The sequence below is a fragment of the Variovorax atrisoli 110B genome, assembly GCF_000382045.1.
Taxonomy (GTDB): domain Bacteria; phylum Pseudomonadota; class Gammaproteobacteria; order Burkholderiales; family Burkholderiaceae_C; genus Variovorax; species Variovorax atrisoli.
Window position 1 is genome coordinate 286316 of record NZ_KB907454.1, and the last position, 114793, is coordinate 401108.

96 protein-coding genes and 10 pseudogenes (2 of these 106 cut by a window edge) are annotated in these 114793 nt (G+C 67.0%); 47 read left to right on the plus strand and 59 right to left on the minus strand.

The genetic code is table 11. The annotated features are described in order from the left end of the window. Positions 1-1466, plus strand: partial view of a sensor histidine kinase gene (locus tag G369_RS35930; protein WP_019655283.1) — the 3' portion only. 895 nt of this gene lie to the left of the window's left edge; the window shows 1466 of its 2361 coding nt (coding positions 896-2361); its start codon lies off the left edge, out of view; it ends in the stop codon at positions 1464-1466. 121 nt (positions 1467-1587) lie between these two features. Here G369_RS35930 and yjjJ read toward each other — a convergent pair whose 3' ends face one another. Then, positions 1588-2973 (minus strand): type II toxin-antitoxin system HipA family toxin YjjJ, encoded by a 1386-nt coding sequence (gene yjjJ, locus G369_RS0117325; protein ID WP_019655284.1) that lies wholly within the window; start codon positions 2971-2973, stop codon positions 1588-1590. 21 nt (positions 2974-2994) lie between these two features. Here yjjJ and G369_RS39460 point away from each other — a divergent pair, with 21 nt between their 5' ends. After that, positions 2995-3807 (plus strand): hypothetical protein, encoded by an 813-nt coding sequence (locus tag G369_RS39460; RefSeq protein WP_244164335.1) that lies wholly within the window; start codon positions 2995-2997, stop codon positions 3805-3807. Positions 3808-3829: 22 nt separating this feature from the next. Here the strand turns inward: G369_RS39460 and G369_RS0117335 are convergent, their stop codons facing one another. Continuing rightward, positions 3830-4975, minus strand: a complete 1146-nt coding sequence (locus G369_RS0117335) for a sigma-54 interaction domain-containing protein (protein ID WP_019655286.1) — start codon at positions 4973-4975, stop codon at positions 3830-3832. After that, the gene (locus G369_RS0117340; RefSeq protein ID WP_019655287.1) at positions 4972-6099 is read right to left on the minus strand and encodes an acyl-CoA dehydrogenase family protein; all 1128 of its coding nucleotides are present in this window, start codon (positions 6097-6099) and stop codon (positions 4972-4974) included. The genes G369_RS0117335 and G369_RS0117340 overlap by 4 nt, the downstream gene beginning before the upstream one ends. Before the next feature lie 309 nt (positions 6100-6408). Between G369_RS0117340 and ssuD the strand changes: the two genes are divergently transcribed. From ssuD to G369_RS0117390, 10 genes and pseudogenes are all read left to right on the plus strand, one after another. Beyond that, the gene (gene ssuD / locus G369_RS0117345; RefSeq protein WP_019655288.1) at positions 6409-7590 is read left to right on the plus strand and encodes an FMNH2-dependent alkanesulfonate monooxygenase; all 1182 of its coding nucleotides are present in this window, start codon (positions 6409-6411) and stop codon (positions 7588-7590) included. Continuing rightward, a complete protein-coding gene (locus G369_RS0117350; protein WP_019655289.1) occupies positions 7587-8777 on the plus strand; it encodes an acyl-CoA dehydrogenase family protein in 1191 nt (396 codons plus the stop codon). Before ssuD ends, G369_RS0117350 begins: the two co-directional genes overlap by 4 nt. A gap of 347 nt (positions 8778-9124) precedes the next feature. Beyond that, a complete protein-coding gene (gene msuE / locus G369_RS35935; protein ID WP_019655290.1) occupies positions 9125-9748 on the plus strand; it encodes an FMN reductase in 624 nt (207 codons plus the stop codon). Between the two features lie 45 nt (positions 9749-9793). Then, positions 9794-10935: pseudogene (sfnG, locus tag G369_RS35940) on the plus strand (dimethylsulfone monooxygenase SfnG). Between the two features lie 11 nt (positions 10936-10946). Then, positions 10947-11831: an ABC transporter ATP-binding protein gene (locus G369_RS0117365; protein ID WP_099047483.1), complete on the plus strand. Its 885-nt coding sequence runs from the start codon at positions 10947-10949 to the stop codon at positions 11829-11831. 145 nt (positions 11832-11976) lie between these two features. Beyond that, on the plus strand, positions 11977-12873 hold the full coding sequence (locus tag G369_RS0117370) for a branched-chain amino acid ABC transporter permease (RefSeq protein ID WP_019655292.1): 897 nt from the start codon (positions 11977-11979) through the stop codon (positions 12871-12873). Positions 12874-12876: 3 nt separating this feature from the next. After that, a complete protein-coding gene (locus tag G369_RS0117375; protein WP_019655293.1) occupies positions 12877-13890 on the plus strand; it encodes a branched-chain amino acid ABC transporter permease in 1014 nt (337 codons plus the stop codon). 50 nt (positions 13891-13940) lie between these two features. Next, the gene (locus G369_RS0117380; RefSeq protein ID WP_020723128.1) at positions 13941-15263 is read left to right on the plus strand and encodes an ABC transporter substrate-binding protein; all 1323 of its coding nucleotides are present in this window, start codon (positions 13941-13943) and stop codon (positions 15261-15263) included. 125 nt (positions 15264-15388) lie between these two features. Further along, positions 15389-16648 (plus strand): SfnB family sulfur acquisition oxidoreductase, encoded by a 1260-nt coding sequence (locus tag G369_RS0117385; protein ID WP_020723129.1) that lies wholly within the window; start codon positions 15389-15391, stop codon positions 16646-16648. A 4-nt stretch (positions 16649-16652) separates the two neighbouring features. After that, complete coding sequence (locus G369_RS0117390) at positions 16653-17417, plus strand: ABC transporter ATP-binding protein (protein ID WP_019655296.1); 765 nt, start codon at positions 16653-16655, stop codon at positions 17415-17417. Between the two features lie 504 nt (positions 17418-17921). Here the strand turns inward: G369_RS0117390 and G369_RS0117395 are convergent. Further along, entirely contained in the window at positions 17922-18968 is a 1047-nt protein-coding gene (locus G369_RS0117395) for a sensor domain-containing diguanylate cyclase (protein ID WP_126185100.1), read from the minus strand. Positions 18969-19485: 517 nt separating this feature from the next. Between G369_RS0117395 and G369_RS0117400 the strand changes: the two genes are divergently transcribed. Together G369_RS0117400 and G369_RS0117405 are read left to right on the plus strand one after the other, a co-directional pair. Beyond that, on the plus strand, positions 19486-22098 hold the full coding sequence (locus G369_RS0117400) for an excinuclease ABC subunit UvrA (protein ID WP_019655298.1): 2613 nt from the start codon (positions 19486-19488) through the stop codon (positions 22096-22098). 327 nt (positions 22099-22425) lie between these two features. Next, positions 22426-22692: a hypothetical protein gene (locus G369_RS0117405; RefSeq protein WP_026346451.1), complete on the plus strand. Its 267-nt coding sequence runs from the start codon at positions 22426-22428 to the stop codon at positions 22690-22692. A 212-nt stretch (positions 22693-22904) separates the two neighbouring features. On the opposite strand, the gene G369_RS38610 is transcribed toward G369_RS0117405, so the two are convergent. The 3 genes from G369_RS38610 to G369_RS38200 all read right to left on the minus strand — a co-directional run bounded on the left by G369_RS38610 (position 22905) and on the right by G369_RS38200 (position 23871). Continuing rightward, complete coding sequence (locus tag G369_RS38610; protein WP_019655300.1) at positions 22905-23045, minus strand: hypothetical protein; 141 nt, start codon at positions 23043-23045, stop codon at positions 22905-22907. A gap of 235 nt (positions 23046-23280) precedes the next feature. Next, positions 23281-23481, minus strand: coding sequence for a hypothetical protein (locus G369_RS0117415; protein WP_019655301.1), 201 nt, complete (start codon positions 23479-23481; stop codon positions 23281-23283). 156 nt (positions 23482-23637) lie between these two features. Then, entirely contained in the window at positions 23638-23871 is a 234-nt protein-coding gene (locus tag G369_RS38200) for a hypothetical protein (RefSeq protein ID WP_208604394.1), read from the minus strand. A gap of 93 nt (positions 23872-23964) precedes the next feature. Between G369_RS38200 and G369_RS38205 the strand changes: the two are divergent. Then, positions 23965-24315: pseudogene (locus tag G369_RS38205) on the plus strand (IS21 family transposase); the annotation flags it as partial. A gap of 62 nt (positions 24316-24377) precedes the next feature. Here the strand turns inward: G369_RS38205 and G369_RS35945 are convergent. The 4 genes and pseudogenes from G369_RS35945 to G369_RS0117435 all read right to left on the minus strand — a co-directional run bounded on the left by G369_RS35945 (position 24378) and on the right by G369_RS0117435 (position 28910). Beyond that, on the minus strand, positions 24378-25892 hold the full coding sequence (locus G369_RS35945) for an efflux transporter outer membrane subunit (protein ID WP_080647867.1): 1515 nt from the start codon (positions 25890-25892) through the stop codon (positions 24378-24380). Position 25893: 1 nt separating this feature from the next. After that, positions 25894-26241, minus strand: a complete 348-nt coding sequence (locus G369_RS39900; protein WP_416492816.1) for an FtsX-like permease family protein — start codon at positions 26239-26241, stop codon at positions 25894-25896. A gap of 138 nt (positions 26242-26379) precedes the next feature. Further along, positions 26380-27846: pseudogene (locus G369_RS0117430) on the minus strand (ABC transporter permease); the annotation flags it as partial. Continuing rightward, positions 27840-28910: an efflux RND transporter periplasmic adaptor subunit gene (locus tag G369_RS0117435; RefSeq protein WP_244164336.1), complete on the minus strand. Its 1071-nt coding sequence runs from the start codon at positions 28908-28910 to the stop codon at positions 27840-27842. The gene G369_RS0117435 and the pseudogene G369_RS0117430, both read right to left, overlap by 7 nt. A gap of 604 nt (positions 28911-29514) precedes the next feature. Between G369_RS0117435 and G369_RS35950 the strand changes: the two genes are divergently transcribed. Genes G369_RS35950 through G369_RS0117450 form a run of 3 tightly spaced genes read left to right on the plus strand, consistent with a single transcriptional unit; the run spans position 29515 to position 33093 of the window. Next, positions 29515-30954 (plus strand): glycosyltransferase family 39 protein, encoded by a 1440-nt coding sequence (locus G369_RS35950; RefSeq protein ID WP_019655306.1) that lies wholly within the window; start codon positions 29515-29517, stop codon positions 30952-30954. Beyond that, positions 30941-32119 (plus strand): glycosyltransferase family 2 protein, encoded by a 1179-nt coding sequence (locus G369_RS35955; RefSeq protein ID WP_244164337.1) that lies wholly within the window; start codon positions 30941-30943, stop codon positions 32117-32119. The genes G369_RS35950 and G369_RS35955 overlap by 14 nt, the downstream gene beginning before the upstream one ends. A gap of 5 nt (positions 32120-32124) precedes the next feature. Next, positions 32125-33093, plus strand: coding sequence for a ChbG/HpnK family deacetylase (locus G369_RS0117450; RefSeq protein ID WP_157773718.1), 969 nt, complete (start codon positions 32125-32127; stop codon positions 33091-33093). A 116-nt stretch (positions 33094-33209) separates the two neighbouring features. On the opposite strand, the gene G369_RS0117455 is transcribed toward G369_RS0117450, so the two are convergent. Beyond that, positions 33210-33482, minus strand: a complete 273-nt coding sequence (locus G369_RS0117455; protein ID WP_019655309.1) for a hypothetical protein — start codon at positions 33480-33482, stop codon at positions 33210-33212. A gap of 515 nt (positions 33483-33997) precedes the next feature. Here G369_RS0117455 and G369_RS0117460 point away from each other — a divergent pair. The 4 genes from G369_RS0117460 (at position 33998) to G369_RS0117475 (ending at position 38261) form a co-directional block, all read left to right on the plus strand. Continuing rightward, complete coding sequence (locus G369_RS0117460) at positions 33998-34693, plus strand: response regulator (protein ID WP_019655310.1); 696 nt, start codon at positions 33998-34000, stop codon at positions 34691-34693. After that, positions 34690-35880: an ATP-binding protein gene (locus tag G369_RS35960; protein WP_019655311.1), complete on the plus strand. Its 1191-nt coding sequence runs from the start codon at positions 34690-34692 to the stop codon at positions 35878-35880. Before G369_RS0117460 ends, G369_RS35960 begins: the two co-directional genes overlap by 4 nt. A 145-nt stretch (positions 35881-36025) precedes the next feature. Continuing rightward, positions 36026-36457, plus strand: a complete 432-nt coding sequence (locus G369_RS38615) for a hypothetical protein (protein WP_157773720.1) — start codon at positions 36026-36028, stop codon at positions 36455-36457. A gap of 142 nt (positions 36458-36599) precedes the next feature. Beyond that, positions 36600-38261 carry a cyclic peptide export ABC transporter gene (locus G369_RS0117475; protein ID WP_020723134.1) on the plus strand — a complete coding sequence of 554 codons (1662 nt, stop codon included), beginning with the start codon at positions 36600-36602 and terminating at the stop codon, positions 38259-38261. Positions 38262-38311: 50 nt separating this feature from the next. Here the strand turns inward: G369_RS0117475 and G369_RS0117480 are convergent, their stop codons facing one another. Genes G369_RS0117480 through G369_RS0117490 form a run of 3 tightly spaced genes read right to left on the minus strand, consistent with a single transcriptional unit; the run spans position 38312 to position 41641 of the window. Then, a complete protein-coding gene (locus G369_RS0117480; RefSeq protein WP_020723135.1) occupies positions 38312-39763 on the minus strand; it encodes an APC family permease in 1452 nt (483 codons plus the stop codon). A 41-nt stretch (positions 39764-39804) separates the two neighbouring features. Then, positions 39805-40182, minus strand: a complete 378-nt coding sequence (locus G369_RS0117485) for a DUF4440 domain-containing protein (RefSeq protein ID WP_019655315.1) — start codon at positions 40180-40182, stop codon at positions 39805-39807. A 58-nt stretch (positions 40183-40240) separates the two neighbouring features. After that, on the minus strand, positions 40241-41641 hold the full coding sequence (locus tag G369_RS0117490; protein WP_157773722.1) for a flavin monoamine oxidase family protein: 1401 nt from the start codon (positions 41639-41641) through the stop codon (positions 40241-40243). A gap of 229 nt (positions 41642-41870) precedes the next feature. Here G369_RS0117490 and G369_RS0117495 point away from each other — a divergent pair, with 229 nt between their 5' ends. After that, on the plus strand, positions 41871-43247 hold the full coding sequence (locus G369_RS0117495; protein ID WP_019655317.1) for an aspartate aminotransferase family protein: 1377 nt from the start codon (positions 41871-41873) through the stop codon (positions 43245-43247). Between the two features lie 34 nt (positions 43248-43281). Here G369_RS0117495 and G369_RS0117500 read toward each other — a convergent pair whose 3' ends face one another. Then, positions 43282-44022 (minus strand): IclR family transcriptional regulator, encoded by a 741-nt coding sequence (locus tag G369_RS0117500; protein ID WP_019655318.1) that lies wholly within the window; start codon positions 44020-44022, stop codon positions 43282-43284. Positions 44023-44181: 159 nt separating this feature from the next. Here G369_RS0117500 and G369_RS0117505 point away from each other — a divergent pair, with 159 nt between their 5' ends. Continuing rightward, positions 44182-44730, plus strand: a complete 549-nt coding sequence (locus G369_RS0117505; protein WP_019655319.1) for a GNAT family N-acetyltransferase — start codon at positions 44182-44184, stop codon at positions 44728-44730. Positions 44731-44748: 18 nt separating this feature from the next. Here G369_RS0117505 and G369_RS0117510 read toward each other — a convergent pair whose 3' ends face one another. Continuing rightward, positions 44749-46221, minus strand: coding sequence for an APC family permease (locus G369_RS0117510; protein ID WP_019655320.1), 1473 nt, complete (start codon positions 46219-46221; stop codon positions 44749-44751). A 154-nt stretch (positions 46222-46375) separates the two neighbouring features. Then, a complete protein-coding gene (locus tag G369_RS0117515) occupies positions 46376-47338 on the minus strand; it encodes a helix-turn-helix domain-containing protein (RefSeq protein ID WP_019655321.1) in 963 nt (320 codons plus the stop codon). Between the two features lie 318 nt (positions 47339-47656). On the opposite strand from G369_RS0117515, the gene G369_RS0117520 reads away from it, so the two are divergent. The 6 genes from G369_RS0117520 (at position 47657) to G369_RS0117545 (ending at position 56675) form a co-directional block, all read left to right on the plus strand. Further along, a complete protein-coding gene (locus G369_RS0117520; RefSeq protein WP_019655322.1) occupies positions 47657-49111 on the plus strand; it encodes an aldehyde dehydrogenase family protein in 1455 nt (484 codons plus the stop codon). A 38-nt stretch (positions 49112-49149) separates the two neighbouring features. Next, on the plus strand, positions 49150-49779 hold the full coding sequence (locus G369_RS0117525; protein ID WP_019655323.1) for a cytochrome b: 630 nt from the start codon (positions 49150-49152) through the stop codon (positions 49777-49779). A gap of 279 nt (positions 49780-50058) precedes the next feature. Further along, positions 50059-51459, plus strand: coding sequence for a DUF1329 domain-containing protein (locus tag G369_RS0117530; RefSeq protein WP_020723137.1), 1401 nt, complete (start codon positions 50059-50061; stop codon positions 51457-51459). 46 nt (positions 51460-51505) lie between these two features. Then, complete coding sequence (locus tag G369_RS0117535; RefSeq protein ID WP_019655325.1) at positions 51506-53170, plus strand: DUF1302 domain-containing protein; 1665 nt, start codon at positions 51506-51508, stop codon at positions 53168-53170. Between the two features lie 59 nt (positions 53171-53229). Continuing rightward, on the plus strand, positions 53230-55626 hold the full coding sequence (locus tag G369_RS0117540) for an efflux RND transporter permease subunit (RefSeq protein ID WP_020723138.1): 2397 nt from the start codon (positions 53230-53232) through the stop codon (positions 55624-55626). 20 nt (positions 55627-55646) lie between these two features. Beyond that, positions 55647-56675 (plus strand): WD40/YVTN/BNR-like repeat-containing protein, encoded by a 1029-nt coding sequence (locus tag G369_RS0117545; protein ID WP_038114989.1) that lies wholly within the window; start codon positions 55647-55649, stop codon positions 56673-56675. A gap of 27 nt (positions 56676-56702) precedes the next feature. Here the strand turns inward: G369_RS0117545 and G369_RS0117550 are convergent, their stop codons facing one another. The 12 genes from G369_RS0117550 to G369_RS0117605 form a co-directional block, all read right to left on the minus strand. Further along, positions 56703-57293, minus strand: coding sequence for a nitroreductase family protein (locus G369_RS0117550; protein WP_019655328.1), 591 nt, complete (start codon positions 57291-57293; stop codon positions 56703-56705). A gap of 115 nt (positions 57294-57408) precedes the next feature. Continuing rightward, positions 57409-58860, minus strand: coding sequence for an NAD-dependent succinate-semialdehyde dehydrogenase (locus tag G369_RS0117555; protein ID WP_019655329.1), 1452 nt, complete (start codon positions 58858-58860; stop codon positions 57409-57411). A gap of 11 nt (positions 58861-58871) precedes the next feature. Continuing rightward, positions 58872-60299, minus strand: coding sequence for an NAD-dependent succinate-semialdehyde dehydrogenase (locus tag G369_RS0117560; RefSeq protein WP_019655330.1), 1428 nt, complete (start codon positions 60297-60299; stop codon positions 58872-58874). Positions 60300-60348: 49 nt separating this feature from the next. After that, positions 60349-62031, minus strand: a complete 1683-nt coding sequence (locus G369_RS0117565; RefSeq protein WP_019655331.1) for a bifunctional 3-(3-hydroxy-phenyl)propionate/3-hydroxycinnamic acid hydroxylase — start codon at positions 62029-62031, stop codon at positions 60349-60351. Between the two features lie 47 nt (positions 62032-62078). Further along, the gene (locus G369_RS0117570) at positions 62079-62375 is read right to left on the minus strand and encodes an NIPSNAP family protein (RefSeq protein ID WP_019655332.1); all 297 of its coding nucleotides are present in this window, start codon (positions 62373-62375) and stop codon (positions 62079-62081) included. Beyond that, positions 62372-63244 carry an alpha/beta fold hydrolase gene (locus G369_RS0117575; RefSeq protein WP_019655333.1) on the minus strand — a complete coding sequence of 291 codons (873 nt, stop codon included), beginning with the start codon at positions 63242-63244 and terminating at the stop codon, positions 62372-62374. Before G369_RS0117575 ends, G369_RS0117570 begins: the two co-directional genes overlap by 4 nt. A gap of 20 nt (positions 63245-63264) precedes the next feature. After that, positions 63265-63867 carry an amino acid synthesis family protein gene (locus G369_RS0117580; RefSeq protein WP_019655334.1) on the minus strand — a complete coding sequence of 201 codons (603 nt, stop codon included), beginning with the start codon at positions 63865-63867 and terminating at the stop codon, positions 63265-63267. A 55-nt stretch (positions 63868-63922) separates the two neighbouring features. Further along, the gene (locus G369_RS0117585) at positions 63923-64432 is read right to left on the minus strand and encodes a VOC family protein (RefSeq protein WP_019655335.1); all 510 of its coding nucleotides are present in this window, start codon (positions 64430-64432) and stop codon (positions 63923-63925) included. 16 nt (positions 64433-64448) lie between these two features. Further along, a complete protein-coding gene (locus G369_RS0117590) occupies positions 64449-65486 on the minus strand; it encodes a WD40/YVTN/BNR-like repeat-containing protein (RefSeq protein WP_019655336.1) in 1038 nt (345 codons plus the stop codon). Positions 65487-65511: 25 nt separating this feature from the next. Beyond that, entirely contained in the window at positions 65512-66306 is a 795-nt protein-coding gene (locus tag G369_RS0117595) for an SDR family NAD(P)-dependent oxidoreductase (protein ID WP_019655337.1), read from the minus strand. A 43-nt stretch (positions 66307-66349) separates the two neighbouring features. After that, entirely contained in the window at positions 66350-67909 is a 1560-nt protein-coding gene (locus tag G369_RS0117600; protein ID WP_019655338.1) for an acetolactate synthase large subunit, read from the minus strand. 50 nt (positions 67910-67959) lie between these two features. Beyond that, entirely contained in the window at positions 67960-68946 is a 987-nt protein-coding gene (locus G369_RS0117605) for a Bug family tripartite tricarboxylate transporter substrate binding protein (RefSeq protein ID WP_026346455.1), read from the minus strand. A gap of 581 nt (positions 68947-69527) precedes the next feature. Between G369_RS0117605 and gstA (G369_RS0117610) the strand changes: the two genes are divergently transcribed. The 5 genes from gstA (G369_RS0117610) to G369_RS0117630 are packed head-to-tail and all read left to right on the plus strand — an operon-like array spanning position 69528 to position 73910. Then, complete coding sequence (gene gstA, locus G369_RS0117610) at positions 69528-70154, plus strand: glutathione transferase GstA (protein ID WP_019655340.1); 627 nt, start codon at positions 69528-69530, stop codon at positions 70152-70154. A gap of 32 nt (positions 70155-70186) precedes the next feature. Then, positions 70187-70828, plus strand: a complete 642-nt coding sequence (gene gstA, locus G369_RS0117615) for a glutathione transferase GstA (RefSeq protein WP_019655341.1) — start codon at positions 70187-70189, stop codon at positions 70826-70828. 32 nt (positions 70829-70860) lie between these two features. Continuing rightward, positions 70861-71838, plus strand: a complete 978-nt coding sequence (locus G369_RS0117620) for a Bug family tripartite tricarboxylate transporter substrate binding protein (RefSeq protein WP_019655342.1) — start codon at positions 70861-70863, stop codon at positions 71836-71838. 34 nt (positions 71839-71872) lie between these two features. Next, complete coding sequence (locus tag G369_RS0117625; RefSeq protein ID WP_019655343.1) at positions 71873-72856, plus strand: Bug family tripartite tricarboxylate transporter substrate binding protein; 984 nt, start codon at positions 71873-71875, stop codon at positions 72854-72856. 49 nt (positions 72857-72905) lie between these two features. Beyond that, positions 72906-73910, plus strand: a complete 1005-nt coding sequence (locus G369_RS0117630; protein ID WP_019655344.1) for a Bug family tripartite tricarboxylate transporter substrate binding protein — start codon at positions 72906-72908, stop codon at positions 73908-73910. An 18-nt stretch (positions 73911-73928) separates the two neighbouring features. Here the strand turns inward: G369_RS0117630 and G369_RS0117635 are convergent, their stop codons facing one another. From G369_RS0117635 to G369_RS39475, 5 genes are all read right to left on the minus strand, one after another. Next, the gene (locus G369_RS0117635; RefSeq protein WP_051127596.1) at positions 73929-74720 is read right to left on the minus strand and encodes an IclR family transcriptional regulator; all 792 of its coding nucleotides are present in this window, start codon (positions 74718-74720) and stop codon (positions 73929-73931) included. Between the two features lie 77 nt (positions 74721-74797). Further along, positions 74798-74917, minus strand: coding sequence for a hypothetical protein (locus G369_RS39465; protein WP_244164338.1), 120 nt, complete (start codon positions 74915-74917; stop codon positions 74798-74800). Next, positions 74914-75093: a ribbon-helix-helix protein, CopG family gene (locus G369_RS39470; protein WP_244164339.1), complete on the minus strand. Its 180-nt coding sequence runs from the start codon at positions 75091-75093 to the stop codon at positions 74914-74916. Before G369_RS39470 ends, G369_RS39465 begins: the two co-directional genes overlap by 4 nt. Before the next feature lie 181 nt (positions 75094-75274). After that, on the minus strand, positions 75275-76339 hold the full coding sequence (locus G369_RS0117640; protein ID WP_019655346.1) for a relaxase/mobilization nuclease domain-containing protein: 1065 nt from the start codon (positions 76337-76339) through the stop codon (positions 75275-75277). A gap of 52 nt (positions 76340-76391) precedes the next feature. Then, positions 76392-76973: a hypothetical protein gene (locus tag G369_RS39475; RefSeq protein WP_244164341.1), complete on the minus strand. Its 582-nt coding sequence runs from the start codon at positions 76971-76973 to the stop codon at positions 76392-76394. Positions 76974-77556: 583 nt separating this feature from the next. Here G369_RS39475 and G369_RS0117650 point away from each other — a divergent pair. Next, positions 77557-77997, plus strand: coding sequence for a helix-turn-helix domain-containing protein (locus G369_RS0117650; RefSeq protein ID WP_019655348.1), 441 nt, complete (start codon positions 77557-77559; stop codon positions 77995-77997). Positions 77998-78016: 19 nt separating this feature from the next. On the opposite strand, the pseudogene G369_RS35975 reads toward G369_RS0117650, so the two are convergent. From G369_RS35975 to G369_RS38215, 12 genes and pseudogenes are all read right to left on the minus strand, one after another. Then, positions 78017-78366, minus strand: a pseudogene (locus tag G369_RS35975) (DUF2958 domain-containing protein); the annotation flags it as partial. Between the two features lie 719 nt (positions 78367-79085). Next, a complete protein-coding gene (locus tag G369_RS0117660) occupies positions 79086-80150 on the minus strand; it encodes an ArdC family protein (protein WP_244164342.1) in 1065 nt (354 codons plus the stop codon). Positions 80151-80598: 448 nt separating this feature from the next. Further along, positions 80599-80994 carry a hypothetical protein gene (locus G369_RS0117665; protein ID WP_019655350.1) on the minus strand — a complete coding sequence of 132 codons (396 nt, stop codon included), beginning with the start codon at positions 80992-80994 and terminating at the stop codon, positions 80599-80601. A 392-nt stretch (positions 80995-81386) separates the two neighbouring features. Then, positions 81387-82073: a RadC family protein gene (gene radC / locus G369_RS39790; RefSeq protein ID WP_020723142.1), complete on the minus strand. Its 687-nt coding sequence runs from the start codon at positions 82071-82073 to the stop codon at positions 81387-81389. 450 nt (positions 82074-82523) lie between these two features. Next, a pseudogene (locus G369_RS39905) lies at positions 82524-82691 on the minus strand (IS3 family transposase); the annotation flags it as partial. A gap of 65 nt (positions 82692-82756) precedes the next feature. Continuing rightward, the gene (locus G369_RS38620; protein WP_157773724.1) at positions 82757-82930 is read right to left on the minus strand and encodes a hypothetical protein; all 174 of its coding nucleotides are present in this window, start codon (positions 82928-82930) and stop codon (positions 82757-82759) included. Between the two features lie 505 nt (positions 82931-83435). Continuing rightward, on the minus strand, positions 83436-84995 hold the full coding sequence (locus G369_RS0117680; protein WP_019655353.1) for a methyl-accepting chemotaxis protein: 1560 nt from the start codon (positions 84993-84995) through the stop codon (positions 83436-83438). Positions 84996-85271: 276 nt separating this feature from the next. Then, positions 85272-85637: a hypothetical protein gene (locus tag G369_RS0117685; RefSeq protein ID WP_020723144.1), complete on the minus strand. Its 366-nt coding sequence runs from the start codon at positions 85635-85637 to the stop codon at positions 85272-85274. A gap of 460 nt (positions 85638-86097) precedes the next feature. Further along, positions 86098-87507, minus strand: a complete 1410-nt coding sequence (locus tag G369_RS0117690) for an efflux transporter outer membrane subunit (RefSeq protein WP_019655355.1) — start codon at positions 87505-87507, stop codon at positions 86098-86100. Between the two features lie 4 nt (positions 87508-87511). Then, on the minus strand, positions 87512-90655 hold the full coding sequence (locus tag G369_RS0117695) for a multidrug efflux RND transporter permease subunit (RefSeq protein ID WP_026346457.1): 3144 nt from the start codon (positions 90653-90655) through the stop codon (positions 87512-87514). A 10-nt stretch (positions 90656-90665) separates the two neighbouring features. Next, a complete protein-coding gene (locus G369_RS0117700) occupies positions 90666-91850 on the minus strand; it encodes an efflux RND transporter periplasmic adaptor subunit (RefSeq protein WP_019655357.1) in 1185 nt (394 codons plus the stop codon). Positions 91851-92213: 363 nt separating this feature from the next. Next, positions 92214-92766: pseudogene (locus G369_RS38215) on the minus strand (helix-turn-helix domain-containing protein). 84 nt (positions 92767-92850) lie between these two features. Here G369_RS38215 and G369_RS39485 point away from each other — a divergent pair. Continuing rightward, positions 92851-93043 (plus strand): annotated as a pseudogene (locus G369_RS39485) (IS3 family transposase); the annotation flags it as partial. Here the strand turns inward: G369_RS39485 and G369_RS0117715 are convergent. Further along, on the minus strand, positions 93040-93432 hold the full coding sequence (locus G369_RS0117715; protein ID WP_019655360.1) for a VOC family protein: 393 nt from the start codon (positions 93430-93432) through the stop codon (positions 93040-93042). The pseudogene G369_RS39485 and the gene G369_RS0117715 overlap by 4 nt on opposite strands. Positions 93433-93468: 36 nt before the next feature. Then, on the minus strand, positions 93469-94191 hold the full coding sequence (locus G369_RS0117720) for a helix-turn-helix transcriptional regulator (protein WP_038115117.1): 723 nt from the start codon (positions 94189-94191) through the stop codon (positions 93469-93471). A 710-nt stretch (positions 94192-94901) separates the two neighbouring features. Between G369_RS0117720 and G369_RS36000 the strand changes: the two genes are divergently transcribed. Then, positions 94902-95900, plus strand: coding sequence for a GlxA family transcriptional regulator (locus G369_RS36000; RefSeq protein WP_019655362.1), 999 nt, complete (start codon positions 94902-94904; stop codon positions 95898-95900). Positions 95901-95913: 13 nt separating this feature from the next. Here G369_RS36000 and G369_RS0117740 read toward each other — a convergent pair whose 3' ends face one another. Genes G369_RS0117740 through G369_RS0117750 form a run of 3 tightly spaced genes read right to left on the minus strand, consistent with a single transcriptional unit; the run spans position 95914 to position 98841 of the window. Then, positions 95914-97122 (minus strand): amino acid aminotransferase, encoded by a 1209-nt coding sequence (locus G369_RS0117740; protein ID WP_026346460.1) that lies wholly within the window; start codon positions 97120-97122, stop codon positions 95914-95916. Between the two features lie 21 nt (positions 97123-97143). Then, positions 97144-98124, minus strand: a complete 981-nt coding sequence (locus G369_RS0117745) for a tripartite tricarboxylate transporter substrate-binding protein (RefSeq protein ID WP_038115006.1) — start codon at positions 98122-98124, stop codon at positions 97144-97146. A 36-nt stretch (positions 98125-98160) separates the two neighbouring features. Beyond that, complete coding sequence (locus G369_RS0117750) at positions 98161-98841, minus strand: DJ-1/PfpI family protein (RefSeq protein WP_019655365.1); 681 nt, start codon at positions 98839-98841, stop codon at positions 98161-98163. A gap of 1326 nt (positions 98842-100167) precedes the next feature. Between G369_RS0117750 and G369_RS39250 the strand changes: the two genes are divergently transcribed. The 3 genes from G369_RS39250 (at position 100168) to G369_RS0117765 (ending at position 101940) form a co-directional block, all read left to right on the plus strand. Continuing rightward, positions 100168-100311, plus strand: a complete 144-nt coding sequence (locus G369_RS39250) for a hypothetical protein (protein WP_019655366.1) — start codon at positions 100168-100170, stop codon at positions 100309-100311. Positions 100312-100379: 68 nt separating this feature from the next. Further along, positions 100380-100865, plus strand: coding sequence for a hypothetical protein (locus tag G369_RS0117760; RefSeq protein WP_019655367.1), 486 nt, complete (start codon positions 100380-100382; stop codon positions 100863-100865). A 115-nt stretch (positions 100866-100980) separates the two neighbouring features. Beyond that, positions 100981-101940: a WD40/YVTN/BNR-like repeat-containing protein gene (locus G369_RS0117765; RefSeq protein WP_020723146.1), complete on the plus strand. Its 960-nt coding sequence runs from the start codon at positions 100981-100983 to the stop codon at positions 101938-101940. Between the two features lie 136 nt (positions 101941-102076). Here G369_RS0117765 and G369_RS36005 read toward each other — a convergent pair whose 3' ends face one another. Continuing rightward, positions 102077-102622 carry a hypothetical protein gene (locus tag G369_RS36005; protein WP_019655369.1) on the minus strand — a complete coding sequence of 182 codons (546 nt, stop codon included), beginning with the start codon at positions 102620-102622 and terminating at the stop codon, positions 102077-102079. Positions 102623-102794: 172 nt separating this feature from the next. On the opposite strand from G369_RS36005, the gene G369_RS0117775 reads away from it, so the two are divergent. Beyond that, positions 102795-104771 (plus strand): SMI1/KNR4 family protein, encoded by a 1977-nt coding sequence (locus G369_RS0117775; RefSeq protein ID WP_019655370.1) that lies wholly within the window; start codon positions 102795-102797, stop codon positions 104769-104771. Between the two features lie 309 nt (positions 104772-105080). Here G369_RS0117775 and G369_RS39910 read toward each other — a convergent pair whose 3' ends face one another. Beyond that, complete coding sequence (locus G369_RS39910; protein WP_080647860.1) at positions 105081-105383, minus strand: transposase; 303 nt, start codon at positions 105381-105383, stop codon at positions 105081-105083. Between the two features lie 260 nt (positions 105384-105643). On the opposite strand from G369_RS39910, the gene G369_RS0117780 reads away from it, so the two are divergent. Continuing rightward, positions 105644-106150, plus strand: coding sequence for a hypothetical protein (locus tag G369_RS0117780; RefSeq protein ID WP_019655371.1), 507 nt, complete (start codon positions 105644-105646; stop codon positions 106148-106150). A gap of 26 nt (positions 106151-106176) precedes the next feature. Here G369_RS0117780 and G369_RS0117785 read toward each other — a convergent pair whose 3' ends face one another. The 5 genes and pseudogenes from G369_RS0117785 to G369_RS0117805 all read right to left on the minus strand — a co-directional run bounded on the left by G369_RS0117785 (position 106177) and on the right by G369_RS0117805 (position 110525). After that, on the minus strand, positions 106177-108045 hold the full coding sequence (locus G369_RS0117785) for a DUF1963 domain-containing protein (protein WP_157773726.1): 1869 nt from the start codon (positions 108043-108045) through the stop codon (positions 106177-106179). A 115-nt stretch (positions 108046-108160) separates the two neighbouring features. Continuing rightward, positions 108161-108577 (minus strand): annotated as a pseudogene (locus tag G369_RS36010) (IS3 family transposase); the annotation flags it as partial. 72 nt (positions 108578-108649) lie between these two features. Next, positions 108650-108847, minus strand: a pseudogene (locus tag G369_RS36015) (integrase core domain-containing protein); the annotation flags it as partial. A gap of 217 nt (positions 108848-109064) precedes the next feature. Beyond that, a pseudogene (locus tag G369_RS39495) lies at positions 109065-109271 on the minus strand (ATP-binding protein); the annotation flags it as partial. 345 nt (positions 109272-109616) lie between these two features. Then, positions 109617-110525 (minus strand): LysR family transcriptional regulator, encoded by a 909-nt coding sequence (locus G369_RS0117805; protein WP_019655376.1) that lies wholly within the window; start codon positions 110523-110525, stop codon positions 109617-109619. A gap of 100 nt (positions 110526-110625) precedes the next feature. Between G369_RS0117805 and G369_RS0117810 the strand changes: the two genes are divergently transcribed. The 4 genes from G369_RS0117810 to G369_RS0117825 all read left to right on the plus strand — a co-directional run. After that, entirely contained in the window at positions 110626-111714 is a 1089-nt protein-coding gene (locus tag G369_RS0117810; RefSeq protein WP_019655377.1) for a succinylglutamate desuccinylase/aspartoacylase family protein, read from the plus strand. A 73-nt stretch (positions 111715-111787) separates the two neighbouring features. Further along, a complete protein-coding gene (locus G369_RS0117815; RefSeq protein ID WP_026346463.1) occupies positions 111788-113074 on the plus strand; it encodes an MFS transporter in 1287 nt (428 codons plus the stop codon). Between the two features lie 104 nt (positions 113075-113178). After that, positions 113179-114306: a branched-chain amino acid ABC transporter substrate-binding protein gene (locus tag G369_RS0117820; protein ID WP_019655379.1), complete on the plus strand. Its 1128-nt coding sequence runs from the start codon at positions 113179-113181 to the stop codon at positions 114304-114306. Positions 114307-114311: 5 nt separating this feature from the next. Next, positions 114312-114793, plus strand: the 5' end (the start) of a protein-coding gene (locus G369_RS0117825) for an HAL/PAL/TAL family ammonia-lyase (protein ID WP_026346465.1). The gene runs 1189 nt beyond the window's last position; the window shows 482 of its 1671 coding nt (coding positions 1-482); the start codon lies at positions 114312-114314; the stop codon falls past the right edge of the window.

The following is a 114793-nucleotide window of genomic DNA, read 5'->3' on the forward strand; positions in this document are numbered from 1 at the left end:
GCGTGCCCGCGCTGCCGTGGCTCCTGGGGCTCGCGGCGGGGCAATGCGTGGTGGTGCTGGGCACGCTCTTCGGCTCCTACCCGCTCTTCGCGACGGCGGGCACGATCAGCGCGCCGCTGGTGGTGGTCTCGCTGACCGTGAGCGCCTTCCTCTACATGCGCCGCTCGGGGCCGGGCGGGCGGCTGGCCTTTCCGGTGATGAGCATCGTCGCCGTCGGCGTGTGCCTGCGGCTGGTCGAACTGGTGGCGCCTGCCCACGTGGTGCGCGGATTCGATGCCTATGCGCTGGGCTTTCCGGGCCTGCTGCTCGGCCTGGTGGCATTGGCGGTCTGGGCGCACCACCTGTCGTGGCAACGCCATTCCGCCCAGCGCGCGCTGGCGCACTGGCAGGCGCAGGAGCAGCAGCGGCTGCGCGAAGAGGTGGAGCGCAAGACGCGCGCGCTGAACGCGGCGCTGGAACAGGCCGAGCAGCAGTCGCGCGAGCAGACCCAGCTGCTCGCCTACATCAGCCACGACCTGCGCGCGCCGCTGTCGACCATCATCGGCAACGTGCGCCGGCTCGGCGAGGAGGGCAGTGCGCCGCCTGAACGTCTGCAGGCCATCGAGCGCAGCGCCGCCTACCAGTTCGCGCTCATCGACGACCTGCTGGACTACGCCAGGAGCGAGCTGCTGCCTTTCTCGTTCGAGGCGAAGCCGGTGCACCTGCGCGCGCTGATCGACGACATCGCGCAGTACGCCGACACGCTCGCGCAGCGCCAGCACAACCGATTCGAGCTCGACGTGCTGGGCGCGCTGCCCACGGCCGTGTACCTCGACAGCAAGCGCTTCCAGCAGCTGCTGCTGAACCTGCTGTCGAACTCGGCGAAGTTCACGCGCGACGGCACGATGGGCCTGCGCGTGCAGGCGCGCCCGCGCGAGGATTCATGGCGGCTCGAATTCGACGTGTGGGACAACGGCATCGGCATCGAGAAGGAAGACCAGGCTCGCATCATGCGGGCCTTCGAGCAGGGTGCGCCCGGCTCCAGCGGCCACGGGCTCGGCCTAGCGATCGCGCGGCGCATCGTGCAGCACATGGGCGGCCGGCTGCAGCTGGAAAGCCGGCGCAACCTGGGCACGCGCGTGCGCTTCTCGGTGATCGTGAAGGAGGCGCCGAAGGAACTGGTGCCCCCCATCGCGAAGCCGCTGCAGAGCCCCGCGCTGCCGCTCCTGCCCGCGGCCGCACACACCCAGCCGCGTCGAATGCCGGTGCCCGCCATCGCGCCGCTGCCTGCGACGGTGCGCGACGAGCTCGAGGCGCTCGCGCGCGACGGCCGCTGGAGCGACCTTCACGACTGGGCCGACAGGCTCGCAGCCGATGCCCGCCATGCCGCGCTGGTCGAAGCGGTGCGGCACGCGCTGAACCAGCTCGACTTCGAACACATCCGCCTGTTGGCGCGCGCCACGCCCGCGGCGGGCACGGTTGCATGACGGGTTCATCGGCGTGAGTCGTTGAACCGCAGGGGCTCGTGCCGCTGCGCAGTCCCGGCGACCGGGAGCTCCGTTGGTGCCGGCTTGATCCGCCAGCGCCCGTGGCCGTCTGCCGTGTGTATCAGACGCGGCTGCTCCTTTCGAGGATTCGCGAGTTCTGAGCGCATTTCTCCCGGAACTCGGCGCTGATTCGTTCGTCGGCTTCCGCGCTCTCCCAGAATGCGAGGGCGGCGCGTGCCGCCAGTTGCCAAAGGCTCTTCTCGGAAGGCAGAGGCAGTTGCGGGGCGTAGGTTCTCGCGGGCAGTTCCACGCCGCGAACGGGGGCGTAGGTCATGGGCAGCATGTCGTAGATCGGGGCGAGCTGCAGCGTGGCCTGGTCGTCGACACGAACAGGTTGGAAGGACAGATTGCCGTCGTGCATGTCGGTGTTGCCGATGAGCTGACCGAAATGCCCGACAAGATCGATGCGGCGCAGATCTTCCCGCGTGATCCAGCCCCGTTCGACCAGGGGCCGGACGCCCTCTGCCCACCGGCGTCCGCCGGCGCCGACGAAGGTGGAGTTGAGCGTGCTCCACGAGACGACGGGCGAGCGGCCGAGGGCGCCATGCCTGTCGAACCGGTCGACCTCCAGGAACGTGCGGCCTCCGAAAAGATGGACTCTGGATTCGGCCACGTCGATTTCGGCGTGAGAGGCCAACGCGCGGGCGGCGAGGTGCTCGCACACGAGCAGGTCCGACCAGCGCCGGGTGCCCGGCGAATCGTCGGAGCCAGAGAATTTCACGATCACATGCCTGACCTCTCCGGCGACGTGCCGCATGGCGGTGAACTTTGGAAACTCTCCTCCTGCGGACGAGCCGGCCACGCCGAGCTCCAGCATGTCCGCGGCGATCCGTGGATACGATTTCTGCAGCTGGGCGTTGCTCAGTCCATGAGGTCCGACCTCGTCTCCGAGCGCCTGGGCCTGTGCAAGCCACTTCCTGGCCGCGGGCTCGCCAACCAGCAGATCGCCGGGGACATCGGTGCCGAGCAGGGAGAGCACATGCAGCACGTCGTCGTCCGACCATCTCGTCGGGTCGTCGCTCACCTTCAGCAAGCCCGCATGGTGTCGCGCGAAGTTGCGCCCGAGGAAGCCTTGGGGGCGCATGTCCTGCAACATGTAGGGCAGGCCTTCGAACCAACCCTGTTTCATTTCGTCGTCCAACGGCCAGTCGAAGTCCTCGGAGAACTCCATCGCCGTGCCCTGGGGATATACGAGGTCGAGCAGGGCGATCTGGTGCTGAACGCCATCGCGATCGATGCGGAAAAGCGGCAGCGGGGCTTCGTCCCCTCTCAATGCGCGCCGCGCCGCGTAGCTGGTGCGCCTGGCCTTGCCGCGCACGATGACCGTCGTGCCAGCCGCACGAATGGCCCGGCTCAGGGTGGGACGGCTCACACCCGCAGCGGCGGCAAGGGCGCCCGCCTGAAGAGGGCCCTTGGCGCGCAGGATCGAGAGAGGGTCGGCCGTCATATGAAACGATACTTTTGACGATTGGCAGAAAAAAACACCAGGAGAAGATCGATTCTCTACTCCTCGGTTGAAACAATCAATGAAACGATTTCTTGTCGTTCATCTGAATGCTGTTCGCCAATTGATCTTTGGGATCGCGCCGCGCCGGCGCATCGCGGGACGAACAAGTGGCTGCTGGTCACGCGACTGCTTGATGCGCGCCGGCCCTGGAATGCGCCGAAACAGGATGACCCCGCCTGCGGCTTAGTCGCGGCGGGCACGGAGCTCGATGGTGCCGTCGGATCGGATTCCGCCGGCAGGCACACAGCTTGGCTATGCCGAATGGCGAACAGCCTGGCGATGGGATGCCGCGTGCCCGTCCCCCGAAAGCGGGCCACCGGGAAAGCTCGGAATCGCCGCGGCGAGCGCGGCGGTGTAGGGGTGGCGCGGCCGGTCGAACAGTTCGTGCGAGGGGCCTTCGTCGACGATGCGTCCTTCGCGCATCACCAGCACGCGATCGCATCGGAGGCGGTGCGGCGCGAATCGAGGCTGTCGTGCGGGTCCTGGAACACCATCTGCACCCGACTTCGCCAGGGCGCGCACGCCGCACCGCATCGCATCGCATCGCACCACACCACACCACACCACACCACACCACACCACACCACACCACACCACACCGTGATGCGATGCCGCCCAAAGAACAAAAACGGATCAGCGTATGCGGATTCCGCGCTTCGCTTTTCGGGGCCGCGCCTGAACAATGCGGTGTCTTGCCTTCGAGGTGAGTGTCTCCTCGTCGTATCCGAAGCGACGTTCAACGGGCCCTGCGGGGCCCGCTTTTTTTTGCGGTGATGAGCGCCGGGGGTGTTCCCGGCTACTTCAGCGCGGAGATGTCCCGGCTCCTGATGAGCCGCGAGCGCAGCACGTTGCGGCTGATGCCCAGCAGCTTGGCTGCCTGCACCTGGTTGCGGTGGCAGAACTCGAAGGCGGTGCGCATCACGGTCTCCTCGATCTGCTCGAACAGCTGCTCGTTCGGCTCGTTGAAGAGGTCTCGCAGCACCGCCTCCAGCGCCTGCTGCGGCGTGGCGCTGGCCGCGGGCTCGTCTTCGGTCGAGCGCCGCTGGATGTTCAGCGAAGACAGATGCAGATGCTCCGCGCCCAGCACGCCGTTCTGGCAGATCAGCAGCGCGTGGTGGATCACGTTCTCGAGCTCGCGGATGTTGCCGGGCCAGCCGTGCTCGCCCAGCTTCTGCTCGGCGCTCGCGTCGAGGCGCACCGGGCCGTAGCCCAGGCGCTGGCGGTATTCCTCGATGAAGTGCCGCGCCAGCGGCAGGATGTCGCCGGGCCGCTCGCGCAGCGTCGGCAGCGCGAGATGCACCACGTGCAGCCGGTAGAACAGGTCTTCGCGGAAGTTGCCTGCGGCCACCGCGTCCTGCAGCCGCACGTTGGTGGCGGCCACCACGCGGACGTCGATGGGCACGCTCCTGCGCGAGCCCAGCCGCACAACCTCGCGCTCCTGCAGCACGCGCAGCAGCTTGACCTGGATCGACAGCGGAAGGTCGCCGATCTCGTCGAGGAAGAGCGTGCCGCCGTTGGCGGCCTCGAACCATCCCGCCTTGGCCGAGAAGGCGCCGGTGAACGCGCCCTTCTCGTGGCCGAAGAGCTCGCTCTCGACCAGGCTTTCGGAGAAGGCGCCGCAGTTCACGGCCACGAAGGGCTTGCCGCTGCGCCGGCTGAGGTCGTGCACGTGCCGCGCGATCAGTTCCTTGCCGGTACCGGTCTCTCCGATGATGAGCACGTTGGCGTCGCTGGGCGCCACCATGCGGATGCGCTCGAGGAGCGCAGCCGAACGCGGGTCCTGGAACACCTGCGCGGTGGCGCGGATCGAGGTGGTGAGCTTGCGCGGGTTGGGCAGCGTGAGCAGCGTGGACGGAGCGGACGGCGCGGTGGCATCCCAGTCCTCGCCCGGGGATGCGTCGGCCGGCGGCAGAACTGCGAGAGGGCGGGTGTAGGCGGTCATGAGTAGAAGGTCGGTACGGGGTATTGCTGCTTGAGGGCCCATTCGCCGAGCTCTCGCAGCTTGTAGGCCACGAGGTCGTGCAGGGACTGGGTGCGCAGGTTGCGCCAGTGGCGGTCCAGCCGCAGGCCGCCGTGCGTGGCGCGCGCGCCGGCCACGTCGAACATGCGCGTACAGATGTCCAGGCCCGTGTTCGTCGCCGCGACCTTGGCGGTGGCCACGGCCACCGCGACTTCGCCGCGCTCGGGTTCGGTCAGCGCGGGGCCGCGACGCCAGGCCGCATCGAGCCGGTCGGCCGCGCGGTCGGCCAGCGCGCGCACGCTCTCCAGGCCGACCCAGAAGTCGCCGTAGTGGCCGAGCACGTACGGGTCCTCGTGCATCTGCGCGACCTTGGCCGCGTGCCAGGGGCGCGATTCGTGCAGCGTGTAGTGCCTCGCATCGTCGAAGGCCCCTTCCGCGATGCCGAGGTAGATGTTGGCCAGCACGAGCTGCGACACCAGCGGCCGCAGGCAGGCGAAGGGCGTCGAGAGCGGGCCCGGATCGGCCAGCACCTCGTGCTGCTCGACGCGCACCTTCTCGAAGGTCACGCTGCCGCTGTCGGTCTGCCGCTGTCCGATGTTGTTCCAGTCGGGTGCCACGAAGATGCCCGAGCGGCCGGTGGGCACCGCCGCGACGATGAAGGCGCCGCTGCCTTCCTCGCGCGCCGAGGCGATCAACATCTCCGAGTCGAGTGCGCCCGAGCAGAAGCTCTTCTGCCCGGTGAATTCGCGCCAGCCCTCGCGCGCGCTCGACACCGTACGGTCGTCCAGCGGATTGAGCGCATTGCCCCAGAACCACCGCCGGCGCGCGGTCTGCTCGAACCACGGCTGCCATTGCACGGGCCGCGCGAAGAGCCGCACCGTGGCGAGCATCAGGTGATGGAAGCCGAACACGTGCGCGAGGGAGCTGTCGGCCTGCGCGAGCAGGCGCACGACGTCGAGCGTCTCCCGCCAGTCCGCGCCGCCGCCGCCGAATTCGCGCGGAATGCTCAGAGCCAGCAGGCCGCTCTCGCGCAGCGCATCTCGCTCGGCCTTCGGCGTGCCGCCGCGCTCGTCGCGTTCGACCGCGGTCGCCGCGAAGCGCTGCATCAGGTCGCGGGCAATGTCGCGAGGCCATTCGGAAGCCGTAATGGAAAGAACTGAACTCACGCAGACCCTCGGTGATGTGCAGGCAGCAGGGTTGCTGCGCCAGCAGCATGTTCGCGGCGACGACGCGCGCCGCCAACGATGCGATCCGTATATCGATCCTTGTTTTGCTTCCATGGCAGCAGCATGGGTGTGCCGATGCGCCGGGTGCAGCAGGTCTGGTGCTCGGCTGCTGCTGGAGCAGCAGAAATCAAGTACTTCGGCGTGTTTTCGCAGGCAGGGCGACTGGCACGCTAACTGCTGAATCGCCTCATGCAACTTTTCTGGTTTCTCCCCACGCACGGCGACAGCCGCTACCTCGGCACCTCGCGCGGCGCGCGCACAGTGAGCCACCGATACCTGCGGCAGGTGGCGCAGGCCGCCGACGAACTTGGCTACGAAGGCGTGCTGATCCCGACGGGGCGCTCCTGCGAGGACTCGTGGGTGGTCGCATCGTCGCTCGCGGCGCAGACCGAGCGGCTCAAGTTCCTGGTCGCGATCCGTCCCGGCATCATCTCGCCCACGGTTTCCGCGCGGCAAGCCGCGACGCTCGACCGTTTCTCCGACGGCAGGCTGCTCATCAACGTGGTGACCGGCGGCGACCCCGACGAGCAGCATGGCGACGGCAGCTTCCTCACGCACGCCGAGCGCTATGAAGTGACCGATGAATTCCTGCGCATCTGGCGCGGCGTTGCCGCCGGCGAGACCGTCAACTTCTCGGGCAGGCACCTGCGCGTGGAGAACGCGAAGACGCTCTACCCACCGGTGCAGAAGCCCTATCCGCCGCTGTGGTTCGGCGGTTCGTCGGATGCCGCGATCGCACTCGCGGGCGAGCAGGTCGACGTGTACCTCACCTGGGGTGAGCCGCCGGCCGACGTGGCCGACAAGATCGCGAAGGCCCGCGCAGCTGCGGCGAAGCATGGCCGCACGCTGCGCTTCGGCATCCGGCTGCATGTGATCGTGCGAGAGACCAGCGAGGCGGCGTGGCGCGCCGCCGACGAACTCATTTCCTACGTGACCGACGACATCATCGCGGCCGCGCAGAAAGCCTTCTCGCGCTTCGACTCGGTGGGCCAGCAGCGCATGGCCGCGCTCCATGGCGGGCGGCGCGACAGGCTGGAGGTGTCGCCCAACCTGTGGGCGGGCGTGGGCCTCGTGCGCGGGGGTGCGGGCACGGCACTCGTGGGCAGTCCCGAGGAGGTGGCGGCGCGCATCAAGGAGTACGCGGCACTCGGCGTGGAGACCTTCATCTTCTCGGGCTACCCGCATCTGGAGGAGGCGTACCGCGTGGCAGAGCTGCTGTTCCCGCTGCTGCCGCTCGACCACGTACGCCCTGCAGGGCACGCCAACATCACTGGGCCGTTCGGCGAAGTCATCGCCAACGACATCGTGCCGCCTTCCTCGCAGGCCGTGCAGGTTGCGCCGGGGGCAGCGCGCGAGAAGGCGGCCGCATGAAGCATTTCTCCGCGGAGGCCGGCGACGAGGTCGTGCCGTGGCATGCGAGCGCGCAGCGCGTCGCGCAGGCACTGGCCCAGACCGCGGTGGAGCGCGACCAGCGCGGCGGCACGCCCAAGGCCGAGCGCGACCTGCTGCGCGACAGCGGCCTGTTGATGCTCAGCGTGCCCGCCGAGCTCGGCGGCCTGGGCGCGAGCTGGCGGCAGACACTCGACGTGGTGCGCGGTTTCGCGCGCGTCGACAGCTCGGTGGCGCACCTCTTCGCCTTCCACCATCTGCTGCTCGCGACCACGCAGCTCTTCGCGCAGCGCGCGCAGTGGCAGCCCTGGATCGAGCAGACCGGCGCGCAGCGCTGGTTCTGGGGCAATGCGCTGAACCCGCTCGACAAGTCCACGCGCGCCGAGGCGGTCGATGGCGGGTATGTGTTCTCGGGGCGCAAGAGCTTCTGCTCGGGTGCCAGCGACTCCGACATGCTGGTCGCATCGGCCCTAGACGCGAACGACCGCCTGCTGATCGGCGTCGTGCCCACGCGGCGCGCGGGCATCACGGTGCTCGGCGACTGGGACAACATGGGGCAGCGCCAGACCGACAGCGGCAGCGTGCTGTTCGACGGCGTGCGCGTCGGGGCGAACGAGCTGCTGCTCGATCCCGGCCCGCTGTCGACGCCGTTCGCCTGCCTGCGCCCGCTGCTGGCGCAGCTGATCCTTGCGAACATCTACCTGGGCCTGGGCGAGGGCGCGCTCGAGGAGACGAAGGCCTTCACGCTGCAGCAGGGCCGACCCTGGCTCTTCTCGACGGCTTCGGCCGCGAACGAAGACCCGTACGTGCTCACGCACTACGGCGATTTCTGGCTCGCGCTGCAAGGCGCGCGACTGCTGCTCGACCAGGCGGCCGCGGCCTTCGACCAGGCATGGTTGCGCGGCACTTCGCTCGACGAGCAGGAGCGCGGCGAGGTGGCCATCGCCGTCGCCGCGGCCAAGGTGGCGAGCACGCGCGCGAGCCTCGAGGTGGCGCACCGCATGTTCGAAGTGACGGGGGCGCGAGCTACCACCGCCGCGCTGCGCCTCGACCGCTACTGGCGCAACCTGCGCGTGCACACGCTGCACGATCCGGTGGACTACAAGGTTCGCGAACTCGGCCACTGGGCGCTCAATGCGCGGCTGCCCCAACCCAGCTTCTATTCCTGAAGCTGCCATCGCCATGCAACGGGCCTGCGGCTTCACGTCGCAGGCCCGTTGTGCTTTTCAGCGCTGCTCCCGCCGCTCGCGCTGCTGCCTGGGAAGCAGTTTCCTCCTGCATTTGCTGCCTGGCGTTCATTCGGTGCCCGCATACCGATCTGCTGCAAACGACTATGGCTGCGCAGCTGCTGGCTGATCAGCAACCCACCCGCAGCCTGCTTCGGATTCAGCATGCACGCGCATAGCCATTTCGCTCTAACTCCTTGATTCATAAGGAAAAAGGAAGTGGCACGCCATTCGCATATATCAAGCGTGCCGCGAATCGATCGTGGCTTCCAAACAGAGGTCATATCAACATGAGTCGAAAACTGAAAGTCGTCGCCGTCTCCGGCAGCCTGCAACGTCCGTCGCGCACGCTGGTGCTGGTCGATCAACTCCTGGCCGCGCTCGGCGAGCAGATCGCCATCGAGTCGCGCGTGATCTCGCTGGGCGACATCGGCCCGCAGTTCGCCGGCGTGCTCTACCGCAACCAGCTGCCCGCCGCCGTCGAAGAGAGCATCGCGGCCATCGAGTCGGCCGACCTGCTGCTGGTGGCGAGCCCGGTCTATCGCGGCTCCTACACCGGCCTCTTCAAGCATCTCTTCGACTTCGTGCATCACGAGGCGCTGACCGACAAGCCCGTGCTGCTCGCGGCCACCGGCGGCAGCGACCGCCATGCGCTGGTCATCGACCACCAGCTGCGTCCGCTCTTCAGTTTCTTCCAGGCGCTCACGCTGCCGATCGGCGTCTATGCCGTGGAGAAGGACTTCGAAGGCTACGAGATCGCCAGCCCCGCACTTCGCGATCGCATCGCGCTGGCCGTGGCGCGTGCCGTGCCCCAGTTGCGCGATGCCTTGCCGGCCGCCGCGTCGACCCCGCAGCCCACGCCGGCCAACGCGCCCGCCGTCCGCAAGCCCGCGCCCGTCGCGCTGGCAGCCTGAGAAGCCTTCTTCCCGATCGATCGTCCACCCAGAGAGAACCCTGCCATGAGCCAACCGTCGTCCTCCACAGCCGCCCCCGTCAAGTTCGCCTACTGGGTGCCCAACGTCAGCGGCGGCCTGGTGGTCAGCACCATCGAGCAGCGCACCGACTGGAGCCTGGAATACAACCAGCGCCTCGCGGTCGCGGCCGAGAAGGCCGGCTTCGAGTACGCGCTGAGCCAGATCCGCTTCACGGCCGGCTACGGCGCCGAGTACCAGCACGAGTCGGTGTCCTTCAGCCAGGCGCTGCTGCACGCCACCACCAAGCTCAAGGTGCTCGCAGCCATCCTGCCCGGGCCATGGAATCCCGCGGTGGTCGCCAAGCAGATCGCCACCATCGACCACATCTCCAACGGTCGCATCGCCATCAACGTGGTCAGCGGCTGGTTCAAGGGCGAGTTCCAGGCCATCGGCGAGCCCTGGCTCGAGCACGACGAGCGCTATCGCCGCTCCAACGAGTTCATCCGCGCGCTCAAGGGCATCTGGACGCAGGACAACTTCACCTTCAAGGGCGACTTCTACCGCTTCAGCGACTACACGCTGAGCCCGAAGCCGGTGCAGAAACCGCACCCGGAGATCTTCCAGGGCGGCAGCTCGCGCGCCGCGCGCGACAACGCGGCCAGTGTGTCGGACTGGTACTTCACCAACGGCAACACGCCCGAGGGCCTGAAGGCGCAGATCGACGACATCCAGGCCAAGGCGGCGCAGAACGGCCACACGGTGCGCATCGGCGTGAACGCCTTCGTCATCGCGCGCGCGACACGGAGGAAGAAGCCAGGGCCGTGCTGGAGGACATCATCAGGCACGCGCACGTCGAGGCGGTGCATGCCTTCGGCGACGCGGTCAAGCAGGCCGGCAAGGCATCGCCCGAAGGCGAGGGCAACTGGGCCAAGTCGACCTTCGAGGACTTGGTGCAATACAACGACGGCTTCCGCACCAACCTCATCGGCACGCCGCAGCAGATCGCCGAGCGCATCGTGGCGCTCAAGGCCATCGGCGTGGACCTGATCCTCACGGGCTTCCTGCACTTCATCGAGGAGGTCGAGTACTTCGGGCAGAAGGTGCTGCCGCTGGTGCGCGAGCTCGAGGCGCAACAGGCCGCGCGCGCAGGTCAGCCCGCCCGGGCGGCGCTGGAAGCCGTGGCGTGAGCCTCGCCGTGATGCCCGATCTCTTCTTCGAGGCCGCACCGGTGCCGCTGGGCGTCGACCCACTGGCCTTCGTTCCCGCGGGCCGCACGGTGCCGGCCAGGGAGGACGCCGCGACTTCGGCGGTGTTGCGGCTGGAGGGTATCGACCTGTCCTTCGGCGGCGTCACCGCGCTGTCGCGCGTGGACCTGTCGATCGCCAAGGGAGAGATCCGAGCCGTCATCGGCCCCAATGGGGCGGGCAAGAGCTCGCTGGTCAACGTCATCAGCGGGCTGTACCGGCCCGACTGCGGGCGCGTGTGGATCGGCGGGCGCAGCTTCGCTCATGTGCCGACAGCGCGGCTGGCACGGCTGGGCGTCGCGCGCACCTTCCAGAACCTGGCGCTCTTCAAGGGCCTGAGCGTGCGCGACAACATCGTGCTCGGCCGCGTCGATGCGGCACGCTCCACATTCGTCGAGCAGCTCGTCGGGCTGGGCCGCGCGCGCCGCGAACGCGAGGATGCACGGGCGCGGGCCGACGCGATCGTCGGTTTTCTCGGACTGGGCGCCGTGAGCGAGCGGCTCGCGGGCACGCTGGCCTACGGCCTGCAGAAGCGTGTCGAGCTGGCGCGTGCGCTGGTGGCATCGCCGCAACTGCTGCTGCTCGACGAGCCGATGGCCGGCATGACGGTCACCGAGAAGAGCGAGCTCGCGCATTTCGTGCGCGCCGCCCGCGACGAGTTCGGCACCACCATCCTGCTGATCGAGCACGACATCGGCGTGGTGCTGGGCCTGTCGGACCGCGTGGCGGTGTTCGACCACGGCCGCAAGATCGCCGACGGCACGCCCGCCGAGGTGCGCAGCGACCCGGCGGTGATCGACGCGTACCTGGGCGTCGATCACGAGGGAGAGGGCGCATGAGCGCGGCCGGTGATATTTCTCCTTCCCCCTCTGGGGGAAGGTCGGGATGGGGGCAGGCGGAGCGCCTGATGCAGGCGCCGCCTGCCCCCACCCCAGCCCTCCCGCAGAGGGGAAAGGGGCAACAGCCGATGGCGGAGGCCGCCCGATGACCGCCGCCGACTTCAGCTTCTTCGCCGAGGTTCTCCTCGGCGGCCTGCTCTCGGGCGTGATGTATTCGCTGGTGGCCATCGGCTTCGTGCTGATCTACAAGACATCGGGCGTGCTCAACTTCGCGCAGGGCGCGCAGCTCCTGTTCGCTGCGCTCACCTTCGTGAGCCTGGTCGAGCGCGGCGTGCCCTTCGCGCTGGCCCTGGTGCTGACCTTCGCGCTCATGGTGGCGCTGGGGCTGGTCATCGAGCGCACGGTGCTGCGTCCGCTGGTGAACCAGCCGCCAATCACGCTGTTCATGGCGACGCTGGGCCTGTCGTACGTCATCGAAGGCGTTGCGCAGCTGGTGTGGGGCACGCAGGTGCACGCGCTGGAGCTGGGCATTGCCGACGAGCCGCTGCAGTTTCTGGGCATCATGGTCTCGACCTTCGACCTGTTCGCCGCCGCGACGGCCGCCGTGATGGTCGCGCTGCTATCTGCCTTCTTCCGCTACACCCGCGTGGGCCTGGCATTCCGCGCGGTGGCGGACGACACCTACGCGGCCATCGCGGTCGGCCTGCGGCTGCCGCGCATCTGGGCCACGGTGTGGGCGGCGGCCGGCGTCATCGCGCTGGTGGCCGGCCTGCTCTGGGGCGCGCGGCTTGGCGTGCAGTTCTCGCTCTCGCTCGTGGTGCTCAAGGCGCTGCCGGTGCTGGTGCTCGGCGGCTTCGACTCGATCCTCGGTGCGATCGTCGGCGGGCTGGTGATCGGCGCGCTCGAGAAGCTGGCCGAGGTGTACATCGGGCCCTTCGTGGGCGGCGGCATCGAGAGCTGGTTCGCGTATGTCGCGGCGCTGGCCTTCCTGCTGATCCGGCCCAGCGGGCTGTTCGGCCAGAAACTCGTGGAGCGTGCCTGAGCAATGCGCAATGTTTCCGCACCTTCGTGGGCCTGGCCGGCGGCCGTGCTCGCCGTCGCCTTCGGCATCGTGCCTTTCGTCGCGTCCGGCTATGTGTTCGACGCACTGCTGATCCCCTTCCTCGCGCTGTCGCTGGCCGCGGTGGGGCTGAATCTGCTGACCGGCTATGCGGGCCAGCTTTCGTTGGGCACGGCCGCCTTCATGGCAGTCGGTGCCTTCGCCGCCTACAACTTCAACCTGCGGGTCGAAGGGCTGCCGCTGCTCGCGAGCATCGGGCTCGCGGGCCTTGCCGCCACCGTCGTCGGGCTGGTGTTCGGCCTGCCGAGCCTGCGGCTGCGCGGCTTCTACCTGGCGGTGTCGACGCTGGCCGCGCAGTTCTTCGTGCAATGGGCGCTCACCAAGTTCGGCTGGTTCAGCAACGACAACCCTTCGGGCGTGATCGATGCGCCGGTGCTCGAGGTGGCGGGGATCGTGTTCGACACGCCTGTGCGACGCTACATCTTCTCGCTGGCCGTGGTGACGGTGCTGACCCTGCTGGCATGGCGACTGGTGCGCACCCAGACGGGCCACCACTTCATCGCCGTGCGCGACAACGAGCTGGCCGCGCGCGTGATCGGCGTGCCGGTGCTGCGCACCAAGCTGCTGGCGTTCGCGGTGTCGTCATTCATCGTCGGCGTGGCGGGCGTGCTGTGGGGCTTCGTCTACCTGCGCACGGTGGAGCCCGCGGGCTTCAACCTCGACCGTTCGTTCCAGATTCTCTTCATCGTGATCATCGGCGGGCTCGCGACGATCCGCGGCGCCTTCCTCGGCGCGGCGCTGATCGTGGTGTTTCCGCTGCTGCTGTCGCGCGTGGGCAGCTTCCTGTTCGGCGGCTGGTTCGATTCGGGCGTGCTCGACATGAGCCAGCGCATCGTGCTGGGCGCCTTGATCATCTTCTTCCTCGTCGTGGAGCCGCAGGGACTGGCCGCCCTGTGGGACCGCACGCGCCGGCGGCTGGCGGGCCCTTCCGCAGCCTGAGCGCACCGCGCCTTCTTCCTTTTCCTTCGCATCCCAAGAGCCTTCATCACATGTCCTTCATCAAGCACCTGAAAACCGCGGCCGTGGCCGTCACCCTGGCCGCGAGCGGCCTGCAGCTCGCGCATGCCGACGCGAACGAGCAGTTCTTCCCTCTGCAGAGCTATCGCGTCGGCCCCTATGCGGCGGGGGGCACGGGCTTCTTCGGCGGCTTCATCGACTACCTGAACCTGGTGAACACGCGCGACGGCGGCGTGGGCGGCGTGAAGCTGACCTGGGAGGAGGGCGAGACGCAATACGAGGTGGAGCGCGGCGTGGAGGTGTACGAGCGCCTCAAGCAGCGCCCCGGCATCGCGACCTGGAACCCGCTGTCGGTCGGCATCGCCTACGCGCTGATCGACCGCGTCACCGCCGACAAGGTGCCGCTGCTCACCATCAACCACGGCCGCACCGACACCACCGACGGTCGCGTGTTCAAGTACATCTTCCCGCTGCTGCTGAACCCGTACAGCGAGACCTCCGGCATCGTGAACTACATCGCGGGCAAGGAAGGCGGCGCCGACAAGCTCAAGGGCAAGAAGATCGTGGTGCTGTATCACGGCTCGCCCTACGGCAAGGAGACCATTCCGATCTACGAACTACTGGCGAAGAAGTACGGCTTCGCGCTGCAGCAGATCGAGGTGCCGCACCCCGGCAACGAGCAGCAGTCGCAGTGGCTCGCCATCCGCCGCGCCAAGCCCGACTACGTGGTGCTGCGCGGCTGGGGCGTGATGAATCCAGTGGCGCTGAAGACCGCGCAGAAGACGGGCTTTCCGGTCGACCACATCGTGGGCAACGTCTGGTCCAACTCCGAAGAGGACGTGATCCCCGCGGGCGACGCCGCCAAGGGCTACGTGGCGATCACCACCGTGGCCGCGGGCGCCCAGTACCCGGTGCTGCAGGAGATCACCAAGACCGTCTACGGCGCCGGCAAGGGCAACCTGCAGGACCCCAAGCGCATCGGCAGCGTCTATCACAACCTCGGCGTGCTCAACGGCATCCTGAACGTGGAGGCCATCCGCATCGCGCAGGCCAAATTCGGCAAGCGCACGCTCACCGGCGACGAGGTCCGCTGGGGCCTGGAGAACCTGAAGATCGACGAGGCGCGCGCGGCGGCGCTCGGCGCCAAGGGCCTGTTCCATTCGATCAACGTGACCTGGGACAACCACGAAGGCGACGGCCGCGTGGCCTTCCAGCAGTGGGACGGCAGCAAGTGGAACGTGGTGTCCGACTGGATCGCGCCCGACTGGAAGCTGCTGCGGCCGATCATCGAGAAGTCTTCGCTGGCCTATGCCAAGGAGAAGAACGTGAAGGTGCGCAAGAGCATCGACGACTAGAACCCGGCACGCACTCCATGTCTTCGCCAACCCCCTGCCGGGGGCAACACCAGCGGCCCGGCAAATCCGGTTCCGCGGTGTTCCTGGCTTGATACCCCACTGACCAAGATTTGAAAGCAACGTCCATGTCCGCAGTTCCTCAACCGCCCGTATCCATCCAGCCGGCCGCCAACGACCCCGTGCCCGGCCTGCCGCTGTCCGACACGCCTGCGCACGTGATCCGCGACGATGCCGAGGCCATTGCCGTGGCGCATGCGCTGGCCGCGCAACTGATCGTCGGCGCCTCCGAGCGCGACCGCCTGCGCCGCTGGCCGGTCGAGGAGATCGACGCCTACTCGCAGAGCGGCCTCTGGGCCATCAACGTGCCGAAGGCCTTCGGCGGCGCGGAAGTGTCCTATGCCACGCTGGCCGAGGTGATCGCGATCATCTCGGCGGCCGACCCCTCGCTCGGCCAGATCACGCAGAACCACCTGGGCTTCGTCGCCGCAGTGCGCACGGTGTCCGATGCGGCGCAGCAGAAGCTCTTCTTCGCCGACTTCCTGCGCGGCGTGCGCTGGGGCAATGCGTTCTCGGAGTCGGGCTCCAAGCGTGCGGCCGACTTCGAGACGCGCTTCACCGACGCGGGCGACCACGTGGTGGTGACCGGCAAGAAGTTCTATTCGACCGGCGCGCTGCTGGCGCACTACGTGCCCATCGTGGCCAACGACGAGCAGGGCAGGACCTGGTACGTGGTGGCCGAGCGCAATGCACCGGGCCTCACGGTGATCGACGACTGGTCGGCCTTCGGCCAGCGCACGACGCTCAGCGGCACGGTGATCATCGACCGCGTGAAGGTGCCCAAGACCCACCTGATTCCGGCCTACAGGGGCTACGACGCGCCCTCTGCCGACGGCGCGATCTTCCAGATCATCCAGGCGGCGGTCGACGTGGGCATCGCGCGCGGCACCATCGCGGAGACGGTCGACTTCATCCGCACCAAGACGCGCCCCTGGATCGACAGCCAGCGCGACCATGCGTGGGAAGACCCATACTCGATCCAGGCAGTGGGTGACCTGCAGATCCGCCTGCATGCGAGCGAGGCGCTGCTGGAGCGTGCCGGCCGCGCCATCGACCGCGCGGTGGCCGCGCCCGATGCCGACAGCGTGGCCGCGGCGCAGATCGCGACGGCGGAAGCCAAGGTGCTCTCCACCGAGATCGCGATCCTCGCGACCAACAAGCTCTTCGAGCTGGCGGGCACGCGCTCGACGCTGGGCCAGTACAACCTCGACCGGCACTGGCGCAATGCACGCACGCACACGCTGCACGACCCGGTGCGCTGGAAGTACGCCATCGTGGGCAACTACTTCCTCAACGGCGTCAAGCCGCCGTTCCACGCCTGGAGCTGAAGCGATGACGGCACCCTTGCTGCGCGTCGAGGCGGTCGAGGTGGCGTACCAGGGCTCCATCGTCGCGCTGCACGGCGTGAGCCTGGAAGTGCGAACGGGCGAGATCCATGCGCTGCTCGGCGCCAACGGCGCAGGCAAGTCGACGACGCTCAAGGCGGTGTCGAACCTGCTGCCGGCCGAGCGCGGACAGGTGACGGCCGGGCGCATCGTCTTCGACGGGCACGACACGGGCCGCACCAGCCCGGCCGATCTCGTCCGCCTGGGCCTGGTGCAGGTGCTGGAGGGTCGTCACTGCTTTCGCGCGCTCACCGTGGAGGAGAACCTGCTGACCGGCGCACTCGGCCGCGGTGCACGGCGCGCCGAGATCGCCGGGGACCTCGAGCGGGTCTATGCGATCTTCCCGAAGCTCGAGGCCAGGCGGCGCACGCTCGCCGGCCTTTGCTCCGGCGGCGAGCAGCAGATGGCGGCCATCGGCCGCGCGCTGATGTCGCGCCCGCGCCTGCTGGTGCTCGACGAACCCTCGATGGGGCTGGCGCCGCTGGTGGTGCGCGACATCTTCGAGCAGCTGCGCCGGCTCAACCGCGAGCAGGGCCTGGCGATCCTGGTGGCCGAGCAGAACTCGACCGTGGCGCTGCAGTACGCCGACCGCGCCACCGTGCTCGACGTAGGGACCACCGTGCTCGGCGACGATGCCAGCGCGCTGCGCCGGCGTGCCGATATCCAGTCGCTCTATTTCGGCGAAGGTGCTCGCATCGGCATGACGGCATGACGGCATGACGGCCTGGCGGCCTGGCGGCCTGGCGAGGGCGGCCACGCAGCAGATTCCGCATGTGGTCAGGGGGACTTCTTCGTTCTGCATGCGAACCTTCGCTCCTCGACTCGATGGCTCCCTTGTCGAGCGGTTCCCTCGCTCCTCGAAGCCGTGTGGAATCGCTTGTCATTCCTTCTTTCCGCGTCACCCGCTTGTCCCGCCAATCCCCTCGATGAAGACTTCGGCGGCCTCACACCGGGCGTCTTGGCCCTTGCCGACTCGCTCGCCGCCACCGCCCCCGCGCGCGACACGCGGCTCACCGCCACGCACACGGAGTAGGGCCTCGAGATCGACGGCATCAAGGGCTTCTGCTCGACGCATCGGTCTAGAGCTACGACTCCGCGACCTAGGTCACCAAGGGGTGTACAAGGAGCGCAGCCCTGACACGGGCTGCGGAGAGTGCTCGGGGGCTCCGGGGGGGGGGCGACCCGGGCAATCCGGGATGACGATGCCGCGTTGCCTTCAGGCCCAGCTGTCGAAAACCGTCACGCGGTTCCGGCCCTGGTGCTTGGAAACGTAAAGCGCCCGGTCCGCCTGCGCCATCAGCACGTTCGCCATCCCCGATGCGTTGGGCACGCAGCTGGCCACGCCGAAGCTGGCCGTGATTGCGCGGCGCGGCCATGCCGCGGTCTCCAGGGCGCGGCGGATGACCTCGGCGTTCTCGCTTGCGCGCGTCGCGTCGCAGCCGGGCAGCACCACGCAGAACTCCTCGCCGCCCGAGCGTGAAGCCACGCCTGCGACGTCGACATGGTCGCGGATCACCCGCGCGGCCTGGGCCAGAACCTCGTCGCCGGCCGCATGGCCGAAGCTGTCGTTGATGACCTTGAAATGATCGAGATCGATCATCATCACGGCCAGGGCTTTCTGGCGCGCGATGCAGTCGTCCCACGCCGATTTCAGCTGGCTGTCGAGCCCGCGCCGGTTGGGCAGCGAGGTCAATGCGTCCGTCATGCTCTGGCGCTCGAGGCCGGCCACGGTGCGCCGCAATTCGAGTTGCGCCACGACCTGGCGCGCCAGCGACTGCAGCGCCTTGCGCTCGACGTCCATGAGCGTGCGCGGCTCGCGGTCGATCACGCAGATGGTTCCCAGGGGCATGCCTTCGAGGGACACCAGCGGCGCGCCTGCATAGAAGCGGATGTGAGGGTCGCCGGTCACGAGCGCGTTCTCCGAGAAGCGGGTGTCGAGCAGCGTGTCCGGTACCTCCAGCACGTGATCCGGCTGCAGGATCGCATGCGAACAGAAGGCAAGCTCGCGCGGCGTTTCCGCCACCGGCAGGCCCACACGCGACTTGAACCATTGTCGGCCGCTGTCGACCAGGGAAATCAGCGCGATCGGTGTCCGGCATATCGCGGCAGCCAGCGAGGTCAGGTCGTCATAGGCCTGTTCGTTGGCCGTGTCCAGCACCTGATAGCTCTCTAGCGCCTCGAGGCGGCGGGCTTCATTGAAAGTTGCGGGAGCCGCGCGGTTCATGGTTCCTGCAGCGGAAGTAGAGGAAGGATGCGTGTTCATGGCAGATCGCGCGGCTGTGAACGAAGACCGGTGCCCCGGGGGCGCGCATACCGGGCATCACGGGGCAATCGTAACGTTGGAGGCTGGGGTGAGGCGAGAAGTGCGTTGCCGAGATCGCTTGATTTCGGCCGCGGGGCTCGAAAGCAATCAGATCGCCTCTTGATGTATTTTACATAACACACATTGCCTAATAGAACCGGCGATCATTTTCGCTTGGTCGAGCATGCTTGACGTGTTCGGGACCGTCCCGTGGGAACAATACGTTGATGACTGTTGGCTCGTGCCAAGTGCGTGGTCGACAGCCGCGAGCTTGTCGTCCAGGCCAAATCCACTCCTCATGGATCGCGCCAGGCGTGGTCGCTACCCGCGGATCATGCGGAGCGTTGGTGCGCGGTGTCCGACAGTCTCGGTGGACCGACTCTCACGCCTGGGGTGGCGCGCCGGCATAGGCTCGACTCGGCTTGCATTTTCAGGTCTGATGCATCTTCGCCCACGGCGTACAACAGAAAGAAAAAACATGACGCGCGCTACCGTCCGTGGCACCGACCACTTCGTGCGTGTTCGCGGTGCGCGCGAACACAACCTTCGCAATGTCGATGTCGACATTCCACGCGATGCGCTGGTGGTGTTCAGCGGAATCTCCGGTTCCGGCAAATCGTCGCTGGCTTTCGGCACGCTCTACGCCGAGGCCCAGCGGCGATATTTCGAATCGGTCTCGCCCTTTGCGCGCCGGCTGATCGACCAGGTGGGCGTGCCCGCAGTCGATTCCATCGACGGTCTGCCGCCTGCGGTGGCGCTGCAGCAGCAGCGTGGAACGCCAAGCACGCGCTCGTCGGTGGGCAGCGTCACCACGCTGTCGAGCCTGTTGCGCATGCTCTACTCGCGGGCCGGCGACTATCCGGCGCGCCAGCCGATGCTCTATGCGGAAGACTTTTCGCCCAACACCCCGCAGGGCGCCTGCCCGGTCTGCCACGGACTGGGACGCATCTTCGAGGTGACCGAACGTTCGATGGTGCCGGACGACACGCTCAGCATCCGCGAGCGCGCCATTGCCTCCTGGCCACCCGCCTGGCACGGTCAGAACCTGCGCGACATCCTCGTCACCATGGGCATCGACGTCGACAAGCCCTGGCGCGATCTGCCGAAGAAAACGCGCGACTGGATTCTTTTCACCGAGGAGCAGCCGACGGTTCCGGTGTACGCCGGCTTCACGCCGGCCGAGACGCGCGCGGCGCTGCGCAGCAAGCTGGAGCCCAGCTACCAAGGCACTTTCATCGGCGCGCGCAAATACGTGCTGCACACCTTCGCGACCACGCAGAGCGCGCTGATGAAGAACCGCGTGGCGCGCTTCATGGTGGGCGGGGACTGTCCGGCCTGCAAGGGCAAGCGGCTCAAGCCGGAGGCCCTTTCGGTGCTCTTTGCGGGGTACGACATCGGCGAGATCTCGCGCATGCCGCTGGCGCAGTTCGCGCAGGTGCTGCATGCCGCGGCGGGAGGCGATGCGCCGGACGCGACCGGTAGCGACGCCCGCCCAAATGCGCTGCGCAAGAAGGGAGGTGCACACGCGGCGGCCCCCGACGTGCGCCGAACGCCCAACCAGTCGGCGGAGAAGCGCATCGCAGCGCAGCGCATTGCGCACGACCTGCTGGCGCGGATCACCGTGCTGACCGATCTCGGCCTTGGCTACCTCTCGCTCGACCGCAGCACGCCGACGCTGTCCCCGGGCGAGCTCCAGCGCCTGCGGCTGGCCACGCAGATCCGCTCGAACCTGTTCGGCGTGGTCTATGTGCTCGACGAACCGTCGGCGGGGTTGCATCCCGCCGACAGCGAGGCGCTGGTGGTGGCTCTCGATACGCTCAAGCGCTCGGGCAATTCGCTGTTCGTGGTCGAACACGACCTGGACCTGATGCGGCGTGCCGACTGGCTGGTCGACGTCGGCCCCGGTGCCGGGGAGGAAGGCGGCATCGTTCTCTACAGCGGCCCGCCCGATGGGCTGCGCCATGTGGAGGGTTCGCACACCGCGCGCTATCTTTTTGCGCCGCGCACCTCGTCGCAGCCGTCGTTGCGCGAACCTGCCGGACGGCTGGTGCTGGAAGACATCACGCGCAACAACCTGCAGGGCCTGTCGGTGGCGTTTCCGCTCGGCGTGCTGACTGCGGTGACCGGGGTCTCCGGATCGGGCAAGTCCAGCCTCGTGAGCCAGGCGCTGGTAGAACTGGTGGCCGCGCACCTGGGCCACGAAGCGCCGCCGGTGGACGAGGAGCCGGACGCCGAACCCGGTGCCGCAAGCAGCCCTGGCGGCCGCACCGGCGGGCGCATCGCCGGCGGCATGGAGCACATTCGCCGGCTGGTGCGCGTGGACCAGAAGCCCATCGGGCGCACGCCGCGCTCCAACCTGGCCACGTATACAGGCCTCTTTGACCATGTGCGCAAGCTGTTCGCCGACTCCAAGGCTGCCCGCGCCCGCCACTTCGATGCCGGCCGCTTCTCGTTCAACGTCGCCAAGGGCCGATGTGCCACCTGCGAGGGCGAAGGGTTCGTCAGCGTCGAACTGCTCTTCATGCCCAGCGTGTATGCGCCCTGCCCCACCTGCCACGGCTCGCGCTTCAACGAACTGACGCTCAAGGTGAAGCTGCGCGACCGCACCATTGCCGACGTGCTGGCCATGACGGTGGACGAGGCGCACGCCTTCTTCGAGAACGACGGCGCCATCGAGCGGCCGCTGCGGCTGCTCAAGGCCATCGGCCTGGGCTACCTGCGGTTGGGGCAGCCGGCCACCGAGCTGTCGGGCGGGGAAGCGCAGCGCATCAAGCTGGCGACGGAACTGCAGCGCGCGCAGCGCGGCGACGCGCTGTACGTGCTGGACGAGCCGACCACCGGCCTCCACCCGTCCGACGTGGACAAGCTCATGGATCAACTGGGCGGTCTGGTCGACGCCGGCAACACCGTCATCGTCGTCGAGCACGAACTGCGGCTGGTTTCGGCCTGTGACTGGGTGATCGACATGGGGCCGGGTGCAGGCGCGCAAGGCGGGCGCATCGTCGCGAGCGGCCGGCCGCAGGAGGTGGCCACGGCAACGGGCAGCCGGACGGCGCCTTACCTGGCGCGCTGGATCTTGCCGGACAAGTGAGCGGGTGAGCCCGGGCGCCGGGTCAGGCTTTCTCGCGCTTTGGGTTCGGTACTCGGTTGCTCGCGGCCGGTGCGTCCGCGCACATTGCGTGTTGTCCTCTCCACCCGGCGTTACGAAGCATCGGCGTCAGCTGTACGTTGAGCCGCAGGTGGTCGATTGAGAGCGGTCTTCGAGGCCGATGGACCAAAAGCCTGACGGGTGTCTAAAAACCCTCAAGCCGAAATTCCTTACAGACACGGTCGGGAGATGCACATATGGTGGACATGCTTGCTGCTTGCGCCAATCATCAATCCCGGTGCCACGCCTGTGCCGAGTACGGAGATGCGCATGGATGGCGTGATGCACATCCACACCGGCAAGGCCGGCGTGTGGACTATTTCTATCCTTCAAGCGAAGGCCGCCGACGGCGGCTATTCGGCATCGGCAGAAATCGGCCTCAAGGGGCGATGTCGATGCAAATTGGTCCTGACAGCTCCCGAGTTGTCGGCGCAAGCCGGCCACGAGAAGCTGAAGCAGAAGTGCATCGACTGGATCAACGAAGAAGAGGCAAAGGGCAACGACCTGAGTCGCTCCGCTGAAGCTGAGGAAGCCTAGAGCACAGTAGCCTGGCGCCAGCGGCAAGAGCGGGCGATGAAGAGCCGCGCCAAGCCGAAGAGGCGAGTTCGAGCAAGCTCGCCCCAGTGTCGAGAAGCTCTCGAACTGGCTCGCGATCGGGTCACAAAATGCAGACGCGGGCCTGCAGTCTTGCGGCTCGACATGTCAGCCGCCCTGGGGTCACTCCGGACCGATTGCTGTCGGCCCTGAAATCAGGCGCCGTCCGACTTTCTGGCCGATGGATGGCTCGCCAGCGGCACAAAGGTTTCGTAGTCGCTCTTAGCGAGTGCGGCAATCTCCGCGGCACTCAGTACGCCCGCATAGATGCGGAAGTCCTGCAGGCGGCCGTTCAACGCCCGATGCGGCGTTCAGTTGCGCCCCAGGAAGGCCACCCGGGCGCCCACCTGGCACTGCGGCAGGGTCGTGCAGTTCGCATTCGCCTCTTCGGTGTCATCGAGATAGAGCCGCCCCTTAGCTCCCGAACTGCAGCGCGCCACCGCCGCCCTGGAGCGTGATGTGGAGACTGGACAAGTTATCGGTACCGGCGAACAGGATGCAGGTGTCACAGCGATACCCGTTGGCGTAGGCTCAGACGGACACCGTGAAGTCGTCCAGGTTGCTGAACAGCCCCGGCGGCAATTGGATGCCCGATGACTTGCCATCGAACATGGGCGCCTGGTCCTTGTTGCGCCCTTCGCCCCAGGTCACGCCGTCTACCAGCTTGCTCTCCACGACCGCCGTGGTGCGATCCGGGCGCAGCAGCGTGCCGGTGGAGACCGGGCCGCTCACCCCGTCCCGCGGAATCCGAAAGCGCAGTTCGCCGGGGACTGCGACCAGGATGATGTTTGAACTGGTCCCCGGTGCCCCGGGGCCCTGTGCAATGACCTGGTAGAACCCTGGCTCACCTGTGTCCAGAAGCTGGAGTGCGGCTGGGTTGGGTTGTGCTCAGGCACGTACGGCATGGCGTAGAGCTTGCCGTTCTCGTCCTGCAGGTTGGTGCGCGCCACGTACTCGGCGCGCCGAGAGGAAGCGGTTGTTGCAAAGCCCGTAGAGGTCGTCGCCCTGGTTTCCGGCCATTTCCATCACGTCGCCGCCGAGCGAAATGCCCGGCGTCGACTGCCCCTGGTCGCGCCCGCTCTCCTCCCATTGCCCGAAGTGGCCGGGGTGCATGTAGTACACGCGCGTGCTGGGCCGCGCCGTTACGTTGGCGGCCCTCTTTTTGTACCTACGCTGTGAGCTCGCTAAGGAGAACAGCGCCATGCGCAGCAAGGCAGGGTACGCCGCGGCAAGGAGCGAGGCATCAACGCGCGCTTTAGCGCCATGACTAGCCACTACTCGTTCGAGGCCGAGTCTGCAACCCGGCCTACGACTGGGAGGATGCCAGGTGCAGAAAACGTGCGCGATGCGCGGCACCGGCTGTGCCAGCCCGTGCCGACGTCGCGCAACGACTGGCTGGAGGATCGCTGTAAGGTGCTGTGGGGCGAGATGGCCCACGGCAAGCTGCCAGACAGCATCGCCGAAGTCTAAGCACAGGAGAGTGCGCTGCTGATGCCAATGCCCAGGCCGTTCGATGGCTTCATCGAGCACACCACGCGTGTCTCGCTCACCTGTCTGTTGCACTTCTAGCGCAACCGCTACAGCGTGCCGGACTCTTTGGTCACGATCCATTCTTGCGCAGTCCACTACTAACCTGGATCGACCGCGTGCCCACGACTCTGGCGCCCGTTCATGCCGAAGTCCTCGGCGTCGCGCCGCCCCAGATGCCCTGGGTAGACGAGGCCGTAGCGGCTTGTCATCCAGCCGCCGCCCAACACCTGAGAAAGCTGGATCTGGTTCTGCACCTGGGCCAGTCGTATCAAGGCGAGGGCGACCTCTGCTGTGCGCAGACGCTCCTGCGCATCGAGCCAGCTTCTCAGCGGCAGCAGCCCGACCAGGAAGCGCGCCTCGTAGACCCGTGCCGCTTCCGCCGCCTGGATTCGGGCCTGGCGCAATGCGGCCTCCTGTTCCGTGAGCCGGATGCGGGCGGAGAGAGCCTGGTCCACTTCGCCGAGCGCCGTGTACAGCGCCTTGCGGAAACGCACGGCGGCCTCTTCGTACCGGCTGCGGGCGATGTCCGTCTCGATGCGCAGGGTACGTGCCTGAAGGAAGGGCAGCGTCATACCGAAGCCCAAAGTGGCAACCGGATTGGCGAGCACCTCGAGCAGGGCCTTGCTGGAAGTGCCAAGGGCGCCGGTGAGAGCGATGCGAGGGTAGTAGGCGGCGACCGCGGCGTCGGTGCGGGCGCCCGCGGCCTGGAGCCGCCACTGCGCGGCGCGCAGGTCAGGCCGGCGGCCCAGCAACTCGGCAGGCAAGCCCGGCTGCACCGGCGGCAACGCGATCTCGAGCAGCGTCTGCGGCTCGGGCTCCGGCACGGATGCGCCATCCAGCAACACGCGCACGCGCTCGCGCAGCACCGTGGCGGCCATGCGCTGGGATGCGAGTTCGGCAGCGCGTTCTTGGCGCACTTGGAGCGCCTCATGGAACGCCAGCCGGCCTTCCGCCCCCGCCTGGAAGCGGGCCTCGACCAGGGCGACGACACGCTCGGCGTCGCGTTCCCCGGCTTCGGCCATCGCCACGCGATCGTTGGAGTGGGCGAGCTGGAAGTACAGCTCGGTGACGCTGGCGACCAGCGCCAGCCGCACGGCCTGCCTGTCCTGTTCGCTCGCCTGCGCCTCGAAGCTGGCGGCATCCTGCAGCGCCCCGAGGCGCCCGAAGAGATCTAGTTCCCAGCTCACCGCGGCCTGGCCGGTGCTGCCTGACCCAGCGTGCGCCTGTCCGCTGCCCAAAGCTCGGGCGGCGCGGGAGTTCCATTCGCCTGACACCGTCGGTGCCGACGGCGCGCCCGCGAGGCGGGCCTCGAGCATCGCCCGGCGCAACCGGACGCCTGCGATGGCAAGGTCTGCATTGCGTGCAAGGGCGGTGCTCACCCAGGCGTCAAGCACGGGCAGCTCGCCCGCGCGCCACCAGGCCAAGCCCTTGTCGTTTGCCGGGGCCGCCGGCGCGGTCGCGGCGTGCGCATACGCAGCCGGCACCACGAGCATCGGACTGGGGTGCTCGGGCGCGGCGCATCCGGCGATGGCGCAGGCCAGCAGTGCGGGGAGCGACGCGCGGACGAACGATGCGCGCAGATCAGGAAGAACGGAATGTATGAAGCGCCTCATGTCAATCTCGCGCAAGGGCCTGCACGGGCTCGAGCCGTGCGGCGTTTCTTGCAGGCAGGTAACCGAAAGCCAAGCCCACCAGGCAGGAGCTGAGCACCGCCAGCACCACCGAGAGCGCAGAAAAGGACATCGGCAGCTGCGGCATCAGCAAGGCGATGAGCGCTCCGAGGCCGAAGGCCAGCAACACGCCGGTGGCGCCGCCGATCAGACAGATCAGCACGGCTTCCATGAGGAACTGCCCGACGATGTCGGCGCGCCGCGCGCCCACGGCTATCCGCACACCAATTTCTCGCGTGCGCTCGGTCACCGACACCAGCATGATGTTCATCACGCCGATCCCTCCCACCATCAACGATAGGGTCGCCACGCCGGAGATCAGCAGTGCCAGGGTGCGGCTCGTACGCGTGGCGGCCTGCCGGACCTGGTCCGAATTCATGATGAAGAAGTCCTGGCTGCCGTGGCGGTCGCGCAGCACCGAGGTCACGGCGCCCTGCGCGGCACGGCTGGAGACTTCGTCCTTGATGCGCAAGGTGATGCTCTCCAGGTATTGCCGTCCCGCGAGGCGGGTCGCCACCGTCGTGTAGGGAACGAAGAAGCCCGGTGTGCTCGACGCGAAACTGCTCTGCATCGGGCGCAGCACGCCGACGACCTGTACCGGCATTTCGCCAAGAAGCACGGTTTGCCCCAGCGGCGATGCGTTACCGAAGAGCGCCGTGGCCGCGCGTTGGTCGATCACGGCCACCTGCGAGCGCGCCTCCTGCTCGCGGGCGTCGAAGAAACGGCCAGCAGCCAGCGACAGGCCGCGTACGCGGAACAGTCCCGCGCCCACGCCGTTGACCTGGGCCGATGCCGACGCTGCATCGCGCAGCGCCGTCACCGACACCGAGATGTTGGGCGAGGCGCTGTCCACGTAGAACTGCTGCGCCAGCGCCTCGGCATCGGCCACCGAGAGGTTCTCGATCGCGCTTGCCCTCAGGTCGCCGAAGTCACGGCCGGGAAATATCTCCAGCGTGTTGGTGCCCAGTTCGCGGATCTGGGCCATGACCTGATCCTGCGCGCCGCGCCCCAGCGCGACCACGCACACGAGCGCCGCGGTGCCGATCACGATGCCCAGCATCGTCAGCAGCGCGCGCAGCCGGTGGGCATGCAGCGCGCAAAGCGCCATGCGCAGCGTCTGCGCCATGCGTGCAGACACCGCCGCGCCTTCGCGCCCGCCCTCGCCCCGCGGCAGTACCGTCGTGTGCGGCGCCGTCGCGGCTTCGCTGCGCCGATCGGAGACGATGCGGCCGTCGCTGATTTCGATCACACGCGACGCGCGGCGGGCCACCTGGGCATCGTGCGTGACGATGATCACCGTGTGCCCCTGCGCATTCAGCTCGGCTAGCAGGCGAAGCACCTCCTCGCCTCTGGATGTGTCCAGGGCGCCCGTCGGCTCGTCGGCCAGTATCACGCCGCCGCCGTTCATGAGCGCCCGCGCGATCGAGACGCGCTGCTGCTGTCCGCCCGAGAGCTGGTTGGGCCGGTGGTCCGCGCGCGCTCCCAGCCCCAGGCGCTCCAGCAGCTGCCGTGCGCGGGCCTCGCGCTGCTGCGCGTTCCAGCCGGCGTAGATTGCGGGCAGGGCCACGTTGTCGAGCGCGGTCAGTTCGCCCAGCAGTTGGTAGCGCTGGAACACGAAGCCGAAGTGCTCGCGCCGCAGCTTCGCCAGGCCGTCCGCGTCCAGATCCGCGACCTCCTGGCCGGCAACGCGGTAGCTGCCGGAAGTGGGGCGATCCAGTGCGCCGAGGATGTTCATGAGCGTCGACTTGCCGGAGCCCGAAGCGCCCACGATGGCCACCATCTCCCCCGCTTCGATCCGCAGGTCGATGCCGTCAAGCATGGTGAGCGTGCCCTCCCCTGCCACGAACTCGCGGCGCAGGCCGCGCGTCTCCAGCAATGCCATGGGCGTGCCTACCATAGCGCCGGACCCTGCGGCACGGCGGCATCAGCCCCGACCGGTTCACCGGCCACCACGCGCTCGCCGACCGACAGGCCGCCGAGTATCTGCACCTGCAGGGGTGTACGCAGGCCGGTCTGCACCTGGCGCTCGACCACGTCCCCGTCCGCTTGAAGCACGCGCACCGTTGCGTACCCGGCCTGCGCGGCCGGACGCACCGCCACGGCGGGAACGAGCAAGGCATTGTCGACCTTCCTCACATGCACGGAGACCTGGACCGTCATCGATGGACGCAGGATTCCGTGGTCGTTGGGCACGTCGAACAGGGCGTTGTAGTAGACAGCCTTGCTCGTGGTTGTTGCGGACGTTGCGCTTCCGGCCGCCACGGCCTCGTTGGCGATGGAATCGGGAGCCGGCTCGATCAGGGCGATGCGCGACTGATGGCGATCAGAGCGGCCGCCCGGCACCAAGAAGCTTGCCGCCATGCCCGCCGCCACGAGGTTCACGTCGGCCTCGGAGATCTCGGCGCGCACGGTCATCACATCCAGCTTCGCCAGCATGACGATGGTGGGCGTGCTCTGAAAGGCGTTCAGTGTCTGGCCCTGCCTGGTGATCACTGCCACCACGGTGCCGTCCATCGGCGCGACGATGCGTGTGTAGTCGAGCTGCGTGCGAGCCGTGTCGACCTGCGTTCGCGCCTGCACGACCTGGGCCTGCAGCGAGTCGATCTCGGCTCGCAGCGTATCCACCGCCGCCTGGGCCGCCTCCAGGTCGGCCTGCGCGGTCGCCTCGGCCACGGCCAGCGTCTGCTGCCGGCGCAGCGACGCCTGGGCCTGCGCCATCGCAACGCGCCGTGCGTTGAGCTGCGCGCGCAGCGCGTCGGCGGCAGCCTCGGCGCTGCGCAACGCGATCTGCTGCGGCTGTGCATCCACCTCGGCGATCAGCTGGCCCTTGGCCACGCGCTGACCCAGGCCCACGTGCAGGCGCTCCACGCGGCCGGACACCTGTGCGCCGACGGCGACCAGTTCCTTGGGGCGGACGCGGCCCACCGCCTGTACGTCCTGGGCCAGGGTGCCGCGTTCCACCACCGCTGTGGCCAGATCGGATCGCGGACCCGCATTCGTTTCCACAAGCACGACCGCGGCCAAGGCGGCAAGCACGACGGCGCCGAGCGCGAGTGCCCATTTCCGAACTGTCTTCAATGCATCGCTTTCAAGTTGGGTTTCATGACCCCGTGCCGGGTGGCCTGTAGCGACCATCCGTCCGGCAACGAGGGAGCCGTCCCATCGAAGGGAGCGGAAGGAATTCTTCTGAAAGCGCATCGAGAAAGGACCGACGCACGATCCAGATCCGATCGAGCGCCGCTGCAACCGGGCGCGCCCTGCAAGCGGCTTCATGCGAATTGATCGAACGTTGATCAAACCCCCAGTGCTTCTGCATCGTGCGAAGAGAGCATTTCGTCACAGTCAATCCTGGAGCCCGTCTGGGCTAGCACGCCGCCAAATGCACTCACCGCTTGCAGATTCCAATCCCGTCCCATCCTTGCCGGCTGTGGCTCGCTCCTCAGAGGTCGTGCTCAGCGGCCCCGCACCCCGGCCCGATCGTGCCGGGCCGGCACTGCGGTCAGCGGGGTCGCGCCGTACATCGCTGCTCCAGCCCAGCGGAGCCTGGGTCGTCGCGCTGCTCGCTGTGTTCGCCGCCGTCTGGCTGCCGCATCTTGCGCATTCCAGCCTCGTGCCGCCCACGGACAACATCGAGCAGCTCACCTGGGTGCGCAGTCTCGAGTGGGGCTACTACAAGCATCCTCCGCTGCCCACGTGGGTGCTGTGGCTTCCCGTGCAGCTGATGGGTCTGTCGGGGGCGGTCACCTATGTGCTCGGCGCGAGCTTCGTGCTGGCCGCGATGGGGCTCTTCTGGCGATTCCTCTCGGCGCTCCGCGGCGCCGTGTATGCAACGGTGGCGCTGCTCGCGGCCCTGTGCATCACCTACTACAACGGCCGTCTCTACTACTACAACCACGAAGTGGTGCTGATCCCGTTCGCGGTGGCGAGCGCCGTCCTCACCTGGAAGGCATTCGCGTCGAGGCAGCTGCGCTGGTGGCTGTGGCTGGGGGTGTGCCTCGGCGTCGGGGGACTCGCCAAATATCACATCGCCGTGATGGCCTTGGCCGTGGCGGTGTTCTGGACTTGGCAGCGAGGCTGGCAGGATTCGCATCATCGGCAGGGCCTTGCACTGGCCGCGGCCGTTTCTTTGGCGGTGATGGCTCCGCATCTGTACTGGCTCTGGACGCACGACCTCGGGCCGATCCACTATGCGATGGAGTCCTCGCTGGGCCTCGATCTCCATGGGATGCGAAGGCTCGGCGTCTGCATGCGCTGGCTGGTCGATCAGCTGCTGAACCGGGCGCTGCCTGCGTGGCTCCTTCTTCTGTCGGTGCTCTGGCTCGTGGGGCGCGGACGCGCGGATGGCCCTGCGTCGTCGCGTGCGACGCAGCGCGTTGATGTGGAAATGAGCCGCAGGCTCCTGCTGTGCTTCGGGCTCACGCCGCTGGTTTTCACCTTCGTGCTGGGCCTGATGGTGGGCGCGGACCTGCAGTTGCATTGGGGCGCCCCGTTCCTGCTGCTGGCCGTCCCGGCCATGATGGAGCTGGGGCCCCTGAAAGCAGCGTGGGCTCGTGTCTCATTGAAGTCGGCGCTCAAGTGCTTCTGCCTTATTCAAGTGGTGCTGCTTGCCTGGGGGCAGATGACTTCTGCCAACGGAGAGTTTCGGCTGCAACGCCATCACTGGCGGAATTTCGATGCGAAAGCCCTGGCCGACGCGGTGGCCCCGGCTGCACGCGCTCGACTTGGAGGCCCGGTCCGTGTGATTGCGGGGCCTCCCGCCGAAGCGGGCGCACTGGCGCTTCAGCTCGGTGAGCGGCCCCTCGTCCTGATCGACGGCCGCTTCGACATCAGCCCCTGGGTGAGCAAGGAGCTGGTGGATGAGTGCGGCATGCTGGAACTGAGCAAGGCCGCATCGTCTCCAGGATACCGCCCGGTAGGCGAAAGCTTCCCCGGCTTGTATTGGCGAACGGTCGCCGCTCGCCCGATGCCCATCCACTGCACAGGGAGGACGCATGCAGCCAATTGATTCGCTGACCCGCAAGGCTCTTCTGGACGCCCACATGCACCTGCACCTCGACGACTTCACACCGGCCGAGCGGGCTTCGCACCATGCACCTTCGGCGCCGGCGCAAGCGAGACAACCTGCGCAACGAGATCACCGCGCCTCCATCAGCTGCGTCATTCCCTGTCGAAACGAAGCCAGAAACCTCGATCTGCTGTTGCCTCGCCTGATCACGGTACTGTGCACATTGGGGCGGGATTGGGAAGTCATCGTCGTCGACGACGGAAGCACCGACGCCACCTGCGAATCGGCGCTGCGCTGGCAGGACCAGGGCGTGCGGCTCGTGGAGCTCTCTCGCAACTTCGGGAAGGAGGCCGCGCTCAGTGCGGGCCTGGATGCGGCGCGCGGCGATTTCGTGCTCCTGATGGACGGCGACGGGCAGCATCCGCCCGAACTGATCCCCGGAATGATCACCCGCTGGACGCAGGGTGCCGACATGGTCTGCGCAACGCGCTCGAATCGCGATTCGGAAGGCTGGATCAAGCGCGTTGGAACGCGGGTCTTCTACAGGCTTCTCGACTGCGACCGGCGCTACCGGGTGCCCGCCGACGCGGGCGACTTCCGGCTGCTGGACCGTTCGGTGGTCGATGCGCTGCGCGCGCTGCCGGAACGCAGCCGATTCATGAAGGGGCTGTTCGCCTGGGTCGGCTTCCGCGTGGAGCAGATGGCCTACGTGCCACCCGCGAGGCCTCACGGCCGCAGCCACTACAGCCTGCAGGCACTGTGCAGCCTGTCGCTCACCGGGATCACCATGTTCACGAGCTGGCCCCTTCGCGCGGCCAGCGTGCTCGGGGGGCTGCTCGCGATTGCCGCGTTCGGCTATGGCGGCACGCTGTGCCTGTCGTACATGCTCTGGGGCAATGAAGTGTCGGGCTGGACCACGATCGTCGTCGCCATGTTCCTGCTGGCGGGGGTGCAGCTGGTGTCGCTCGGGGTGATCGGAGAGTACCTGGCGCGGGTCTTCGATGAAGTGAAGGGGCGCCCGTTGTACCTGGTACGGAGATCCCTGGGCACCGTGCTGAGGGGCCGCGGTCTTGATGATGGCGCCGATTCGGCGCGAGATGCCACATGGGACGCTCCGCGTTCAGATCGACGTGGGGCAGCCAGACACCCGGACGTCGAGGAATGAAGCCGATGAACAGGCAATCCACATGCTTCACTGCGGAAGTTTGCAGCATCCAGCCAGGCGCCGCGAACCCGGCAGCCGGATCAGGACCCTGTGCCAGGCAGATCGGTGAGCGCAGCGATAAGCTGCCCTCGTGCCCCGAGCGCACCATCGCCGTGTGCGTGGATGATTTCGGCCTGAATACCGGTGTCAATGCAGCCGCGCTGCACCTGGCGGAGATGCGCCGCGTGAGTGCGCTCAGCGCGATGACCCAGGCACCGGAGTGGGAAGACGGCGCGACGCGTGCACGGCGCCTTGACAGCCGGCGGATCGACGTCGGCCTGCATTTCAACCTCACGCAGTCGTTCGGTGGAGCGCCTGCGTTGGGGTCGGTGCAGGCCTTGATCGCGGCCACGCGTCTTCGGCTGCTGCCGAAGCGTCTTGTGCGCGAAGCCCTGCTGCGCCAGCTCGACGCGTTCGAGGAAGAGATGTTCAGGGCACCGACCCACGTGGACAGCCACGAACATGTGCATCACCTGCCGGTGATAAGCGAGGTCGTGCTGGATGTGCTGCTCAAGCGATACGGCAGCGCGCTGCCATGGGTGCGCGTGAGCGCCGCGCCGGCCACGTCGCTGGCCGGATCTTTGCGAAGTGCCGATGAGCGCAAGGGCTGGCTCATCGACCGCGTGGTGGGCGCCGAGCCTTTCCGCCGTCGTGCGCGCTCGCTGGGATTCGGCGCCAACCGGCGCCTGCTGGGCGTGTACGGATTCGATGCGACCGAGAGCGGGTATGGCTCCCTGCTGCGGCGATGGCTGAGGCAGGCCCGCAGCGGCGATCTGCTGATGTGCCACCCAGGCAGCGCGGCGGCAGGCGACGTCATCCACCGTGGGCGATGCGTCGAGTTCGCCGTGTGGTCCGACCCTCACCTTCCCGACCTTCTGCGTGAACTGGGCGTTCGCATTGCGCCCATGTCGGTGCTGCGGACCGCTACAGCGTGAAGATCGTGGAGCGTGACCCGGTCTTCGGCGGGAGCTTCATCGGCCCGCTGGAGGTGGACCCCGGCGGCTTCGAGTTGGGTGTACTGCCAGCCGCCGCCTCACGCGAGCGCAGCAGCTCACGGACCGAACCAGAAGAACAACCACGCTGCCACCGCGCCGAGCACGACCACCAGGAGCAACTCGTCGGCCCGGGCAGAAACCCACGCTGAAATGGTTAAGCCATCCCGTGTGCGCGCCTCCGGGACGTCCGAGGTGGAGAACGCGTTGTGCCATCTCGGATGCCGGAGCCGGCGCATCGGCCAGGTTGCGAATTCGGTTGTCCGTACTTCTTCGATGACTGGTTGCTGCTGCAAGGTGCGAGAAGGTGACGGCTCGAACTGAAAATCCATGGCTTGCTCTTGATGACGACGCGAGCCGATGCTCTCGTGGCGCGATGGATTTGCGATCGAGCGTTCATGTGGTTTCGTTCAAGAGGCTGTCCTCGCCGGGGATTCGGATGCAATTCGCTCCGGCAAAGTCTTCGCAGCCATGGCGAACGCGCGTGACGCCTGCGGCCGAATCCACCGGCCCGGCGAGGGCGGGTCTTGATCAGATCTTGACAAATGGTGGTTCGAGGGTTGATAGACGCAACTGATAATCGACTTCAACCCTGGTCGCTGTGAACCGTGACCGCGTTGCCGTTCCACTCATGCGCAATTGGATCTCATCGATGCCTGGATTCATGGGCAAACCCGTTGCGCGTTGACGGCTGGCAGACCCACCTTCTGGGACACCTCGGACGCAGGTGTCGCGCACCCGCGCGGCTACGCGCTCAGGAGCGCGTCTGATAATGCCGGGGTTGCCCGCGTGTGAATCCCATCGCGAGCCAGAGTGATGCCCGCTTCAGAACAGAAACACGATTCCCATGGCAAACGAGCGCATCCTGATTGTCGAAGACGATTCCCAGATCGCCGAGGTGCTGGCTGCCTATCTGCAGCGAGACGGCTACCTCACATCCATATGCCGCGATGGCGGCGAAGCCATGCAGATGTTCCGCCAATGGCAGCCTGACCTCGTGCTTCTCGACTACATGCTGCCGCAGGTCGGTGGCAACGAGATCCTTGCAGCCATCCGCCGGGCCGGCGATGTACCCGTCATCATGGTGACGGCCGTCGATGGAGAGGTCGAGAAGTTGGGTGCGCTTCGCTACGGTGCGGACGACTATGTCGTGAAGCCCTTCAACCCCAAGGAAGTGGTCGCGCGCGTGCAGGTCATCTTGAAGCGGGTGCGCAACATCTCTCAACAGAGCGCCCAGTCGCAACTTGCGTGGGGTCCGCTGGAGCTCGATCTCGATGCGGTGATGGCGCGTGTCGCGGGCAAGGCCGAGCCTCTGGATCTGACGATCACCGAGTTCAAGCTCCTGGCGACGTTGATGCGCCATCCGCGGAAGGCGTTCAGCCGCCTCGAATTGCTGGAGGCGTGCCTGCCCGAGAGCGATGCGCTCGAGCGCGTGGTCGACACGCATGTCCACAACCTGCGTCGCAAGCTCGAAGACCAGGGCGTCAGCGGCATCCTTACGGCCGTGCGGGGCGTCGGCTATCGGCTTGGCGACTCGCGATGAAGCCATCGCGCCGGTCGCTGTGGTCCTGGCTCACCTGGCGGATGATCGCGCTTGCGATTGCCGCGACGGCGGCCGTGCAGGCGGGCATGTGGGTCCGCTACAGCTACTGGGAATCGAAGATCGATGCCCAACTGCCGCCGGGCGTCGCCGATGAACTCCGTCGGCTTGAGAACGGGCCCAAGAGCGCGGAAGTCTCGAAGCGCCTGAGCGAGCTCTACACCCAGTACGGCGACCGCTTCGTCACCCCGTCGGATTCGGAAGACCTGCTCGTCCAGATGCTGCTGAGCCTTTCGATCACCCCGTTCGTGGCGCTGTTCGGGCTGCTGCTGGCGCGCCGCATCGTCGAGCCCGTCTCGGATGTCGCGACGGCAGCGGAATCGGTCTCAATGGGACGTTTCTCCGCCCGTGCGCCGGTGCTCCACTCCGCCCCAGCCGAACTCCAGCGCTTGGCCAATCACTTCAACTCGATGGCCGAGCGCCTGGAGGCCTACGACCGGGAATTGCAGGACTCCAGCGCTGCGATCGCCCATGAACTTCGCACGCCGCTCACTGCCGCAATGGGGCGGCTGCAGGGCATCGTCGACGAGGTGTTCCCGCTCGACGAGAAGCAGATCCGGACCGTGCTCGATCAACTGGGGCAGATCAACCGCATCATCGGCGACCTTCAGGTCTTGTCATTGGCCCAGGGCGGCCGCTTGCAGCTGGAGATGACGGAGTTCGACCTGCACGGGTTCGTCGATGAGCGCCTCTCATGGGCGCTTCCCTCCCTTCAGGAGCGCGGCATGACGGCGGCCAACCATGTGAGCAGGAGGGAGACGGTGCGCGCCGACCGGGGCAGGCTGGGCCAGGTTGTTTCGGCACTGATCGACAACGCAGTGCGCTATGCGAGCGACGGCGGCGTCGTGGAGATCGACTGCCGCGCCGATGCTTCCACCCTCGAACTGATCGTGCGGGACCGCGGCAAGAGCGCTTCGGTGGACGACGTATCGCGCTTCTTCGAACGCTTCTGGCGCAGCGAGCGGTCTCGCTCCCGCTATGCGGGCGGAACCGGCCTGGGGCTCTCGGTCGTGCAGGCCATCTGCCAGGCACATGGCGGCGAGGCCAAGGCTGCCGCGCGGCCTGGAGGCGGCTTGGAGATCCGGATCTGCCTGCCGCGCGACCAGGGGCTGCGCAGAGCGATCGGCTGAGAAGCGTTCGCTCCCGGAATGGGGAGCGTGCGGTTCTCCGGCTTGTGGCGCAACGCCGCACTGCAGGTTTTCGAAAGAAAGCCGCTTGACCAATCCTTGATGCGCTACCGACCGATCTTCGATGAAGCAGCGGCACCATGAGGGCATGAATCATTTCCAGGGCTCCAAGAAACGCATGCCGGCGCTGCCGCCGCAGGCGCAGGCGCAGGCCCCATCCTCCCGGAACACCTCAAGGACATCAATGCAAGGATTTTTCATGAAGAACCCGCAGCATCAGAAACCATGGTCATCCGTACTGGCTGCGCTCATGCTGCTGGCAGCGGGGTCCGCAAGCGCGGGCGTGAGCTGGTCCATCGGCATCGGTTCGTCGAATGTGGTCGTGGTGCCTCGGCCACCGGCCGTGGTGTATGAAGCCGCACCGACCTACCTGATGCCGGCGCCGGTGTATCCGGTTCCGCCGCGTGTCCTGGTTGCTCCGCCGGTCATCTATCAGCCGCCCCCGGTCGCGCTGCGGATCGACCAAGACTACGACCCGTATCGCCACCACATGCACGATGACGACTGCGACGACTACTGACGTTCGCAGATGAGCGGCGCGGCGTGCACCCTCGCGCGGCGCACGCATGCGCTGGCGCGACGGTTCGGCGAAAGGGCCGTCGCTCGCGCCTCGCGGCCCATCATGTCTTCTGCCTCTGCGGCAGCTGAATCCCATTGTTCCGATGAATGCCTCGCCTCCGGGCCCTTCCCTTGTTTTTGCCACCGACATGTGGCGTCTTCTGAAACCCTTCGCCGGTGTCGCCGCGGTCGCGACGCTCATCGGCAGCGCGGGTGGCCTGGCCACGGCTGCGCTGTTGGAGCAGATCAACACGGCCTTGCATGGCGCTCCTGCCCTCTCGGTTGCGGCGTTGTCCGGGCTCGCGGTCCTGGCCGTGCTCGCCGTCGGTGCGCATGCGGCGGCTGGCGTCCTCAACAGTGTGACGGGACAGCGGGTGGTTGCGGCCCTTCGCAAGGATGTGTCCCTGCGAATCGTGCGCGCGCCGATCTCCGCAGTGGAGCGCATGAAGAGCCACCGGCTGCAGGCGATACTCAATGAGGACATCGACACCATCGGCGATTTCACGGCGGAGTTCGCCGGCCACGCTTCGGCTTTTGCCGTCACCGCGGGCTGCGCGATCTACCTGTTCAGGCTCTCGCCCGTTCTCTTCCTGGTCAGCGCGCTCGCGCTGGTCGTCGGCGTCCGGATCAATTTCGCTGCGGCGAAGGCCTGGAGCCGCAACTTTGAGCAGGCCCGAGCCGGCGAAGACGAATTGCAGAAGCAATACCGCAGCGTCGTGGAAGGCGCCAAGGAACTCCGGCTCAACCGGAATCGCCGTGCCCAGGTCCATGGCGTGCGCCTGTCAGGCGCAGCCGATCTGGTCGCGCGCCTCAAGGCCCGCGCGCTGGGCCTGTTCTGGGCCGCCGAAGGTACGAACTCGGCGATCTTCTTTCTGGTCGTGGTCTGGATCCTGGCTTCGCGCCCGTCGCTGGGAATCGATGCGCAGGTGGTCAGCGGCTTCATCATCGTGCTGCTGTTCGTCAAGGGACCGATCGAGGAGTTGGCCGCCCTGCTGCCGTTCCTGAGCCAGGCGCAGGTGGCGTTTCGGCGTATCGCGCGCCTGTCGGCGGAGTTCAGGGAGGAGCCGCAGGGCGCCGGCTGCGCCGAGCCTGCGCTTCTCGCGAGCCACATCGAACTGCGTCAGGCCCGCTACCGTTTCGAGGCCCGGCAGGAAGGCGCCAAGCCCTTCGAGGTGGGTCCTATCGACCTGCAGCTTCGACGCGGTGAGACGCTGTTCATCGTCGGCGGCAACGGCAGCGGGAAGACAACGCTCGTCAAGCTGCTGCTTGGCCTCTACCGGCCGAGCGAAGGACAGCTTCTGCTCGACGAAGTGCCAGTGGACGACAGCAGCCGCGAAGCCTATCGAGGGCTCTTCTCCGCCATCTTTTCCGACTACCACCTGTTCGACGAACTGGTCGCGCAGGATGCGGAGCACGTTCGGGCCGCCGGCGAACTGATGCGACGGCTGGATGTCGCGGACAAGGTCCGGCTCGTCGACGGCATGTTTTCAACCACGGACCTTTCGACGGGCCAGCGCAAGCGCCTCGCGCTCGTGCACGCTTGGCTGGAAGACCGTCCGGTGGTCATGTTCGACGAATGGGCCGCGGACCAGGACCCGGAGTTCCGCAACGTCTTCTATCGCGATCTGCTGCCCGAACTCAAGCGCGAGGGCAGGACCCTGATCGTGGTCTCGCACGACGATCGCTACTTCGATGTCGCGGACCGCGTGATCCGGATGAGCGCGGGGCGGGTGGTCGAGGAGTTCGTCCCGCCTGAAAAGCCGTAGTCATGCAGGTCGTTCGTGGCGGATACTAAATAGTCTTGGCTACGGCCGCATCACTGCAGCCGGACCAGCGATGACAGCTGCGCGAACCGTTGCGGGGATCGGAAGCGCAGATGGAGCGCATAGACCGCCGCCACCAACCCGGCTGCCAGCACGCTGAAGGCCAACGCGTAGCTCGGTCCGGCCGGCAGTCCTGAAAGGAGCTGGACGTGGGTAATCATCTGCCACAGGAAGAACATCAGCACGGCCGCGCTGATCACCGGTGCAAGCAGCGATCGCCAGCGCGAGACCTTCATCGGATGCTTCCGGAAGAACGCGATGACGGCCAGCGCGGCAAGCACCTGACAGGTCAACACGCCGATCGCCGACGGAACGCTCGCCCAGGGCAGGGCCTGGAGCATCGGATCCAGGCCTGCCATTGCACACAGCAGGACCAGCATCACCGATATGCACAGCGTTGCCGCGGACGCCACGTGCGGGGATCTGTGCCTGTGGTGCGTGCGGGACAGCCGGCTCCAGACAAGGCCGCAGACGGCGAGCGCGTGCCAGTATCTCGCCAGCACGTTCGTGAAACTCAGTACGGCGGCAAAGAGGCTGGTGATGACCAGCACCGCGCCGATCCTGGCCGCAGTGGGTCCAGCCAGGGTCGAGAACATCGACAGCCACATGCCGCCGGGGTCGTTTGTTGCCACCGCCACGGCCTGCGAGAGTCCGAAATGATTCAGCATCAGCAGGATGGACCCCGCATACAGAATGCCGATGAATGCGATCGACAGGTACATCGCTCGAGGCACCGAGCGTCGAGGGTCCCTGGCCTCCTGCGAGTAGATCGCCGCCGTTTCGAAGCCCATGAACGATGCGACGACGAAGATCAGCGAAGGCCCGAACCCGGGGGTGAACACGGCCTCCGGCGAGAACGGCGTGAGGGACAGCGCGTGGCCGGCGAGCCGCAGGTTGAAGACTTCGAGAAGGTCCGCCAACAATATGGCGCCGACCTCCGACAGCATCAGAATCAGGAGCAGTCGCCCGCTGAACTCGATGCCGCGTACGCAAAGCAGGTGCGCACCCACGGCGCAGCCCATCGCCCAGGCCCACCATGGCGCGTCAAGATCCAGCGAAGCCATCGCAATGTGGATGAAGTGCCCCAGCATCGCATAGCAGGCCAGCTGGATCGCGATGTACGACAACACCGCAATGCATGCTCCCCCGATGCCCGGAATTGTGCCCAGGCCCTTAGTGATGTAGGCGTAGAAGGCGCCGCCGTTCTCCACATAGGGACTCATGGCGCAGAAGCCGACGGCAAAAAGCAGATACGCAGCACAGACGATGGCGTAGGAGCCGGGCAGGCCGATGCCATTGCCCAGCGTGATGCTCACGGGCACACCGCCTCCCATTGAGGTCAGCGGGCCATTCGTCGTGATCACCATCAGGAAGATGCCGAACCAACCGATCGCATCCCGCTTGAGGCCCGTGTGTTCCGCTGGCGGACTCGCTGGTTCAGACATCGCATGCTCCTTGCACATGAATCAGGGGCCTAGCCGCCGGCCTAGGAGGTACCAAAATCGCCCATGCCATACATGTCGGCCGCGATGACCCAGGAAGCCCCTTGCCTGCGCCAGGCCGTGAGCGATCGTAGCGCGATCACCTCGCCGGCCGGCCCGTCTGCCGGCGGAGAAGTCCACTCCAGCCAAGTGACCGCCGCGCCTTCCGCGAGCTCCATCGTCCGCACGGAGCGAATCGAGAGCTTGGGCGTCATCTTGAGCATGTCCGCGAGCGCTGGCAGCAAGTCGGCACCCACGGTGATGCCGAGAGCGCCCTCGCCGCTGACGCTCGCGTCCGGCGCGAACATCTCCTGCTGCAGCAAGCGAGCGTCGCCTCGGCGGCACAAGGTCTGAAGTCTTTCGATGGCCTGTTCCAGCGTCATAGCTTTGTTCTCCTTTGAAAAATGGTGTGTCGGATCGGGGCTCTTGGGACTTTTCTTGCTACTGCGACCGCAAGAATTCGAGCGCATCCCTGGCACCTCGAATCCCGTCCTCGATCGCGCCGTCGATGAACCCCCTCCAGCCGGTGGCCCAATCGGTGCTGGCGAAGAAAAGTGGCGGCGCCTGGGTCTGGAGCGTTGCCAAAACCCTGGAGGTCTGGTTTGGCGAGAACCAGGTCCAGCCTCCCTTGGCGTACGGGTCGTGCGTCCAATCGTGTGCAACGACCTCCTGCACATTGATTCCCGGGATGAATTTGCGCAGTTCTGCTTCGACCTCGCGGATTTCCCGAAGGTCGACGGCATCGTCCGGCCCGAAGCCGACCAGGACGGACTTGCCATCGACCTCGCGATCGGCGACCACCATGGTTAGCGGATTGGGATAAGGCGCGAAGCCGACCCACGCGCCGACATTGCGATCGACACGGGCAATGAATTTCGTTCCCGCGCAGACATGTCGTTCGCTATGTGCAGCCAAGCGTGCCTCTGGCAGCTTTGGCACGAAGTCGATGTCGCTCAGTACGTTCATCGGAACCGCGACGACCACCGCCTTGCATCCGACGGAAAAGCTCTTCGCCTGGACCCGGACCTTGCCTTCCACCGTTTCAACGCTGGTGACCGGCTCTGCGAGCGCCAGATCGGAATTCGAATCCTTCAGCAGCGCCAGCGCCAGTGCGGATGTGCCTTTCGCGATCTTGTAGCGTCCCAGGCGCTTGAGCAGCGAGTCCGCCGAGTAGTCGCCCAACGCCCACCAGCGCAGCTGGTCATACAGGCCGCCTTTTGCTGGATCGGTCGCGGCGTTCATGGAGATGAACGAGAGCAGCAAATCGCGCTGCCGGCCGGAGACGGGCATGTCCCTGAATCGATCCGCCAGGCTCTGGCCATCGAAGTCCGACAGCAGGTTGGCGGAATCGACATGAGGGTTCGCGAATGCGATCCGGCCGTTCGCTCCATCTACGTTGCAGTACGCGCTCAGCGCCGCGTCGAGGTCATTGCCCATCGCTTCCGCGGAGTCCGTCACCAGGCCCTCGGCAGTCAGCAGGCTGATCGAGTCGGCCGTGCCGCTGACGGACTCGGTGGTGTCCAGCCCGTATCGATGCAGTTCATTCCAGACGTACGGCTGGCCCCAATGAACCCAGGTGCCGCCGACTTCGAATTTCTGCCCGTCCTGCTCCGCAGTGAAGGTCCGGCCGCCGATTCGATCGCGTGCCTCGATGATGGCCACGCGCAGGCCCCTCAAGCCCAGCTCCCTGGCCGCCGTCAGGCCGGCAAACCCGGCGCCGATCACGACCACGTCGTAGTCGTCGTGCGGCAGGCCTCGTGCAGGAAGCGCCGCAGGCGAAGTCAAACCGCGGCTCAACGAGAGTCCTGGCTTGATGTTGAATCCGTCTGAAGTTTTTTTCACGGGATGAATGGATGGTGTTGTGTCGGGAATGGGGCGCAATGATTGCGAATCCCGCCGGGTACAAGTAGCCGAAATCGGCAAGCGTTGTGAAGCGCTTTCCGGCGCATCGCCAAGGCTGCGGACTTGCCGATTCGGGCTAACGGACTCCGGTGATCGATGGAACCATGACTGCAGCCGGCGTGCTGAACACGCCTGCACTCAAGCACCCAGAGACTCAACGAGGCATGTTGTGACCGACTTCGAATCCATTCTCGAAACCCTGCACTTCCCCGACGCACCGAATATGGTTGCAGGCCCCTATCCCGGACCACGCGCGGCCGAAGCCCTGGCGCTGTCTGCGCGCACCGAATCCATGGCGCGCGGCGGCGGCCGCATGCCGGTCGTGATGGACCGCGCCTTCGGCGCCACCTTCAAGGACCCGGACGGCAGCACCTTCATCGACCTGTCGGCCGGCGTCGGAGTGAGTAGCGTGGGCCGCTGCCATCCCAAGGTGCAGAAAGCGATCGTCGAGCAGTCCCAGCACCTGATGCATGCGATGGAGGTCAACAGCACCCGTCGCACCGAACTGGCCGCGCGCCTTTCGGCCCTGATGCCCGATGGCCTGCGCAACGACTGCATCACCTTCTTCGCGCAAAGCGGCAGCGATGCGCTCGAGGCGGCGGTGAAGTTCGCGCGGCGCGTGACGGGCCGCCACCAGATCATCGCCTTCCACGGCGGCTATCACGGTGTGTGGCAGGCGTCGAATGCGCTGACCACGGGCACGGCCTACCGCAAGGGTTACGGGCCCTTCATGGGCGGCGTGATCCATGCGCCCTATCCGTACGCCTATCGCTTTCCGTTCGACACCACCCACAAGTCGGCGGAACAGATCGCCGGCGAATACGTGGACTATCTGTTGAACACGCCCTACACGGCCGCCGACGACGTGGCCGCCGTGATCGTGGAGCCGGTGCAGGGCGAAGGCGGGTATGTGCCGCCTTCACCCGAGTTCCTGCAGCTGCTGCGCAAGGCCTGCGACCGCAGCGGCACGCTGCTGATCGTGGACGAGGTGCAGTGCGGCGCGGGTCGCACGGGCCGCATGTGGGCGGTGGAGCACACGGGCGTGAAGCCCGACATGCTGACCTTCGGCAAGGGCATCGGCGGCGACGTTCCCATGGCCGGCATCGCCATGCGTAGCGACCTGGCCGCGCGCATTCCCGACGGCTCGGTTCCCAACACCTTCGCGGCGAACTCGCTGTCGGCCGCGGTGGCGCTCACCAACCTCGAGATCCTGCACGACCCCGAGCTGGGGCTGATGCCGCGCGCGGAGCTGCTGGGCCAGGAGGTGCAGGAACGGGTGCGCGGCTTCCACAGCCCCTACGTGGGCGAAGTGCGCGGCAAGGGCCTGATGATCGGCATCGAGCTCGTCGAGGACAAAGCCACCAGGGAGCCGCTGGCGCCGGAGAAGGTCGGCAGGATCATGGAGTACGTGCTCGGCCACGGCGTGCTGATGGTGCCCTGCGGGCGCTATGGCAACGTGATGCGCGTCATGCCGTCGCTGACCATTTCGAAGCGGCTGCTGCACCGCGCGCTGGATGTCTTCGGCGAGGCGCTGGCCTCGCTTTAAGCCGACCACGCCGCGCGCGGTGCGCCCCCGTCGTCTACTGCTGGGCGATGCGGGCCGTGAGTTCCGACGCGGCGGTGGTCACCAGCGTGCACAGGTAGCTTTCCTGGAAGGCCCTGAAGCGCTCATTGCGTCCCACCAGCGTCATGCTGCCGAGCACGCGCTGCTTCTCGTCGAAGATCGGCGCTGCCACGCCCGTGCGGCCCGGATGCAGCTCGCTTTCGCTGATGCAATAGCCCTGCTTGCGGATCCCCAGCAAGCCCTTGGAGAAGGACTTCCATTCAAGCCCCTGCTGCTGCCCCTCGGGCGTGCTGGCATGGGCATCGAAGACGCGGCGGATCTGCCTCGGCAGCAGGTAGGCCAGCACCACGCGCGAGGTCGCGCTGTGGAACAGGTCGATAGGGCGGCCGCGGCCTCCGCCCACGGGCCCGGGGTCGGGGCCGCGGCGGATCAGCACGTTGACCACCGAGTCGCCGTACCACTCGCTGATCACGGCGTCCAGACCCGTCTCGGCCACCAGCTTCTCGACGAGGTCGCGGCTGCGCACGAGCACCGGGTCGTAGTCGGTCATCTGGTGCTCCAGCGCGATGATGCGCGGCCCCAGCGCATAGCCGCGTGGCAGGCGCACAAGGAGGCCGGCATCACCGAGTTCGCGCAGGTAGCGGTAGGCGCTGGCGGGCGTGTAGCCGAGCTGGTTGCAGATGATCTCGACGTCGATGACCGGCTGGTCGGGCCGGAAGAGATCGAGGACATCGAGCATGCGGCGAAGGCTGTTCATCGTCTGGAAAGGCTGCGGTCGTGAAACAAGAAATCGTACGGGCACGCGAAGGCGCGGCCCCCTTCATTGTCGGGCACCATCCGAGGACCTGAGCGAGGCCCGTGGCGTTGCCGAATTCCCGAGGCACAGACACCTGAGACAGGATGCAAGAAAAAGACCATGCCGCTTGAGAAACCCATCCACACCCCGAGGCTCGTCCTCCGGCGCTTTCGCGAGCAGGACGCCGCAGACCTTTTCGACTACCTGCATGCGCCCACTGCGAGCTGCTTCCTGTCGCTCGCGCTCGCTGACATCGAAGCCGCTCGGGCCGAGGCCCGAAGACGCAGTACCGACGGCGAGCACGTGGCCGTGTGCCTCCAGGAATCGGGGCAGCTCATCGGCGACTTGTTCGCCATGCAGGAGGAAGACACCTTCTCGGTCGGCTGGAACCTCAACCCGCGTTTCGGCGGCACGGGCTACGCCCACGAGGCTGCCGCGGCGTTGTTCGCCCATCTCTTCACTGCCCGGGCCGCCCGCCGGCTCTATGCCTATGTGGAGGACCACAACGGTGCCTCCCGGCGGCTGTGCGAGAAGCTGGGCATGCGCGTCGAAGGGCTGTTCCTGGAGTTCATCTCGTTCAGGAACGACACGCAGGGGAGGCCCATCTACGAGAACACCATGCAGTACGCGATCCTTCGCAAAGAATGGCTGCGCGCTTCATCGGCCTGACGGGCGCCACGCCGACGCTCAGCCGCGGTCCTGGCCAAGCGCGGCAAAGCGCTGCGGATCGCGCCTCGCCAGCCGCGATGCGGCCAGCCAGCCGGCCGCCGCGGCCAGGGGCACCGCGATCACCAGCGCCGCCGATATGCCCCGGCTCGCGCCGGTGAGCACATGGAAGTTGCCGACGGCCAGCACCAGCACCGCCAGCAAGCCCACGCATGCCAGCAGCGGCAGCACGCGAATACGCATCCGGCCGTAGCCATGGGAGTCGGCCCGGAAGAAGCGCACCACAGCCACGCCCGTCGCGATCATCAGCACCAGCAGGCATAGCGTGGCCAGGTTGCTGAGCCAGGCGAACAGCGTCAGCACCGGGTCGGCGCCAAGCAGCGCGAACAGCCCGACCGCCACGGCGCTCAGCACCGTCTGCAGCACTGAGGCCACATGCGGGCTGCGGTGGCGCGCATGCGTCCAGCCCAGGCGAGCGGGCATCAGGCCCTCGCGGCCCATGGCGTAGAAATAGCGCGCGCTGGAGTTGTGGAAGGCGATGAGCCCCGCATAGATGCTGGCGATGAACATCAGGCGCAGCAGCACCGTGAGGCCGTGCCCTGCATAGGTGTCCGACAGCAGGTACAGCAGATTGGTCGGATCGGCCAGTCCGGTGATGGTGGCCGCTACCCGGTCGCTGCCCACGCCGAGCACTAGGCACCACAGCGAGAAGGAATAGAAGCCGCCGACCAGCAGCAGCGCCGCGTAGGTGGCGATGGGAATGCTGCGCTTCGGGTCCCTGGCTTCCTCGCTGTAGATGGTGGTCGCCTCGAAGCCGATGAAGGCCGCGAAGCAGAACAGCAGTCCGATGAAGGGGTTGCCGCTGGTGAAGGCATCGGGAGAGAAGGAGTGCGCATCGATGCCGTGGGCGCCGCCCTTCGACAGGATCAGCACGTCCAGGGCTAGCACCGCCAGGTACTCGACCACCACGAAGCCCGCGAGCACCCGGGCCGAGAAGTCGATCTGCCGGTAGCCGAACACCGCCACGCTGGCCAGGGCGGCGAAGGCGCAGGCCCACCAGGGCAGCGCCAGGCCGAACTGCGCCTGCAGCGTCTCGGATGCCACCGCGCCCAGCATGCCGTAGAGGCCGAACTGCAGCGTGACGTAGCCGAACACGGCCACCATGGCCGCCGCCCCGCCCGCCCTGCCGCCTAGGCCGCGCGCCACCATCGCATAGAAGCCTCCGGCGCTGGTCACGCAGGTGGCCATGGCGGTGTACCCGGTCGCGAACATCAGCAGCAGGCCGAGCGCCACCAGCACCAGTACCGGCGTGCCGGCGCCGTTGCCCAGCATCATCCCGATCGGGAAGCCGCCTGCCACCACGCTCAGCGGACTCGCGGCCGAGATGACCAGCAGCGTGATGAAGCCCGCGCTCAGCGTGCCGCGGCGCAGGCTGGTGGCATGGGGGTGGCGCGTTTCCTGGGCAGGCGTCATCGTGGGGTTCAGCGTTTCCATGGTGCGTCGCAATGCATGCCGCGCGCCAACGCGTGCAGCGGGGAGAGAGAAAGAAGGCCGTGCACCGGAGTGCCGGCCGCCGACAGGGGCAGTCTAGGAAGGCACGTGCGCGCAGCGGTATCCCGGATCGGCAATCTGGACGCGCACGACCGCTTCAGGCGTCATGCCACTTCGCCGCCCGCGGCGTCTGCGACGGCAGCTCCCCGAAAAGCTCCTGGTACTCCGCCGCGAAATGGCTCAGGTGGAAGAAGCCCCACTGCCCCGCCGCGTCGCCCACGGTCAGGTCGCCGGCGCGGCTGCCCATCAGGGCGCGCCGCACGCCGTTCAGGCGAACCGAGCGCAGGTAGCTCAGCGGCGTGGTATCCGCCACCGCGCGGAAGCTGTTCTGCACCGTGCGCCGGCTGACCTGCAGGCGCTCGCACAGCTCCATCACGCTGGGCGCGCTCATGGTCTCGGCCATGGCCATCCGGTGGCACTTCTCAACGATGAAGTCCTGGGTGGAGCTGCCGCTGCGCTGGTGCCGGTCGCAGGCTGGGTCCATCACCAGTTGCAGCAGTTCGCCCAGCAGCGCGTGTTCCAATTCGTCCTGCCGTGCGGGCGTGCCGCTCATCTCGTCGTTGACCAGGGCCTCGGAGAATATCGCCAGCAGGCGCTGGCGGCATTCGACGAAGCGCTGCGCCGGCACCTTGATGACGGGCTGGCGCAGCAGCCGCGCGATCTCGTCGGCGAACGGCACTTCCCGGAGCGTGGCGTCGAAGAAGGCTCGGTCGAAGGCGATGGACAGAAGATCCATCCCGGTGGGCATGTGGCACATGAACTCCTCGCCGCCGCGCAGGAAGTACAGGCTGCTGCCGTCCGCATCGCGCCCCTGCATCCGGACGGTGCCCGGCATGAAGATCGGGATTGCAAAGCACACGCTATCGCGGGGCGCTTCTCCCTGCTGCACAACGCGCTTGTTGATGCGCTCGCGAAAAGCATGGCAGTGCTCGCTGGACAATTGCTGCAGAGAGCTCTCCAGTGCGCCGGCCGCGAGCTGGCTGTACAGGAGCTGGCTCCAATGAGCGACTGATGCGGCATGCGCATGCACGTCCTGGAAGTGGTGGATGCTTCGGTTCATGTTGCGGGGTCCTGTATCTGGAAGGCTGCGTCGATCAGTAGATATGCATTTTTCTCAGATAAGGAAAATTCTGCATTTTTCATGCCTGCCGCCAGACAGGGGAAACCCGATGGAGAAATAACTGAAATTTCGCGCCACAGCCCACCGCGAATGGTTTTTTCTGGCTTGCTTTATTTGTTCACAGCAACAATCGTGCACAGATGGGACGCGCCAGCCGCACCCTTGCGGTGCGCCTGCGCCGCGCACCGTTGCTGATTTGGGCTAACGCGGTGCGGCGCCGTCCCGGACACTGCGGCCGCTCGAACATCCGCAGACACCATGACCCAGAACCTGAAGCATTTCATCGAAGGCGCCCACGCCGAAGCCTCCGACGGCGCGCGCATGCGCCTCGTCAGCCCCGTGGACGAACAGGAATACGGCAGCGCCGCGCGCGGCACCGCCGAAGACGTCGACCGCGCCGTGGCCGCGGCCCATGCCCAGCTCGAAGGCGGCGCCTGGAGCCGGCTGCACGCCGGCCAGCGCTCCCAACTGCTGCTGCGCCTTGCCGACCTGGTCGAGCGCGACACGGCCCTGCTGGCCGACATGGACGCCGACGCCATCGGCCGCTCGCCGATGGAGCCGCGCATGATGGACGTGCCCAACGCCGTCGCCAACCTGCGCGCGGCCGCCGGCTGGACCAACCAGCTCGAGGGACGCACGGTGCCCACCGGGGGCTACATGGGCACGCCCACGCTGTCGTACACGCTGCGTGAGCCGGTAGGCGTGGTCGGGGCCATCGTGCCGTGGAACTCGCCGCTGATGATCACCGTGTGGAAGCTCGCCGCCCTGCTGGCCGCTGGGTGCACCGTGGTGGTCAAGCCCGCCGAGGAAACGCCCCAGTCCGCCCTGCACTTGGCGCGGCTTGCGCAGGAAGCGGGCTTTCCCGACGGCGTCATCAACGTGGTGACCGGCTTCGGCGACGTGGTGGGCCGCGCGCTGTGCGAACACCCGCTGGTCGCCAAGATCAGCTTCACCGGCAGCCCCGAGGCGGGCCGCGCCATTCAGCGCATCGCCGCGCCACTGTTCAAGCGCGTCACGCTGGAGCTCGGCGGCAAGAGCCCGCAGATCGTGTTCGACGACGCCTCGTTCGACGACGCATTGCGCGGCTGCGCCATGGGCCTGTTCGTCAACCAGGGGCAGGTGTGCGCCGCCGGCTCGCGCATCCTGGTGCAGCGCAGCCTCGCGAAGCCTTTCACACAGGCGCTGGCCGAGGCCGCCCGCGCGGTCACGGTCGGCGACCCGCGCCAGGCCGGCGTGCAGATGGGGCCGGTCGCCAAGAAGGCGCAGTTCGAACGCGTCAACCGCTACATCCAGCTCGGCCAGGACGAAGGTGCGGTGCTGCTGGCCGGCGGCGTCTCCCGGCCCGAGAGGGGCTGGTTCGTGCAGCCCACCATCTTTGCCGAGGCCAGCAACCAGATGACCATCGCCCGCGAGGAAATCTTCGGCCCGGTGGGCACGGTGATTCCCTTCGACACCGAGGAGGAGGCCATCGCGCTGGCCAACGATTCGTCCTACGGGCTGGCGGCCACGGTGTGGACCACGCAGCTCGCGCGGGCGCACCGCGTGGCCGCGCGCGTCAAGGCCGGGGCCGTGGGCGTCAACTGCTGGAGTCCGCTGGACGCCAACCTGCCCTGGGGCGGCCTCAAGACCAGCGGCATCGGCCGCGAGGGCGGGTTGCCCGGCGCGCTGGCGTACACCGAGGAGAAGGTCGTCACCGTGCTGCTGCCGGCCTGAGGCCCAGCCTCACAACGCACCAAAGAAGGAATCCTGACATGGGTTGGCGCAACACGATCGACGCCTGGGGCCGGGCCTCGATGCTCTTCCACTGGGCCACAGCCGCGGCCTTCATCACCGCGTACGTGGTCGTGTACTACGTGATCTGGTTCGTCGATCCGCAGACCAGCATCAAACCGGCGCTTTTCGGCACCACGCCGAATCCCGACCGGGTGGTGCCGCTGCTCAACATCCATTGGGTGCTGGGCCTGTCCATCGGCTTCCTCACGCTGCCCAGGCTCGTGTGGCGCATCGCCGGCGGCGTGCCGCGACATGTCGCGGGCTCGCGTCTGGAGGGTCTGTCGGCCGACGCGGCGCACTGGGCGCTCTACGCCATCCTGATCCTGATGCCGCTGTCGGGCTACATGACGACCTACGACCCGACCGACTTCGGGCTGTTCGTGATCCCGGCCTGCCGCGACACCGCCATCGCAGGCGCGATACGCGACGCCTTCGGGCTGTCCGTGGCGCAGCTGGAAGATGCGGCCTGGGCGGTGCACAGCTTCATCGGCGCCTGGCTGGCCTGGCCGCTGGTGGTGCTGCACGTCGGGGCCGCGCTGCTGCACCACTTCGTGCGCAAGGACGCCGTGCTGCGGCGCATGCTTCCGCTGCGCCGCAGCGCCGGCTGATCCACTTCCCGCTCCGTCACTCGACCCGCACCACGACGCACCGCATCGCGGTGCGTTGCGGCGTGGAGCTGCGTCGTACGGCGCCGTACAGCCACGCCTGAAGCGGCGCGATCGCGCGACCGCAAGCAGATGCCGATCTCGGATAACGGCCGGCATCGCCTCCCTCCGATAGTCCAAAGACCCCACTGCCGGTTGGTAAAGCGGGCATCGGCGCAGCCCGGGCACGGTCCCGTCGATCCGTATCCACACACCTCGAATCTTCCTCTTTCAGGAGTTCCCATGACCCAGCACTGTGCAAGAACCCTTCGCCCTCTCGCCCTGGCGGCGGCCATCGCCGTCGGCCTGCTCTGCCCCGGTTTCTCCGCCATGGCGGCGCCCGATGCGGCTCAGCTCGACAAGCTCACGCCTTCGGGCGCCCAGCGCGAGGGCAACGCCGACGGCAGCATTCCCGCCTGGCAGGGCGCGGAGCCGCCGCTGGCCGGCTGGGAGTGGGGCAAGCTGCGGCGCGACTTCTGGAAGCACAAGGACGAGAAGCCGCTGTTCACCATCGATGCGGCCAACGTCGACAAGTACGCCGACAAGCTCTCGGCCGGCCAAGTCGCCATGCTCAAGCAGCGCAAGGACTACCGCATGGACGTCTATCCGTCGCACCGCACCTGCGGCGTGCCGGACTTCGTGGCCGCCAACACGCGCAAGAACGTGGGCACCGCCCGCCTCAACGACGACGGCTGGAGCCTGAAGGAGGCGACCGTGCCGGGCTATCCGTTCCCCCTTCCCTCCAACGGCGTGGAAGCGATGTGGAACTCCAAGATGCGCTACCGCGGCGTGGGCGTCGACTACAAGGGCACCATCACCGCCGTCTCGCCGCGCCGCGGCAGCACGGAGTGGATCCGCGCCGATTCGGAGCAGACGGTATTCATTCCCTCGGGCGCCAAGGGCTCGCAGCAGCTGTCCTCGCTGCCGCAGGTGGAGTTCTACGTGTACTTCGCCTACACCTCGCCCGCCGCGCTGGCCGGGCAGGCCCTGGCGATCACCCAGTACCTGAACCAGGCCGAGAACGAGACCTTCTACTACTTCCCCGGCCAGCGCCGCGTGCGCCGCATGCCGACCTACTCGCACGACTCCCCGCAGATCGGCATGGAGAACCAGTACACGCTGGACGAGCCGCAGGTATTCAACGGCGCGCTCGACCGCTTCGACTGGAAGCTGGTGGGCAAGAAGGAAATCTACGTCCCCTACAACGCCTTCGGCGCCTACGACTTCAAGGCCAAGTTCGAGGACGTGGCGCGCGACGACTTCATTGCGCAGTCGCATCGCCGCTATGAACTGCACCGCGTGTGGGTGGTGGAGGCCACCGTCAAGGCCGGCATGCGCCATTCGGCACCCAAGCGCACCGTCTACCTCGACGAGGACAGCTGGGCGCCGCTGCTGATGGACGACTTCGACGGGCAGAACAAGCTCGCCAAGATGCGCGAGGGCTTCCTCATCCCGGTGTACGAGACGGGCTCCTGCGACGCGATGGCCATGGTGCAGAACAACCTGGCCGAAGGCCGCTACGTCTTCGACACGCACACCGCGGGCGTCGGCAAGGACATCCGCTGGTTCACCGAACCGACCGGTCCGCGCATGCGCTCGGGTTTCTACACGGCCGACAACCTGCGCGCCATCAGCGAGCGCTGATCTGCGCGCTTCGAACGACGACAACAAGCCCCGAGGAGAAGAACTGATGAACTTCACCGCCCGCCCCTCCAGCACCCTCGCCCGGCTGAGCGCCGTGCCCGCCGCCTGCCTGCTCGCCGCGACGGGAGCTGCCCATGCCTTCACCTTCGAGACCGACAACGTTCGAGGGAGCTTCGATTCCACCATCACCATCGGCACCGGCATCCGCGTCAAGGACCCCTCCTGCACGCTCGTCATCCAGGGCGCCGTGGGCGTCGGCGCACCCGCCGGCTGCCTGGCGCCGACTTCGTCGATGGGCGACCAGGGCAACCTGAACTACCGCAAGGGCGATGCCTTCACCACCTACGTCAAGGGCAGCCACGAGCTGCTTTTGAAGATGCCCGATGACATCACCTTCCTCGGGCGGGTGAACTGGGTCCGCGACCTCACGGCCACCCGCACCTCCGGCTACACCAGCGCCGCCGCGACGCAGTACCTGCCCGACGGCTTGGCCAGCGACGCGCGCAGCGACCTGCGCTTCAAGGCCCGGCTGCTGGACTTCTGGGTGAGCAAGACCTTCCAACTCGGCGGCGAGACGGCACGCGTGCGCGTGGGCAACCAGGTGATCAGCTGGGGGGAAAGCCTCTTCCTGCCGGGCGGCATCAACTCCACCAACGCGCTGGACATCATGCGGCTGTCGCAGCCGGGCACGCAGCTGAAGGAGGCGGTGCTGCCTGCTCCCATCGCGAGTTTCGCCACCGGCCTGGGCCACGGCCTCAACTTCGAGGCCTACGTGCAGTCGCGGTGGAACGGCAACTACATGGCACCCACCGGCTCCTACTGGTCGGTGGCCAACGGCATGGGCAAGGGCCACGACGCCTACGGGCTGATCGAGACAAAGCCGAAGAACAGCGGGCAGTGGGGCACCGCCCTGAAGTGGCAGCCCGAGGGCACGCAGCTGAACCTGGGTGCCTACGTAATGAACTACAACGACAAGTCGTTGAACTTCAGCACCAATGCGGGCGGCACCGGCCGCCCAGGGTGGGCCTACCCGGAGAACCGCCGCCTCTACGGCCTGAGCGCCAACATGCCGGTGGGCGACTGGTCGGTGGGCACAGAGCTCTCTTACCGCCCGCGCGATGCCGTGGCGCTGAACCCGGCGGCCAGCGGTTGCTCGTTCAACCACGGCAACTGCTGGGTCGACGAGAAGAAGCTGCAGTGGCACCTGACCGGCATGCTAAGCCTTACGCCGAACAACGCGGGCGGTGTGCTGCGCGCTCTCGGCGCGGACACCGCGACGCTGATGGCCGAGGCCGTGGTGGTGCGCTATCCCAACCTCAAGAAGTACTACGGGTCCGATCCGATCGCCGCGGGCGCGTGGGGCTGGGGCCAGGAGTTCAGCGCCGTGGGCACGCCGCAGCCGGTGGGCTCCAAGACGGCGTGGGGCTACAACCTGGACTTCAGCTGGGTCTACGATGGCTCGTTGATCCCCGGCTGGCAAGTGATTCCCGAGGTGTACTACTTCCAGGCCGTGAAGGGCCGTACGCCCAACGGCGCGGGGCAGCTGATGGAAGGCGCCAAGTCCGTCAATCTCGTCGTGACCTTCGTGCAGAACCCGGCGAAGTGGCAGGCCTCGATCAACTACGCGGCCTTCTTCGGCGGCAAGCGCGTGTTCGACCAGCCCTATCGCGACCGCAACTTCGTGGGCCTCACCCTGTCGCGCAACTTCTGACCCGTCGCGCCGCGCACCGCCCGCGCGGCGGTGGCGGCGCCGTCTGCTGAAAGCACTCCGTGTCCGATCCCAATCACTCTTCCGCCCCCGCCTCCAAGCTGCAGCGCGCCGTGCAGCGCTTCGAGACTTTCTGCTTCTCGCACCGCCGCGGCATCCTCATCGCGCTGGCTCTGTTCACGCTCGCCATGGCGTGGTTCGCAGCGCAGCTGCGCATGGACGCGGGCTTCGACAAGCAGATGCCCTTGGGCCACGAGTACATCCAGACCTTCCAGACCTACCGCGAGGACGTGCTGGGCGCCAACCGGCTCAACGTGGTGGTCAGGGCCCGTCACGGCACCATCTGGACCGCGCCGGCCCTCAGGCGGCTGTACGAGGTGACCCAGGCCGTCACCTACCTGCCGGGTATCGAGCGGCTGGGCGTGCAGTCGATGTGGACGCCCAACAGCTTCGTCAACGAGATCACCGAGGAAGGCTTTCGCGCCGATCCGCTGATCGACGCCACCATCACACCCGAGCGGCTCACGCCGGAGATCATCGCCGGCATCCAGCGCGCGGCCGCGCAGGGCGGCTTCATCGGCACGCTGGTCTCGCGCGACCAGACCAGCGCGATGGTCACGGCCGAGCTGGCGGAGTACGACGCGCAGGGCCGCAAGCTGGACTACGTGGCCTACAACCATCTGCTCGAAGAGAAGATCCGCGCTCGCTTCGAGGACGGCGACTTCGAGGTCCAGATCATCGGCTTCGCCAAGCAGATCGGCGACATCGCCGACGGCGCGCAGTCGGTGCTCAAGTTCTGCCTGATCGCGCTGCTGCTCACCGCCGGGGCGGTGTACTGGTATTGCCGCTCGGTGCGCTTCACGCTGCTGCCCATCGCTTGCTCGCTAGCCTCGCTGGTGTGGCAGTTCGGCACCCTGCGGCTGCTGGGCTTCGGGCTCGATCCGCTCGCGGTGCTGGTGCCCTTTCTGGTGTTCGCCATCGGCGTGTCGCACGGCGTGCAGCAGATCAACTACATCGTGCGACGCATCTCGCAGGGCCACACCACCTACGAGGCCTGCCGCGACAGCTTCGGCGGGCTGCTGATCCCGGGCACGCTGGCGCTGGTGACGGCCTTCGTCTCCTTCGTCACGCTGCTGATGATCCCGATCCCGATGGTGCGCGAGCTGGCCATCGCGGCCTCGCTGGGCGTGGCCTACAAGATCGTGACCAACCTCGTCATGCTGCCGGTGGCCGCCTCCTTCTTCGAGGTGAGCCGCGACTTCGCCGACCAGGCCCTGCTGCAGCGCGAGCGCCGCTCGGGCTGGCTGCGCGTGCTGGCCCGGCTCGCCAAGCCGCGCGCGGCGGCCGTGATGCTGCTGGTCACGGCGGTGGTGTTCGGTGCCGCCGTGTGGCAAAGCCGCGACCGCGTGGTCGGCACCTTGCAGCCCGGCGCGCCGGAGCTGCGCGAGGACGCCCGCTTCAACCGCGACGCCGCGTCCATCGCAAGCAATTTCGACACGGGCCTGGACTGGCTGACCGTGGTCTTCGAGGCACCGCCCGAGAGCTGCGGCAACGTGAACATCGGGCTCTACCAGGACCGCTTCGTCTGGGCGATGCAGCCGGTGGAGGGTGTGCTCTCGATCTCGTCGTACGCCGGGCAGCTGCGGCTGTACAACGAGGGCTACAACGAAGGCAACCCCAAGATGGCCGTGGTGCCCATCGATTCGGCCAACTACGCCGCCCTTTCCACCGAGATCGCCCGCATCCGCGGGACCATGCGCAAGGACTGCAGCATGACGGCAGTGAACCTCTTCCTGACCGACCACAAGGCCACCACCATCCAGCGCGTGATCGACGCGGTGAAAGCCTTCCGCGACGGCCACGCCATGCCCGGTGTGAACATTCGTCTGGCCGCCGGCAATGCCGGCGTGCTCGCGGCCATCGACGACGAGGTGGAGAAGAGCGAGCTGCCCATGATGCTGTACGTGTACGCGGCGATCGTGGTGCTGGTGTTCCTGGTCTACCGCGACCTGCGCGCCGTGGCGGCCTGCTGCCTGCCGCTCACGGTGGGCACCTTCATCGGCTACTGGTTCATGAAGGAGCTGCAGATCGGCCTCACGGTGGCGACCCTGCCGGTGATGGTGCTGGCCGTGGGCATCGGCGTGGACTACGCCTTCTACATCTACAACCGCCTGCTGATGCACATGGCCGCGGGCCAGACCATCGTCAAGTCCATCGAGCATGCGATCCTGGAAGTGGGCACGGCCACCATTTTCACCGCCATAACGCTGGCCGTGGGCGTGGCGACATGGTCGTTCTCGCAGCTGAAGTTCCAGGCCGACATGGGCAAGCTGCTGGCCTTCATGTTCATGGTGAACATGGTGATGGCAATGACCGCCCTGCCCGCCATGGCGGTATGGCTCGAAAGGATCTTCCCGCGCCGCAAGCCGGTGCGGGCGACAGGGCTGCAGCACCACTGACATCCATCTGACAATCGAAGATGAAATCGACTTCCCTCCTTGTGCGTACGGCATTGGCCGGCGCTCTCGTTTCACTGTCGCTGGCCTGCGCAGCACAGGCACCTCAGGAAAAAGAGCCCGCCGCCGCCAACGATGGCACCCCCGTGCTGGTTCCCGCGGTTCGCGCCGCGCATGCCTCCCGCGCCACGATGCTTGCCAGCACCCGCGCGGGCGAGCGCATCGTCGCCGTGGGCGACCACGGCGTGGTGCTGCTGTCGGACGACGGCGGCCGCAATCACCGACAGGCGCGCCAGATGCCAGTGGACGTGGCGCTGACCTCGGTGTCCTTCATCGATGCCCGGCAGGGCTGGGCCGCGGGCCACTGGGGTGTGATCTTGCACACCACGGACGGGGGCGAGACCTGGCAGGTGCAGCGCAGCGATGCGGCGCAGGACCGCCCGCTCTTCGCCGTGCACTTCTTCGACGAGAAGCAGGGCGTCGCCGTGGGCCTGTGGTCGCTGGTGTTGCGCACCGAGGACGGCGGCGAACACTGGCAGCCCGTCGAACTGGCGCCGCCAGAGGGTGGCAAGCGCGCCGACCTCAACCTGTTCGGGCTGTTCGCCGATGCGCGCGGTCAGCTGTTCGCCCCGGGCGAGCGCGGCATGGTGCTGCGCTCGGACGACAAGGGCCGCAGCTGGAAGTACATGAAGACCGGCTATGCGGGCTCCTTCTGGAGCGGCATCGCAGCCCCCAGCGGCGGCCTGCTGGTGGCGGGGCTGCGTGGCTCGATGTACCGCAGCGTCGACGACGGTGGCAGCTGGCAGCGCGTGGACACGCACACGGAGTCGTCCATCACCGCGCTTGCCCGCGCCGGCAAGAAGATCGTCGGTGTTGGCCTCGACGGCCTGGTGTTAAGCAGCGAAGACGGCGGTGTGAGCTTCACCGCCAGCACGCGCGAAGACCGCCTGCCTCTGACGAGCGTGGCGCTGGGCGATCAGGGCGGTGCGACGTTGTATTCGCGCCAGGGCGTGGTGGCAGCCGCCGGTGCCAAGGAACCGTCGGCGCGCTGAGCGCCGCGGACCCGGCAGGAACGCAGGCTACTGGCGGAACACGCCCTCGGCGGCCGTCTCGGCGAGCGCCCGTCGATCATTGGGCGTCTCGAGCTTGCGCACGCCGTCGGGCAGCACGGCCGGATCGCCTTTCCTGCCGACGGCCACGACCGTCTCGATGGCATAGCCCTGCGGCAGCTGGATCGCAGCGCGCAGCTTTTCGGCATCGAAGCCGGCCATCGCATGCGCCGACCAGCCCGACAGCGTGGCCTGGAACGCGAGGCTGGCCCAGGCGGCGCCGGCATCGAAGGAGTGCCACTGGTTGGGGGCGGCCTCGGTGCGCCCCGGGAACAGGGCCTCGCGCTGCGAGACCACCACCACCAGCGCGGCGGCGCGCTTCGTCCACATCTGGTTGAACTCGACGAGGCTGTCGAAGATGGGCTGCCACGCGGGCGTGTCGCGGCGCGCGTAGATGAAGCGCCAGGGCTGCACGTTGTACGCCGAGGGCGCCCAGCGGGCCGCTTCGAGCAGGCTCATGAGCGCGGGTTCGGCGATGGTCTCTTCGGCGAAGGCGCGCGGCGACCACCGGTTGGTGAACAGCGGGTCGATGGGATGGGCGGATTGGCGGGGATTGTTCATTGAAGACTCCAGGGAGACGATGAAAGAAGATGCGGCACGCCGGTGCCGCGCAGAGGTGCGCCGCGAAGTTGCCGCGCGAAAAACACGAAGAACGCGAAGGCGCTTCAGCCGGGCATCAGGCGATGCCGGCCATGTTGATGTACTTGATGACCAGGTAGTCCTCGATGCCGTGGCGCGAGCCCTCGCGGCCGAGGCCCGACTGCTTGACGCCGCCGAAGGGCGCGACCTCGTTGCTGATGAGGCCGGTGTTGACGCCGACCATGCCGTACTCCAGCTGCTCGGCCACGCGCCAGACGCGGCCCAGGTCGCGGGCGTAGAAGTAGCTCGCCAGGCCGAACTCGGTGTCGTTGGCCATGCGAACGACCTCTGACTCGTCACGGAAACGGAAGAGCGGCGCAAGGGGACCGAAGGTTTCTTCGCGCGCCACCGTCATCGCCTGCGTCACGCCGGTCAGCACGGTGGGTTCGAAGAAGCTGCCGCCCAGCGCATGGCGGCGTCCGCCGCTGAGCACCTGTGCGCCTTTTGCCATTGCGTCGGCCAGGTGCTCCTCCACCTTGCGCACGGCGGCCTCGTCGATCAGCGGGCCGATGCGCACGCCCTCCTGGTCGCCGGGGCCGACCTTCAGCGCGCGCAGCGCCTCGGCCAGCTTCTGCGCGAAGGCGTCGTAGACGCGCTCGTGCACGTACAACCTGTTGGCGCACACGCAGGTCTGGCCGGCATTGCGGAATTTCGAAATGATCGCGCCCTCGACCGCCGCGTCCAGGTCTGCGTCGTCGAAGACGATGAAGGGCGCGTTGCCGCCCAGCTCCATCGACACCTTCTTGACGGTGGCCGCCGTCTGTTGCATCAGCAGCCGCCCCACCTCGGTGGAGCCGGTGAAGCTGAGCTTGCGCACCACGGGGTTGGTCGCCAGCTCGGTGCCGATGTCGCCGGCGGATCCGGTCACCACCGACAGCACGCCCGCGGGCACGCCGGCGCGTTCGGCCAGCACCGCCAGTGCCAGTGCCGTGAGCGGCGTCTGGCTCGCAGGCTTGACCACCATCGTGCAGCCGGCCGCGAGCGCGGGGCCGGCCTTGCGCGTGATCATCGCCGCAGGGAAGTTCCATGGCGTGATGGCTGCGCACACGCCGACCGGCTCGCGCACGACCACGATGCGCTGCGAGGCCACGGGCGAAGGAATAGTCTCGCCATACACGCGCTTGGCTTCTTCGCCGAACCACTGAATGAAGGAGGCCGCATAGGCGATCTCGCCGCGCGCTTCCGCCAGCGGCTTGCCCTGCTCGGCCGTCATGATGCGCGCCAGGTCTTCCTGGTTCTGCAGGATGAGCGCGTGCCAGCGCGCGAGGATGGCCGAGCGCTCGTGCGCGGTGCGGCGGCGCCACTGCGGCCAGGCGGCTTCTGCTGCCTCAATGGCGCGTCGCGTGGCGGCGGCGTCCAGCCGGGGCACGTGCGCGATCAGCGCGCCGGTGGCGGGGTTGGTGACGGCGATGGTCCGCTCGGCGGATATCCATTCGCCCGCCACCAGGCATTGCTCGCGCAGCAGCGAGGGGTCGTCGAGAGTCAGCATGGGGTTCCGATTCAGATCTGTGTGATGAGCTTGGTACTGAGAAAAGTGTCGAAGGACTCCGTGCCGCCTTCGCTGCCAAAGCCGCTGTCCTTCACACCGCCGAAGGGCAGCTCCGGATGCGCCATGCCCGAATGGTTGATGTTCACCATACCGGCCTCAAGGCCGTCGCCCACGCGGGTCGCGGTTTGCAGCGAACGGGTAAAGACATAGCTCGCCAGACCGAAGGGCAATGCATTGGCCTGCTGCAGCGCCTCTTCGACGGTGTCGAAGCGCGACAGCGCGGCGATGGGGCCGAATGGCTCTTCGTGCATCACGCGCGCATCGGCGGGCACGTTGGCCAGCAGCGTCGGCGCATGGAAGTGGCCTTGCACTCCGATGCGTGTGCCGCCCGACAGCATCTCGGCGCCGCGCGTGCGGGCGTCCTCGACCAACGTCTGCACGGCCTGGAAGCGGCGCTCGTGGATCAGCGGGCCCATCTGCACGCCATCCTCCAGACCGTGGCCCACCTTCACCGCGCCCAGCGCATCGGCGAAGGCTGCGGCAAAGCGGTCGTGCACGCCCGACTGCACATGGAAGCGCGTCGGCGACACACAGACCTGGCCGGCGTTGCGCGTCTTCAGCCGCACCAGCAAGGCCACGGCGGCGTCCACGTCGGCATCGTCGAAGACCAGCACCGGCGCATGGCCGCCCAGCTCCATCGTCATGCGCTTCATGTGCTGGCCAGCCAGCGCGGCCAGCTGCCGGCCCACCGGCACCGAGCCGGTGAAGGAGACCACGCGCACCAGCGGCGACTCGATGAGCTGGCGCGAGATGTCCGCCGGCACGCCCCACAGCAGGTTGAACACGCCCGGTGGCAGGCCCGCATCGTGAAAGAGCCGCGCCATGGCCACCAGCGCGCTGGGCGATTCTTCCGGCCCCTTGAGCACGATGGGGCAGCCAGCCGCGATGGCGGCGGCGGCCTTCTTCATCGCCTGGCCGAAGGGAAAGTTCCACGGGCTGAAGGCGGCGCACACGCCCACCGGCTCGCGCACCACCAGCTGGCGCACGCCGGGCTGGCGTGCGGACACTACGCGGCCGTAGACGCGGCGGCCCTCCTCCGCGTGCCACTCGATGTGCTCCGCGGCGTTCATCACCTCGGCCACGGCGTCGGCCAGTGGCTTGCCGTTGTCCAGCGTCATGGCGCGGCCGATCTCCGGCGCGCGCTCGCGCGCCAGCGCGGCCACGCGGCGCAGCAGGTCCGAGCGTTCGAGCGGCGACACGCGCCGCCAGCCGGCGAAGGCCGCATGGGCGGCCTGCACGGCGGCCTCGACGTCTTCGGCCTCGGCCCATGGCAGCAGGCCCAGCGGCTGCAGCGTTGCGGGATCGTGCACGGCCTGTGTGCGCCGGCCCTGCGCGTCGATGAAGCGGCCGGCGATATAGAGCGAGAGTTCTGGGTACATGGTGAGAGGGCCCGCTTCGCGGGTGTTTGGGCGCGGTTCGCGCGAGGCTTCAGGCCGCCAGGGCCTCGGCCTGCACGAGGGATTGATTGGCTGCAGCCTGCGGCTGCGCCTTGTCGTCGGGGGCCAGCACGGCATCGCAGAAGCTGCCCAGTTCGGCCGCGGCGTCGGCACGGCGGCCTACGGCGGCGATGAAGCGGTCGGGGCGGATCAGCACCCAGTCCACGTCCTTGCCGTGGAACCAGAAATGCAGCGTGTTCTCCAGGTCCTCTATCACCGTGCCCGAAAGCTGCCCGGGCATCGGCGAGCCGGCCTCGTTGCCCATGCTGCGCGAGCGCACAGCCACATAGTGGTCGCAGCCCAGCCGGGCGAGCTGCGCGTGCAGCGCGGCGGGCGCGCCGGCCAGCGCATCGCAGCGCCAGCTCAGCAGCGCGAAGCGCGCACCGACCACGTCGTCGAGCTTCTGCGGCAGGCCGCGCTCGCGCTCCACGTTGGGCTGGATGAACATGCGGCCCACGAGCGCGTCGCGCCCGACCACGCCGCTGTTGCGCACGATGCCCTTCGCGAAGCGCGGCATGGGCTTGAACTTCATTTGCAGCACGTAGTCGCGCATCTTCGGAATGTTCCGGATCGCCATGAAGAAGCGATCACGCGCCCAGGCCAGCAGCGGGTTGCGCTGCGACAGCACGGCGCCGAAGGCGTCGGCCAGGTCGATCATGGCCTTGGCATGGCCATGGCGCTCGTCGTGGTAGCTGGCCAGCAGCTCGGGCCGCAGCCGGCCCTGGAGGATCCAGGCGAGCTTCCAGCCCAGGTTGAACGCATCGCGCAGGCCGGCGTTGAGGCCCTGGCCGATCCACGGCGGCGTGATGTGCGCGGCATCGCCCGCCAGGCAGACGCGCCCCGCGACGAAGCTGCCCGCGACGCGCGAGTTGTGGGTGTAGACGCGCGCCCGGATCACATTCAGCGCCGCCGGGTCGGCCACGTGCCGGCCCAGCAGCTCGCTCACCTTGTCAGGCGCGAGCATCTGCTCGCCGTCCTCCCCGGGAAAGAGCATGAACTCCCAGCGCCGCAGCCCATAGGGCAGGCGCAGGCAGACATAGGGGCGATCGGGTTCGCAGTGCAGCGCGGTGTAGGGCGCGTCGAGCGGATCCTGGTCACATTCGATCACCACCCACTTGGCCGGGTGGGTGCGCCCCTCGTAGGACAGCCCCAGCATCTCGCGCACCGCGCTGCGCCCGCCGTCGCAGGCCACTGCGTAGGCGGCGCGCACCTGTTGCTCGGCGCCGGCCTCATCGCGCAGGGTGGCGGTGACGCCTGCCTCGTTCTGCACCAGGCCCACCAGCTCCAGGCCGAGCCGCAGCTGCACGTGGTCGAAGCGCGCCAGGCCGCGGCGCAGCGTCTTCTCACCCAGGGGCTGCGAGAACAGGTTGCGGCGGAACCAGCCGAACTCGCGCGTGCTGGGCAGGATCTCGGCGAAGCATTGCTTGCGCGCGGTGTACATGCGCATGGGCACGTTCTGGATCATGTCGCGCAGCATCTCCTCGGCGAGGCCGGTGGCCTGGAAGGTGCGCAGGGCCTCGTCGTCCAGCCCCACCGCGCGCGGAAAGTCGAACACCGCCGTGCTGCGCTCGACCACCAGGGTCTGCACGCCATAGGTCCCCAGCAGGTTGGCCAGCGTCACGCCGACCGGGCCGGCGCCGATGATGAGGACGGGGGCTTCCACCGAAGCGCTCATGAAAACTCCTTGGGACTTGGACGGGAAAGGCGGCCTGCGCGAGCGCCTCAGGCGGCCGAGAGCAGCCGGCTCTCCTGGCGCACCAGCAGATGCCGCACCTGCTTTCGGAATTCGGCGAAGGCCGAGTCGGCCATCAGCGCGGCACGGCGGCGCGCGCGTTCGTCGAGGCTGTCGAAAGCCCAGTGGAAGACCAACTGGTTGATGTCGCCGCTCTCCGGTGTCATCAACGCCACCAGCTGCCCGAGCGTGCGGATCTGCAGCTCGCGGCCGCACTCGTTGTAGATGCGCAGGTAGTCGCGCACGCCGCCGGGCACGAGGGTGTAGGTTCTGAGTTCGTGGATCATGGATTGGACTGGCCCGCTGCGGCCGCCTCGGGCCGCTTCAGGAAGGTGGTGACGGCCTCGGCGAAGAGCGCCGGCTGGTCGTCGTGGACGTAGTGGCCCGCATCGGGAATCTCGCGCGTGGAGATGCGCGGATTGAGCGTGCGCATGTGCTCGGCCATGGCCGGCTGGAGGTAGTCGGAGCGACCGCCGCGCACCACGAGGGTCTCGCACTGCAGCTGCTTCACATAGGCGGCGAGGTCCACCTGACGGGTGGGGTCCGGGTTCAGGCGCGTGGCGGCGATGCCCGCATGGTCGTAGCGCCAGGTGAAGCCACCGCCGCTCATGGGCTTGAGCATGCTCTGCAGCCGCTGCTGGCGCGCTTCCTCCGTCACCGTGGGGCGCAGCGCGCGCATGAACGCGGCGGCTTCGTCCCAGGAAGCGAAGGCGGTGGGCGTGCTCGCCAGTTCTCTGCGGATGCGGGTGGCACCGTCGCTGGCGTCGAATGCACCGGGGCCGGCGTCCTCGATCACCAGCCGGCGAACCTGGCCGGTATGCCGCGCGGCGTACACGATGGCGTTGATGCCGCCCATCGAATGGCCGAGCAGGTCGAAACGCTGCAGGTTCAACTGCGCCACCAGCGCCTCGATGTCGGCGACGTAGGTGTCGATGTAGTAGTCGTGCCTTGGGTCCCAGTCGGTCTCGCCGCGGCCGCGCTGGTCAATGGCGATCACGCGGAACCCGGGCTGCAGCGTCGCCGCGATGCCCACGAAGGTCTCGGCATAGCCGCGGATGCCATGCAGCATCAGCACCGGCCAAGCATCGGGCTCGCCCCATTCGGTGACGTGGAAGCCCAGGCCGTCGTGGCTCAGGCGGTAATCGCGGCGCTGCATATGCGTTGCTCCGGCGGCGTTCAGACGAGGCCGTCCTCGCCCTTGATCTCCGAGGCCTTCAGGCCGCCCAGGCGCGCGTTGAGCCGCCCGCGCGTGGCGAAGGCCCAGATCAGCACCACTTCGTCGCGGTTGGGGCCGTCGCCGAACATGGCCGAGACGGTGTCGTAGTGCGAGCGAACGTACAGCGCATCCTTGTGCGCCAGCGGAATGTCGATGATGGTGCCGGGCCCGCCGCGCTTGCCGGTGGAAGGCACCCACGACTTGCCGCCGCCCACGCCTTCACGCACCGGGTTGGCTGCGGGGTTGGTCAGCAGCGCGTTGCCGTGCTCGTATTCGCCGTCGATGCCCACCAGGCAGGCCTTGCCGTAGCTCTCGATGGCTTGCCCGCCCGTGGCCTCGCGGATGCGGCGGCCGAACTCCTTGCCCAGCTCGGGCGAGGGCGCGATCCAGGACGACAGGTCTTCGACGTAGCGGCCCGCGAACGGGTTGCGCAGGCAGGCGGCGATGACGATCTTGCGCAGCGGCTCGCCGTCTGCGGGCGCGCCTGTCTCGCCGGCCAGGGTGTCCTCGATCTGGAGGTACCACTTGCGGATGTGGAAGGCGCTGAGGTCGGGGTTGCTCATGGTGATTGTGTCCAGGAATGGGAGTGGATGGGATGGATGTGTAGCAGGCAGTCGCTCACAGCGGTTGCAGGTCCAAGGCGTTGCTGGGCGCGTTGTATTCGCCCAGCAGGCGCTTGGCTTCCTCGTCGTCGTGGACGAGCTCAAGGAAGAACTCGAAGCGGTGGCCGTCGGGGTCGTGGAAGTACAGGCCGTAGCCGACCTTGTGGTCGGTGGTCTTGACCACCTCGACGTTCTTGCGCAGCAACATGCCGTAGAGCCGGCGCAGATCGTCCAGGCCGCCCTCGATCTCCAGGCCGTAGTGCTGCATGTTCACGGTGCCGCGGCTGGCGGCCTCGGGCTCGTCCACCTGGATGAGCGCGATGTCGTGGTGCTTCTGCCCGAAGGAGAGGAACACCCATCGCGCTCCGCGCGCCGTGACCTGCATGCCCAGCACTTCCTCGTACCAGGGGGCGGAGGCGAAGGGGTCCTTCACGAACAGCGCCAGGTGCGTGCGGCGAATGCGCGGACGGACCTCTGCGACAGTGCTGCCGGTGACGTCGGCGTGCGAGGGGTTGCGGGTGTTCATGGCCGGCCTCCGTGCTTCAGTGGATGGACTGCGGATGCGCGTGCACCGGCGCCACGAAGGGCGTCCACGCCACCGAGGTGATCTCGCTGAAGTCGCGCCACTCCTTGAACCAGCTGCGCCCGCCGTTGGTGGAGCGCAGCAGGTGGCCGTACTTGGTGCCTGCGAAGAGCAGCCCGCGGTCGCTCGGGTGCGAGCCGAAGGCCCACACGGTGGAATTGGGCGCGGTGTTCAAGAGCGTCGGCGCCCAGGTCTCGCCGCGGTCGGCCGAGCGGTAGATGCGCGTGCGCGAGCCCGGCGTGCCGTCGCCGAGGGCCAGCAGCAGTTCGCGGCCTTCGGCGTCCAGCGGCTGCACGGTGCGGGTGTAGTAAAGGCCGTCGAAGCGGTCCTTGGACGGATGGCAGACGAAGCTCCGGGCGTCGTCGACGCTTTCGCACACCGAGTTGACGGTGACCACGACGTGCTTGGCCGGCGCATCCTGCGTGGCCGGCAGCACCGAGATCGCGTGGATGTCGGAGTTGTTGATGCCGCGCCCGGGCGTGTCGATGCGCTCCCAGCTGTCGCCCGCATCGTGCGTGCGCCAGGCGCCGCCTTCTTCCACGCCGAACCAGGCTTCGCCGGCGCGCTGCGGGTGGAAGGCGATGGTGAGGATGCGCGGGCGGTGCACGCCGGAGCAGAACTCGGGCAGTTCCACGTCCAGCAGCTGCCAGCTCAGGCCGCCGTTGCGCGAGCGGTACATGCGCGCCCGCGAAGGTGCGCCGGTGCCGGCGAACACCAGCTGCGGGTCCAGCGGACTGAAGGCCAGGGCCCAGACGGTCTGGCCATCGGCCGGCGAAGCCATGCGCTGGAAGTGCGCACCGCCGTCGATCGACAGGCAGATGCCCACGTCGGCGCCCGCCAGCACGCGGCTGGGGTCCGACGGGTCCACGGCCAGGGCGCGCACCGTGCCGTCGAATTCGATGGCCTCCTTCAGGCCCAGGCGGTGCCAGGTGGCGCCGTCGTCCACGCTGCGCAGGATGCCCTGCCCTGCCGTGCCCACGAGAATGGTTCCGTTCATGTCTGCGACTCCTTGGATGGATGGCTCAGAGGAAGATGCCGCGCGTGATGCCGCCATCGACAGCGATGGATTCGCCGGTGATGGCGGCAGCGCGGCCCGAAGCGAGGAAGAGCACCACGTCGGCGATCTCGTTGACCTGCAGCACGCGGCGGATGGGCGTGGCCTTGGCATAGTTCGCCTCGACCTGCGCGGGCGTGAGGCCCTGCAGCTTCGCTTCCTTCGCGTAGAGCTCGTGGATGTGCGGCGTCTCGACCACGCCGGGGTGGATCACGTTGACCGTGATGCCAGAGGGTCCGAGCTGGTCCGACAGCGTCTTGGTCATGTGCGCCACGGCCACGTTGCGCATGCCCGAGAGCTGCTTGCTGCCGCGCCCGGTGAGGCCGCCGATGTTGATGATGCGGCCCCAGCCGCCCTTGCGCATGTACACCGCGCAAGCCTTGGCGAAGCGCATGTAGCCGACCACCTTGATGTCGATGTCCTGCAGCAGCCCTTCGGGGTCGGCGTTCTCGATCTCGCTGCGCACCAGGCCTCCCGGATGGGCTGCGCCGTTGACCAGGATGTCGATGCGGCCGAAGTGCGCCGCCGCCTTGTCAACCGCGGCCTGCACCTGCGCGGTGTCGCTCACGTCGGCGGGGGTGGCCAGCACCTCCACGCCGGTCTTGGCGGTGATTTCTCGCGCGGTTTCCTCCAGCGCGCCCTGGCTGCGCGCCACGATGGCCACGCGCACGCCCTCGGCCGCGAAGGCTTCCGCCACCGCACGGCCGATGCCCAGGCTGCCGCCCGTCACCACGGCCACTTTGCCCTTGAGTCTGAGATCCATGTTCGATTGCTCCTTGAATGGGAAAGGCGCTGGCCTGTGCGACTCAGAGCGCCATTTCGATGAGGGCCGGCCCGCGGCGCCCGAAGGCGTCGCGCAGCTGGACCGAGAGTTCTTCGGCCGTGGCAGCGCGCGTGGCCGGCACGCCATAGGACTGCGCCAGCCCCACCCAGTCGATGCGCGGCGAGTCGAGCGCGGTGAGCGCCTCTGCGCGCGCACCCAGCGCAGCGCCGCCGCGGCGCAGTTCGTTGCGCAGGATGGCGTACTGGTGGTTGGCGGCGATGAGCACGACCACGTCGAGTTGCTCGTGCGCCATCGTCCACAGCGACTGGATCGTGTACTGGGTGCTGCCGTCAGACAGCAGCCCCACCACCCGCCGCCCGGGGCAGGCGATGGCCGCGCCCACCGCCACGGGCAGGCCCTGGCCGATGGCGCCGCCGGTGTTGGTCAGCGTCGTGTGCGGCGCCGCGGCAGCCGACGCGGCATAGAAGGGATAGCCGCAGGTGCCGCCTTCGACCGAGACGATGGCGCCTTCGGGCAGCGTGCGTGTGAGGACCGCGCCGATGGCCGCGGGGGTGAGCGTGCCGGTGGGCTCTGCCGGTAGCGGATGCACCGGCGCCTCGAACGCGGGGGCCTGCAGTGCATCGGCCAGTTGCTCAAGTGACTCGGCCACCGGATGGCCGGGTTCGCCCAGGCTCAGCAGACGAGCGGCTTCGACCATCAGGCTGGGATGACCCGCGTAGCCGAAGTAGGTGACGGGCGGCAGTGCGCCGGCCAGCACCACCAGGTCGGCGGGGTCGAGCACGGCGCGCGCCGGCTCGGGAAAGTAAGGCAGCCGGTCGAACGCCGGCAGGCCCTGGCCGCGTTCCGCGCGGGCCGGGAAGGTTTCGGCATAGGCCGAGGCGCCCAGCGCTGCGCACAGCCGCGCAGCGGCATGCTGCGCGCGCACGCCCAGGCCTCCAAGTTCGCCACCGCCGCCCAGCAGAAAGACGATGCGGCGCGCCGAACGCAGGCGTTGCGCGCAGGCGGCGATGTCGAGGGGCGCGGTTGATGCCGCGGCCTGCGCCGAGGCGTCGGCCGCGACCGTCGCGCCCTGCAGAGGATCAGCCTGGTAGTCCGCCGGAAAGATCAGCGTCGCGCCCTGCCCGCCGTTGGCCAGCGACTGGCGCACGGACTCGGCCGCGGCGCGTGGCGCATCCGCCGTGCTGGCGATGCGGTGCACCCAGCCCGACACCGGCCGCGCCAGCGATTCGATGTCCGAGGTCAGCGGCGCATCGAAGGGCAGGTGCCAGCTGGTGTGGTCGCCGATCAGGTTGACGATCGGCGTGCGCGCCCGGCGCGCGTTGTGCAGGTTGGCGATGCCGTTGGCGAAGCCCGGGCCCAGGTGCAGCAGCGTGGCGGCGGGCCGCCCGAGCATGCGGCCGTAGCCATCGGCCGCGCCGGTGCAGACGTTCTCCTGCAGGCCGATCACGCAGCGGATCGAATCCTGGCCCTCCAGCGCGCGCACCAGGTCCAGCTCCGTCGTGCCGGGGTTGGCGAAGCAGGTGTCCACCCCTTCGCCGGAGAGCGCCGCCCACAGGGCCTGCGCGCCAGTCTGCTCAGTCATCGCCGATGTCCTCTCGTTGCTTCTCTATGTGGGAAATGCCGTGACCGACGTCACTGCACCTTGATGCCGCGCTCGCGCACCAGGCGGCCGATGCGGTCGTTGTCCACGCCGATGCGCGCGTCGAGTTCGGCGGGCGTGGAGGCGCCGGCGCCCAGGCCGCGATCGGCCGCCCAGCGCTTGAGTTCGGGCTGCGACAGCACCTTGGTCAGCGCAGCGTTCATGCGCGCCAGGATCTCGGGCGGCACGCCGCTCTTCGCGTGGAAGGAATAGGAGGTGGACAACAGCATGTCCGAGCCGCCCGCCTCCACGATGGTCGGCACGTTCGGCACGATGGCCTGGCGCGTGGGTGCGCCCACGGCCAGCAGCTTGAAGCTGCCCTTCTGCACGTAGGGCAGCATGGCCTCGACGCCGCCGGACGTGACCTCGACCTGGCCGCCCAGCATAGCCGGGATCACCTCTGCCAGCGCCTTGTAAGGCACATGTAGGAACTTGACCCCAGTGCCCGATTCGAGTAGCTCCATGTTCAGGTGCATCACGCTGCCCACGCCGCCCGTGCCGAAGGTGACCTTGCCCGGGTTGGCCTTGGCATAGGCGATGAACGACTTGAAGTCGTTGACCGGCAGCTGCGCGCTGGTGACCAGGTACAGGTTCACGTCGGCGATGTTGCTGACCGAGACGAGGTCTTTCTTCGGGTCATAGGGCGGCTGGTAGAGCAGCGGGTTGACGGTGAGCGTGAGCCGGTCGACCAGCAGGTAGGTGTAACCGTCGGCCGGCGCCTTCACCACCTCGGCCGTGCCGATGATGCCGTTGGCCCCGGCCTTGTTCTCCACCACGACGGAGGCCTTCAGCTCCTTGGAAAGCCCCTCGCCCACGAGCCGGGCCATCACGTCGGGACCCGTGCCCGGCGGGTAGGGCACTTCGATGCGGATCGGCCGCGAGGGCCAACTGCCCTGGGCCGAAGCCAGGGGCGACACCAGTCCACATGCCGCCGCCAAGGCGACGGCACCACAGACCTGCAGAACGGACTTTCTATTCATTGCGCGATTCCTCGGTACCCCTGCGAAGACGGGGCCGGCACCAGGAACCAGAGGGGACGTGCCTGGGCGGCGATGGGCGACTGACGACGGCGACCACTCGCCGGCTGCCGAATTATATGCTGTTTTATCGAATAAGCCAAAAACAGCAAGTAAAGTTAGTCTTCGTGGTTTCCCTGAAGATTGACTTTCGTCCATGTGACACATGAGCAAGCAAGCGGCGTTCCAGATGGGAGCCGAACGGCAGTTCTGTGCATTACTGCAATGCGATAAGTAGTGAATTCAACCGATACAGCTAGGAAGATAAGCGTCAGAAGGTCACCGAAATCCTCAATTGACCTGTTTGTATGTCAACTATTCGAGTACTTCTACTGACGCTCACGCGCCGATGAGATGGCATATTTATCGCATAGAAGTAATTTTACGAACATGTCTTCGACCCTATGCAACACAACGGGGCGCCGTTGCACCAGAACGCTGCGCGAGCGGCGGGCGGGCACCGCAGCAGCGCCCGGATCAGCCTTCGTCCTGTGCCTGCCGAGTTGCAGGCGCGCACCTCCGTCCCCTCGAGGCGCTTTCCTGCCATGAAGCTCTATCTCACTCCCAGGACATGCGCGCTGGCCGTCGACATCGTGGCGCGCGAGATCGGTGTTGCGCTCGAACCCGTCTGGGTCGACGTGCGGGCTAAGAGGCTCAAGGACGGCAGCGACCTCCACCGCATCAATCCCAAGGGCCAGGTGCCGGCGCTGGAGACGGACGACGGCCAGTTCCTCACAGAGGCTAGCGTGATCATTCAGTACCTGTGCGACCGCCACGGGGCCGGCCACCTGCTGCCTGGCACCCTCGACATGGAGCGATACCGCGTGCTGGAGTGGATGAGCTTCATGAGCTCGGAGCTGCACAAGACCTTCACGCCGCTGTTCCGCGCCAACACGCCGCCTGCCTACCGTGTCATCGCCATCGAGAACCTGCAGCGCCGCTTCGCCTGGCTCGACGGCGTGCTCGCCGCTCGAAGCTTCCTGCACGCGCAGCGCTTCACTGCGGCAGACGCCTACTGCTTCACCATCGTGATGTGGGCCGAGTTGCACGCCATCGACCTGGCGCAGTGGCCGCACCTGCATGGCTACCTGCAGCGCATCGGCGCGCGCCCCAGCGTGCAGGCGGCCCTGGCCGCCGAGCGCAACGAGCTCGCCACCCAGCCGGCAGCCTGAGCTGCCGGCGCCCTTCCATTGCGGAGAACACGATGAAGCTCTATCACGAAGTCCGCGGCTGCTCGCTCGCGGTGGACATCGTCGCGCGCGAACTGCAGCTGCCGCTGGCCCTCGAGTGGGTCGACATGAAGACCAAGCGGCTGGCCGACGGCCGCGACTACTTCAGCGTCAACTCCAAGGGCACGGTGCCCACGCTGGAGATGCCGGACGGCCAGCACCTGAGCGAGGGCTGCATCGTCATGCAGTACCTGGCCGACCAGTGCCCAGGCAACACGCTGCTGCCCGCCTCGGGACTCCCGCGCTACCGCGTACTGGAGTGGATGAGCTTCATCGCGGCCGATCTGCACAAGGGCGGTTTCATGCCGCTGTTCAAGGCCGTCACGCCGCCCGCGTACAAGGCCATCGCGCGCGGCATCGTCGAGGCCAAGCTGCAGTGGGTCGACGAGCGGCTGGCGGGCCGCGACTACCTGACCGGCGACACTTTCACCATCGCCGACGCGCATTGCTACACGATCGCCATGTGGACGCGCGCGCATGCCATCGACACGCGGCGCTGGCCCAACCTCGAGGCCTACCTGGCGCGCTGCGGCGCCCGGCCCAGCGTGCGCGCGGCCGAGGCCGCCGCGGCCGCGCAGGGCGAACGCGAGCGCGCAGCAGCCGCTGCCGCGCACTGAGCCCGTCTTCGCCACCCTCGCAAGGACCGACCATGCCCATGCTCCGACGCCTCCTGTTGCCCTGCCTGGCCGCTCTCGCCGGCCTGCTGCCTGTACTGGCCTGCGCCCAGGCCTACCCGACGGCACCCGTCCACCTAGTGGTTGCGTTTCCGCCAGGCGGCGGCACCGACGGCGCGGCCCGGCTGATTGCCGAGAAGCTGGCGCCAGAACTCGGGCAATCGATCGTGGTGGACAACCGCGCGGGCGCTGGCGGCACCATCGGCGCGCAGTCGGTCGCGCGCGCCAGGCCCGACGGCCAGACGCTCTTCTTCGGCACCGGCGCCGAACTGCTGATCAACCCCGTCACGCGTAAAACCGCCCCCTACGACCTCCTGAAGGACTTCATCCCCATCACCGAGGTGGGCACCGTGAGCTTCGTGCTGGCCGTGCCCGCGGGCTCGCCGGTGCGCGACGTGCGCGAACTCATCGCCACCGCGAAGGCGCAGCCGGGCAAGCTCAACTACTCGTCCTTCGGAATCGGGTCGACCAACCACCTGATCGGCGAGCTCTTCCTGAAGGCCACCGGCACCCGGGCTGCGCACGTGCCCTTCCAGGGCAGCCAGCAGGCCATGACCTCGCTGCTGGCCGGCGACGTGGACTTCACCTTCGACACCACCGCCGTGGTGCTGCCACAGATCAAGGCCGGCAAGCTTCGCGCGCTGGCCACGCCCTCCCCCAGCCGGCTGCCCGGCCTGCCCGACGTGCCCACGCTGCAGGAGCTGGGCTACGGCAGGCTGGTGGCCGAAGGCTGGATGGGCGTGTTCGCGCCAGCGGGCACGCCGCCGGCCGTGGTGGCGGCCCTGGGCACCGCGCTGGACAAGGTGATCCGTACGCCCGACATGGAATCGCGCCTCGCTGCGCGCGGCGTGGCGGTGACGGCGGCTGACGGCCCGCAGTTCCGCGCCAAGCTGCAGGCCGAGCTGGACAAATGGCGTCGCGTGGCCCGCGAGGCCGATGTCTCGCTGGACTGACGTGGCCGCTGAGCCTTTTCTGCAGGAGCCCTCCATGCCGATCCTTTTTTCCATCCGCCGCCTAGCCGCCGTCTTCCTGCTGGGCCTGGTCTGCCCGCTCGGGAACACCGCCGCCCGCGCCGAGGCCTGGCCCTCGCGCCCGGTCACGCTCATCGTCTCCTTCGAGCCGGGCGGCTCCACTGACATCTCGGCGCGTGCCGTCGCTCAGGCACTGGCAGTCGAGCTCAAGCAGGCTGTGGTGGTCGAGAACCGCGCGGGCGCGGGCGGGCGCATCGGCACCAGGGCGGCGGCCCTCGCAAAGCCGGACGGCTACACCCTGCTGTGGGGCAGCGGCAGCAGCCTGACGGCGGCACCGGCCATTTATCCCAACCAGGAGCACGTCGCCACGCTGGTGCCGGTGAGCCTGGGTGCCACGCAAGCCTTCGTCTTCGTCACGAATCCGGGCCTGGGGGTGCGCACGGTGCAGGAATTCGTCGCGCTGGCCAAGCGCGAGCCGGGCAAGCTCAACTTCGCCTCGGCAGGCGCGGGCTCCAGCAACCACCTGTTGGGCGAGATCTTCCTGGCCGCCACCGGCGCGCCCGTGGTGCATGTGCCGTACAAGGGCGCCGTCATGGCCAAGGACGCGGTGATCCGCGGCGAGGCCCAGCTGATGGACGAAGTCAGCTCGCCCCTGATCGGCGCCCTGCGCGCCGGTCAACTGGTGCCGCTGTTCATGACCGGCGAGCGGCGCGACCCCGCCTTCCCCGGCATTCCCACCGCCGCCGAGGCCGGCCTGCCAGAGATGACGATCCAGGGCTTCTTCGGCCTGCTGGCGCCCGCGGGCACGCCGCCAGAGATCGTGGCGCGGCTCAACGGGGCCATGCGCACCGCACTGGCTTCCGAGACCGTCGCCAGGACCTTCGGCAACCTGGGCTTCACCACTGTCTACAGCACGCCCGGGCAGATGGCGGCCCGCATCGCCGAGGGCCGCGCAACCTATGACCGCATCGTCAAGGCGCGGCAGATCCGCGTCGACTGACGCCAGCCGCTCGCTCCTTCCGTTTTTTCTTCCGATCTCCCATCGCACGATGACCTCTGACCCATTTCCTTCCGTACATCTTGTTGACCGCCGCAAGGCCCTTGGCGCTCTCGCGGCCCTGGCTGCCTGCAGCAGCGGGCTGGCGCGCGCGGCCACCTGGCCGGAACGGCCGATCAACCTCGTGGTGCCGTTCGCAGCCGGCGGCGGCACCGACACCGTGGCCCGACTCATCGGCCAGAAACTGCAGGCCGCGCTGGGCGGCACGGTGGTGATCGACAACAAGCCCGGCGCCAACGGCCTGATCGCCGCGCGCACCGTGCTGCAGCAGCCGGCCGACGGCCACATGCTGATGTTCGGCAGCAACTCCACCCATGTGATCGCGGCGCTCGCATCCAAGCAGCAGGTGGCGCCCGGCAAGAGCATGCAGGAGGCGTTCACCATCGTCAGCGTGATGGCCAACGCCCCGCTGGTGCTGGCGGTGCGCGCCGACAGCCCCGCCAAGGACCTGCGCGCCTTCCTGCAGCAGGCGAAGGCCGGCAAGCTCAGCTACGGCAGCTTCGGCGCGGGCTCCTCGGCGCATGTGATGGGCGAGGTGCTGGCCGGATCGGCCGGCGTCGAGTTGCTGCACGTGCCCTACAAGGGCTCGTCGCCCGCCATCACCGACCTCATGGGCGGCCAGGTGGATGCGGTGTTCCTCACGGTCGCTGCCGTGGAGGCCATGGTGACGGCCGGTTCGGTGCGCCCGCTGGCGGTGACCGGCCTGCGCCGCGTGAGCTCGCTGCCGGCGGTGCCCACCTTCGAGGAACTGGGCGTGCGCGACACGGGCAATGCCGGCTGGTTCGCGGTGTTCGCTCCCGCGGGCACGCCTGCGCCGGTCGTGGCGAAGCTCGCGACTGCGCTGCAGTCCATCGCCGGCGACGCCGAGGTGCAGTCGCGCATGGTGGCGCTGGGCCTGGAGCCCGTGGTGAGCACGCCCGCACAGGCATTGGAAACATGGCGCCGCTCGCTGGCGGCGGCCGCGCCGATCGTCAAGAAGGCCAACATCGTCTTCTGAACGGGCTGGCCGGCGTCTCTACAGATGCCCGTCGGCCGACAGGCGCACGCTGATCATGTGCGCGGTGCGCTTGACCAGTTCAGCGATGGCCTCCGCATCGAACAGCGCCAGCCGTGCATCACTGCCTAGCGCGGTGACGCTGGCAACCACGAGTCGCCCGCGGCCGAAGATGGGCGCCGACACGCCGGTCTTGCCCTCGTTGAGTTCGCCCGAGGTCCTGCAGTAGCCCTCTCGGCGGATGCGCTGCGCTTCTTCATAGAACGCATCCCACGGCGGTGTGTCGGCGGACTCGCCAGCCATTTCCTGGTGCAGCCGGCGCAGCCGCGCAGCCGGAAGAAAAGCCACCAGCGCCTTCGCGCTCGCGCCGCGCGATACTGGCACCGGCCGTCCGCGGCCGTAACGCAGGTGCGGCAGCGGGTCGTTGAACTCGGTGTGCACCGTGATGATGGAGTGGCCATAGAGCTTGGACAGGAACACGTCCAGTCCCGTCTGCTCGGCAAGTTCGCGCATCGGCGGCGCGGCGGCGCGGATCACCGGGTCGGACTCGCGGATGCAGCGGTCCAGCTCGATGATGCGCGGACCCAGTGTGATGCTGCGGTCCAGCCGCACCAGCAGGCCCACCTTCGACAACTCCTGGATGTAGCGGTAGGCCGTGCTCTTGGGCACCCTGAGCCGGGTGGCGATCTCTTCCACGGTGAGCGAGGGGCTGGCCGTGGAGAAAAGCCCCAGCGTGCCAAGCAGGCGCGAGAGGCTCGACTCCACCGCGCCGCGCGATGCCGCCTCAAGCTGCCCATCAGTCTCGCCGGACACGGCTGGCGCGCGTGCACTCACAGCTAGGCTGCGCTCCACACTCTCTTTCCGGCGCGCCCCGCGCCCGCCCTCTTGCTTCATCGGGCCGATCTTAGTGGATGCGATTCAGTGATGATCACGAGCTCGTGGTGAGCATGCTGCATGTTCCGCACGCGGGTGGTGACGGTGTGCTCGTGATGGTTGTAGCCATAGCTCACGTTCGCCGCGCACCAAGCGGCCGGACATTTGGAAGGCTTGTCGAGCGTTGCGCTGCCCAGGCGGGAGCGATCAGATCGCGAGCGGCTTCCGAGCGGTTGCCGTACCCTTTGCCGGCGATGAACTCATCGAATTGATGGGTCAGTTCGTCGTCGAGGGAGATGGTGAAGCGTTCCATTGCTGCTGCTCTTTCGCGCGCATGCATCATAGCGGCCTAGATCCACTCATCTTCTCCTTAGTAATCAAGGCGTGTTCGGCAGACGCTTACGCTCAACAGGCGATACATGCAGCTGGAAGGCTTGCAGACCCCGGGCAATACTGCGCCCACTTGGCTGTGACGCGCTGAGTACCCGAGCAACTCAGCCTTCTCCGCGCTGTGGAGCCACACCACGGAATGGGACGCGACCGACATGAACGCGCTCCACCACTCGATTTCGCGCCGTATTTTTCCAATGCTGGGCCATGCGCTGCCAATCCGTCTGCACAGCTGGCATGCGAGCCACGAAGCGCTCCACACTGTCGGCCAGTTCCCCTTGGCCTTGCCTTCGCAGTCTGTCGGCAGTCGACTTCCAATCTGTCCGAACCTGCTGCCGTGTGCGCCGCATCTCATCTCTGCCGGCATCCAGGCGTTCTCGCTTTGTCTGTAGAGCCCCGAGCACTGCCCCTAGCTTGGCCCGGATGAAACTCGAAGTTTTCGGCGGCCGCCGACTTGCCCGCTCGTCCGGCCCCAGCCGCCAGAACACCCGAAGCGCACGCAGCCGGTGATGAATCGCGTCCTTCAGCGGCTTGCGGATCTGCCCGCGCACCTGCCGTGGCGTCGCGTTGGCGGCCACCCCCTGCTCCCGCATCAGCGCGGCGAACTGCTCGCGCCACTGGCGCAGCGTCTCCTTGCGAATGTAGAGACGTTTACTGGGCTCGAACTCGTGCTCACACTTGACCACGAGGTGAACGTGCGGGTGTGGCTGATTGGTGTGCAGCGCCATGGCGTACCGGTACTGGAACGCAAAGTTCTCCCGCGCAAACCCACGCGCCGCCGCGAGCACCTTCCCAGGGGGCGTACCCGGCGGCATCGACAGCACGATGTTGTGGGCGAGCTTCGGGCGGATGTCCTTCTGGCCTGCGGCCGGCTTGGGCCTGTACTGGCTCCCGCACAGGTCCAGCTGCCAGTCGGTGACGATCTCTTTGGGGGCGCCACGGCCCTGCATGGCGGGTACTTCATCGGTCTCAAGGGGCAGCTTCCCATGCCGGCTGATGTAGCGCAGGTGCGCCTCGACACCACCAGCGTCGCGCCCGCCGCCGGAGACCTTCACCAACACCTCGGGCGTGCGTCCCACCGTGCGCTGGATCTGCGCGATCTCTCCAGTCCCGAAGCGCAGCATGCCACCGGGCCCGCGCCGCCCATAGCTCACGATGTCCAGCGCCATGTCGCGCACGCCATCGGACGATCGGCGGCTGCGCGCCAGCCGCACCGTCTGCTTAGGCACGAGGCACCTCGCGGCTGCGGACCTCCCAGCTGATCAGGTTGCGTTGCACGATGGTCGCCGTTGCTTCGCGTGCCTGCTCGACCACCCGTCGGGCCAGCGAGAGCGCATCGCAGATCTCGGAGGCCTGCGGCGGCGTGACGCTGTTCGGCAAGCCGAACATCCGGAACTGCCTTCCGAGCGCGGCCAGTTGCGCACAGGTCACCTTGATATGGGCGAGTTCTTTCGCTGGCAGCACCATGGGTGAGTGCACATGGTTGTGAATCAGCATCGCGAGGTAGCTGCCCGGCTTCATGCCCCGCAACTCAGCCCGTTCAGCGATCAGGGCGCGATCGCCCGCGCGAAGCCGCAGCGTAATGCGGTCTTGGGCGAGGCAGTCGGAGCCCGAAGCACGCGGAGTCTGTGTCGACTCTGATGCGTACGACATAGGCACATTGGTCCGCAGCACTTCATCGACGAGCTGGGCGAGCAGGCCTGCCTCGGTGAGCTGATGACACGCCGCGAGTGCAGCAAACCGAGTCCGGGTTTCGGCTGACACCCGGGCCCCAATCACGCTCGATCGATAGGTCTTGTTCATCGCGAGGCCATCGTTGTAAACAATGTCTGACGGCAGTCTATCCTGCCCTCAACACCGCGCAAGAACTCAGCCCCCGAAAAATTCCCTCCCCTCATCCATCGCCGCCTACGAGCCGGCAACGAAGCCGAACCCAGGGTCGCGACTGTGAGGCCCGTCGAGCCGCGCCGGGTGACGATCCGCACCGCTCGAATGTTCGGCTTGCCGAACATTCGAGCATCGCGAGAGCAGGTTCACGTCACCGGCGTTCGAACCTCCGCATGACCTGCGAGGCGCGACATCGCTGGCCGGTGGCGGCGCCTGCGCAGGCTCGAAGGGCATCGGCCAGGTTGCAGGCTCGATGCGTTCTCGCCCCTTCGCTGCCGCAAGCTACCCGAACATCGGATGCGCCATCGGACATCAGTTCCATTGTGCGAACGTACATGGAACACACGCGGCCGCACAGCACGGCACACGCACGAGCGCACGAGGTAGACATGGAGTTCTTGCTCCGGGGTTGAGCGAGTGCCAAAGGCATGAGCCTTGTTTCTCACCAGAGGGACATGCACCTGCAGAGGGGTCGGCGACAAGGCGGCAGAATGCGCGCATGCCCAACATCGCCTCGATACTCAAAGCCGAAATCTCCCGCGTCGCCCGCAAGGAAGTGCGCGCCGAAATCGAAACGCTCAAAAAAGCGTCGGTGGCGCATCGCGCGTCGATCGCCGAACTGCGTCGTCAGGTGAGTGCCCTTGAGAAGGAAATCCGACGCGTGGCGAAAGGCGCGACGCGCACTACCGCCGCGGCGGACCCCGTCAACGAGGAGACCACCGACACCAAGCGCAGATTCAGCGCCAGCCGGCTGGCCACGCATCGCTCGAAGCTCGGGCTGTCGGCGGCAAGCTACGGCCAGTTGGTCGGTGTGTCGGGACAGACGATCTACCACTGGGAGCAAGGCAAGGCGCGCCCGCGCGCGACGCAGCTCGAAAACCTCGCGGCGGTGCGAGGCCTCGGCGCCCGCGAGATCGCGCAGCGTCTGTCCGAAAAGTGAGCTTCCCTGCACGGGCCTGGATGCGCCCCGCGCTATGGGCCTTCCTCGCATAGGCGCTCAGGCGCCGGTCGGCGCGGAAATGCGGGTCCTGCTCGATCGGCAGATTCAGCCTCCCGCGCAGCTGGGACAGCTCGGCGAGGCTCACGCAGCCCACCTCCGGAAGGCCCATTCCGGGGTCGCACGGGCCGAAGGCGATGTCGGGGCATCGGGATCGATCCCGCCCAGCAGCCAGGTGGCACCGGCATCGGGCGTGAACAGCTTGACCACGGGCAGCGGATCGAAGTCCGATCGCACCTGCGACCGCTGGCCGTTGGCCAGCAGTTGGTCGAATTGCGCTTCGGTGAGGAAGGCGAAACGTGAAGCAGCCATGGTGTTCTCCTTGAACGGTTGCGGGCGGGATGGCCCGGCACCGTTGCCGGCACGCCGCAGCGCAGCGATCAAGGTTCGAAGACGGCCGGGAGACCGCGAGCGCGCCACCGGCGCGCGCAGGCCTTGACGGCGAGAACGGTGTGCCACGCTGGAGGAGCCGACCAGCCGGCCACTCCACTCACGTCGTTGCCTTTTTCTTTCTCCCTGCTGCCGCCTTCCCCGCTTTTTCAGCGCCGGCGCGCCCCGGTGATTGCTCGTGAGCGCACGCCGGACCCTCGGTGTGTGCGGAGGCCCGCGCCAGCCCGGACCGCCCCGTAGCCCGTGGCAGCGGCGCGTCGAGGGCGTTCCGGCGGCGCAGACGCCGATGCCATCCGGCCTTCAGCACGCCGGCATTCCGCGCACCGGGCGTGCGAGGCATCGCGCATGCGCAAGGCCGATGGCCACCCCATCGACGCACAAGGGGCAGGAGCGCCTGCCGCCCACCGCTGACGCCGGCTGCCTCGGCGCCGGCGTTCCCATCGGAAGACGAGCGCCTCTTTCGGCGGCAGCAGTAGCACCCTTGTCCGAAGTCCGAACGACGCGCCCGGTCTCCTCGCCTCGTCGTCCAGGACAATGAGGAGGCTCGGCCGCATCAGCGAACGAAGTCACCAAGTCCTGAGCGCCTCGCAGGGGATCCATCGGCCGAAGATCGGCAGGCCATGTCACTGCAGGCGATCGCGTCATGCAAGTGACGCGAGCACCGGCATCTGCCGCGCGACGATGAAATCGAAGGCCTCGCCTGCAAGGCGCATGGCCGCGAAGATCGCACTGCGGTCATGGCGCAGCAACTCCAACCAGCCGGCAAGACGGTCCGAATGGCCTTCGACGACGGCACCGACAAGTCCGCAATGCCCCATCAGCAAGACCACGCCGAGCTCGGCCACAAGCGCCTCGAACGCGCCGGCGGCATCCCCGTAGCGCGCGCCGAACGTGCGATGCAGCCGCTGCGGATGTCCGCTCCAATGCACCAGTTCATGCAACAGCGTTGCCGCGTAGTTCTCGCAACTCGCGAATCGCGTCGGCAAAGGCAAGTGGATCTCGTCGGACGTCGGCACATACGCTGCGCGATCGAACCCATGGCGAATCGCTGCATGGCAGCCACCGACCAGACGCAGCGCTTTTTCCATCGCGCCATGCCCCTCGGCCGAAGGGCCTGCGGCACCGGCTGCCAACGGGTCGAAGCGCTTCGCAGCCAGCCCGTCGACCTGTGCGACATTGAACAACCAGAACGGCCGCCACCGCAGGAACCCGTCCTGCGGCCCGGTGTCCGCCGCGCCATCACCGCTGCCGACACTCACCCGCCGGAACTGCGCGCACAAAACGCCGCGCTCGCCCTTGCGTACCTGGGCGCCCAGCGCCTTGGCCTGTCTGTAGGTCAGCCACTGCGATAGCTCGTAGCCCTGCGCGATCGCCGCGTCCCACAGCAGCAGCGCATTCACGCCCCTGTAGGACTGCCCCGTGGCGGCATTGCGCGGCGTCCCGCGTACCGCGGCCTGCACCCAGCGCGCACGACACACCTGTTCGCCCTGCGCCAGCATCGCCACGATCCGGTCCGTGATCACGCGCTTCACATCCATGTTCATGCCCGCGCGCTCGCCCGAACGCCGCCGGAGCCGCCCCTCATCCGACGCACCTGCAGTGGGAGAGTCCTCGGGGGGCACGGGGGGAACGCCCGAGGTCTTCGGGTCCCGCACCACGGCCGGGCCGTGCACGGCGCCACGAGAAGAGCGAGAAGACGTGGTCATGGCGTAGCCTTTCTGCGGCGCATGCCGCGGTGGTGGAAGGATCTGCTGTCGGAGCCGCCTCGACGCAGAACCGGCAAGGGGCCAGCGAGACGGTCCGGGGCCCGCCCGCAGGCCGCAGCCGAGCATCGCGAGGACCGGGCGAGGACGGGGGCGGCGCCTTCACCCTGGAGCGCAGAGCGACCCGCGCCATGCGTCGATCCAGAGGCGGGACGACCGCAGACCGGCCACCGACACCGGTCATTCGCCACAGCCATGGTCAGCGAGGGCCATGCGCCGGCCGGCACACGCGCACACATGCAGGGGCAACAGGGGGCATACCGGACAGCCACACCCATCGCCCGGGCGGCAACCTACCGCAAGCGCCACCAGGACGAAACACGGCGGGCAACAAAGAAAGTGCGCCGCCCCGCAGTTCGCGAAGCGGCGCATGAAGGACCTCAGTGCACGCTCAGTCCTTTTCGGGCTCGATCATCGCCCGCAGCTGCTCGATCACGCCGGGCTCCACGAAAACGCAGGGCATATCGGGCGCCAGCGTCAGGTGGGTCATCCGGGCAAGAGTCTCGCGCTTCAGGTGCGCCAGCCGTCCCGTGCGCGAGGCCTGCTCGGGCCGCATGTGGTCCTGGTCGGCCGGCACACCGCTGCGCTCGGGGTCGCATTCGATGAGTGCGACGAAGCCCTCCTCGAAGAGCCTGCGATGCTCGCCGCACAGGCCCCAGCCTGTCACCGTGTGGCGCTGCATGCTCTGGCGCAGGCGCCTTTCGAACAGGATGCCGCCGGTATCGAAGTTCAAGCCGCATACCAGGCAGAGGTGCTGTTCCAGCGAAACGCGTGATTTTTCGTCCATGACGATCTCCGGTTGTCCGGGCGGAATTGCCCGCGGCCGGAAACCGCACGGCGCAGCGCAGCAGTCAGGGGTCGACGACGACCGCAGGCCGCCAGCGCCGCGCGCAGCCGCGGCGCGCAGCCCTTGACGGCGAGAACGCCGTGCCATGCTGAAGGCCCCAGCAAGACCGCCCCTCCCCCCTGTCCTCCCCTCTCCCTCTCCCTCCTCTTTCGTCTTCCCGCTCCTTCCCTTCTTCGCTGCGCTTTTCCCGCAAGAACTCGGACGCCCGATCGACAGGCCTGACGAGCGGGCCATCGGCCGGACCGCCACGCGGCATCCGACAGCGCTTGCGCAGCACAGCCCGCCCGCGGGCAAAGGCAAAAAAGGGGCGCCGCAGCGCCCCGCGGCCGTGCTCAGAGCAGGCCGCGCTCGGCCATCGAGGCCACCCGGTTCGCGCCGACCACGATGTGGTCGAGCACCCGCACGTCGATCAACCCCAGCGCCGACTTCAGCGCCCGCGTCACGGCCAGATCCTCCGGCGACGGCTCCACCGCACCCGACGGGTGGTTGTGCGCGAGGATCAGTGCCGACGCGTTGTGATGCAGCGCGCGCTTGACCAGCTCGCGCGGATAGACCTCGGTCTGCGTCAGCGTCCCCCGAAACAAATCCTCGAAGGCGAGCAGCGTGTGGCGCGCGTCGAGGAACAGCACCGCGAAGCTCTCGTGCGCCTGCCCCGCGAAATGCAGCTTCAGATAGTCCGAGACGGCGCAGAGCGAATGGAACGACTCGCGCGCACGCAGCTCCTCGGCCAGCAGCTCCCGCGCCAGGCGCAGCCCGCACAGCAGTTGCGCGCACCCCGGCAGCGACGAGTCCCGCGCGAAGCACACGAGCCGATGCAGCGAACGCCCCTGTGCCGCGTACAGTGCCTCGGCGTCGGCCCCGAGGAACGGACGCAGCGCCTCGAGCACGCTGCGCTCGCGCGCCGTGAAGCCGGATGCAGAAGCCGAGGAGGAACCCGAAGCGGGGACGGAGGAAGACGGCGACGACAGTCCGCACGCGGCGGAACCGGAACAGCCGAAGGGAGTGGACGATGCGTTCATGACGAACTCCTGTGGGTGACACAGGCGGGATTGCCTGCGAGACCCCGCCACCCCGTCGCAGCGCAGCGCTCAAGGCCGCCGCAGGCGCGCGGCACGCGCCGAGCACGCAAAGCGCGCGCAGGGCCTTGAACGCGAGAACGAGGGGGTAGCCTCAGGGCTCACAGGCAAGCCCTCCCCTAGCCCCCAAAAGGGCCACGGAGGGCCCCGCATCCGGGCGCCCAAGGCCATCTCCCAAACTGGGCAGACTGTCCCCCAGTTGCATACGCCTCCATTGGCCGGCACGAGGCGAAGCGAGTCGGGGAAGTGGAGAGACGACACGCGCATCTGGAAGATCGCCGCAGACAGGGCGCTGCGCGAGGAACGCGTCGACGCCATGGATGCGCTCTGCGCGGCCGCGCAGGTCGATACCACGCTGCTGGAAAGGATCACTGCCGAGAGGCTCATGAGGGGCCTGAGCGCGGCTGCCTTATGGCGCCGCGGCCGTTTCAGGCGCAGTGACAGCCCTTGCTCCCTGCAAGGACGGTAGATCCGTTTGACGTTGTCGGTGTGGCCCTCGCGGCGCAGCAGAACGTGCACCCGGCGGTAGTGCACACGCGTGTCGGTGATCTCCTTGATCCGCATCTTCAGCGCCGACTCGTCCTTCTTGACGGGCTTGTACAAGTCGGTCGACGCCGACATCTTCATCACGCACAAGGCGTCGCGCTGGGTGCATCCAGCATGCCGTTCGTTCTGTTGTTGAACGGCAAGGGAACAGGGGGCAGGGGCAGCTTCTTCAGCCCCTGAAAGCCGAGCATTTTCCATTTCGAAGGCCCGACAGCACTGAGGCACTCGAAGCGGGCGTGGATGATGACGTCCACTTGCTAGCGCGAGCGCAGCAAGCTTGGGCGGCAGGGACTCAGTCCGGTCGAGTACCGATTGAGAAGCACCGCCTGATCGGCGGAATCCGGACGGTCCGACTTTCGGGCACAGTTCAAAACCGGGGCGATTCACGCTGCTCGCGCACGGGCGTGCGGTGGCCATCTACAAGCCGCGGCAGGGTTGGTGCCGCGCCAACCTGAAAGCCGCGCACAGGCGCGCGCCGTTCGCCGCTTTCGCGCGCTTCGATCCGCAGCTTCGAGCACGCACTTCGACCGCCACAGTCTCGACCTGCGCGTCGTGCTCGACGGCGCCGACGTGGTGCTGGTCTACGAATGGACAGCATCCTCGGTGATCCGCCGCATTGCGCGGCATCGCCGCGACGGCAGCGGCGACCGGCTCTTTCACAACACTCACGACCGCCCGGCATCGAAGAGCAGGACTCTTGTTCGCGCGGAACCTGACAACCTCGTCAGAACCGGGCAGCGACATGCGATGGCCGAGCCATCATGCGTTCGCGCCTGCAAGCCTGAAGAGGCTCACCGACTGGACCAGACTTGTTGCTTGGACCTGCAGCGACTGCGCCGCAGCGGCGGCCTCTTCGACCAGCGCTGCGTTCTGCTGTGTGGTCTGGTCCATCTGGCTGATGGCATGGCTGACCTGCTCGATGCCTGTGCTCTGTTCGTGGCTGGCTGCCGAGATCTCTTCCATGATGTCCCTCACCCTCTGCACACTGTCCACGACCTCCTGCATTGTTCTTCCTGCCTCGTTGACAAGATCGCTACCCTCACCGACCCTTTGTACGGAATCGTCGATGAGAGTCTTGATTTCCTTGGCCGCCGTCGCCGAGCGCTGCGCCAAGTTGCGTACCTCGGCCGCGACCACCGCGAAGCCTCGTCCCTGATCCCCCGCTCGCGCCGCTTCGACTGCGGCATTGAGCGCCAGAATGTTCGTCTGGAATGCGATGCCGTCGATCACCCCGATGATGTTCGCCACCTTGCGTGAAGATCCATGGATCGAATCCATGGTCTGCACCACTTGACCCACTACCGTCCCGCCTTTGACGGCCACCTCGGACGCAAGCGTCGCCAGTTGATTGGCTTGGCGTGCGTTGTCGGCGTTCTGCTTCACCGTGCTGGTGAGTTCCTCCATCGCTGCCGCTGTCTCCTGAAGGGAACTGGCCTGTTCCTCGGTACGCGAAGACAGATCCTGGTTCCCCGCCGCGATCTGGCTGGAAGCCATGGCGATGGTGTCCGTGCTGCTGCGCACGCCCCCCACGACCTGCGACAGGCTCTCGTTCATGCTCCTGAGCGCCCGCATCAACTGACCCGTTTGGTCATTGCTGTGTACAGAGATCATCGATGTCAGATCGCCCGCCGCCACGGTTTCGGCGACCCGAACGGCCTCCCCGACCGGGCGAGTGATCGAGCGCGTCAACGACACCGCAATCACCCCAGCCAGTGCCGTCGCCAAGGCACCGAGGCCGAGCATCCACGACGCTGCCATGCGGGCGATGTCGGCGGCCTCGGCGGTGAACTGCTCCATGCCTTGCACCTGGGTCCGGGAGAATGCCTCGATCGCCGACAGATAGGCTGCTTGCGGCGGCAGCACTTTCCCGACCAGGTATTCGCGCCCCTCTTCCATCCGGCCCGATTGGATATGCTCAATCAGCTTGGCCTCATGCGCTCGAAAAGCACCGCGTGCCTCCAGCAGGGCATGCAGCGCCGCTTTGCCAACCTCGGTGTGGATGACCAGCTTCAGACGCTCAGAGGCCTTGGCGATCACCAACGCGGACTCCTCGACCTTCGCCAGTTCTCCCTTGATCACCCCCGGATCTCGTGCCATCAGGGCCGTTCGCAAGGCCTGGGCTTGCTTGTTCACCTCGTTCTCGATGGTCTGGGCAAGCGCCACCTTGGCATAGCGATCGTGTGCGATCACCTCGGTGTTGTGATCGACCGCGCGGATGCGGCTGATGCCAACTGCGACCATCGCCATCAACAACGCAATCACGACCCCGAACCCCATTCCCATGCGGGTGCCGATCCCGAAATCCCTGAACTTTTTCATGATTTTTCCCAGGTGAAGTACTTGCTGAAAAGCTGCAGTGCCTGAAAAGGCAACGCAGGCGGGCTCCAAGGGATATCGGCAGTGCGAACTTAATGTTTAGCGAAGTGCGCGGGCTGCTGGGGAAAGCCCTGAGATCGAGGTGTGAAGCGTCAAGAAGCAACCTCTTGACGTGCTTCACAGCCAGTCCGGCTGCGGCGCCCGAGAAATCGTCGACGGTATTCGTGATGCGGCTTGACGAGTTCACGCCCACGGCCGTAGACCTGTACCCGGGCTGTATCACTTCGGGCACGATCGCACGGTCGAGTGCCGCAACCCCGTGCAATTCGTGGAAATGTCGGTGTCGGTGTCGGTAAGCGCCAGGCTGGTCACGCGGGCATCGCGGTTGCCCACGAAGGCCGCGCTGTCGGTCAGGTCGAGTGAATCACCCATCTGCGGCATGGACATCGCACCGTCATAAGGCTGGTTGAAGCCGTACGCGTCATCGAAGGGACGATCACCTTGTGTGTCGAGCTCGTCCTGTTGAGTGTCCTGCGATCCGCCTGGGACCTCCAACCCCGTATCGATGGTAAGCAGCGCCCGAGCGCCCGCGCCATCGACCGCGAACGGATGTCCCGGTATCGGAGCATGGCGTGGCCCCTGCACGCGCGGCAGCCGTCCTGCCCCCGCTCCGACAAAGCAGGCGCCACCAATCCACGGCGCGTGCGCGGGGCCACGAGACCTGCACCGCGCCAGCATTTCTCGCACAGACGGTGCGAGAAACGGCGATCCCGCGCCCCGACGGCTCAGGTGAAGAGGCGGCAGGCATGAGCAAGACCGTCGGACCGGCGCCACGCCGCACGGCGCCGACGCCAGCGGCCGCAGAGGCCGCAGAGGCCGCGGAGTCCGCTTTCGGCGAAGGGCTCGCGCAGATCCAAGGCGCGCGCCAACGTGCGGCCCGGACGGCCAACGCCAAGGTGGTCGCGCTCTACTGGCGCATCGGCGAGTACCTGCACCACGCATCGAGACCGACGGCGGCGCGGCGCCATGGGCACCGTGGAGCAGTTCGCCGCCTACATCACGCAGCGCGAGCCGGGCATCCTGGTTCCCCGCGCCGCGCCTGAACTCAGAGCCCGGCATCCGCGTCGATCAGGCCGCCGCCCAAGGCCTTGTACAGAGCCACCGCACTGCCGAACGCGCTGCGCCGCAGGTCCAGCTGTGCCTGCCTGGCGGCATAGAGCTGGCGTTGTGCATCGAGCAGTTCGAGACGCCCCTGCGTTCCACTACGGTAGCGCAGCTTAGACAACGCCGCACGGCGTTCTGCGCTCGCCACCGCGCGCGCCTGGGCTTCCAGTTGCACAGCGAAGGTCTCGCGCCCCGCCAGACCGTCGGCCACTTCTCGGAAGGCTGTTTCGATGGCCTGTTCGTACGCCACCACCGCGCTGGACTTGCGCACCTCGGCCAGACGCAGCTCGGCGCGCAGCCGGCCGGCCGAGAACAACGGGACGGAGAGCTGCGGCGCAAAGCTCCACGCACGCTGCGCGCCATCGAACAGACTGCCCATGGCCGGGCTGGTGTAGCCGAGCGATGCCGTCAGCGAGAGCCGCGGGAAGAAGGCCGCGCGCGCAGCGCCGACGTCGGCGTTCGCCGCGATGAGCGCCAGTTCGGCCTGCTGGATGTCCGGCCGCCGGTACAGCAGGTCCGAAGGCAACCCCGCCGGCAGCTGGCTCACCACCGGCTGATCCTGCAGCGGCAGCCCATCCGGCAAGCCGGCCGGAATCTCCGCACCCACCAGCAGCCCCAGTGCATGACCGGCCTGCGCCATGGCGCGCCTTCGCGCCTGCACATCCGCCTCGGCAGTTGCCACCTGCCCCTCGGCCTGGGCAACCTCCAGCCCGCTGCTCTGGCGAGCGGCCTTCAACCGGTGCGCCAAGTCCAGCGACTGGCGCCAGTCGGCGAGCGTGCGCTCGGACAACTGCAGCTGCTCCTGCGCCAGGCGCTCGGAGAAGTAGGCATCGGCCACCGCGCCGACCAAGGTGATCTGCGCGGCCCTCCGCCCGTGATCGCTCGCCAGGTAGCGCGCCAACGCTGCGTCCGACAGCGCGCGCACGCGGCCAAAGAGGTCGATCTCGAACGCGCTCGTGCCCACGCTCACACCGAACTGGTTCTGAACGGCGGCGGGAACGACGGGGTTCGATCCGTCATTGGCTGCGGTCCGTTGCCGCGCCGCGTTGCCGGTCGCCTCGATCGCGGGCCACCGCGCCGCGCGCTGGATGCCGTACTGAGCCTGCACCGCCTCGACGTTCAAGACGGCGATGCGCAGGTCGCGATTGTTCTCAAGCGCCAGTGCGATCAATCGCTGCAGCCGCCCGTCGCCGAACATGCTGCGCCAGCCGAGGTCTGCGCCGTGCGCCGTGGCATCGGCCGTTACCTGGCCCGGATACATCTCAGGGATCGGCGTCGCGGGTTTGACCAGCCCGGGCGTCAGCGAGCAGGCGGACAGCGCCAGGACGACAGGAAGAAGGAGGCGCCGCATCGCGTCAGCCCTTCTGCTCATGGTCATGCCCGACACGGGGGCGGCGCGCCACACGCCAAGCCGCGAGGCGCTCCTGCAAGCTCATCACGAACACGAAGAAGGCGGGCACGAAGAAGATGGCCAGGGCGGTGGCCGTCACGATCCCGCCGAACACACCGGTGCCGATCGCGCGCTGTGTCTCGGCGCTGGCGCCCGAGGCGACGATCAGCGGCACCACTCCCATGCCGAAAGCGAGCGATGTCATCAGGATGGCGCGCAGCCGAAGGCGCGCCGCCTCGACCGCCGATTCGATCAGCCCCTTGCCCTCCTCGCGCAGCTGCTTGGCGAACTCCACGATCAGGATTGCATTCTTTGCCGACAAGCCGATGACGGTGATCATCCCGACCTTGAAGAACACGTCATTGGGCATGCCGCGCAGCAGGACGGCCGCCACCGCGCCCAGCAGGCCCAAGGGGACGACCAGCATCACCGACAGCGGGATGGCCCAGCTCTCGTAGAGCGCCGCCAGCACGAGGAACACCACCAGCATGGACAGCGCCATCAGCATCGGTGCCTGGGCGGCGGACTGCCGCTCCTGCAACGACTGGCCTGTCCATTCGAGGGCGAAGCCGGCCGGCAGCTGCCGAGCCAGCCGCTCCATCTCCGCCATCGCCGCTCCGCTGGAAGCACCCGGTGCCGCGTTGCCTGAAATGCGCGTGGCAGGAAAACCCTGGTAGCGCACCAGTTGCAGCGGCGTATCCGTCCACACAGGCGTGACCACCTCCTTCAATGCCACCATGCCTGCGCTGCTGTTGCGCACGTGCAGACGCAGCACGTCGTCGATCTGCATGCGTGCGGGCGCATCGGCCTGAATGATGACCTGCTGCATACGCCCCGCATTGGGAAAGTCGTTCACGTAAGCCGAGCCCATCGCGGCGGACATCGTCTCGCTGATGTTCGAGAAGGACACGCCCAACGCCTCGGCTTTCTGCCGGTCGACATCCAGACGGATGCTGGTGCCCTGCGGCAGCCCATCGGGGTAGACGCCGGTCACGACCTTGCTTCGGGCGGCCAGCGCAAGCAGCTTGGCCTCGGCGGCCTTGAGCGCGGCATGGCCCTGGTTGGCACGGTCCTGCAGCCGCAGGGCGAAGCCCGAGCTGTTGCCCAATTCGTCGATCGCGGGCGGCATGAGGCTCATGACCGTTCCCTCGGTGGTTCCCGCCATGGCCTGCTGCGCCAGAGCCACTTCGCCACTGGCGGTCGCGCCGTCGCGCTGGTCCCAATCGCTGAGCATGGTGAAGGCCATGGCTGCGTTCGAGCCCGAGCCGGAGAAGCCGAAGCCGACAACGGTCATGTTGGACTGGATCGAAGGGCGGCTCGCCGTGTGCGCCTCGAACTTCTTGACGACGTCCAGCGTGCGCTCCATGGTGGCCTCGGCGGGCAGCTGCACTACCGTCATGAAGTAGCCTTGGTCCTCTTCGGGCAGGAAGGCCGAGGGCAGTTGCCGGAACGCGAGGCCCCACACGGCGCAAAGCGCCACGAACACCAGCATGACGCGACTGGCGCGCGCGGCCAACTGGCCGACGCGCGAGGCGTAGCGCGCATTCATGGCATCGAAGCACCGGTTGAACCAGCCGAAGAAACCCCGCTTCTCGTGGTGTCCCTGTGCCACCGGCTTCAGCAGCGTCGCGCACAGCGCAGGCGTGAGCGTCAGCGCCAGGAAGGCGGAGAACAGGATCGCGACCGCCATCGACAGCGCGAACTGCTGGTAGATCACGCCCACGGAGCCGTTGGCGAAGGCCATGGGAATGAACACGGCCGTCAGCACCAGCGTGATGCCGACGACAGCCCCGGTGATCTCCCGCATGGCTTTCATCGTCGCTTCGCGTGGCGCGAGGCCTTCCTTCGCCATGATCCGCTCGACGTTCTCCACGACGACGATCGCGTCATCGACGATGATGCCGATGGCCAGCACCATGCCGAACATGGTGAGCACGTTGATGGAGAACCCCGCCACCAGCATCACGGCGAAGGTGCCGAGCAAGGCGATCGGCGCCACGATGGCCGGGATCAGCGTGTAGCGGATGTTCTGCAGGAACAGGAGCATCACCAGGAACACCAGCGCCATGGCTTCGATCAAGGTGTGGATCACCTTCTCGATGGAGATCTTCACGAAGGGCGCGGTGTCGAACGGGACCGAGTAGTCCATGCCCGCCGGCATGGTGCGCCTGAGCTCCTCGAGCCTGTCGCGCACGCCCTGCGCGGTGCGCACGGCATTGGCGCCCGGAGACAGCTGCACGGCCGCCGCCGTGGCGACCTTTCCGTTCTCACGGTTGATGAAGCCATAGGACTGCGCACCCAGTTCGACCCGTGCCACGTCACCCATCGTCACCTTGGAGCCGTCCGCGCTGGCGCGCAGCACGATCGCCGCGAACTGCTCGGGCGTGCTCAGCTGGCCCTGCACCGTCAGTGGCACGGTCACGCGCTGCCCGGGCAGCGAGGGCGAAGCGCCGATGGCGCCCGGCGCGATCTGCGCGTTCTGCTGGGTGACTGCAGCCGACAGGTCGTTCATCGACAGGCCGTACGAGATCAGCTTGTCAGGGTCCACCCAGATGCGCAGGGCCTGCTCGGCGCCAAACATCTGCACCTTGCCCACGCCCTGGATGCGGCGCAGTTCCTCGACGATGTTGCGGACCATGTAGTCGCTCAACGCCGTCTCGGAAAAACGCCCGTCCGTCGAACTCAGCCCGATGATCATCAGGAAGCCCGATGCTGCGGATTCCACTGCCAGGCCGTTCTGGCGGACTGCCTGCGGCAGCCGCGGCTCGATGGCCTTGAGCTTGTTCTGCACGTCGACCTGGGCCATGGCAGGGGCCGTGCCCGGCTTGAACGTGGCCACGATGGAGGCCGAACCGGAGGCGTCGGCGGACGATTCGAAGTACAGCAGATTCTTGACGCTGGACAGCTCTCGCTCGATAAGGCTGACGACCCCGTCGTTCATGGTCTGTGCCGACGCTCCCGGGTAAGTCGCGGTGATGCTGACGGTGGGAGGCGCCACCGACGGATAGCGGGCGATCGGCAGCATCGGGATCGCGATGACCCCGAACAGGATGATGAACAGGGCGACGACCCAGGCGAAGACCGGGCGTTGGATGAAGAACTGCGGCATGGCGGCGTTCTCAGCGGGCGGCCGCGGCGCCGACGGCGTCAGTCGCCGCAGCCACATCGGCCGGCTTCCAGTCTCGGGGCGTCACCGATGCACCCTCGGACAGGCGCTCCATGCCCTCGACAACGACCCTCTGGCCGGCACGGAGACCGGAACGCACGCGGTAGCTGCGCTCGACCAACTCACCCAAGTCGACCGCCTTGCGGTTCGCCTGTCCTTGGTCGCTGAGCACCCACAGCTGGGGCTGGCCCGCCACGCGGACCACCGCCTGCTGCGGCACCATGAGGGCCTGGGCATGGCTGGCTTGAGGTACCCGCGCCCGCACGAACATGCCGGGCAGGAGCTCGCGCAAAGGGTTGTCCACGAGCACGCGCAGCAGCACGGCTCCGGTTCCGGCGTCGACGTTCATACCGGAGAACAGGATGCGCCCCTTGGCGGTGTAGGGCTCGCCATGGCTTCGCAGCAGGGTCACCGCCAGACCGCCCCGGGCGTCCGGCTGATGCGTTGAAACCGCATCACGCAGCGCGTCGAGCGAAGCGGCCGGCTGGCGCACGTCCACGTAGACCTGGTCGATCTGCTGGATGCGCGCCATCGGATGGGTGTCGCCGCTGCCGACGAGGGCGCCCTCGGTGACCAGGGCCTGGTCGATGCGCCCGGAGATCGGCGCCTCCACCCGCGCGAACTGGAGGTCGAGCTGTCTGCGCGCCAGGGTCGCGCGGGCCTGCTTCACGTCGGCTGCAGCCTGCTCGCGCTGGGAGACCGCGTCGTCATAGGCCTGGCCGCTGACCGCCTCGGCCTCGACCAGAGGCCGGAGACGGGACGCCTGCATCCGCGCGCTTGCCAGCGCGGCCTCGGCACGCTGCAAGCTTGCTGCAGCCGTCTCCACTTCCGCCTTGAACGCAGCCGGATCGATCTGGAACAGGCCCTGGCCTGCGCGCACCTCTGTGCCCTGCTCGAACAGCCGACGCTGGACGATGCCGCTGACCTGGGGGCGGATTTCGGCGACACGCACGGCCGCCACACGACCCGGCAGGTCCTGCGTCAGCGCCAGCCGGGTGGCACGCACCGTCATGACCGACACGATGGGCGCGGGCGGCGCAGCCTGCCCGGTTTCGGTCTCTGCGCCGCCGCAGCCAGCGATCAGGACCAATGCCATGGCGAACATGCCGCCCTGACGGAGCAGAGAATCGATCTTCATGAGTGCCTTCGAGAAGCTGGCGGACCTCCGCGAGCAGCAACAAAAGACGATTGTTCAAGGACAGCGTTGAGGCTCGGATGAGCCTGTGTCGAGATTCGATGGAGAAATTCAGGACCAAGGTTGGCCGCAAGCCCGACCATGCCCACCGCGGCCGGGACCTCACCGGTGTCCAAGCCGTCCTCGCCCTTTCCATCGACCGGGAGCGCCCATTTCCGACCTTTGGTCAAAGTCCCTTCGGTGTTCGGGATGCCGGACAGCGAAGCCAAGATAATTAAAAAGGACAGGCATGGGCGAATGTCCGAGCGACGAGCCTGATTGGCTGCCGCCTCGATAAACAAACCTGACGGTGTCGCCGCGAGCCGTTCAATCGCGCAGGGTGAAGACCACCGAGAGGTACGACACCGGCCCCGAAAGGATCGCCTCGATCCCATGCAGCACCGTTGCATCGAACAGCAGCGTGTCCGCTGCCCCGACCTCCACCGATTTTGAGCCGCGTCGGTAAGTCACCGCCCCCGACAGGAAGTGCAGGAACTTAAGCCCCGGATGCTGGAAGGTCACGTACGGTCCGGCCCCTGGCAACAAGGTGACCAGGTAGGGCTCTACAAAGAGATTGCCGGACAGCGAGTGTCCCAGCAGCTCGGACCGGTCGCCCTCCAAAGCGCCAATGCGGTCGATCACCAGCCCCTGCCCTCACATGGCAGAAATCCGTCCGCCGGGCCTGGTCCCCGAAGAAGCGCGAGACCGGCACGTGCAGCGCCTGCGCGAGCCGCTCCAAGGTCTCCACCGAGGGCGAGGCCAGCCCCCGTTCGATGCGCGAAAGCATTGAGGCTGAAATCCCTGATGCCGATGCGAGTTGCCCGGCCGATAGCCCCGCCGCCACGCGCAGCGCCCTCACCCGCATGCCGATGCGCGACATGGATGGATTACGCGGCGCAGGCGCCGGCCGCCTTGGCCGGACACGCGTGACCGAGGTCGGCAGACGCAGCGGCTGTGCGGTAGGCAGAGCTTCATCCAGTTGCTCAAGCGAGAGAGCATTCGCCGACAGATCCATTCGACGCGCGAGGAGGCCAGGGCCGATGGTCTTCAACCACATCGAGATGTTCTATAACCCCAGGCGTCGCCACAACACCGCTGGCGACTTGTCGCCCGTAGAGTTCAAGCGACGCCATTTCCAACGGCTCCAAAGTGTCTAGGGAAGCCGGGGCAATTCAAAGGCACGCAGGCGAGAGAATATGTTGACGAGGCTTCCATCCGGATCCCTGAGCAACAAGGAGCGGTTGCCCCACGGCATGAGGGTGGGCTCCTGCACGATCACCGCGGCGCTGCCGAGCAACGACAACACGCGGTCGACGTCGTCGACCTCGAACTCGAGGATTGCGGAGCGATTGGCTGCAGCCGGCGCAGCGCCTGCATTGAAGCGCTGGATCAATTGCTGTGCGCTGATCGCAAGGGTTGCGCCCGGAAGCCGGAACTCCGCGAAACCGTCGGCCAGACCAACGGCAGCGACACCGGAGAGCTGTGCATAGAAGGCGATGAGGCGCTCGACGTCGAGTGTGACGAGCCGGACCGAGGCGAATTTCATGGGACTCACTTGCTTGTTGCTGGAGGAGCCCTTAGCTTAGAAAGGCGCACTGTCAGGTTCTGGCAGGATCGTGCGTCCGCTCGCTTGCAGCGCTCCACGCCAGTCATTCAACATCGCCGTCGGCGATCTGGGCGCGAACTCGTCGAGCAGTTCGATGCGTTCGATGCGATCGGCTCGGAAATTGCGGAAGTCGCCCCGCAACTCGCACCACGCTGCGAGCACCCGCGCTTCCTCGAAATAGACCAGGGCGAACGGCCAGACCACGCGCTCCGAACTCGCGTCGTGCTTGTCGCGATAAAGAAGCCGCGTCTTGCGGCCCGAGCGAATGGCGGTGCGCAGCAGCTCGAAGCCGACGACATCGACGGACGATCGCGCCCGGGCGCCAACAAGCAACGCAGACGTCTCCAACTCGCGCCGCAACGCCGCTGGGAGAACCGCCGCGATTCGCGTTGCCGCCTCTCGCGCGCCGACCGCTAGCGCTGGATCTCCGCGATCGGCGACCCACTTCAGCCCCAGCATCAAGGCCTCGACTTCGTCGGACCGAAACATGAGCGGGGGCAGCACGAAGCCCGGTCGCAGCACGTACCCGATTCCGGGCTCACCCACGATCTCCGCGCCTTGCGCCCTCAGGCTCGAAATGTCGCGATAGAGCGTGCGTACGCTGACGGCCAGCTCGTCGGCCAGCGCTTGGGCGCTCACGGGTCGACGATGGCGGCGCAGGGCCTGCAAGAGTTTGAGCAGGCGTTCGGAGCGCGACATAAGCAGGATCATAGGCGAGCGACCGCGCGCTGAATGACTGCGCGTTCGACGCAGGATCACCGACTGTCGGGTGCCAACTGATCGCTGGGCCGTTATTCGCAAGAGGAAATCGCTGCGGCTGCAGCCTAAAGAGACAAGCCCAGCTCTACTGCATTCGCGGGCATGACCAGAGCAAGCCACGTAGACAGCTAGCAGCGGTGAGCTGTCTCGCGCTGTGGCTTGCATCCGGCCGTGGTGCAGTGGTTGGTGAAGCCGCAACATGGGGCGTGCGAATTGGGCGGGTGTTTGCCTGGCTTGCAGGGCTTGGTAATGGAGATGGCGGGCACACTGCCATTGCAATGCGCAGATAAACGACGCGTGCGGCAGATGCTCGTGTCACGACTCCTGTTAAGGAGGGCCGCTCTCTTCTCATGTACCGGACCCGCGCCAGCGACTTCTCTGCGTCTCCTTCACTTCGCCCGCGCACCTCTAGCCTCACGATCACGCCCTCTACCCCGCCCGCTCGCAGCCGCTGGCCCAAAAACCGCTACAGCGAGACATCACGAAGAACCATGACAAGTAGCTGCTGTTCTACCCCGAAGGGGGCTTCGTCTAGGTAATGGGCTCGCTCGCCGACAAAGGCCGGTACGACGCTGACCGCTGGTGGAAAGCTCGCCCTGACCGGACCGTGGCAACTGACGAGGCGGAAAAAGTCAGGCACAGTGGCAGCCATGCATCCAATCTGGTTCCTCGTCTTCGATCGATTCCAGCTGCTGGACATCAGCGGCCCGCTGCAGGTGTTCGCGAGCGCGAACGAGGAGCTCGTGCTCGTTGGCCGCAAGCCCGTGTACGAGACCTCCATCCACGCGTTGCAGGCTGGCCCAGTGCAAAGCTCCAGCGGCGTGGAGCTGATGGCGCGTGCGCTTCCCCGCAAACTCGGGCGCGACATCGGCACCGTGCTCGTACCGGGCGGCCCCGGCATCTGGCGCCCGGGCCTGCCGACACCCCATGCGCAGCAGTCGAAGAATCTCGACGACCTGACTGCCTGGGTGCGTCGCGGGGCGCTACGAATGCAGCGCATCGCGTCGGTCTGCACCGGTGCGTTCGTGCTCGCGCGCGCGGGCCTGCTCGACGGCGGCAGCGCAGTGACGCACTGGGCGGTGTGCGGCCAACTGGCCAAGGCGCATCCCGCTGTCGACGTGCAGCACGACGCGATCTATTCACGCTCGGGCCGCGTCTGGACATCGGCCGGCGTCACGGCCGGCATCGACATGGCGCTGGGCATGGTCGAGATCGACCTGGGCCGCGAGGTCGCAATGGGCGTGGCGAAAAAACTCGTCGTTTTCTACAAGCGGCCCGGCGGCCAGTCGCAGTTCAGCAGCGCGCTGCTCGCGCAGACCGCCGACGACGCGCGCATCGGCAAGCTGCATGCGTGGATGACGGCGCGCCTGAACCAACCGCTGCTGGTGGCCGACATGGCCGATCAGCTCTCGATGACGCCCCGCACCTTCGCGCGTTTCTACCAACAGCGCACGGGCATGACGCCCGCGCTGGCGGTGGCACGCATGCGCCTGGAGAAAGCCTGCCAGCTGGTCGAGACGCGGCGCCAGAGCCTGAAGTCGATCGCCCTGCAGTGCAGCTTCAATTCCGAAGAGGTACTGCGGCGTGCGTTCGTGCGACACCTGCGCGTGTCGCCGACCGAATACCGCGAGCGCTTCGCCGCAGCCTGACGTCCGACAAAGTTCAGGCGCCCTGCCGCATCACCTCGCCCACCGCACGGGCCACTGCGTCGACGTTGCGCCGGTTGAGCCCGGCCACGCACATGCGCCCCGAAGTCAACAGGTAGACCCCATGCGCCTCGCGCAGCCGCATGACCTGCGATGCCGACAGGCCCGTGTACGTGAACATGCCGCGCTGCGTGAGGTAGCGCGACAGGGTGGTGCCAGACGGCAGATTCTGCGCCTGGAGCGCCGCGTGAATGGCGCTGCGCATCGCCTGGATGCGCTCGCGCATGCTGGTCAGCTCGCTTTCCCAAGCCGCACGGAGCTCGGCCGAGCACAGCACGGCAGCCACCAGGGTCGCGCCATGCGTGGGAGGATTGCTGTAGTTGGCACGCACGGTGCCTGCGAGCTGACCGAGCATGCGATCGGCCTCGGCCTTCGACGCACAGACGATGCTCAGCGAGCCGACCCGCTCGCCGTAGAGCGAGAAATTCTTCGACAGCGAACTCGCGACCAGGCAGGCCACGTCTGCCTCGGCCAGGGCGCGCGGCGCGAAGGCATCTTCGGCGAGTCCGTCGCCCAGGCCTTGGTAGGCCATGTCGACGAAGGCGATCAAGCCGCGCTCGCGCATCAACGTGGCCACGGTGCGCCATTGCGCCGTGCTCAGGTCGACGCCCGTGGGGTTGTGGCAGCAGGCGTGCAACAGCACGATGCTCTGCGGCGGCAGGCCGCCAAGGGCATTGCACATGGCCTCGAAGCGCAGGCCGCCGGAGGCCGCGTCGTAGTAGGGGTAGGTGCTGACGGCGAAACCCGCGGCCTTGAACACGACACGGTGGTTTTCCCAGCTGGGGTCGCTGATCCACACGCCCGACCCCGGAAAGTTTTTCTTGAGAAAGTCCGCGCCGACGCGCAACGCGCCGGAGCCACCGAGCGACTGGATGGTCGCGATGCGGCCGTCGGCCCGTGCCGGGTGGTCCGCGCCGAACACCAGCACCTGTAGTCTGTCGCGGTACGAGGGCAGGCCCGTCATCGGGAGGTACGGGGTTGAACCGCCATGCGAGCGCAATTCCGCGTCGGCCCGCGCCACTGCGCCCATGCGCGGCAGCGTGCCGCTCTCGTCCACATAGACGCCGATGCCCAGGTTGGTCTTGTTTGCGCGCGGGTCTTTCTGGAAATCTTCGTTGAGACTAAGAATGGGGTCGCCCGCGTGGGCGCCAATGTGTCCGAACATCGAGGGCATGAAGACGATTCTCTACTGTGGCACGAAACGGCTCTCGCTCATCAGCGCCGACAGCACGACGGAGGCCTGCGCGAGTCGCTGCATCTGTTCGGCAGGCGTCATCGGCGCGGGGGTCATCACGTAGCTTTTGAACCTGGCCTGCACATCGGGTTTGGAAAGCACACGGTTCAGCGCCGTGTTGTAGCGCGCGACGATCGCGTCGGGAGTTGCGGCGGGCGCGTAGATGCCCAGCAGGTCGGTTGTGTTGTCGAGCCCGCCGAGGCCCGCCTCCGCGAACGAGGGCACACCCGGCAGCAATGGCGTGCTCCGCGTCACGGCAAGAATGCGCAGCGTGCCGGCCTGGTGGTACTGCTGGAAGTCCGAGATGCTAGACACGCCCGCGGCCAGTTGCCCCGCCAGCAGGTCCTGCACCATGGGCGGCGCGCCACGATAGGAAGCCGCCACGGTGTCGGCCTTCAGCGCGCGCGACACCTTGGCCGCCACCAATTCGGGCGCACTCGCGGGTGCGGGCACTCCGATGGTCGATTCGCTCTGGTGCGCCGCGAACCACGCACCCAGCTCCTTCAGGTTGTGGGCATTGGTCTTCGGGCTCACCGCGAGCGCGAGCTCGAAGGTGGCCACGCCCCCCACGATGCGGAAATCCTTCGCCGTGGCGAACCCAGGGTTCTTCACCGTCAGCGGCACCGTCACCACCGTGTGAGTATTGCTAAGAAAGAGAACGCTGCCGTCGGCAGGCGCAGCCTTCAGCGCCTGCGCGGCAATTTGCCCGCCCGCGCCGGGTCTGTTGTCGACCACCACCGGCTGGCCCAGTTCAGTGCCGAGTCTTTCCGCGACGATGCGTGCGGCAGTGTCTGCCGGGCCTCCCGCCGTGTAGCCGACCAGAAGGCGGATCGGGCCGCCGCCTTGTGCCTGCGCGGCCAGGCACGAAAGCGACAGCGAGATGCCAACCGCCAAGGCACGAAAGAGACATTGCGAATAAATGGAACGAGACATGTCAACCTCCAATGAAATGAGCGACAACGCAGGTGATCAAGCCGGGGTGACGCGCGCGCGTCGCGTCGCGAGCAGCGCACGCCGCTGTTCGACGACGGGGCGCAACTTGCCACACATGGCTTCCACCAGCGCAGCCGGAGCCTTGCGCGGCGTGCCGCAATCGAAAGGGGGTTGCGGGTCGTACTCGGCGAACAGCTGCACGCTGCGTGCCACGTCATCGCCGCTGGCCAGCGCGATCACCTTCAATGCGCAGTCGATGCCGGAGGTCATGCCCGCGCCGGTGACGCGGTTGCGGTCGACCACCACGCGCTCGTCGACAGGTATCGCGCCTACGTCTTCGAGCAGCGCGTGCGAGCCCCAATGACAGGTGGCCCTGTAACCTTCGAGCAGGCCGGCAGCGCCCAGAACAATCGGGCCGGTGCAGATACCCACGACCAGGGCTGCCCCCGGGGCCTGCTCTGCCAGGAATGCCAGGGTCTGCTCATCCTCCAGTAGCGCGGCGATGCCGGGGCCGCCGGGCACGACGATCATGTCGAGCTGGCCGCAGCTTTCGTAGGAAGCGGTGGCACGGAACTCCCAACCCAGTTCGGTCCTGATCGGGTCGGTGTGCTTCCACACCAGATTCAGCTTGGCGTGCGGAATGCGCACCAGCAGGTCGGCGGGACCGACGTAGTCGATGGCGGTGATGTCGGGAAAAACAAGAATGCCGATGTTCATGGACGGGGATCTCGAGGGGTTTCGGTGCGGCCCAGTCTAGAAACGACGGCATGGTCCTGATTGACAGAATCCCCACGGTTTCTGCCACGACCAGGCGCAGGCTAGAACTCCGCGACCTTGCATCGGCCAAGACATCGTTTCGACTTACGGATACCGGGGCGCAGGCGCGGGTGGTGCGCGTTGTGCACCGGCACGTTGCGGGCCGCCCCAGCGACATGGCAAAGATGTCCGACGGCAGCGCCGAGACACGGTTGCAGAGTGAGTGTGGAGCAGATCGCTCGAATGCACGATCAAAGTCGACGTACAAGGTCCCGCCCCCCCAATATCAAGGCACCACTGTCTTGTACGGGCGCCGGATGTAGTCGGTGGCGGCTCTGTAGCCGCCGTGGTAGCCCCTGGGGCTGTATCTCGGCAAACAAGGCACGAGCGCTGCGCGGTGCCTGCTTGGGGCGATGGCTGTCGGTTGTGAGAGCCTGATGCAGGGCCGGCTCGAACCCCGTGAGCTTGCCGTCGAGCTTCACCCGTTCGTACTTCGGCACAACATCGCTGAAAGCCCGAAGCCACTTCTTGACCGTATTGCGCGACAGGCCCGTGCGCTTTGCGATCTAGCTGAGAGAGTTGTTCGCGCAGCCTCTTGCGCCTGACGTTGCCAATCATGTCCATGGTGATCATCTTGAATCCCTGCTGGAATTCTCAGCAGGTCAGTGGGGCACCCTGGTCAATATTGGATTGGCACTTTGCGGTGGGGATGCAGATAAAAAAATGGACTGGTTTGATGCCATAGATCCAAGATCCCTCCTGCAAACGGAGCCGGGGCTCACGCCTTGTGCCCGATGTGGGCACCGCGACTACATATCCAGCATCCAGTTGCCCCACGACGGATACCGAACTGGGCGATCAATGGGTGGCGCACTTTCATCCGGCGCCCTGAATCGCAGTGCCTGTGCGCGGTCTCCCGAAGAGACCTCACGCGGCAGATGCAGTGAGTCCGAAGATGCCGGCGAGAAGCTCTTGACAGTTCGCCAGCTGCTTCATCGTCAGCTACGGATCGCGTTGAGAGAACCGGTCATTCGGTGGGAGCCCGTACCTTGTCTCGCGACTTCCGGCCAGCGCGTACCGATGGAACTTGCTTCGCTGGGACGCGCATACCTGGCTGCGCTCACGCCACAGCGCCGGACCCAGCTCTTACAGTTTCTTCACAACGGCGTCTCAAGTGGAAAGCTGTCGAGTCCGAGATCCGGAAAGCGTGCGCCGACGTCCTCGCACAAGGCTTCCGCGCCGCGGCCTGGCAGCCCAAGGTGGTTTGCGCTGGCCACACCGCTGGAGGTGGAAGGCACCATCTACGCGTTGAACGTCAGCCTTTCGACGCAGGAGTCGATCGACACGATCGCGCAGGACCTCGGACCGTCGCTGCTCGGCCTGGCGCGGGCCGTGCGCCACGAGCTCGCGCTGCAGGAGCCGAGGGGATGAACTGACCGTCTTGCGTGGATTAAGCTATTCGGGATCGATCCGGAACAATTGAGAAAGCAGATGGAAACATGAATGCGGAACGACTGTTTGCGCTGGTCGGAATGACCAATACCGACAACGACGTGATCGACGCGGTCCGGGCCCATGGTGGGTCAATCGGAGCGCTCTCCGAGAAGAAGCTGGCGGAGCTGACGATCGACTTCATCCAGCTGAACACGCTCGGTGTCGCGCTCGCATTCACGTCGAAGGAATTCTTCTCCCGGAACTATCGCGATCCGATCGGCACCGGCCCGTACGCGATGAGCGGCGTTTTCTACTACCCCAATGGGGCGCCGAAGGTGTCCGCCTACCTGGGAACCGTTCCGTTTTCCGCCGGCCCGGTCGGCAACCGCGGCGAGGCGCTCGCAGCCTTCGGTGAGCCGCAAGAAACCGAGGAAGAGGATGGCGATGTCTACTGGGATATCTGGATGAAGGACGGCCGGCAGATCAAGGTCGACTACAACGATGAATTGGCCGTGAAGACGGTTCTGGTCTCGTTCCCCATGAAGGGTTGAGGCGGCGTTTCAACGTTTGGGGAGCAAGGTGTGCGGGCGACGCTGCGGTTGTCCTGCGCGTCGATGTCCACGGCGAGACGATACGAAGGACCAGGGCTGCTTGAAGGAGTTGGGCTTGCAAAGGGAAATCAATCAGGTCGCGGAGACCACCGAAGGCATCGCGTTCATGGGCCTGGCGTACCCTGCAGGGGACGTCGGTGCGGCGGTCGGAAGCCTCTATCGGCTCGCCCCCGGCAGCAAGGCCGGCGATCAGGCCGTCCACATCCTCTCGACCAACGATGCGCTTCGTGTGCTGTGGGTGTCTCCTGCCGACAGCCTCTGGGTAGGCAGCGCCGACGGGCGTGTGGGCACCACCGCATCGACGGGGTGGGCGGCGGCCGAGGGAGACCTGGCGTACGAGGCATTGAACGGAGGGCCGGCCTGGACGGTCTCGACCCTGCCCCGCGACCGTGTCAAAGGCTTGCTACCCAATATCACCGCCATGTGGGGCAGCGCGGACGACGACGTTCATGTGGGCGTGCACGGCGGACACCTGTACCACTGGAATGGCAAGCAATGGACCCAGACGCGAGACGGCGACGGCACGGCCGACCAGACGATCCGGACCATCCGTGGGCATGCAGCCGATGATGTCTACGCGGTGGGGGCTGTCGGCACGCTGCTGCACTACGACGGGCAGCGGTGGCGCAATCTGCCCATTCCCGGGACACCCACGGAAGGGGAATCGCTCGGTGGGATCGCCTTGCTGCCTGACCGGACCGTGATGGTTTGCGCATCCGGCGTCCACGGACGGCTCTTGCGTGGCAATGCCGCGGGCTTCACGGAGTTTGGCCGCTATCCCATGCAACTCAACAGCGTGGCGGCACTGGGCGATCGCCTGCTGTTCGCAGCTTGGGACGGCGTGGCGGAGCTCTTCGGACGCGAGGTCCGCATCGTCAAGGACAACTTCAAGACGGCGGGTGCGTTCGAAGGTCGAGGCCGTGTGTTCTTCACCGAGCCCGCCGCGCCCCGTATGCAGTACATCGTGCATGACCCGGCCAACCAGGCGACGCCCTGGACTCGCAGCAAGTTCTGAGTCGGGCCACCGGAAGGCGCCGGCTTCCGGAGTCCGCCGTCCAACGAGTCTTCGGATTCACCTTTGCTTCCTCCTTGATTGACGAGCTACCTTCCCGACAGGCGCATTGAAGCCTTGGGCCGGCCCCAAGCCAAGGTCATGGCTGTGGACATGGATTCGCCTTGCGATCGGCGTGGCCGACAGCCTGGTATCGACGCTGTTCGGCATTCCAGTGCAGCGTGGGAAGCTCATACGCCCCACCGACGCTCGGCGTGCCGACATGGACGCGAATCTCCTGCGGAACGCCGTCCAACCAACGCCCGTGCCTGAGCTCGAGCATGGCCGGCTGATCCCACGGAAAGAGCTGATCGATGCCGCCGACACAGCGAAACTCGCTGTCCACCAGCAACGGTGTCGGGAAGCTCTCCCACGGCGCGTTGGCCGGTCTGCCTTCGTAATAGGCGGATGCAAAGATGGTGACCAGCGCCACCTGCGGCCGTGCACCGGGCGCCGCCAGTTCGCAACGGCGGGTCGCCGCCAGGTAAGGCGTCCACGCGGCTGGCAAGCGGTCCCGATCCTTCGCTTCCAGCTGCGTGCAAGACCCCGGCTGTAACTTCCGCCAGGCGTCAACCGGCTTTCCGGCACCCTTCGCGGATGCAAGCTCAGACCATGCAGGTGTGCCCAGCAGGATGCCAGCGGCCATCAATACCCTTGGGATGGTCGCCCATCCGCTGGTGCAGGTTGGAGATAGTTCCAGGCCCATTCAGTTTTTCGACTCGTTCAGATCGATATCGCCCGCGGTATGCCGCAGGTCCGTTCATGGTGACGTCTCGATCCGAGTATCGGACAGGCGGCCATGATGCGACACTCTTCCGATGCCAACACCCAAGAGCGTCGCGCGCTATCCCGTTGTTCTCTCCTGGCGCTCTGCCGGCTCAGCATCGCTCGACGACGCGCCTGGGCTCGAGCTCTTGTGGAAGACCTGGAATGACCAGCTGTCGTCCATGGAGTCAGTGGCCAGCGGCCGCGGCTGGCAGATCGAGCCGCTGGCATTCGGTGCACCGGTTTCCGGAAAGACGCTGAATGCACTCGATGCCAAACTGATGCGGCGCACGGGACGCCCGTTACCCGCGCAACTGCGCTGGCTGCTGACCCGCGCCTCGTCCTGCGCCTTCGGCTGGCGCACCTCGGCCGAAGACGAGCCGGATGGCAAATTCGCCGCCTGTTACGCAGGCGGCGCAGGAGCGCTCTGGGACGTGGAGCAGATCGACCCCACCGGCCAGGCCTTGTCCAGTTGGGTTGACGGCTGGGTGGAGGACCTGCGGGAAAACGAGGAGGACGCCGAGGCCACCGCGATGCAGGCGCTCTGGGATCGACATCTGCCATTCCTTCACCTGCCCAACGGTGATCTGCTGGTGCTGGACCTGAGCAGCGACGACCCTGCTCGCCAGCCCGTGCGCTATTTCAGCCATGAACGGGACGGCCTGCACGGTCATGTGCTCGCTGCCGACCTGTTCGAATTCCTCAGCGGCTGGATGGCCCTGGGCTGTGTGGGCTCGACCTGGCATTGCTGGGATCTGTTCACGGCCGACGAGGGGCCCGAGCGCGTGCGCCTGGACACCGCAGGCCCGGCCGCCGAGCGCTGGCGCATGTGGCTGGCCGACGACCCAGCGTTCGCCCCGGAGGGGGGCGTGATGCGCCCCAAGCCCGTACGTGCGAGCACGTCGGCCGATTTCGCATTGCTCGAGGCCGCGGTCAAGGGAGACATCCGCGCCGCAGAAACGGCGATTGCCGCGGGTGCCCGGCTGGACTGCGCGGACCTGGACGATCACTACAACGACGAGAACACGGCCGTGGTCCTTGCCGCTAAGCGCGACGATCTTGCGATGCTGGAGTGCCTGTTGCGCCATGGTGCCTCGCTCGCGCCTCACAAGCTACCGCTCGTGGCCGCCATGACCACGGCGCAGGCCCCGACGCTGCTATGGCTGATCCGCGCCGGCGCCCGCATCGATCCCTGGCCCGAAGAGCGCTTCGCGGCCCTGCACCGGCTGCTGGACGCTGAACAGCTGTCAGACGGCGAGTACTTCGCTGTACTCGACGCCATGCTGGCTGCGGGAGCCAACCCCAACGTAGGGTGGGACACCGCATCCAGCGGAGCGTCGACCACGATGCTGATGCGCACAGGCCCCATGAGCCAGGCCCGTCTGCTGGCTGCCGGCGCCGATCCACATATGCGCGACCTGCAAGGTCGGACGGCCATGCACCATGCGCGCTCGCCGGAGCAGATCAAGCTACTGGCCGATCACGGCCTGGATGCGAACGACTTTTCCCGCCCTCCGCCCGGTGACACGGGCACCACCCCTTTGCAGGATGTGCTGGGTGAATGGTCGGAGACAGCACCCGCCGAGGCCGTACAGGCCTTCCTGTCGGCCGAGGCCGATCCAGCCCTGACGGACTCATTGGGGAACAACGCCTGGGCATACTGCAGGCACCTCACATGCGCCCAGCTGCTGGCCAAACATCTGCCCTTCGATCCCGCCTGGCGTAATGCGCGGGGCCAGACCTGCCTGCATTTCGCGGTGGAACAGGGGCAGCGCCTCTATGTCCATTCCATTACCTTGTGGCCCCAGCTGGTGCGCTGGGGGCTGGAGATCGACGCTCAGGATGCCGACGGCAACACGGCGCTGCACCTCATGGCCGGGTATGTCGACAGCGAGCACGACTTGCCCAGCGTGCAACAGTTGATCGATATGGGGGCCTCGTGGGAGGTCCGCAACCATGTAGGCAAGACACCGAGGGACCTGCTCAAGAAGAAGTACCGGACTTCGGCTGGCGCCTTGCGGAAGCGATAGGCGCCCGGGTCACCACTTCGACCCGGTATCTGGCGATGAGGAGTGCAAAGAAGGCGCCAAGTATGTAAGCGCGCGGCGAACCCGTCTTGACGACGGCGCGGATCAGCAAGCCGTGGTTGGCAACCAGCGATGCGGCAGCAGCTCTGCAATACAGCTGGCCGGGTATGTAGGAGTGGGTGACGCCTACCGAATTCGCCCGCCGTTGCTGGCTGCAGGCAGCAAGGTTGATGTCAGAGGAGCCGGGAGTTTCTATCCCGAGAGGTACTGATTCGGGGACAGACTCTCCCATCTGAACATCGGGCTCAAGGCTCAACTTCCCTGCCGGAGTGTTCCCGTCCCGGTCCCACCTGTCTGGCCCACGCCCGTGCCGGTTTGCCGCGGGACCAGACCGATCCAGGCAGCGATATCCCGACCATCTTTGAACGCCGTTGGCGAGCCCATGCTGGAGACGACAGCCGTGGCCCTCGTGAGCTCGACGCCGGGAATCTCGGCCACTGCCTTGCACGCACTACTCTGGCGCAGCTGATGCGCGAGGCGACGCTCGATGGCTCCGATGTTCGCGTGCAGTTGCCGCCCAGTGTCGGAAACGCCATGTGCTCCAGCTCTTGGCATGGGAGTTTCCGGGCCGATGGGTCATCGATAAAGACGCTCAGGATGCGGGTGGGAATGTCGGCGTCGGACAATCGCCTGCAGCCCGCACATGCGCCAAGCCGGCGAAGGCTCCAGCGCCACCGCGCCGGCGTCGATACGATGTCGCACCACGTGGAAGAACTGCGTGCTGCTGCTGTCGAACTCGGCCGGGAGCGATCGAGCCGGGTACAGTCTTGCGGATGCACAGACTGGCCTGCTGCGCCCTTGCCGCACTCGCACTCATGAGCTCCATCCCGCCCGCCCAAGCCACTCGCCCTGCTGCCGGCCAGGAAGTCGACGAATCGCGTTCGATCGAGCTTCCGGGCGAGCTTCCCCGGCCGTGCATCGCCGTGCCTGGCGGACAGGCCACAGTGCTGCTTTCGCGTCGCGAACTGGAGCAGATGGCCGCTGGTGCGCCGACCGCATGGGCCACCGAGGCCGAGCGCCAGGCGCTCATCCAGGGTCGACGAGCCGCCGCGGTGCTGAAGGCGGCGGGAGACGGATCGACTGCCGACGCCAACGGCTGCCAGGCGCTGCAGGGCCCTGCCGATTCCGACGCACAGCACGTGGTCGCGGACTTCCTGGAGCGGGGCATCGCATCCGTCCTGCTCTCCGGCAAGGCTCAGCCCCGGATCACGGTCCGCTACCTCGGCTTGAAATGCGGGCCGACCTGCGGCAGGGGCGACATCCTGTTCCTTGTGCCGGGCGAGCCGGGTCCGTTCTTCGTGGTGCCGTGGTGGGTGTCGTGACCGCTGTCGACCGGGCAGCAGCAGCCTCAGCTGCTCTCCAGGCTCCCGTGCACACGGGAGAAATCGCCTAGCGCCAGGTCCTTCTCGTGGATGCTGAAGGTGAAGGTGCCCGCGTCCCAGAAGCAGAAGCCCGGGTTGCCGTCGGAGCACAGCGTCAGCAGGTTGACCCACTCCACGGGCAGCCCGCCCTTCTCGCGCGATGCCTGCTCCTGCGGATTCTCGTGCTGCGTGAAGACGTGGGCGTTCATCAGGTGAGCGGCGTTCCGGCGCTCGCCGTCGCCAGCCAGTTCGGCTTCGAGTGCCCAGTAGGCCTCCTGCAGCGCGTCGTCCCTGTCGATCTCCAGCAGCACGGTGTCGTCGCCCAGCAGACGCCCGTTGCCGGCGTTGTAGAGATTCGGCAACGACACGGTGACCTCGACGCTGATCTTGTAGCCCTCGTACCCATCGGACACGCTACAGCCGTCGGCGAACTCGGCGTCTTCCGGCCAAGCGTGCGTGCGCAGCGCGTCGGCCGGCGCATCTGAATACAGCACGCGCACGCCGTCGTCTTCTTCCTGGCCTTCGCCGAAAAAATAGAGGCGGCCCGAGCGCGGCAGCCACGGTTGCAGCGGCGCGATGTCGGCCAGGTCGATCTGCGCGTAGAAGCGCCAGGGTTTTCCGTCGGTCGCGGGGTAGTCGATGTCGGGCGGCAGGTCGGGCCTGCCGCCGATGCGGCTGTTGCCCAGGCTCGCGTAGTCTTCGGGTTCCACGGTGCGCAGGCGCAGCGCCTGGCGCGCATGGCGCAGGAGTGCGTCTTCGTAGCGCTGGAGGCCGTGCCGCGCGAGGGCCTCGCCCAGCAGCGCCACATGCCGCGGACTGCCGCGTGCCATGAGGGCCTCGCGATCCACCACGGCCTCGACCTCGGGGCGGTAGCGGATGTCGCGAAACAGGGCTTCGTTCTTTCTCTCGACGTCGACCTTTTCGATGTTCCTCAGCGTGGCCGGTAGCGACTCGAAGGGGTTCTTGTTGATACTCAGGTACATGAGGGCCGGCAGGTTGCCCACGGACTCGGGCAAAGTCGAAAGCCGGTTTCCGTCGAGCAACAGGCGCTGCAGACGCACGAGCCGAGAGATGCTGTCAGGCAATGCCTCGATGCGGCAGTACTCGAGCGAGAGCACTTCCAGCGATTCGAGCGCACCCAGGCCATCGGGGAGGCGTGAGAAGACAGGGCTGCGCAGGTACAGCTCGCGAAGCCGGGTCAGCGTGCAGAAGGATTCCGGGAACGTGGTGGCCGAGTTCGCCGTATCAGTGCCCCACGCATGCTGCAGCGACAGGTGCTCGAGCCGGGTGAAGCGCAGCAGTTCGTCGCGCCAGCGGCCGTTCCAGTCGCCGATGAACAGCCGGCGCACGCGCTCGGGCGGAACGTCCATCGCCTCTTCGAAGCTGCCGTAGGTGTACGGGCGCACTTCGACCTCTCCCGGCGGGCAATGCCACACCACATGCACCGGCACACCCTGCGCGTCCGTCTCGTAGTCGTGCCGCAGCAGGCCCTGCAGTTCGATGCGGTCGGGGCGCAGGTCGATCTCGCCGAAGAAGCGCGTGCCGAAGTCGAAGCCCTTCTCCCAGAGCGCGAAGAAGCCGTTCGTCGGCTGGTTCTGGAGATAGCTGATGCGCCGCTTCGGCGTGTCGTGGTTGTCGTAGAAGTGGAAGGTCGACGACCGGAACGAGGGAGCGATCCGGCCGGCCCCGGGATTGTCGGAGCCCTCCGGGTCGAAGGGCGGCGTGTGCCGCGCCTCGTCGTAGCCGACGGGCCGGGCCTTGAGGTGGAAGGACATGCCACCGTCCTCAAACGCGACCTCCGTCTCGGGGTCGAACTCGAATGCGCATTTGCCGATCTGGAACTTGTTGATGGACACGAGGGCTCCGCGGGGAAACTGGCTTCCGAGCCTATCAGCAGGCGCAAGGCCCTGGTAGTTCTTGAAGGTGGCTGCGATTCCTTTGCGCGCATGCATCAGGGAGGCCCGCATCCGATCATCTTCTCTTTAGAAGCCATGGGCTGCTGCCGGTCTCATAGACACCGACCTCAGCTTTTTGAGCTTTCTCGAACTCTACCGGACTGACGTAGCCGAGCGTCGAATGACGGCGCGTCGGGTTGTAGAACCGCTCGATGTAATCGAACACGTCGGCGCGGGCCTGTTCTCTGGACCGGTACACCTTTCTGGCTGTGCGCTCAGTCTTCAGTGAACTGAAGAAGCTCTCCATGGCCGAGTTGTCCCAGACCTCACCCGCGCGGCTCATGCTGCAGGTGATGCCTTGCTCCTTCAGCAGCTCCTGGAAGTGCTCGCTGGTGTATTGGCTTCCTTGGTCGGAGTGATGCAGCAACGCGACCGGCTTGCCCCGGCGCCACACTGCCATCATCAACGCATCGGCCACCAGCTGCGAGGTCATGCTGTTGACCTGCTCGGTTTAGTCGAGACAGTTTTTCTAGAAGACGGCGGGTTGCAGTTCTTTGTGGAGTTCCTATTTGAACTCCGCCGGCGTCAGGTATTGCAAGCTGCTGTTGGGACGTACCTCGTTGTAGTGATTGCGCCAAGCTTCGATCAGAACAGCGGCTTCGCGGCGTGAGCGGAACCACTCGATGGACAGGCAATCGTCGCGGAACTTGCCGTTGAAGCTTTCGTCGGTGCCGTTCTGCCAAGGCTTTCCCGGATCGTTGAGCACGGTGGTGTTAGCGCCAGTGCAATCGAGACCAGCGGGGGGTGCCAATCGAACATTGACCGGGGGCTGGAGCTGGTTCCGCTAGGAGCCACCTGTGAATAACCATAGGGCGGATGCCTCGGTGGGCCCTCCTCTTTTTTGAACCGGTGGTTGGTATTGCCGACCCTTCAGGCGAGGCCCCTTCCTCCACGACCTCGCTCATCTGGGCGGCCGCTGCCCTCCTGGTCTGCTCGCGCGTTTCGATGCACCCCTTGGCTTCGTGCGTGCTGTGGCGGAAGCGGTAGGACTCGTTGCCCGTCTCGATGATGTGACAGTGATGGGCCAAGCGATCCAGCAGCGTTGTGGTCATCTTGGCGTCGCCGAACACACTGAACCCCTCCGCCAACGTCAGATTGGTGGTGATCGTCACGCTGGTGCGCTCGTACCGGGTCATGCGGGGGTGCGTACCGTCGCGGAGAAGTATGGCTTCCTGCACATTGGCCATTTCGCGGCCCAGTACCGCTCGCGCTTCGGCGAACGACCGTGCGAAACGCGAACGCTGCGCGCACCCTGAGGCTGCCGTGACACCTTGCGCCAGCCCGTGTCATGGCATTCCCCCCCACGCCGCCGAACGCGCTTCCGCACACTTTCTCTGGCGGTGGGCACGTGGCACCGCTCGACGTGCAGACTCTTGAGCGATGTCTTACGCCATTCGGCCCTGCCGGAGCGCGGCGTCGACCCGATGCCCGGATGGTCGGGGCCCGCATGGCCGCGCAAGGCCACGGTGAGCTCAGCGGTCCCGCCGGACCACATTCCTTGCCACGGAGCGCGCGACATCGACGAACTTGAGCAACAGGGGATCGCGATTGTCCGTGCGAAAGACGAGTTCAATGTCGCAGACGATCTCCAGGCCTGAGACCCTTTTCAGCACGATGTTCGATGGACATTGCTGCTGGTACGACGCAGGCACCACCGCGCAGCCGACGCCCGTTGCCACCAACCCCATCAAGGCCGGCATGTCGGCGGCCGTCGGGCTTGCAAGCGACTTGACCCCGGCCAGTTCGAATGACCGGACGACCATGTCGTACAGGAATGGCGATCGATCCCTTGGGAAAAGGACGAAGCGCTCCGTCGATAACTGGCTGAGGCGCCGGACTCGCCCCTTCGCCAGCGACACGGCGCGAGGCATGGCGACAACCATCTCGTCGCGGTGTATCAGTTCGCCCGCGAGTGTCGGATCAAGAAGCGAGCGCCACACCACGAGGCCCGCATCCAACTTGCCCTCTTTGATCGCCGCCATCTGGTTGTTTGACAGTTGCGTCTCCAGGGCGATCGTGACTTCCGGCGAATCCTGCGTAAAGACCTGAATCGCACTGCCAAGTGCCGGCAGTGCGCTGTGGCCCGGCATGACGCCGACGCGCAGGGTACCGACGCTTCCCGTCGCCGCTTGCGCGACATGCTGCTGCAGTTCATTCGCATCCTGCAACACGCGCGCGGCCCGCCCGACGAGCTCCCTGCCCGCGCGGGTCAATGCGACACCGCGAGGGAGACGGTCGAACAGCCGACTGCCCATCTGGTCCTCGATCGATGCAATCTGTCGCGACAGGGCGGGTTGCGCGATGTGCAGAACGCGGCTGGCCGCCGCCACGCTTCCGTGCTCAGCGACGGCCAGAAAGTAGCGAAGTTGGCGGAGCTCCATGTATGCCTCAAGGGTATATGCGGGATCGGAATTCGGTAATTGTGACGGCCAGATGTCCTGCCTAGCATCGATGTCAACACACATTTCACTCAGAGCACGCATGAATCTTTCGAGCGACGTAGCAGACGCTTCGAACCCGATCCTTCGCGATTCGGGCAAGAGTCGCCGCAGCCTCTGCGCCCTGAATCCGCAGAGCGCCTCGGCGTTCACGCGCATCGATTTCGACAAGCCGGGCCGTCAGATCGGCTTCTTCCATATCCCTCAGTCACCCGACGAGGACGCATGGGGAACCGTTCGAGTGCCGCTCGCCGTGCTTGCGAATGGAACAGGGCCCACCGTTGCCCTCGAGGCGGGCAATCACGGGGACGAGTACGAAGGACAGATCGTCCTGGGCGAACTCATCCGAAACCTCGATCTCTCGCGGCTGCACGGTCGCCTCATCGTCGTACCGGCCATCAACAGTCCGGCCGTAGACGCCGGCCGGAGGACCTCGCCGCTGGACGGGCTCAACATGAATCGCGTCTTTCCCGGGGATCATGCGGGATCGATCACTCAGCAGATCGCCGCCTTCGTCAGCGACGAGGTCCTCGGCCGAAGCGACGCGCTGCTGACCTTGCACTCAGGCGGTTCGTCGATGGACATCGCACGTTGCGCCATGGTCCAGTCGTCGAGCGATGCGCGCTTGACCCAGCGCAGTCTGGAAGCGGGCCAGGCCTTCGGAGCGCCGCTGGTGATGGTGAGCGATGCGCTGGGCGACACGCGCACCAGCATTGCTGCTGCCGTCGCCGCGGGGCTGACCTGCGTCGGTGCAGAGATGGCCGGCACCGGGAGCGTCAGCCAGATTGCCCTCGACACCTGCCGAAAAGGCGTCGTCAACGTGCTGCGTCACTGGGGCGTCCTGGATGGCCCCCTCTCCCCCACCGAGGTGGTCGCGGCGCCGATCTACCGGGTGCCGGGGATGGACGGGTTCGTCCTGGCGCCCAGCCACGGTGTCTTCGAATGCTTCCATGCCGTCGGCGACGGGGTGGAGACGGGCCAACCTGTCGGCCTGATTCACTCGCCGACCGACCCTGGACAAGTGCCCGTCGAGGTGCGTTGCGCGCACGCCGGGATCGTCTTCGCCCGACGCCATCCTGGTCGGATCCAGGCCGGCAACCTGTGCTGCGTCGTTGCTACGCGTAGCGATTGATCCGCGCCATCTTGTCCGTCGCCCCGATTGCCCTCCCCGCCTTGCATGCCCGCCAAATCCCACACCGCACATCATGAGCAACCCTACGGCCTCCCTTTTGCCCGGCAGACAGGCAGTCGCGCCGCCGAGCACACTCAAGGTGATCACCACCATCTCGATCGGCAACGCGCTCGAATGGTTCGAGATCGTTATCTACGGCTTTATGGCGGTCACGATCGCCAAGCTGTTCTTTCCGGCAGAGAACGCGGCGGTCTCGCTGCTGGTCGCTCTAGGCACCTTCGGTGTGACCTTCGTGATGCGGCCCGTCGGATCCGTCGTTCTGGGCGCCTATGCGGACGCGGCCGGCCGAAAACGCGCATTGAGCCTGTCCATGGGTCTCATGCTCTGCGGCACCTTGCTCGTCGCGGTGACGCCGACCTTCGCCCAGATCGGCTTGTGGGCGCCGGCGATCCTGATCGTTGCACGCCTGATCCAGGGCTTCGCGGCCGGTGGCGAATTCGGTAGTGCGACGGCGCTACTTGCCGAACAGGATCCGAAACGCCGCGGTTTCTTCGCCAGCTGGCAGTTTGCCAGCCAGGGCATCACCACCTTCGTTGCGGCCAGCTTCGGCATCGGATTGAACACGTTGCTGACGCAGGAGGAACTGTTGTCCTGGGGTTGGCGAATCCCCTTCGTCTTCGGATTGCTGATCGGGCCGGTTGGTCTCTACATCCGCCGGCATCTCGGTGAAGGCGCCGAGTTCGCCAGGTCCGTGCAGGAGCCGAGCCCGGTGCGCACGACGCTCATCGACCAGCGGGGACGCACCCTCACCGCCATGGGGCTGATCATTCTTGCCTCGATCCTCGCCTACACCGGCCTGTTCATGCCGACATTCGCGGTCAGACAGCTCGGTCTGCCACCATCCGTATCCTTTGCCGGGACCTTCTGGCTCGGCCTGCTCCAGTTCTTGCTGGTGCCCGTGTTCGGCAGCCTTTCCGACCGCATCGGGCGCGTTGCGCTGATGCGCACTTCGGCACTTTCGATGCTGGTCGTGATCGTCCCGCTGTTCTGGTTCATGGTGAACCATCCCTCCGTGGCCACGCTGATGCTCACGGTCACGGCCATCGGTGTGATCGCTTCGGCTTACTGGGGTCCGATCGCCGCCGCCATGTCCGAGCTCTTCCAGGCGACCACTCGGGGGACGGGGCTGTCGGTGAGCTATAGCCTGGGAGTGGCCATCTTCGGTGGCTTCGCGCCCTTTATCAGCGCCTGGCTGATCACGGCGACCGGCAGCAAGATCGCGCCGGCCTTCTACGTCGTCTTCGGTGTCCTTGTCAGTCTCGTAGCCCTGCGCAGCGCCCGCCGCTACGGCGTTCGCTAGTCGCCCCAACCCTCACACCCATACCCATACCCATACCCATACCCATACCCATACCCATACCCATACCCATACCCATACCCATACCCATACCCATTTCGATCATCATGAAGACCATCCATCTCGCGCTCATCGCTTCACTTGTCGGCCCGTCCGGTGCGCTGGCCCAGTCGGTCCAGGTCGTGCGCCTCGGCCATGTCGGGCCGACTTCGGGCGGGATGGCGCACTATGGCAAGGACACGCGCAACGCGGCCGTGATGGCCATCGACGACCTGAACGCCCAAGGCTTGGTCATCGCTGGCAAACGAATCGAGTTTCAACTCGAAACCGAAGACGATGCCGGTGATCCACGCCAGGGCACGCTTGCTGCGCAGAAGCTCTGCGATTCCGGCGTGGCAGCCGTCATCGGCCACATCAACTCGGGTTCCGCCATCCCCGCATCGCGCATCTACCGAGACTGTGGCATTCCGTTTCTCAGTCCTGGTTCCACAAATCCCAAACTCACCCAACAGGGCTACAAGAACACGTTCCGCATGCTGGCGAGCGACAAGGCGCTGGGAGCAGCCGTAGCGACTTATGCAGCGAGGGAGTTGAAGGTGAAGACGGTTGCCCTGGTTGACGATCGCACGGCCTACGGTCAGGGGGTCAGTGAGGTTTTCAAGGCGCGCGCCAAAGCGGCTGGCATCGAAGTGGTTGCCGAGGAGTTCACGAATGACAAGGCGACTGACTTCTCTGCGATCCTGACAAAGATCAAAGGCAAGAACGTGGACGCCATCTTCTTTGCAGGCGGGGATGGCCAGGCCGGCCCGATGCTGCGCCAGATGCATCAGCTCGGCATGAGCGACACGCGCATGCTCGGTGGAGACGGCATCTGCACGAGCCACCTGGGCGAACTGGCCGGAAACGCGCCGCCTCTGTCCCGTGTGGTGTGCGCCGAGGGCGGTGCCTCGCTGGCACGAATGCCGGGCGGGAACGAATGGAAGAAGCGCTATGACGCTCGCTTTCCCAATGAGTACGTCTTGTTCTCGCCCTACACCTATGACGGATTCATGGTCGTCGCCGACGCGATGAAGCGGGCGAACTCCGTGGAGCCGGGCCAGTTCGGCCCCAGGATTTTCGCCGCCGATCTCAAGGGCGTCTCGACGCACGTCCGCTTCGATGAAGCGGGGGACCTGCAGGCTCCCGCGATCACTCTCAACAGTTACAGGAACGGCGTGAAGACGCCTTTGGAGTGAGCAGGATGGATGCCCCTCTCCATTCGGTAGTTCTCGATGGGCGCAGTCTCGATGCTCGCGCCCTGGTCGCGATTGCCCGCTTCAATGCGCCGGTGCAACTGGGGGCGGCGGCACGCGCCCAGCTGCAGGCAACGAGGCAGTACATCGATCATCACTGGCTCACAGACGATGCGCCGCTGATGTATGCCTTCAACACAGGTGTGGGGGCTTTCAAGAACGTCCGGGTCGGCGCGGATCAGATCGCGCAGTTCCAGACCAATCTCATCCGTGCGGCGTCGGCGGGCACTGGGGAGCCCGTGCCTACGGAAGTCGTGCGTGCAATGATGGCACTGCGCGTGAACGCCTTTGCCAGTGACTATTCGGGCGTGCGCCCGGCGATCGTGGATCGCCTGGTCGCCATGCTCAACCACGGCATCACCCCGCGGATCGCGGCGCAAGGCAGCGTGGGCGCGAGCGGAGACTTGGCACCCCTCGCGATGATGGCCGG

Coding starts and splice junctions, on each gene's coding strand:
- yjjJ (WP_019655284.1), bottom strand. CDS start 2,973: ATGACGGCCGACCCTCTCTCGATCCTGCGCGCCAAGGGCCCTCTTCAG.
- G369_RS0117335 (WP_019655286.1), bottom strand. CDS start 4,975: ATGACCGCCTACACCCGCCCTCTCGCAGTTCTGCCGCCGGCCGACGCA.
- G369_RS0117340 (WP_019655287.1), bottom strand. CDS start 6,099: ATGCAGCGCTTCGCGGCGACCGCGGTCGAACGCGACGAGCGCGGCGGC.
- ssuD (WP_019655288.1), top strand. CDS start 6,409: ATGCAACTTTTCTGGTTTCTCCCCACGCACGGCGACAGCCGCTACCTC.
- G369_RS0117350 (WP_019655289.1), top strand. CDS start 7,587: ATGAAGCATTTCTCCGCGGAGGCCGGCGACGAGGTCGTGCCGTGGCAT.
- msuE (WP_019655290.1), top strand. CDS start 9,125: ATGAGTCGAAAACTGAAAGTCGTCGCCGTCTCCGGCAGCCTGCAACGT.
- G369_RS0117365 (WP_099047483.1), top strand. CDS start 10,947: ATGCCCGATCTCTTCTTCGAGGCCGCACCGGTGCCGCTGGGCGTCGAC.
- G369_RS0117370 (WP_019655292.1), top strand. CDS start 11,977: ATGACCGCCGCCGACTTCAGCTTCTTCGCCGAGGTTCTCCTCGGCGGC.
- G369_RS0117375 (WP_019655293.1), top strand. CDS start 12,877: ATGCGCAATGTTTCCGCACCTTCGTGGGCCTGGCCGGCGGCCGTGCTC.
- G369_RS0117380 (WP_020723128.1), top strand. CDS start 13,941: ATGTCCTTCATCAAGCACCTGAAAACCGCGGCCGTGGCCGTCACCCTG.
- G369_RS0117385 (WP_020723129.1), top strand. CDS start 15,389: ATGTCCGCAGTTCCTCAACCGCCCGTATCCATCCAGCCGGCCGCCAAC.
- G369_RS0117390 (WP_019655296.1), top strand. CDS start 16,653: ATGACGGCACCCTTGCTGCGCGTCGAGGCGGTCGAGGTGGCGTACCAG.
- G369_RS0117395 (WP_126185100.1), bottom strand. CDS start 18,968: ATGAACACGCATCCTTCCTCTACTTCCGCTGCAGGAACCATGAACCGC.
- G369_RS0117400 (WP_019655298.1), top strand. CDS start 19,486: ATGACGCGCGCTACCGTCCGTGGCACCGACCACTTCGTGCGTGTTCGC.
- G369_RS0117405 (WP_026346451.1), top strand. CDS start 22,426: ATGGATGGCGTGATGCACATCCACACCGGCAAGGCCGGCGTGTGGACT.
- G369_RS35945 (WP_080647867.1), bottom strand. CDS start 25,892: ATGAGGCGCTTCATACATTCCGTTCTTCCTGATCTGCGCGCATCGTTC.
- G369_RS39900 (WP_416492816.1), bottom strand. CDS start 26,241: ATGGTGGGAGGGATCGGCGTGATGAACATCATGCTGGTGTCGGTGACC.
- G369_RS35955 (WP_244164337.1), top strand. CDS start 30,941: ATGCAGCCAATTGATTCGCTGACCCGCAAGGCTCTTCTGGACGCCCAC.
- G369_RS0117450 (WP_157773718.1), top strand. CDS start 32,125: ATGAACAGGCAATCCACATGCTTCACTGCGGAAGTTTGCAGCATCCAG.
- G369_RS0117455 (WP_019655309.1), bottom strand. CDS start 33,482: ATGGATTTTCAGTTCGAGCCGTCACCTTCTCGCACCTTGCAGCAGCAA.
- G369_RS0117460 (WP_019655310.1), top strand. CDS start 33,998: ATGGCAAACGAGCGCATCCTGATTGTCGAAGACGATTCCCAGATCGCC.
- G369_RS35960 (WP_019655311.1), top strand. CDS start 34,690: ATGAAGCCATCGCGCCGGTCGCTGTGGTCCTGGCTCACCTGGCGGATG.
- G369_RS38615 (WP_157773720.1), top strand. CDS start 36,026: ATGAATCATTTCCAGGGCTCCAAGAAACGCATGCCGGCGCTGCCGCCG.
- G369_RS0117475 (WP_020723134.1), top strand. CDS start 36,600: ATGAATGCCTCGCCTCCGGGCCCTTCCCTTGTTTTTGCCACCGACATG.
- G369_RS0117480 (WP_020723135.1), bottom strand. CDS start 39,763: ATGTCTGAACCAGCGAGTCCGCCAGCGGAACACACGGGCCTCAAGCGG.
- G369_RS0117485 (WP_019655315.1), bottom strand. CDS start 40,182: ATGACGCTGGAACAGGCCATCGAAAGACTTCAGACCTTGTGCCGCCGA.
- G369_RS0117500 (WP_019655318.1), bottom strand. CDS start 44,022: ATGAACAGCCTTCGCCGCATGCTCGATGTCCTCGATCTCTTCCGGCCC.
- G369_RS0117505 (WP_019655319.1), top strand. CDS start 44,182: ATGCCGCTTGAGAAACCCATCCACACCCCGAGGCTCGTCCTCCGGCGC.
- G369_RS0117510 (WP_019655320.1), bottom strand. CDS start 46,221: ATGGAAACGCTGAACCCCACGATGACGCCTGCCCAGGAAACGCGCCAC.
- G369_RS0117515 (WP_019655321.1), bottom strand. CDS start 47,338: ATGAACCGAAGCATCCACCACTTCCAGGACGTGCATGCGCATGCCGCA.
- G369_RS0117520 (WP_019655322.1), top strand. CDS start 47,657: ATGACCCAGAACCTGAAGCATTTCATCGAAGGCGCCCACGCCGAAGCC.
- G369_RS0117525 (WP_019655323.1), top strand. CDS start 49,150: ATGGGTTGGCGCAACACGATCGACGCCTGGGGCCGGGCCTCGATGCTC.
- G369_RS0117530 (WP_020723137.1), top strand. CDS start 50,059: ATGACCCAGCACTGTGCAAGAACCCTTCGCCCTCTCGCCCTGGCGGCG.
- G369_RS0117535 (WP_019655325.1), top strand. CDS start 51,506: ATGAACTTCACCGCCCGCCCCTCCAGCACCCTCGCCCGGCTGAGCGCC.
- G369_RS0117545 (WP_038114989.1), top strand. CDS start 55,647: ATGAAATCGACTTCCCTCCTTGTGCGTACGGCATTGGCCGGCGCTCTC.
- G369_RS0117550 (WP_019655328.1), bottom strand. CDS start 57,293: ATGAACAATCCCCGCCAATCCGCCCATCCCATCGACCCGCTGTTCACC.
- G369_RS0117555 (WP_019655329.1), bottom strand. CDS start 58,860: ATGCTGACTCTCGACGACCCCTCGCTGCTGCGCGAGCAATGCCTGGTG.
- G369_RS0117560 (WP_019655330.1), bottom strand. CDS start 60,299: ATGTACCCAGAACTCTCGCTCTATATCGCCGGCCGCTTCATCGACGCG.
- G369_RS0117565 (WP_019655331.1), bottom strand. CDS start 62,031: ATGAGCGCTTCGGTGGAAGCCCCCGTCCTCATCATCGGCGCCGGCCCG.
- G369_RS0117570 (WP_019655332.1), bottom strand. CDS start 62,375: ATGATCCACGAACTCAGAACCTACACCCTCGTGCCCGGCGGCGTGCGC.
- G369_RS0117575 (WP_019655333.1), bottom strand. CDS start 63,244: ATGCAGCGCCGCGATTACCGCCTGAGCCACGACGGCCTGGGCTTCCAC.
- G369_RS0117580 (WP_019655334.1), bottom strand. CDS start 63,867: ATGAGCAACCCCGACCTCAGCGCCTTCCACATCCGCAAGTGGTACCTC.
- G369_RS0117585 (WP_019655335.1), bottom strand. CDS start 64,432: ATGAACACCCGCAACCCCTCGCACGCCGACGTCACCGGCAGCACTGTC.
- G369_RS0117590 (WP_019655336.1), bottom strand. CDS start 65,486: ATGAACGGAACCATTCTCGTGGGCACGGCAGGGCAGGGCATCCTGCGC.
- G369_RS0117595 (WP_019655337.1), bottom strand. CDS start 66,306: ATGGATCTCAGACTCAAGGGCAAAGTGGCCGTGGTGACGGGCGGCAGC.
- G369_RS0117600 (WP_019655338.1), bottom strand. CDS start 67,909: ATGACTGAGCAGACTGGCGCGCAGGCCCTGTGGGCGGCGCTCTCCGGC.
- G369_RS0117605 (WP_026346455.1), bottom strand. CDS start 68,946: ATGAATAGAAAGTCCGTTCTGCAGGTCTGTGGTGCCGTCGCCTTGGCG.
- gstA (WP_019655340.1), top strand. CDS start 69,528: ATGAAGCTCTATCTCACTCCCAGGACATGCGCGCTGGCCGTCGACATC.
- gstA (WP_019655341.1), top strand. CDS start 70,187: ATGAAGCTCTATCACGAAGTCCGCGGCTGCTCGCTCGCGGTGGACATC.
- G369_RS0117620 (WP_019655342.1), top strand. CDS start 70,861: ATGCCCATGCTCCGACGCCTCCTGTTGCCCTGCCTGGCCGCTCTCGCC.
- G369_RS0117625 (WP_019655343.1), top strand. CDS start 71,873: ATGCCGATCCTTTTTTCCATCCGCCGCCTAGCCGCCGTCTTCCTGCTG.
- G369_RS0117630 (WP_019655344.1), top strand. CDS start 72,906: ATGACCTCTGACCCATTTCCTTCCGTACATCTTGTTGACCGCCGCAAG.
- G369_RS39470 (WP_244164339.1), bottom strand. CDS start 75,093: ATGGAACGCTTCACCATCTCCCTCGACGACGAACTGACCCATCAATTC.
- G369_RS0117640 (WP_019655346.1), bottom strand. CDS start 76,339: ATGGCGCTGGACATCGTGAGCTATGGGCGGCGCGGGCCCGGTGGCATG.
- G369_RS39475 (WP_244164341.1), bottom strand. CDS start 76,973: ATGAACAAGACCTATCGATCGAGCGTGATTGGGGCCCGGGTGTCAGCC.
- G369_RS0117650 (WP_019655348.1), top strand. CDS start 77,557: ATGCCCAACATCGCCTCGATACTCAAAGCCGAAATCTCCCGCGTCGCC.
- G369_RS0117660 (WP_244164342.1), bottom strand. CDS start 80,150: ATGACCACGTCTTCTCGCTCTTCTCGTGGCGCCGTGCACGGCCCGGCC.
- G369_RS0117665 (WP_019655350.1), bottom strand. CDS start 80,994: ATGGACGAAAAATCACGCGTTTCGCTGGAACAGCACCTCTGCCTGGTA.
- radC (WP_020723142.1), bottom strand. CDS start 82,073: ATGAACGCATCGTCCACTCCCTTCGGCTGTTCCGGTTCCGCCGCGTGC.
- G369_RS0117680 (WP_019655353.1), bottom strand. CDS start 84,995: ATGAAAAAGTTCAGGGATTTCGGGATCGGCACCCGCATGGGAATGGGG.
- G369_RS0117690 (WP_019655355.1), bottom strand. CDS start 87,507: ATGCGGCGCCTCCTTCTTCCTGTCGTCCTGGCGCTGTCCGCCTGCTCG.
- G369_RS0117695 (WP_026346457.1), bottom strand. CDS start 90,655: ATGCCGCAGTTCTTCATCCAACGCCCGGTCTTCGCCTGGGTCGTCGCC.
- G369_RS0117700 (WP_019655357.1), bottom strand. CDS start 91,850: ATGAAGATCGATTCTCTGCTCCGTCAGGGCGGCATGTTCGCCATGGCA.
- G369_RS0117715 (WP_019655360.1), bottom strand. CDS start 93,432: ATGAAATTCGCCTCGGTCCGGCTCGTCACACTCGACGTCGAGCGCCTC.
- G369_RS0117720 (WP_038115117.1), bottom strand. CDS start 94,191: ATGTCGCGCTCCGAACGCCTGCTCAAACTCTTGCAGGCCCTGCGCCGC.
- G369_RS36000 (WP_019655362.1), top strand. CDS start 94,902: ATGCATCCAATCTGGTTCCTCGTCTTCGATCGATTCCAGCTGCTGGAC.
- G369_RS0117740 (WP_026346460.1), bottom strand. CDS start 97,122: ATGTTCGGACACATTGGCGCCCACGCGGGCGACCCCATTCTTAGTCTC.
- G369_RS0117745 (WP_038115006.1), bottom strand. CDS start 98,124: ATGTCTCGTTCCATTTATTCGCAATGTCTCTTTCGTGCCTTGGCGGTT.
- G369_RS0117750 (WP_019655365.1), bottom strand. CDS start 98,841: ATGAACATCGGCATTCTTGTTTTTCCCGACATCACCGCCATCGACTAC.
- G369_RS0117760 (WP_019655367.1), top strand. CDS start 100,380: ATGAATGCGGAACGACTGTTTGCGCTGGTCGGAATGACCAATACCGAC.
- G369_RS36005 (WP_019655369.1), bottom strand. CDS start 102,622: ATGGCCGCTGGCATCCTGCTGGGCACACCTGCATGGTCTGAGCTTGCA.
- G369_RS0117775 (WP_019655370.1), top strand. CDS start 102,795: ATGCCAACACCCAAGAGCGTCGCGCGCTATCCCGTTGTTCTCTCCTGG.
- G369_RS39910 (WP_080647860.1), bottom strand. CDS start 105,383: ATGCCAAGAGCTGGAGCACATGGCGTTTCCGACACTGGGCGGCAACTG.
- G369_RS0117780 (WP_019655371.1), top strand. CDS start 105,644: ATGAGCTCCATCCCGCCCGCCCAAGCCACTCGCCCTGCTGCCGGCCAG.
- G369_RS0117805 (WP_019655376.1), bottom strand. CDS start 110,525: ATGGAGCTCCGCCAACTTCGCTACTTTCTGGCCGTCGCTGAGCACGGA.
- G369_RS0117810 (WP_019655377.1), top strand. CDS start 110,626: ATGAATCTTTCGAGCGACGTAGCAGACGCTTCGAACCCGATCCTTCGC.
- G369_RS0117815 (WP_026346463.1), top strand. CDS start 111,788: ATGAGCAACCCTACGGCCTCCCTTTTGCCCGGCAGACAGGCAGTCGCG.
- G369_RS0117820 (WP_019655379.1), top strand. CDS start 113,179: ATGAAGACCATCCATCTCGCGCTCATCGCTTCACTTGTCGGCCCGTCC.